Below are 95,522 nucleotides of genomic sequence, written 5' to 3'. Positions count from 1 at the left end.
TGCGTGGGCGTCCTGCGATTCTGAGCGAGCCGCTTCCGCCTTTCTTAAGAAGTTAGGTGGGAGATAAACTGCCCGTAAAAGCCCGATTGGTGAGGGCTGATAATCAGTGGGATGAAAAAAATCCCCACTGATTATTAGTTGAACTTTATAAAAGGGGAAACTCTTCTGAATATTTTAACCTTTTTCTTCCTCTTTTTCAAAGTAAAATGGAGAAACAGAAGGAGGGGGAAACAGATGGGATTTTGGTCAATGCATCGCAACATTAAAATTAGAATTATTACATCCTTTTTAACTCGGACAGTAGGAACGATGATTTTTCCATTTATGGCGATTTACTTTTCCGTAAAATTAGGGGCAGCATTAGCAGGGTTCTTATTGTTATTGAATGTAATTGCGTCGCTCATTGTTGGTTTGTATGGGGGCTATATTGCGGATACATTAGGACGGAAAAAGGTTATGATTATTGGACAAATCATTCAAGTCGTCTCTATTGCTTGTATGGGAGTTGTGAACTCAGATTATATAGATTCAGCTTGGCTCACATTTGTATTTTTACTTATGAATAGCATCGGTTCTGGCGTGATGAACCCAGCAACAGAAGCAATGTTAATTGATGTTAGTACACCGGAAAATCGAAAAATGATGTACAGCATTAATTACTGGGCAATCAATTTATCGATTGCGATCGGTGCGATTTTCGGCGGACTTCTCTTTGAACACTACCGTTTTCAATTATTTATGCTGCTGACAGGTATTGCATTATTAACACTATATTTAATTACGGCTTACATGGAAGAAGTATATGTCGTTCAAAAGAAAGTAGAAAAGAAAAATGTATTGAAAGATATGGCAAACAATTACCGAGTTGTCATGAAAGATAAGGCATTTATCGTATTATGCTTAGGAAGTATATGTGCATTATCATTAGAATTTCAAATTAATAACTATATCGGCGTCCGTTTGCAGAAGGAATTTGAAACGATAACGTTTTCACTTTGGAACGGAAATAATTTTGATTTAACAGGGATTCGGATGCTAAGCTGGATATCTACTGAAAATACAGTACTAGTCGTTTTATTTTCAGCGCTTATGGTAAAAATCATGAATCAGTTTGAGGACCGGAAAGTACTGTATACAGGTTTATTTATCTATACAATTGGGTTTACGATATTTGGAGCAAGCAACAGTCTATGGATTTTATTACTGGCAGGCTTGTTCCAAACAATTGGAGAAATGATGTATGTGCCAGTCAGTCAATCGATTCGGGCAGATATGGCAAGAGATGATGCGAGAAGTTCCTATATGGCTATTACCAGCATGGTCTTTCAAATTGCGAAAATGGTTGGAACGCTCGGCATTATGATCGGTTCCGTTATTGCTTCTTGGGGGATGAGTATTTTATACTGCTTCATAGGAATAAGCAGTATCTTCTTATTTAAGAAAGCGGTGGATATGTATCATCATCAAAGGGATAAAGTAGAGAAAATAGGATAATGAGGAGGCTGCTTGTTTTGAGGACAAGTAGCTTTCTTAGGATAGGAGGTAATTGTAATGCAAATTAGTCCAAAAGAATTTTATAGTCGTAATACACATTATATGATTAGGTCTGCAGTGGAAGAAGATGCGGAAAATTTGTCTGAAGTACGATTACAAATAGATGGTGAAACAGAAAACTTAGATAGAGAGAAGGGTGAGGCGTACATAGACGAAGCTGGTTTTAAAAGGATCATTAAAGAGGATACAGACAGTGTTAGTAATCTATTTTTAGTAGCTGAAGTGAATGGAAGAATTGTAGGTTTTTCAAGGTGTGAAGGGAACAAATTGAAAAGAACATCTCATAAAGTAGAATTTGGCGTGTGCGTATTACAGGAATATTGGGGATACGGCATTGGAAAGAATTTTTTAACAGAATCCATCAATTGGGCAGACTCGCATGGAATTAAGAAAATCACTTTGAATGTTCTTGAAACGAACGAGAAAGCGAAAAATCTTTATGAAAGATATGGCTTTGAAGTAGAAGGGATATTAAAAAATGACAAAATTTTATCAGATGGAAATTACTATAATACTATTTTAATGGGGAGATGTAAGGGATAAAGCGTTATAGGAAAGGGAGTGGGAGAATGTTTCCCATCTTAGAAACGGAAAGACTAATCTTAAGAGAACTAATAGAAGATGATGCACAAGCGATATTGAATTGCTTTTCAAATGAGGATGTATTACGTTACTACGGGCAAAATCCATTAACAGATTTAGAACAGGTGAAAAATATCATCAGGAATTTTTCGAATAGCTACAAAGAAAAACGCGGAATAAAATGGGGAATTGTAAGAAAAGAAACAGATAAAATGATTGGAACGATTGGATTTCACGACTGGTCTTCCGAACATAAGCGAGCTGAAATCGCTTATGCACTTTTACCTGAATACTGGGGAAATGGATATGCCACTGAAGCCGTTAAAAAAGTGACAACATATGGATTTCATGAGCTAAACTTAACTCGGATTGGAGCAGTTGTTTTTACAGAAAATAAAGCATCTCATGTATTACTAACAAAATTAGGCTTTCAAAAAGAAGGCGTTCTTCGAAATTATATGTATCAAAATAATGTTCCATATGATACGAATGCTTACTCCTTAGTTCCAACTACTGATTTTACTCGGAATTAAGTTTATCGGCGCTTTTTATGATATATCGGCGCAAATGGTCTGTTTATCGGCGACTTTTCTAATATATCGACGATTCGACAAGAAATAAAGATTCCTCGGCAATGTTCGATATGTGAGCAGCCGGGGCGCTGGAACTGGATCATATTGAAAAGTAGAATGAAGTGCAAAGAAGCTGTCCTAAAAGAAAAACTTTAGGAACAGCTTCTTTTTTTATTTGGATATTAATAAAGATGTGTATATAATGTAAAAATTGTTAAAAAATGCTATCATTCTCTATGTAATATGATTATTCATATAAGGGGTAATAAATGGAAGGGTGGGGTTAAAATGATCAGTGATTTAAAAAAAGCAGCACTATCTTCATTAAAGGATAGATGGGGATTAGGAGCGGGAGCGACGTTTCTGTACTATGCTATTCCCTCGGCTGTTACGTCTATTATTGGAGGTCCAATGTTTCTATTGTGGAGCGTATGGATTACAATGATGGGTCCTAGTGCTTTTGTAGACTATTCGGTTACAGGAGAAGAAGAGATAAATGTAATAGTCTTTTTTTCTGCTTTAGCTGCTTATGTTCTTATATGTGCTATTATGTTTATTGGTTCAATAGCTGTACAAGGCATTATGATGTATGGGTATTTTAATATTACATTACGTTTCGCAAAACAGGAATCTACTACAATTGATGGTTTATTTGAAGGATTTCGAAAAAAGAATGTATTTAGATCTATAAAGTTGACACTTTTAATGACTGTATACATACTTTTATGGAGTTTATTGTTAGTTGTACCAGGTATTATAAAATCTTTCTCTTATTCTATGGCTTACTATATTTTGTTAGAGCATCCAGAATATACGGCGAGTGAAGCGCTTAAAAAGAGCCAAGAAATGATGAAAGGACATAAATTAGATTTATTCATACTAGGGTTAAGTTTTATTGGATGGTTTATTTTGGGGGTATTTACATTTGGTATTGCGTATCTTTGGATCTATCCATATTACACTACCACAGTATCGCATTTCTACTTAAATTTGGTGAATAAAGATAAAGTTGCGGAAGAAAAACCAGTTATTTAGGAGATGAAATATTGGTTTCTTATGGATTGTTCCATATTTCTATGCGACGACAGCACAATTTTACGAAGAAATTTTACAAGGAAGAAGCTGTCTCTAAAAGGTTGTTGAATAACGGCCTTTTGAGCCAGCTTCTTCTTTTTATTTTAGACAATTGTCAGTTTTAATCAAACCTTATTTTCAGTAAAATGACCATGAAAAAGAATATCAATTGCATAAAAGTTACTAGATATATAAACGTCATAAAAGCCCGCTTTCGTTCTACAAGTGAAACTGGATACAATGCTACAATACTATTTCCCGAAAAATAATTCCAAAGAGCGCGAAGTTGTAAAAATGATATGTATAGGAAACATAACGTGACGATTCCTTTTCCAATAAAGGTAGGAATGTAGTAGGAAATAAAGCCTCCTACTAAAGTTAATCGTATATACATACCAAAGTAATCGTTAGTACGTACAAAGGATAAACTATACAAATATAAAAAAGGAGAGCGTTTTTTATACAGAATCCGTTCCATCCAAGTGGTGAGCCATTTTCTTCGTTTTACTTGCTGCTTGATTTGCGGTACATCTGTAAAGAAATGAACAAATTGATAAAAGCGCATGTCCATTTTTTCTTCTTGCTCTATTAAATATTCCCAATGAATGTGCCTTTTTTGTTTGTTCATCGTATATAAAAATAAGAGCGTTACGACAAGGAGTATACTCCCTACAACTATAATGGAAGTGAATTGAAACATTGCATATGTAATGGCTGCATTGCAGAATATCCTCATAAGCAACCAGTATGAAGCAATTTCTGTATTTCTATATCTCCAATGTATGTACATATTCCACCACTTCATCAAAGCAAGAATGACAAAGGCTCCGCATAAAAAAGTAGGCGTTGTATGTAATGATTGCACGGCGAGGGGTGTAATGATAAGTATTACACATAATAATGGAAAGAGTTGAATGATATAACTATATAAAAGAGAACGTTTAAAATAATAGGTTAGTTTTTCTTCTATTGGCAATAGATATAGGATATCAGGCTCTTGTAAAAATGTTCGAATGGGAGAACGAGTGAGTATCACCGTAAGTAAAATCGTCACGATGGTTAATGCTACAAACTCAGATGGAAAGGAACGAAGAAATTTTGCATAATAATAGCCGCCAACGCCAAGAAGAATAAGGAAGCTATAAACTAGACTGCTTGCAATGCGTGCAAAGTACATCGTTATTTTTTGTAGGTGTTGCTGGAAACGGTTTGTCCAAAGTGTTTCGATTGTCATTACAGTCACCTCTATATTGTAGAATTGTTACGATTTGAAATATATGAATAAGTTCTCGAAGCGACTTAATATCCGTTTTTTCGAAAATGTTCTAGCGATTTATTTTTATGTTTTCTTCTTTTAGGCTTGTGTTCGGTTGCCATGCATAGGCCGGCTATAATATACATGCAATTAGATATTGCTAGTACGATTAAAGAAAAATGTATAATAGGTAAGACAGGAAAAACGGCTAAACACATAAGAGATGAGCGGTTGAGAATAATTGCGAATATGACTAACATGATAGACATGAGTAGGAAGGAAAGAGATACCATCATTTCCATATCTAAATAAAAGTTGCGAATAAACACAATTAAATTGAGGGTGCATCCAAGAATCCCAAATAAATATCCTAAAATATGTACAACGCTTCTCTTTTTAAAAACTTGTAACATGTTGCAAATACTCCTTATTCCTTTTTCTGTTATTTTATCATATTGCACATCACGACATCATGGGTGAATTTTGAAAATATCTTTTGGCTCACAAAGGTAACATGTGCTTGCTTTCTCTTTTGGTTTAACACTGCACGTGGCAGAAAAAGGCCCTGACCGCTCCTACACATGGCCAGATCCTCTCGCCCACCCTAAAAAAGGGGTTTTATATCTTTGTATGTACACAAAAAAGCAAGTCACCTTTCACTAGGCAACTTGCTCGTTTTGTTTCTCTTTTTTCTCGTCACGCTTCATTAATGGGTAGAATGCAAATCCGACGATAAATAATCCAATGCCGAGCAGGAATGTTTTCATATCAGAAGATCCTGTTTTAATAACCCATAGTGCATAAATAAGTGCAATAGCCGCAATGATTCCATCCATGATACGAGAACCTTTTTGATTTTCGTATGTTTCACCTGTCATCACGAGTTTCAGCTGGAAGATTGGTGAAACGAGATATGGAATTAAGTAGGCAAGTGTTGAAACGGTAATAACAAATGTATACGCCTCGGCAATTGTCCCGGATAGTGTTGAGAATAGGAACACTTGCGACATAATATTTGTTATACGGAGCGAATAAATCGGGCTTCCTTTTTTATTTGTTTTTGTAAAGAAAGATGGAAAGAATCCTTCTTTTGCTGCTTGATATGGTACTTCTGAGCTTAATAAAACCCAACCTAGGATGGATCCAAATAACGAAGTAAGTGCAAGCAGCGCCATTAATTTTCCGCCGCCATGACCCATTGCTGCAGATAATGCATCCGCTAATGGTCGTTCAGATGATTGCAGTTTATCGATATGAAGAACGCCCATTGTTAAGATTGTAATTCCTAAGTAAATTCCAACTGTTAATAATAAACCAGCAACAGTTGCGTGTTTTACTGTTTTTGGTGAAACAGCACGGTTTGATAATAAGACAGCTGACTCGATACCGATAAAGGCCCAAAGTGTTGTTAAGGCTGCTAAGTTTACTTGTGATAATAGTCCATGTGAAATGCCTTCTTTATCAATGATCGGTGTATACCATTGTCCAAATTTAGATGCTTGGAAAGCAAATAATGTCACAACAATGAAGAGAAGGAATCCTGTTACCTTCGTTGTTGTTGCTAGGAAGTTCAATTTCCCAGCGCCGTTTACGCCGTTCGTTAAAATCATATGTGTACCCCAAAGTAAAAGAGTACAAATGGAGAACGTAATCAATTTTCCGACTTCAATGTCGAACGTTCCGATTGAACATAATACACGTGTATCTTTCATAATTGGGAAAAAGAGCGATAAATAACCAGCAAATGATGTAATAATAGCTACGTTACTTGCCCAGTTTGCAACCCAGTAGCCCCATACGATACTAAAACCCGCCATTTTTTTCTTTTTTTGTGAAGAAAAGAGTGCATAAGCATGACTTTGCGGACCTGTCGTTAAATCAGGGCGACGAATTGCTAAATTACCGAAAACAAGAGCTAACATTAATACGCCAAACCCTGTCGTTAACCAAGCTAATGTAACACCAAGAGGGCTAGCTGTTTGTGCTAATGTACTCGGAACCATGAAAATACCAGCCCCGACCATATTTCCAACTACAAATGCAGTGAGTACCCAAAAGCCCCATTTTTTTTGTTGCATAGAAATTACCTCCAAAATTAGTATAACCAAGTCAAGCGAGGAGATATGTATGTGTTTGAAGTTCCAAACAAAACAAAAAAGCGCGTATATGTTCACGCGCTTCTCAATCTTATTAAGAAACCCACGGACATATCTCTCGATAGCTCTCCACAAGCAAAAAGCCTGTGACAGTCCTGCACTTATTCAATGCAGACCCAGCAAGAAAGCATTGTGGATACTTCTTGCTTCGGCAATTATTCCTTTCTGATTTGTTCAGCGATGCCACACATCTCCCAAATCATACTATTAATAATTGCAACCTCTACCTCACCGAGATACGAATGAGGATTTATATATAAAGTTAACATAACCAAGGGTAACAAATGGATTTTTATTCGTCAATGCAAACAGATAAAATCGGATGATTATGAGAATAGAGTATGTTTGAAATAATGAAACAACTTCGGGGTTTGTATCATACAATATGTATATAAAAGAAGGGGAAAGAGCAGCTTCTATCATTGAGAGCACTTTATTTCCTCAGAACTTTGAGGCAGGGATAAGCAGATGGAGAGCTGGTTTCAGAGAAACTGTTTTATATGCGGAAAGGAAATTCATAGGTGTGAAAAACCAGATCCAATAGAGGAGTTAAAAAAACAAAATGAAGAACTCGCAGCTTCTTTAGAACGATGTATGAGGTTACTTTATAACATACAAAAGAATGTAAGTAAAAAAACAGAAAAGAGTGCATTGCCTTCTCTTTTTTCATTAGGAGATAAGATAGAAGTATTTGATGGGGAAACAAGTATAGAAGGTGTCTTTATTGAGTGTGAAGATGAATGGTTATATTGGATTAACGTAGATTATGATTTAACTATTAGTCATATAAACAGTGTAAAACGTATTATAAAAAAAGAGTCTATTCAAAAAGGGGTAATATAACTCCTTTTGAATAGACCCAGTATTTTTTGTGAGAGGGTTAAAAATTTTTTATAGGTAATTAGGAAACTTTACGAATGCTAATTGTATCTAAACTTGTAACGTTGATATTTGCGTGGCTATCAACCCAAACTAAGAAGTTGTTGTTGTCTACGCGAATGAAAACACCTCGGCCGTCAATTTCACGTCCTGCTGAAAACACGCGAATTTTGTCGCCTTCTACTAAACCATTTAATGTGATTGCCATAAGGCCGCCTCCTTCCTATCAGAAGTTAATATATATATATGAAAGTGATAGAGAGTGTGTGCGAGAGAAATGTAGTACTAGCAACCATTTTTATAAAATATAAAGGTGAGTAGAGATACTTTCTACTCACCTTTATAGAGTTACATTACATTTCATACTGTTATTTTTTCACGTGTCATCGATTCAAGATTTTTACGAATACTTTGTGTGTCCGAGCGCCATTAGTCATATAAAGTGAAACTTCCATCAGTGGAGAGTTTTTTCATCTCCCACTGATGGTTAGCCCGCCCAATCGGGCTTTTACGGGCAGTTATCCCCCACCTATCTTCTTTAGAAAAGCGGAAGCGGCTCGCTCAGAATCGCAGGACGCCCACGCCCCTGACAGAGAGGTACTTTTTGCCTCGTCTGAGGGGGCGAAACGACCGGAGATTCTAGCCGCTAGAGCTGGACAACGCTTCTCTCTGAATCTTGAGGTGGGGGTCTTACTGCCCACAAATAGCGGGATAAACAGTGTGAAACGTATTATAAAAAAAGAGCCTATTCAAACAGGTTTTATATAACCCTTTTTGATATAGACCCAGTATCTTGTTGTGAAAGGGTTAAATAATGTTATAGGTAATTAGGTAATTTTACGAATGCTAATTGTATTTAAACTTGTAACGTTGATATTTGCATGGTTATCAACCCAAATTAAGAAGTTGTTGTTGTCTATACGAAGGAAAACACCTTCACCGTCGATTTCACGTCCCGCTGAAAACACGCGGATTTTGTCGCCTTCTACTAAGCCGTTTAATGTGATTGCCATAAGACCGCCTCCTCCCTATCAGAAGTTAATATATATATATGAAAGTGATAGAGAGTGTGTGCGAGAGAAATGTAGTACTAGCAACCATTTTTATAAAATATAAAAGGAAGTAGAAACTATTTTCTACTTCCAATTGTTTTGTCTTTTTGTTTTAAATTTTGCACGTGGCAGAAAAAGGCCCTGACCGCTACTTTGCATGGCCAGATGCTCTTGCCTATTTAAAAAGAGTGGTTTTAAGTCTTTACATCAAATTCAATACTGTTACTTTCTCGCGCGTCATAGATTCAAGACTTCTACGAATACCTTGTGCGCCCATACCAGAACCTTTTACACCGATGAATGGGAAGTGATCTGGGCCGCGCTCAGTGCGTCCGTTAATTTGAACAGAGCCTGTTTCAATTTTGTTTGCGATGAAAAATGCTTTGTTAATATCTTTTGTAAATACACTTGCTTGTAAACCAAAGTCAGACTTGTTTGCAATTTCAATTGCTTGTTCGTCAGAAGAAACGCGAATGACTGGAAGAATCGGACCGAATGGTTCTTCCCAAGCGACTTTCATATCTTCTGTTACATGATCAAGAAGTGTTGGATAGATTAAGTTACGCTCGCGTTTGTTGCCGATGACAACAGTTGCCCCTTTTTGAATCGCATCGTCTACTAAACTTTGAACGAAATCAGCAGATTTATCATCGATTAGTGGTACGATCGTGCTATCTTGTTCTGGAGAACCAACAGATAGCTTGGCAATTTCATCTGTTAATAAACGAACAAGTTCATCTGCTACATGTTCATGTACAAGTACGCGTTTAATCGCTGTGCATCGTTGACCGGAGTAAGAGAATGCCCCGCTAATAATATGTTTGGCAGCTTCTTGTAAGTCTGCGTCTTCGCGTACAATACCAGGATCTTTTCCACCAAGTTCAAGGACAAGTGGGATCATTGCCGCTTTTTTCGCTAAATGTGTTCCTGTATGTGTACCACCTGTGAACGATACCATATCGATGCCAGAATGCTCTACTAAATAATCACCAATGACAGAACCACGTCCTGTTACTACGTTAACAAGTCCTTTTGGAAGGCCTGCTTTATGCAAGGCTTCAATCATTTTAATACCGCTAATTGCGCCTTGTGTAGCTGGCTTAAAGATAACAGCGTTTCCTGTAATAAGAGCTGGTGCAAGTTTGGCAGCTGCTAAGTTAACAGGATAGTTAAATGGTGAAATTGCAAGAACGACGCCAAGCGGAGCGCGCTGAATAATGGCAAGTTTAGATTTAGCACCACCAGGGAAGCTATCGCCCATCATACTTTCACCATGCATATGCATCGCTTCATCTACTGTATAACGAATAAAATCAGCTGTACGAACAACTTCTTTTTGCGCATCTTTATACCCTTTGCCGACTTCTTTCATGATAATATCAGCAATTTCATCTTGCATATTCACGAGCTCATCCGCCCATTTATATAAATATTTTGCACGATCTTGAAGAGATGCTTCTGCCCAGTCTTTTTGCGCTTCTTTCGCCATTTGAATCGCTTCATCTACTTCCGTGCGAGTAATTGCTTGTACTTGTCCGATTACTTCATGAAGATAAGGAGATGAAATGTCGATTGTTTGTCCCGAAGAGCTTTCTCTCCATTCTCCATTTATATAAAATTTATACGTATTGCTAGTTGCCATTGCTAAGTCCTCCTAAAAATTAGTGACTTGTAAGAGTGAGTATATGGTGATTGTATGAGCTTTGAAAAAAAAATTCAAATGAAATGTTTGTGAAATCTATTCTTGGCACGGTTTTTGCATCCGCTTTCTTTGTTATAAAATAAGGCTATGTTAAAGAATTATGTTGGTAGTAATAAATACAGGAAAAGGACCAAGATTTGGTCCTTTTCCTGTATTTATTACTAACCGATCACTCGTTTTGCTAGCGAAATATCAGTATAAATTCATTAAGCTGAGGTAAACTCCTTCTTTATATAAAGTGAAACTTTAATCAGTGGGGGGGTTCTTCATCCCCCACTGATTATCAGCCCTCACCAATCGGGCGCATGCCAGCAGTTTATCTCCCGCCTAACTTCTTAAGAAAGGCGGAAGCGGCTCGCTCAGAATTGCAAAGCGCCCACGCACAAGGCAGAGAGGCGCTTTTTGCCTCGTCCGAGGGGGCGAAACGACCGGAGATTCTAGCCGCTAGAGCTGGACAACAAAGAAATGTGGAAGTGGCTCGCCCAGAATGTGAGGGGGATGGAGCTTCTGATGTAGAGGTGTTTTTTTACCTCGTAGGAAGAAGCGAAGCCACCGAACATTCTAGCCACTGGAACTGGACAATGCTTCCGCTGAATTTTGAGGCGGGAGTATTACTGCCCGCAAATAGCGGGATAAACCTGCCCGAATGGACGAACAGGATATAACCCTAATTAAAACTCAAATATAGATATTGTGAGTTTAATGTAAATGGTGTTTATTGAAGGCAAGCAACTATCAACATTTTTATTTAACGTAGCCTAAAATAAAAAAACAATTGACAGAAAAGTCTTTAAAGTTATACAATTAAAAATGGAAAATAAAAGAAGAAGGAGGTGCGCGTGATGATTGTAATCGTATATATGACTGGCTTAGGTGTTTTACACAATAAATATCATCACGCAACCTCTACGGACAAATAACGCTTCTTGTTAGCCTGAAAAGAAAGCGTACGTTGCGTGTGCCGTGACGTACGCTTTTATGCGTTTTTCGCATATCGTCAAAGCGACGGTATGCCTTTTTTTGTCTCTTTTTTTAGATTGTTCCTATACATTTGTATAGTTTCAATAAGTAATTCTAGAAAGGTAGGAATGACGATGGAAAAGTATGAGGTACGTATGGTAAAAACGGAGACGCTAGATAGCGGATAACGAGTCTATGTTTACACAACAACGAGAAGGGAGAGGTTATATTGTTTTCTGTATTACAAAAATTAACATGGTTTTTTAAAACGCATTGGAAAAGGTATAGCATTGCCATTGTTTGTTTACTTTTTGTCAATGTCATTGAGGTAATCCCGCCAAAGTTAATTGGATTAGCAATTGATGATATAAAAGCCGGAGATTTAACAAACGCAGGAATTGTGAAGTATGTAGGGATGTTGCTCGGAGCAGCAGCTGCTGGTTATGCACTTTCTTATGTGTGGCAATATCAGTTATTTGGCGGTGCATTTGTGCTTGAAAAAACGATGCGTTCCAAATTTATGGGACATTTGCTGAAGATGACGCCAACTTTCTATCAGAAAAACCGTACAGGTGACTTAATGGCAAGGGCAACGAACGATTTAAAAGCAATTGCTATGACAGCTGGATTTGGTATTTTAACGCTCGTTGACTCGAGTTTATATATGCTAACAATTGTGCTGATGATGGGGATTTCAATTAGTTGGAAATTAACACTTGCAGCACTATTACCGCTGCCGATTATGGCGTATGCTGTGAGTGCTTATGGAAAGAAATTACACGATCGCTTTACAGTTGCTCAAGATACATTTGGAGATATGAATGATAAAGTGCTGGAGTCGATTGCCGGTGTACGTGTGATTCGTGCTTATGTACAGGAAAGAGAAGATGAGAAGCGCTTTAATACGTTAGCGACAGATGTGTATGAAAAGAATATGAAGGTCGCAAAAATTGATTCACTTTTTCAACCGACAGTGAAAATGCTTGTTGGGATGAGTTATTTAATTGGCCTTGTGTACGGAGCGTTTTTAGTATTTCAAAATGAGGTAACGCTTGGGGAACTTGTATCGTTTAATGTGTACCTTGGCATGATGATTTGGCCGATGTTTGCGATTGGTGAGCTGATTAATGTCATGCAGCGCGGGAATGCTTCGCTTGATCGTGTAAATGAAACGTTAGCATATAAGCAAGATGTGCAAAACGTAAAGAAACCACTTCGCGTACATCAACCAGACTGTATTGATTTTGAAGATGTATCTTTTTCCTATCCGACATCTTCTACGCTCAATTTAAAAAACGTTTCGTTTTCGCTTAACAGAGGAGAAACGCTTGGGATTGTTGGGAAAACAGGGAGCGGAAAAACAACGCTTGTTCGGCAGCTTCTGCGCCAGTATCCGCTCGGAACAGGGGAAATTACAGTGTCAGGTATACCACTGCAAAATATCCACATCGATCAAGCATTAAGCTGGGTTGGATATGTCCCGCAAGAACACATTCTGTTTTCCAAAACAGCGCGGGAAAATATTTTATTTGGAAACCGAGAAGCAAGTGAAGCAGAGCTGCAAAAGGCAATTGAAATTGCTGCTTTTACGAAAGACTTGGAGTTTTTGACGGATGGACTAGAAACACTTGTTGGAGAAAAAGGTGTATCGCTATCTGGCGGGCAAAAACAACGTATTTCCATTGCGCGTGCCGTCATTCAAAATCCAGAAGTTTTAATTTTAGATGATTCGTTATCAGCAGTTGATGCAAGAACGGAAGCGGCAATTATTGAAAATATCCGGAAAGAGCGCAGCGGGAAAACGACGATTATTACGACGCATCGTTTATCTGCAACGCAGCATGCGGATTGGATTCTCGTGATGGATAATGGTGAAATCATTGAAGAAGGAACGCATAATATGCTGATCCAAAAGAGCGGTTGGTATACAGAACAGTTTGAACGACAACAAGGGGAAGAAGTAGAAGGTGAGGTGAAAATATGAGTGTTGGAAAACGATTATTTCAATATGCGATGAAAGTAAAAGCAACGATTGGCATTGCTTTAGCGATGTTATTTATTTTCGTTATTGCGGAATTAGCTGGGCCGTTTGTTGCGAAAACGATGATTGATGAACATATTGTTGGTATTGAAAAGCCTTGGTATGAAACAGTAAAGAGTGATGATGCTGTTTTTTATCACAACACTTGGTATAAGCGAAGCGATCGGTTTGAAGCAGGTGAGCAGAAAGAAAAAGAAGTGCGCATTGTTCAAATTGGCCGCGACTATTATTTTATTCCGAATAAACTTTCACTGGAAGGAACGCGGTCTGTAAAAGGAGACATGGTGACGATTCAGCAAGGGAAAGCGGCGCAAGTATATAAAGGGACTAAGCTTACAGGGAAGGAAGTTTTCTCGTTTTATCAACCAGAAATAAAACGACTACTTTTACTCGGCGGTGGATATTTAGCTCTTTTACTAGTTGTATCCCTCTTTGCGTATGGAAAACAATTTTATTTACAAAAAGCAGCGAATAAAATTATTCAAATTATGCGAGAAGACGTGTTTTCTCACATTCAAACATTACCGATTCGCTACTTTGATCATTTGCCGGCCGGGAAAATTGTTTCTCGTGTGACAAATGATACGGAGGCGATTCGTGAGCTATATGTAACGGTATTATCGACATTCTTTTCTAGCTTTATTTATATTATCGGTATTTTTGCTGCCTTGTTCTTATTGGATGCAAAGCTTGCATTTATATGTTTAATCCTTATTCCGATTTTATGTGTGTGGGCGATTTTTTACCGGAAATATGCAGCTGCATACAATCATAAAATGCGCTCACGCTTGTCGGACATTAATGGAACAGTGAATGAATCCATTCAAGGGATGCCGATCATTCAAGCGTTTCGTCAAGAACGCGCTACAAAGCAAGAATTTGAGCAATTAAACGAAGAGTATTATATGTATCAAAATAAAATTTTAAGTTTAAATGCAGCAACGTCTCATAACTTAGTTGGCGTGCTCCGTAATATTGCATTTACAGGTGTGATTTGGTACTTTGGCGGCGTATCATTAAGTGCAGCAGGAGTGATTTCATTAGGTGTGTTGTATGCGTTCGTTGATTATTTAACGCGATTATTTTCGCCGATTACAAATATGGTGAATCAGTTAGCAAATTTAGAGCAAGCGCGCGTTGCTGCTGAGCGTGTGTTTGAATTGTTAGATGAGAAGGGAGAAGCAGTACAGGAAGAGCACATTCCGCAGATGCAAGGAAATGTTCGTTTTGATAACGTTTCGTTTTCTTATAACGGGAAAGATGAAGTGCTGCGAAATATTTCCTTTGATGCGAAGAAAGGGGAAACAATTGCGTTAGTTGGTCATACTGGATCAGGGAAAAGCTCGATTATGAATGTACTCTTTCAGTTTTATGAATTTCAAAAAGGAAACATCACAATTGATGGATACAATATAAAAGACATTCCAAAACAAGCGCTTCGTGAACATATGGGAATTGTTCTGCAAGATCCATTTCTATTTACAGGAACAGTTGCTTCTAATGTAAGTTTAGAGCAAGAACGAATTTCGAAGGACACGATTGTGAAAGCGCTGCGTGATGTTGGAGCAGAGCGTTTTGCTAATAACATTGAGGAAGAAATAACGGAAAAAGGCAGCACGCTTTCAACAGGTGAAAGGCAGCTCATTTCTTTCGCCCGGGCACTTGCCTTTGATCCAGCCATTTTAATTTTGGATGAAGCAACATCTAGCATCGATACGGAAACAGAGGCAATGATTCAACAGGCGCTCGAAGTTGTGAAAAAGGGGCGAACGACATTTATTATTGCCCACCGTTTATCAACGATTAAAAGCGCTGACCAAATTATCGTACTAGATCGCGGAACGATTCTTGAAAAAGGTTCGCATGAAGAGTTAATGGAAAAGCAAGGACGTTACTATGAAATGTACAAAACGCAAATTGCCGGTAGCCAAAGTGCGTGACGTTCACGGAATGTTCAGATAATTTTAAAACAATGTTTACAAGTTGGCCGTATTCTCCCCTTGTCTATATGATACGTTGAACAAAAGGGGGAATATAATATGGAGGAATTATCAGTTACCTTTAACATTGCGTTTTTTTTGTTATTATGCGGAATGATTGGATATTGTGTGTTAGATTCTTGAAGAACTTGCCAGGGTGGCAAGTTCTTTTTTATCCTGCATTAACGGGCCGTAATACTCCCGCCTCAAAATTCAGCGAAAGCAAAGAAGTTAGGCGGGAGATAAACTGCCCGGAAAAGCCCGATTGGTTCAACTAATAATCAGTGGGGGATGAAGAAACCCTCCACTGATTAAAGTTTCACTTTATTTGCCCGCTGATGTTCAATACGTTTGATTTTGAACGAAAAGGATACACTAAGTGAGAACATTTTGATTGAAAAATGTTGCAAGATTGAATAGAATAAGTTAATGTTATTCTTAAATTCCTATCAGAATACTTGGAGGATTGCCATCATGAAAAAAATACTTTCATTTTTCGTACTTGCACTGCTGGTTGTGGGAGTAGTAGCAGGTTGCGGAAAACAAGCAAAAGATAATACAGCGCAAGGAACTAGCAAAGATGCGCTTGAGCAAATTAAAAAGAGCGGAGAGCTTGTTGTTGGAACAGAAGGTACATACCCGCCGTTCACATTCCATGATGGAAGTGGAAAGTTAACTGGGTTTGATGTTGAAATTGCAGAAGAAGTAGCAAAGCGTCTTGGCGTGAAAGCGGTATTTAAAGAAACGCAATGGGATAGCTTATTTGCTGGACTTGATGCAAAACGTGTTGATATGATTGCGAACGAAGTCGGAATTCGTGAAGATCGCCAAAAGAAATACGATTTCTCTAATCCATACGTATCATCTTCAGCAGTACTTGTGATTCCAAAGGATAAAGATAAACCAGCGAAATTTACAGATGTGAAAGGTTTAAAAGCAGCACAGTCTTTAACAAGTAACTTCAGCGACATTGCGAAGAAAAACGGTGCAGAAATCGTTGGGGTAGAAGGATTTAACCAAGCGGTTGAATTATTAAACTCCGGCCGCGTTGATTTCACAATTAATGATCGTTTATCTGTGTTGAATTACTTAAAAACAAAACCAGATGCAAAAGTGAAAATTGTTGATACAGAAAAAGAAGCATCAAAAAGCGGTTTCATGTTCCGTAAAGGCAGCGACAAATTGGTTGCTGAAGTAAATAAAGCATTAGATGACATGAAAAAAGACGGCACATACGAAAAAATATCGAAGAAATGGTTTGGTGAAGATGTATCTAAGTAATGCTATATTGGATTTAGATCGATTATCTGTTTGGGTTGATATAACAAAAGCATCCTTCATGCCTATGCTGAAGGGTGCTCTTTTCAATACGATACCGCTCACATTGATTACATTTATAATTGGTTTAGCGTTAGCAACGTTAACAGCGCTATGCCGCATTTCTGGAAATCGCGTGTTAGAATGGATCGCACGCATCTATGTATCTATTATTCGCGGTACACCGCTTCTTGTTCAGTTATTTATTATTTTTTATGGGCTGCCGACAATAGGGATTACAATTAATTCCTTCCCAGCAGCGGTGATTGGATTTTCGTTAAATGTCGGAGCGTACGCTTCAGAAATTATTCGTGCTTCTATTTTATCGATTCCGAAAGGGCAATGGGAAGCTGCGTATACAATTGGTATGTCGTACCCGCAAGCACTCTGCCGCGTTATTCTGCCGCAGGCAACGCGCGTTTCGATTCCGCCTCTATCCAATACATTTATTAGTTTGATTAAAGACACATCGCTTGCGTCATTAATTTTAGTAACAGAAATGTTTCGGAAGGCGCAGGAAATTGCAGCGACAAACTATGAATTCTTAATTGTTTATACAGAAGCAGGACTGATTTACTGGGTCATTTGTTTCTTATTATCGATTGTACAGCAAGTGCTTGAAAAACGAGCAGAGCGTTATGTTTTAAAATAATCCTTGTTAAAAGGAGTTTTTGTTTCTATGATTTCAATTCAACATTTACAAAAAAGTTTCGGTGATAACACCGTTTTGCAGCAAATTGATATGGAAGTAGATAAAGGTGAAGTCGTTGTTATTATTGGGCCGTCTGGTTCTGGGAAGACGACATTACTCCGTTGTTTAAACGTACTAGAAACACCGAATAGCGGTGTCATTCGTATCGGTGATGAAACACTCGATTTTTCGAAAAAGGTGACGAAGCGTGATATTGTGCAGTTGCGCACACAAACAGGTATGGTGTTTCAGCATCACAATTTATTCCCGCATTTTACAGCGCGTGAAAATGTAATGGAAGGCCTTGTCACGGTGAAGAAAGTTCCAAAAGAGAAGGCAAAAGAAAAAGCAGAGTACTTTCTGAGAAAAGTGGGACTCGGTGATAAGATGGATTTATATCCATTTCAGCTTTCAGGTGGACAGCAGCAGCGTGTAGGGATTGCGCGCGCGCTGGCGATGGAGCCACAAGTCATTTTATTTGATGAACCGACATCAGCGCTTGACCCTGAACTTGTGCAAGAAGTGCTAAAAGTAATGAAAGAACTTGCACAGGAAGGGATGACGATGGTCATTGTTACGCATGAGATGCGCTTTGCACATCAAATTGCGAATCGTGTTATTTTTATGGATGGTGGTGTCGTTGTTGAACAAGGTACACCGGAAGAAGTTTTAGTACATCCGAAAGAAGAGCGTACGAAGAAGTTTTTACAAATGCTGCAGTAGCAAATAGAAAGGTCTCAAGCGATGCTTGAGACCTTTTTGCCATATATATTTATTTTTGATATCCGCCAAGGCTTTGTTCAGCCATTGCTACTAAACGCTTTGTAATTTCTCCACCTACTGAACCATTTGCACGAGATGTTGAATCAGGGCCTAATGTTACTCCAAATTCAGTTGCAATCTCGTATTTCATTTGGTCGATTGCAGCAGTTGCACCAGGTACTACTAATTGATTGTAAGAACTTTGGTTTGCCATAGGATATGTCCTCCTTAGTGTGAGTTTTGGTTGGATTAGCTGGAGTTGAACCAGGATTGCCCCGTTTGGCACTAATCCATCGTGTGGAGTGATTGATTGTATTCATAGTATGGATGATACGTAGAAAGATATGCGAGTTATTACTTTGTAAAATTTGTAAAATAAAATGATGCCAAAAATTACACATGTTTTGTTTGGATAGAAAAAAGATGCTTTTACATACTATGAATACACCAATACAAGGAGGTGACATAACATGGCTAGAAACAATAGTCTTGCAGTTCCAGGTGCACAAACTGCTTTAGATCAAATGAAGTATGAAATCGCAAGTGAGTTTGGCGTACAACTTGGTCCAGATGCAACATCACGTGCAAACGGATCTGTTGGTGGCGAAATCACAAAGCGCCTTGTATCTTATGCAGAGCAACATTTAGGCGGTTTACAAAAATAAATGAAATGGCTATAGGGGGACGGGAATACCGTCCCTTTTTTGGAGGAATCAAAATGGCGATATGTCCGCTTTGTAATGCATTAGAATATAAAGCATATATTTGTCCTACTTGTACGAGCATACTCCAAGATTATGGGAAAACAGTCGATTACCTTGGTCCATATAGTGCATATCAAGATCAAGAACTGCTAGAGAAAGTTGACGGATTATCTGCGTGTGATTCACAGCAATATTGCCTTCACCTTTTATATTGTCCGATTTGTGAAAAGCAAACCGAAATGACTGTACAGCTTATATGAAAACCCGTCTCAGCAAAAAGTTGAGACGGGTTTTTTTATCCCGCATTAACGGGCAGTAATACTCCCGCCTCAAAATTTAGCGAAAGCATTGTCTAGCTCTAGCGGCTAGAATCTCCGGTTGTTTCGCCCCCTCTGACGAGGCAAAAAGCGCCTCTTTGTCGGGGGCTCCAACGTCCTGCGATCCTGAACGAGCCGCTTCCGCTTTTCTTAAGAAGTTAGGCGGAAGATAAACTGCCCGTAAAAGCCCGATTGGTGAGGGCTGATAATCAGTGGGGGATGAAGAAAACCCCCACTGATTAAAGTTTCACTTTATAGCATATTTACATTTCCAGTTTACTGCTTGTGCTCCGTTTTATATAGCGGTAATAGTGAAGCGGCGCTGTGTATACTTTTTCAGCAAGATCAATATTATGTTGAATAAAAGTGGTGTAAGTAGGATTTGTATCTACTTGATATAGCCAAACAGCACCATTAACATCCATTATAATAGAAAGTTCTAATTCAAAAAGGTGAGAAGTGGCGTCCTCTAAGGCTTGGGACGTTTCTTTCATAATAATGTGTAAACTATCTTGTAATAATATAAGGTCAATTTTTGATAGTTGGTGTTGCCACTTTGTAAACGGAATAAAATGTGTTTGGTCTGTAAGAGGAAATAAGAAAGAATAAGGTGTGTCGTCTATTTGGACTAGCTTTTCTTGCTCTTCCCATATACCTTCTTTATTTTTTTGTAAAAGAGATCGAATATGAACAGGGGATGTTTGCGCCATAGGCTGTACTGTATACTCACATGTTTGAAGCAACGATTGTAACCAAGATAAAAATGTATCTCTTGTTTGGAACGTTTTTTTCAGAAAGTGATTTCGTTCTAATGTAGTAACATGAAACATACTGTTTTGATAAGAAATGTGGTACATATTTTGTTTGGAAAGTGAATGCAACGGCTTTATAACTACACCTTTTTTCATTTGTAATAGTTGTAACGTTGTCTTTTCACTTGCGTGTTTTATTAAGGGGACATAGGGTACCAGTTTTTTGTTTTTTGCAAGAATTTCATACATATCGGTTTCATTTGGAAGTTCGTCGTTTAAAAATAAGGATTGTGGGCGGCTTTGGAGCCATTTGATAATAGGGAGCGCTCTTTTAAAATTTTTTTCATTTTTGTATGTGCATCGGTTGTATATGTGAGATGGAATGACAAATTGTTGCTCTACCCAATCTTGCTGATTGGCATCAAAGAGAAGTCCGTTAACAAATTCTGTTTTAGGATCGATGCTAAAGGGAGTAAACTGTGCAACGGTAATATGATGGAAGCAAGCAAGCTTTGCGATTTCTGTGTAGTATTCTCGCTCATGATGAAAACGTGATGTTAATAGTCCGAGCACCATAAGACAACCTCCTTTCATAGGGGCTAAACGTGTATCTATTTGAGTAATATTCAAAGAAATCTTTCTTATACCAATTGCTCTAGATTTTATGTGGAATATTTTTGCTAGTATCCCGTTTGCTGGCGCATTATAGAGCAGTTATAATGAAGGGTATGGATTAAATCGCCTTAAAAACGAGAGCAGGTCACTGTTTGTTCTGCATAGCAGCGATTTATATATATTTGAGAAACGGAAGGTTGATAAAGTTTGAATATGTGGCTGAATCTCTTAACAACAACAGGAATAGGCGCGGTCATCGGCGGATATACGAATCATCTCGCGATTAAAATGTTATTTCGACCGCATCATCCAAAATATATTGGAAAGTTCCGGGTACCGTTTACGCCTGGGTTAATTCCGAAGCGCCGGGATGAGTTAGCTGTACAATTAGGGAAGATGGTTGTCGATCATTTATTAACACCAGAAGGAATTGAGAAGAAGTTAACAAATGAGTCGTTCCAGCAAGAGCTTATCGACTGGGCTCAAACAGCAGCGGACAAGCTTCTGATGAATGAGCAAACGTTGCATGAAATGTTAGAGCAGCTAGATATGACTCATATGGAAGACCGAGTTACAAAGCAAATGGAAGGCATCATAATACATAAAGTAGATTTATTATTTGAAACATATCGTGCTTATACGTGGGAACAAGCTCTGCCGTTTTCTGTTCACGAAAAAATTGATGAGAAAATGCCAGATGCAGCTGCTTTTATGATCCAAAAAGCTGTGGATTTCTTTGAAAGCCCAGAAGGAACACAACGTCTCTCCAAAATGGTTGATGAATTTTTTGCATCGCGCGGGACATTATTAAATTTAGTGGGCATGTTTTTAGGGAATGTAAGTGTAGTCGACAAGTTGCAGCCAGAAGTGATTAAATTTTTGCAGCAAGAGGGAACGAAACAATTGTTGTCTGATGTGATGAGAAAAGAGTGGGAAAAGCTGAAACAGCGTGAAGTGAGTGAAGTAGAATCATTCATTTCAAAAGAAGATGCCCTGAAAGGCATTCTGTCTTTTGTGAAAGTAGAACAAGCGGTAGGTACTCTATTCAATCAATCTGTTCGCGATGTATGTGCTCCGATTCGTGACAATGTGAGAAACAATGTGATTCCAAGTGCTGTGCGTAATGGATTACAGTGGGCGACGAATCATATCGGGGATATTATGCAGCGCTTGCATTTAGCTGATATTGTCCAGCAAGAAGTAGAATCATTTCCAATTGAGCGCATAGAAGAACTAGTTTTATCTATTACAAAAAGTGAATTGAAAATGATTACGTATTTAGGTGCATTACTTGGCGGCTTAATTGGAATTGTGCAAGGGTTATTACTAATTGTAATGTCATAAAGTGAAATTACTTCACATATGATACATAGTCTGATATCGTAGGAAGAGTATGTAAGGAACGAAAACATATAAAACAATGTGACATTGTATCGCATTGCAAGGAGGATATATATAATGGCAAAAAACGTGCATGATGTTGCGTATGAATTACAAAAAGCAATTGCAGAACATCCTGATTTTCAATCATTAAAAGTGAGCTATGCAGAAGTACAAGCAGACGCAGATGCGAAACAACTATTTGATCGTTTCCGTATGATGCAAATGGAGCTTCAGCAAAAAATGATGCAAGGTGAGCAATTAACAGAAGAAGATAACCAAAAAGCGCAAGAAGTTGTAGCATTAGTACAACAAAACGCAAAAATTACAAACTTAATGCAAGCAGAGCAACGTTTAAATGTTTTAATCGGCGACGTAAACAAAATTATCATGAAGCCGCTTGAAGATTTATATAACGTTTATATGCAATCGTAATAACAAAGCACTTTCTCGTAAGCGAGGAAGTGTTTTTTCTTTTTCTGTACAAGTATGAAGATGGGATGTTTAAATAGAAGGAATTAGTGTTCTATTAGTAGAAATAAAGTATTTGTATGAAAGCTTAGGGGAGAAATTTTAGAATGTTTACGGAGGAAATAAGATGGATTAAAACAGAAATCAATAGAGATGGCAGCTATATATAAGGAAAATCCGAAAGTAGAAGCTATTATTTTAGCTGGGCAATCGTTGGAATAATCGCGAAGCACTTTTGAAACGAAAAGATTGGTTGATGTTCTATGATGTCATTTGTGAGGTGCAGAAGAAGTTGTTTGGTGTTTTATTTGGATTGAATCAAATGTATGTGCATCACCCTGCATTTAAATGGATGCCTTTTAATACGAAACGCATGACAATCAAACTAGAAAATCTTCATGATCGAATGACTACTATTCTAATGGGCAATCCAGAAAAAAGTACAAAAGAATTAGAATCTTTAATTGAGGAAGTCATCATCCTTGTTCATGAACACCTTCCTGAATTAGATATTTGTGAACAAAAGAAGCATATGAGATATACGAAGTGATAGAAAAGAAAGGTGTTTTCATGTCTTGAAAACACCTTTTCCGTTCATTTCGAAACAAACGGGTGATCTTGAAAGTAAAAACGCCATGGATAGTGCACAGCTTCTTCGGCATAATCAATATTAATGCGCGGGCCTGCGGTGATGTTATATGTATGAGAAAGATGTTTCTCTGGAGAAACTTGTTCAATATATAGCTCATCACTCGTAAGAAGAAGTCCTTTTTGTTTTAACGTAATTCCCAGTGCTTTGCATAGTTTTCCAGGTCCATTTGTTAAGTTTTTGAATTGTGATTTCGTAATCGTTTGTTTACCGAACCTTGCTTGCTTTATCTCTTCGATACCTTCCACTGGTTCTAATGCTCGAATTAACACTCCTTGCGGGATCCCTTCTGGTGCTGTAATAACATTAAAACAATGGTACATACCATAAATAAGATATACGTAAGCATGGCCAGGAGATTCGTACATAATTTCTGTTCGTTCTGTGCGGCGGCCGCCATAGCTATGGGCCGCTTTATCATCAGGTCCTTTATATGCTTCTACTTCGACAATGATTCCGCTTCGTTTTACGCCATCTACAACGTGAACGAGTTTATGTCCAAGCAACCGTTTCGCAACGTCTAATGTATCGCCTTCATACAAAGAGAGTGGCCATTTCATTTCGCAAATTCCTTTCGTAAGACTTTAAATGAGTAAAGCAGCATCTTTTTGTATGGATGCTGCTTAAAATGAATTGTTTTATCCCGCATTAACGGGCAGTACTACTCCCACCTCAAAATTCAGCGAAAGTATTGTCCAGTTTCAGTGGCTAGAATGTTCGGTGGCTTCGCTTCTTCCTGCGAGGTAAAAAACACCTCTACGTCAGAAGCTCCATCCCCCTCACATTCTGGACGAGCCACTTCCACATTTCTTTGTTGTCCAGCTCTAGCGGCTAGAATCTCCGGTCGTTTCGCCCCCTCGGACGAGGCAAAAAGCGCCTCTCCGCCCTGTGCGTGGGCGTCCTGCGATTCTGAGCGAGCCGCTTCCGCCTTTCTTAAGAAGTTAGGTGGGAGATAAACTGCCCGTAAAAGCCCGATTGGTGAGAGCTGATAATCAGTGGGGGATGAAGAAAACCCCCACTGATTAAAGTTTCACTTTATAAATCAATCATGTAATTCTTGCAGTATACCATGAATGAGAGAAATAAGGTCTTGCTTTGTTTGTTCATCTGTGACTGTAGCATCACTATTAAATTTAGTTCCAACAGATGGAATGAGAACCGATCCATTTTGAACAATAGTAACATCCAGCATACCTAGTGTCAGTAGTAAAGATTCATGTGCCTTGTCCCCGCCAGTAATTGATGAGGAAGCTGTTATAACAGCCACTGGTTTTTTGTAAAGTTCAGCTGATGAGACAAGCCATTCTAATGCATTTTTCAAGATTCCGGGTACACCTTTTACATACTCTGGTGTGCAGATAATTAGTGCATGCGCTTCAGCTAGTGTCTTTCGAAAATCTTCAACAACAGTTGGTGCCTGAATGCGATCAATATCTGGATTAAAATGAGGAAGTTCTTGTATGCCGTTATAAATATTATAATCAATATTTTCGGGAATAAACGCTGCTAAAGTTTTTAATATATTGGTGTTGGAGGAACCTTCTCGAATGCTTCCAGAAATAGCTAGTATCCTTTTGCAGTTATCCATATCATCACCTCTACAAACAGAATACATTCTTAACTAGAAAGAAATCAAAAATATTGAACGATTTCATTGTAAACGTATTATCTAAATTCTCATTCGTTCTAATTAGCATCCTCTTTTCATAAATTAATGATAGAACGCTGCAGCTAAGAAGAGGAGGTACTGCATCATGATTTATCGTTTACTAGCTCTTAATATAGATGGAACATTGCTGCTTCCAAATGGAAAATTACAAAAAGGAACGCGTGAAGCGATTGAATTTGTAAAGAGAAAAGGTGTATACGTTACGCTATTTACGAACCGAAATTTTCAATCTGCTCACAAAGTAGCGAAATCATTAAAACTGGATTCGATATTGGTGACACATGGAGGTGCATTTATTTCATCTTCATTAGATAAGCCGTTAATTCAAAAACGATTATCAGAAGAAACAACATTTAATATTGTGCAGGTGCTCGAACATTTTGAATGTAACGTTCGCATTTCTCATGAAAGGTTTTCGATTGGCAATCGCCAGCAACATACGCCAAATTTAATTGCCCGAACAGTCTTATCCACTTCTGATCCGCTATTTTATCCCGTTCAATTTGTAGATTCGCTGGGCGATGCACTGCGTGATCAACCAGTCGCTGCCCCGAAAATTGATGTGACATTTGCAAGTCAAAGCGAGAAGCAGCGTGCGCTTACGACTTTACAAAAATCATTTGAAAATGTGCATTTTATAGAATGCGGGAAAGCACAAATCGAAATCGTGCCGCCTCATGTATCGAAATTACGCGGGCTGCAATTATTAGGTGAGCATCTCGGTATTGAATTAAAAGAAATGGTAGCGATTGGAGATAGCTTTGAAGATTTAGATGTTATTGAAAGCGTTGGATTAGGAGTAGCCATGGGCAATTCCCCAATTGAATTGAAAAAAGCTGCCGATTGGATTACACGCTCCAATGATGAAAACGGTGTACAATATATGATTAAAGAACATTTTCGAAAACAGTTTCCAATTAAATTTTTAAACAATCATCTACAAATAAAGAGATGGTAATCGAAGATCTCAGGCGGGTGCCTGAGATTTCTTTCTAAATATATCGGCGCTTTTTCGAATATATCGACTCTTCGACACGATATAAAGACCACTCTACAACATTCGACATAAATACACCTCAGAAAAAGGCCCTGACCACTCCTACGCATGGCCAGACGCTCTTGCTTTCTGCATATAAGTTGTTGCCATGCAAACAAAAAGAGACCTGCACTCATTTTGTCCTTCTGTTTTAACGCCGCGCGTGGCAGAAGAAGGCCCTGACCGCTTCCACACATGGTCAGACCCTCTTGCCCATTTAAAAAAAGAGGGGTTTCCCATCCCAGTAGTTCCTTGTTGACCTCCTATCACCCTTCAAGTAAACTAAAGGAAGTTTGAAAATAGAAAAGGTGATGATTGTTGTTAATTTCAATTAAAACGTTACAAGATGATCGTTTTTTACGTCCGCTTCAAAATATTAGCGGCTTATTTTTTGAAGAAAGTACAGTAGCATTTGAACAAGAAGATGCAAATATTATTGTTGATATAAATATAGAAGGAAATGTGACGGCTTCTGCTCGTTTAACAGAAATCGCGACAGGAAATGTGTATGAAGAGACGTTTTCTAAAGATTTATCGTCCTTTACGGAAGAAAAGGAACGTATGAAGCAAGTGAAGCATGTTGTCTCTTATGTATATTTGTCTGTTCTTCAGCAGTTAACAGGCGTGGAGCAAAAGTGGGGAATCTTAACAGGTGTGCGCCCAACGAAGCTGCTTCATAAAATGTTGCAAAGCGGTATGACGAAAGAAGCGGCACATAACGAACTGCGTGAAAGCTATTTAATTCATGATGAAAAAATTGAGCTTATGCAGCGCATTGTGGATTGTCAATTATCTGTTGTCCCAGATTTATATCGTTTAAAAGAAGAAGTAAGTATTTATATTGGGATTCCGTTCTGTCCAACGAAATGTGCATATTGTACATTCCCAGCGTATGCGATTAATGGACGCCAAGGATCTGTTGATTCATTCTTAGGCGGTTTACATTATGAAGTTCGTGAAATGGGTAAGTTTTTAAAAGAAAAAGGCGTGAAGGTAACGACGATTTACTACGGCGGCGGTACGCCAACGAGTATTACAGCTGAAGAAATGGACATGCTGTATGAAGAAATGTATGAGTCGTTCCCAGATGTTAAACAAGTTCGTGAAGTAACGGTAGAAGCAGGGCGCCCAGATACGATTACACCAGAGAAGCTAGATGTGTTAAACAAATGGAATATCGACCGCATTAGTATTAATCCGCAGTCGTACCATCAAGAAACATTAAAAGCAATTGGACGTCATCATACAGTAGAAGAAACGATTGAAAAGTATCACCTTGCTCGCGAAATGGGTATGAATAATATTAATATGGACTTAATTATCGGTCTTCCAGGTGAAGGATTAGATATCTTTAAACATACACTGGAAGAAACAGAAAAGCTTATGCCAGAATCGTTAACGGTGCATACATTATCCTTTAAGCGTGCTTCTGAAATGACGCAAAATAAGCGCAAATATAAAGTAGCAGGACGCGAAGAGATTACAGCGATGATGCACGAAGCAGAAGAGTGGACGAAAGAACATAATTACGTACCGTATTATTTATATCGTCAAAAGAATATTTTAGGTAACTTAGAGAACGTTGGCTATGCAATGCCAAGTCAAGAAAGTATTTATAACATCGTGATTATGGAAGAAGTGCAGTCTATTATCGGTCTTGGCTGCGGTGCATCAAGTAAATTTGTTCATCCAAAGACGGGGGCTATTACGCACTTTGCTAACCCGAAAGATCCAAAATCATATAATGATGGCTATATAAAGTATACAGAAGATAAACTTAAAATTTTACAAGAGTTATTTGGATAAGAAACCGCCAGTTTGGCGGTTTCTTTTTTTTTGTAAAACACTGTCGAGAATAATCAGAAAAAGGAAGTAAAAATAGGCAGGAAATGTCTAATTGTGAACGAATTCATAAAATTATGAAAATTAAAAAGGGGGTATATGTAGTATGTACATGACTATTGGCAGAATTTTTGATTTAGCTGTACAAAAATATCCGCAGAAAGAAGCGTTAGTAGAACCTGCAAAAAACATTCGCTGGACATATAAACAATGGGATATGGTGGTAAATAAAACTGCAAATGCACTTCTTACAGAAGGAGTACGAAAAGGAGACCGCGTTTCTGTTTGCTTATATAATTCACATGAATTTGTAACTGTTTACCTCGCTTGTACGAAGATTGGCGCAATCTTTAATCCAATCAATTTCCGTTTAAAGGCAAAAGAAGTTTCCTACATATTACAAGATGCCTCCTCAAAAGTTGTTGTTTTTGAAAAAGAAGTTGAACCAACAATTGCTTCGATTGAACGTGACTTTCCGCATACTTCATTTTTGTACATTGAAGAGGACACACCGTCTTATGCCACTTCTTATCACGAAAAAGTAAATGCAGCAAAGGCAGAACCGGTCGATATTGAAATTGATGAAATGGATTATTGCTCTATGTTATATACGAGCGGTACGACTGGGAATCCAAAAGGAGTATTGCATCGTCACCGAGACATGGCAGAACATAGTATGATTTGTACATATTATTTAAAATATAAACGAGATAGTGTCGGGTTAATTGTCGCACCGCTATACCACTGCGGTGAATTAAACGCTGGTATTTTGCCGCGTATTCAAGTTGGCGGGAAAAATGTGATTTTGCATCATTTTGATACGAAAACAGTGTTAGAAACAATTCAAAAAGAAAAAATTACAACGTTCTTTGCAGCGCCAACAATGTGGAACATGCTGCTGCAAGAAGATTTAACAGAATACGATTTAACTTCGATGAAGACTGGGATTTACGGCGGAGCAGCAATGGCGCCAGCGCTTGTGAAAGAATGTAAAGAACGTCTTTATATCGATCTTGTGCAAATTTACGGGATGACAGAGTTTGGGCCTGTTGTTGCGTTTCTTGTAGAAGAAGATCAAATTACAAAAGCAGGATCAGCGGGTACACCTTGCTTTAGTCATGAAGTGCGCATCGTGAAGTCAAATGACGATGAACCATCAGAACCAGACGATGTTCTTGCACCTTACGAAGTTGGAGAAATCATTATACGCGGGACAAGTATGATGGCTGGATATTATAACCGCAAAGAAGCAACAGAAAAAGTAATGTATAAAGGTTGGTATCATTCCGGTGACCTTGGCTATTTTGACAAAGATGGCTATTTATATGTAGCAGATCGTGTTGACGATATGGTCATTAGCGGCGGTGTGAACATTTATCCGCGTGAAATTGAAGACTTCTTGCATAGCCATGATGGTGTTTTAGATGTTGCTGTACTCGGAGAACCAGATGAATTGTGGGGCGAGCGCGTCGTCGCAGTAGTTGTAAAGAAAGATGAGTCATTAACAGAAGAAGAATTAGAGCGTTACTGTAAGGAAAGTGATGAATTAGCTGATTATAAACGTCCTCGTCGTTACGTATTTGCGAAAGAACTGCCGCGTAATGCGAGCGGGAAATTACAGAAATTTGTGTTGCGTGAATCTTTGAAGGAAGCGAAGAAATCTTAATAGAAAGAGAATGCACAGCTTGATTTTGAAGCTGTGCATTTTTTTGCTATTCTCATTCATGATAGAATAGGAAAAGCGTGAATAAAGAAAGGGATTTTACATGAGAATTAATAAATTCATCAGTGAAACAGGTTATTATTCAAGAAGAGAAACGGATCGTCTCATTGCTGCAAAGCGAATTACCGTGAATGGTGAAATTTGTGAGCCCGGACAAGAAGTAGAGCCTGACGACATTGTACTTGTGGATGGGAAGCCGATTCCTAAGAAGACGCATCCTATTTATATTGCTTTAAATAAACCGGTAGGGATTACTTGTACAGCAGCGAAGCATATCGAAGGAAATATTATCGATTTTGTTAATTATCCAGAGCGCATTTTTCCAGTTGGCCGCTTAGATAAAGCATCACAAGGATTAATTTTAATGACAAATGACGGTGATATCGTAAATAAAATGATGCGCTCCGAATATGGTCACGAGAAAGAATATATTGTTACAGTCGATAAGCCATTTGACGATGCTTTCTTAAAAGGAATGGCCGGCGGTGTAACGATTCGCGATGGAAAAACGAATCCGTGTGATATATATCGAATCAGCGATTCTGTATTTCGCATTATTTTGACGCAAGGGATGAATCGGCAAATTCGCCGGATGTGCCGCGCATTTGGCTATACCGTTACGAGGTTAGAGCGCATTGGGATTATGAACATAACAATAGACGGAATAGAGACAGGACAGTGGCGCGATTTGACTGAGGAGGAACTGAGTGAATTACTTGCCCTGTTAGGATAAAGGAAAAGACGCTCTTCCTATTTGGAAAGAGCGTCTTTCTTATTTGCGTGTAAATCCTTCTTCATCAAGGTACTGTGCTGCTTCTTTGTAAGAGTTAAATGTACCATCTAACTGTATACCAGCATAAACGTTCCACATATCTTCATCTTCTTTAATAAGAGTTAAGATATGCTTGTCCTCATTTACCCACTCTTCTTCTTGAAAGTTCTCCGCAATTGCAACTTCTTCTACTGGTTCTTGTGAGAGGGCAGCAATTGCTTTTTCAAGTAAGGAGCGAAGTTCTTCCGCTGAAAAATCGCGGATGTTCACCATTCCTTTATCGTTCGTTTTGTAGCCTTTTAGGTTCCCGGCATAGACAAACCCATTTCCGTTCGGGTGTAAATGGTATACAACATTCTTTTTGTCTAGGCGGCTTTCTTCATAATGAAAATTAATGCGTCCTAGAGAGACAGTTTTTCTTTCTAGCTCTGGAAATGATTCAATAATCGTTAATTTTTCTTCAAAAGTTAGCATAGGTCCTCCGTAATTGTAATAAATAATGTGATGGTTCATTATATCACTCTGCTTGTAAGTCCACAATCAGATAAGCGAGCAAGACAACAAAGAAAATGCTGACAGCCGGTGCGGTAAATACATGTCCAGCTGAAAATGCGATGCCAATTGCAAGCACGATTGCCGTGCCAAGCAACATATATTTTACGGTTAAAATAGACTTGAAGTTTGTGAGAATACGAAACGTAAGCCTGATGCCGAAGTAAACAAATGGCAGTAGGTACAGGATAAATCCAATGATTCCAAACGAGAAGAATAGGTCATGGAAGTCCATTTCTATCACTTTTGGTGTTTTTTCATAGTTTCCGGCATATCCCATGCCTAACAATTTTTGTGACAGTGGTGATTGTTGAAAGAACTTTTGCTGCATGTTTAGAAATTTGTCACGATCACTATAAATTAAACTGTTTACTTCTCCAGTTGTTAAAGCTCTTTCTTCTTGTTTACTAGGCTGTTCTTCTTGTTCATTTATAAGCCGTTTATTATAAAATTGTAAGTGAATTTCCATGTTTTTGGCGATGGGAGTAAACGGCGTTGCGATTGTGACGCCTCCTAATACAATCAAGGCTAGAATGGTATTAACGAGCTGCGGGCGGCCTCGCTTCATCATATATTCGATAAACGAAAAGAATAGTGCCACCCCTAATGTCACAATACTAGCTACGTATCCAACCTTTGTTCCTACCATAATACTGGCGTATAGTGCTAGTATTGTGGGGATCCAGTAGTATACTTGCGTAAAAGAAGTTGTCTTATAAATCGAATACAGGACAACAACTGGGAATGTAATGGCTAAAATGGCACTAATTTCGTTTGCAGCATAAAACCATCCTTTCGAACCGATTTTCTTAATTGTATAACTGTAACTTTGATAGTCTGTTCCAGTTGCGATGGAAATGGCCATGACAATACTCATGAATAAACTGGCATATAAGAAATACCGTAATAATGTATCGTACGAATTTTGCTTGTTCTGCAAAGTTTTAAATACAAGAATATATCCGAACAACATAACGATTGGATACATACATTTGGCCATAAATTTAACTTCTTCTCCAAGTGAAATTGGATGTTTTACAACGAGATTATTAAGAAGCCCAGCTGCCATGATAACACCTAGTAAGCAAATATATACGAGAGGCTTTTTGTTCTTCTGATAAATAAATAGATAGATCATCGCAAGAAGCATCACGTTAAAACGTACAACAATACTTAACGTTGCATCCATATGTAGCATTTGAATTGACAATGACGTTAACAAATCTAAGACTGGTTGCAGTGCGATGAATAATAGAAAGAAATACGTAAAATTCTGTTCCTTTTGTATCAATTTCGTACCCATTTTGTCCCCTTTCATAATCGAAGAAATGCATGTGTGTTATTTTTCTACAATACACCATTTTGGTAAATAAATGGAATGTAAAAATGATTTTTGTGTAAATTCGACAGAAAATTAAGAAAAAAGAAGGTTTTTGAAAGCCCTTTCTATAATTATATAAGGATAACAGATTATAGAAGGAGAGAGAGTTTATGACAGTTTCGAGCAAGGCGGAATCAGTAGTTGTACAATATGAAGGGCGAGTTGCGACGATTATGTTAAATCGTCCGGAAGTGTTAAATGCATTAGATGAGCAAACGTTAAAAGAATTATTACAAAAGTTAAAAGAAGTAGCTGAAAGTTCTGTTCATGTCGTTGTGCTATGTGGAAACGGCCGTGGTTTTTCGGCGGGCGGCGATATTAAATCGATGTTAGCAAGCGGAGATGAAAGTGCGTTTGAAGGCATTATGAATACTATTTCAGAAATTATTGTAACGCTGTATACAATGCCAAAGCTTGTGATTAGTGCAATTCATGGTCCGACGGCAGGGCTTGGACTTAGCATTGCTTTAACAGCTGATTACGTGATGGCTGATATTTCATCCATTATTGCGATGAATTTTATTGGAATCGCTTTAATTCCAGATGGCGGTGGACATTTCTTCTTGCAAAAACGACTTGGCGAGCATATGGCAAAAGAAATCATTTGGGAAGGAAAGAAATTATCCGCAAGCGAAGCGCTTGAAATTGGCATGATTGATGAAGTAATCGGTGAGAACTTCCAAGATGCAGTGAAACAGAAAATTAGTGAATGGCTGCAAAAACCAATTGCTTCCATGATTCAAACGAAGCAAGTTTTGGCTGAATTAAATCGTTCTTCGTTAGAACAAACACTTCAGCTTGAAAAACGCGGTCAATATGCAATGAGAAAAACAGCGGACCATAGAGAAGGAATTACTGCGTTTTTAGAGAAGCGTCCTCCGATGTTTAAAGGGGAATAAAGTGAAACTTCCATCAGTGGGGAGAGGGGTATCCCACACTGATGGAAAGCCCTCACGAATCGGGCTTTTATGGGCAGTTATCCCCACCTAGCTTCCTCGTTTCTTTCTGCATCTTGAGGGGGAGCTTACTGCCCGTTAAAGCGGGATAAAAGTTTTACAAAAATAGAAAGTGTTAACACATTTTTTTAGTATAATGGTGTTAGCACTTTTTTCTTTAATGATAGAAGGAGAAGTGAATGAGCCTAAAACAAAAAGGAATCTTCATGATCATAATCGGAGCATGGTTACTCGTACACGTGCTGTTACATTGCACGCCAACCGCAGCAATTCGAACAGGGATGTTTCTATCTGGCAATCCAAAGGCAGCTATGCAAGGTAAGATTGAGAGAATGGGAGATCCATATGAAGGCGTTGTCCCAGATCATCTCCGCGCTTTTTACGATGTGCCGGAGAAGGAATATGAAAACTATCGCTTTCCAGAAATACGTCACAGTTCATCGGGCATTGATATGTCGTCAGCTTGTGTAAGAAAACATTGGTTTTTATATTATGCCGAGTTAGGGTGCCATTAAGCATATAAATCCAGTTTATCATAGCACCGGCTTTTGTCTTTTGTTTTAAACTTTGCATGTGGCAGAAACAGGCCCTGACCGCTTCTATGCGTGGCCAGGTGCTCTCGCCTGCCTAAAAAGAAAGAGTTTTTAATTTGTATTTGGAGGTGTTCTCATGTCAGCTTATAATAAAATCGTCCGCGACCGTGTACCAGAAATGATTTTAATGTCTGGTAAAACATATACATCGAAAAAATTAAGTAAATTAGAGTACATAGCAGAACTATCGAAAATTGGCATTGAAGAAATGCGTGAGTTTGCATCTATGCAAGAACGTGAGCATGCATTAGATTCTTTAGCCGATGCATTAGAAGTGATTAAAGCATTGGCGCAAGCAGAAGGTGTAACGTTAGAAGATATTGAGCGCATTCGTAAAGAGAAAGAAGCGGAGCGCGGCGGATTTGAAAAGGGTGTGTATTTAGTAGAAGTGAGTGAGGAGTAAAGGGCATCGCAATACATGCGGTGCCTTTTATCCCGCTATTCGTGGGCAGTAGGACCCCAACCTCAAGATTATGAGGAATTCAAAGAAGATAGATGGAGGAAAAAACCCCCACTGATGGATGTAGCTTTTAAATAAAGTTTGATTAAATCTTGTTTTCATGCAAGATTTTTTCTTATTGAACTAATTTTAATAAATAATTACATCATACAAATACTTAAATAAATATATATTATTGGAGAGGTTGAAGTATGGGAATTATTAATAAACAGATAACTCTCTATGAAATAGAGATAATAAGAAACTCATTAGATAAATTGCATGAATACCATAACAGTAAATCAAAATTTTTTTCTGGTGATTATCCAAGAATTACATTTGAGGAACGTATTGAAGAATATAAAAAAAATTCAAAGTATGGAGAGTACAGGATTGAATTATTGATTGAGTCAGAAACAGACAATATATTAGGATTTTGTATAGCATATAGTAAAAAAGTAAGCGGGAAGATTGAGGTTCTATTTGTTGATGAAAAATATCGAGGAAACGGATTGGGTTTGAAATTAATGAATAGTGCAATGGAATGGTTTCAAGAAAAACAAATATATGAAATTGAATTAACAGTAGTGTATGGGAATGAAGCGGTATCGTTTTACCAGAAATTGGGATTCTATCCGCGTTCAATTATTATGACAACTACATCATAACGAGATTATGAGGATATTTTCTTGTTCAACTAAAGGGTACTTTAATGAAATAAAGATCACAAGGAATGATCAAACCTTGTTTCAAGTCTACAATAGAAGTTTCACTTTATTTCTATTTCATCATTTTTCTATTATACTGAATATTGGAAAGATAAAAGGGAGGGGAAAAACATATGGTACATAACGTAAAAGACACAATGGAGCTTATTAAGCAGCTCGTTTCAATTCCAAGTCCATCTGGAAATACGAACACAATTATTCGTTTTATTGAGGACTACGTAAAAGAGTGGAATGTAGAAACGAAGCGCAATAATAAAGGCGGATTTATTATCACGGTAAAAGGGGAAGACGATACGAAACAACGTCTACTTACTGCTCATGTTGATACATTAGGCGCAATGGTAAAAGAAATTAAAGCGGACGGACGTCTGCGATTATCCATGATTGGCGGATTTCGCTGGAATGCGGTAGAAGGAGAATATTGCGAAATCGAAACAGCGTGTGGTAAAACGTATACTGGTACAATTTTAATCCATCAAACGTCTGTACACGTATACAAAAATGCTGGCGAAGCAAAACGTGACGAACAAAACATTGAAGTTCGTATCGACGAGCGTGTATCTTCACCGGAAGAAGTACGTGAACTTGGCATCGAAGTAGGGGATTTCGTATCATTTGACCCGCGCGTGCAAATGACAGACAGCGGCTACATCAAATCTCGTCACTTAGATGACAAAGCAAGCGTGGCGATCTTACTTCAATTGATTAAAAGATTACAAGACGAAAATACGAAACTACCATATACAACGCATTTCTTAATTTCTAATAATGAAGAAATCGGTTATGGCGGTAACTCCAATATTCCAGAAGAAACAGTAGAATACCTTGCGGTGGATATGGGCGCACTTGGCGATGGCCAAGCATCAGATGAATACACAGTATCGATCTGCGCGAAAGATTCGAGCGGTCCCTACCATTACGCAATGCGCAAACATTTAGTAGAACTTGCGAAAGCAAATAATATTGAATATAAAGTAGACATCTATCCATTCTACGGATCTGACGCATCAGCAGCAATCCGCGCCGGGGCAGATGTGAAACATGGACTGATTGGTCCTGGTATTGATGCGTCTCACGCTTATGAGCGTACACATGAGACATCGATTGCACATACGGAGGCGCTTGTTTATGCGTATGTACAATCAGAGTTAGTAGAAGAATAAGGAATAGAGAAAAGAGCTGGTCTTTGATGGAGATCAGTTCTTTTTTGTATGAGGATAATGACGAGCATATATATAAATCCATTTTAAAAATTCGACAAATTCATCCGTTTACTTTTGATAGATTACTACTATAATAGGGATGAAAGCACTTACATTCATAGGAGGTTTGTTATGGGAAAGTTAAAGAAAGATAGAAAAACGCGTTCACTTGCGCAAACGATTGCACTATCGACACTTGTTTTAGGGACATCTTTACTGTACACGCCAGCTTCATCCTCGGCTTATGCTGCTACTAACGACAATAATGTGGAGTGGAATGGTTTATTTCATGACCAAGGTCCTGTCTACGATAGTGCGCCAGAACCGACATCTGTTCAAAGTGTGACGCTGAAATTCCGGACGTTTAAAGGGGATATTACTGGTGCCAATATAAAGTACTATGATACTGCTGACGGGTCGTCCCATGTCATTCCTATGTCATGGATGTCGGGCGATTCTACTGGAACGTTTGATTATTGGCAAGGGACAATCCCTGCTAGTTCTTCAAGGAAATATTATCGTTTCCAAATTACTGATGGGTCTTCTTCGGTTTGGTATAATGCTAACGGTACTTCTGCATCGGAACCATCATCAGGTGATTTTTATATGATCCCGAATTTTAAAACGCCGGATTGGATGAAGAATGGTGTTATGTATCAAATTTTCCCTGACCGCTTTTATAACGGTGATTCCTCGAATGATGTGCAAACGAATGCATACACTTATGCCGGCACGCCAACTGAGAAAAAAGCTTGGGGGAGCAGTGTCTATGCTGATCCTGGTCATACGAACAACCTTGTGTTCTTCGGCGGTGATTTGGCGGGAGTAAATCAGAAGATCGGTTATATTAAACAAACGCTAGGAGCTAACATTATTTACTTAAATCCAATTTTTAAGTCTCCTTCTAACCATAAGTATGATACACAGGATTATATGACTGTAGATCCTGCATTTGGGACAAACGAAACTTTGCAAACGCTATCATCAAATATTCATAGCACAGCAAACGGAGAAAAAGGATATTTAGTATTAGATGGTGTATTTAACCATACTGGAGACACTCATTCATGGTTTGATAAGTACAATCAATCTTCCTCTTTAGGAGCTTTTGAGTCTCAATCTAGCCAATGGTCTAATTATTATACATTCCAGTCTTGGCCGAATACATATGCTAGCTTTTTAGGATTCAACAGTTTGCCTAAGCTAGATTATGGAGCTAGTGGGTCACCAGTAAGAAATCAAATCTATAATAATAGTGATTCCGTAGCAAAAACGTATTTGAAAGCCCCGTATAACATTGATGGCTGGCGATTAGATGCACCTCAATATACAGATGCTGGCGGTGCGGATGCTGGTGGAGGAAATGGTAGTAGTTTGGTGAATCACCAAATTTGGTCTGAATTCCGAAGTGCCGTGAAGTCTGTAAACGAGAATGCAGCAATATTTGGCGAGTACTGGGGAAATGCAAATTCTTGGACAAGTCAAGGGAACCAATGGGATAGCACCACAAACTTTGACGGATTTACACAACCAGTTTCTGAGTGGATCACAGGAAAAGATTTCAATAGCAATGCAGCTTCCGTATCTACTTCTCAATTTGATAGCTGGTTAAAAGGTACGCGCGCTAATTATCCAGCAAACGTTCAGCAAGCGATGAGCAATCATTTATCCAATCACGATATTTCACGTTTTGGCGAGCGTGCTGGCGGTGATATTTGGAAGACATATTTAGCGCTTATTTTTCAAATGACGTATGTTGGTACGCCAACAATTTATTACGGAGATGAATATGGCATGATGGGCGGTGCTGATCCTGATAACCGCCGGACGTTTGACTGGTCACAAGGTACGACTTCCAATCGTGCTGTAGCTTTAACACAAAAACTCATCAGCATCCGTAACCAATACCCAGCATTAAGAACAGGTTCGTTCATGACGCTGCAAACAGATGATGCAAATAAAATTTATTCCTACGGCCGCTTTGACAAGGCAAACAGAATTGCAGTTGTACTTAACAATGATTCTATCGGCCATAGTATAACCGTCCCTGTATGGCAATTAAGCATGCAAAATGGAAGTGTTGTTACAGACAAACTGACTGGTAAAACGTACACAGTACAGAACGGAACTGTTACCCTTACGGTTGATGGACATTACGGTGCAATTTTAGCACAATAAATCGTATAACTAATATATTTTTATGGAACGCTTTTATTTTACCAGCTAAGCTGAGCACTCTTAAAGTGTTTTTGAAACAAGCGAAGGCTTTCTCGATTTCAATGTGGAAGCCTTCGCTATTTTTGTGTAAAGGAATTTTCCATTTTTTTAGATAGAACGTCACTTTTGTAGGCATATAAATATGCAATTTTACATATGTTCCTAAATTTATCTACATCTTTAAAACTTAATGTTAAGATTATGCAGGAAGGTAGCGTAATCATTTTTGAAAATAAGGAGGAACTCAGATATGTTCGTGAAAAGAAAACTACCTATACTTACGTTCTTATTATTACTATTTAGTTTAATCGTAACTGTTTTTCCTACAAATTCTGCTTATGCAGATGAGGGCAATCGTATACTGGATATTTATGGCGATCCAGTTAAGACAAATAAAGATTATATAATGGTACGTAAAATTTGGGATGGTAAGCCTCGGTATGCTGCTTATGCAGGTGTAGGTGAGAAGAGACTTGGAGTAACATATGAGAAGTTTGCGGGTTGGCATTATGTAATTCAGTATAAAGATAAATCTTATTATGGTACTGCTGAGACTCATAAGGATACAAAAGGTAATGAGTACTATGGTACTCCTATCAATTTTGAAACTCCAGATGGGGTAGAAAGTGATGGATATATAAGACATAATACGCCAGTTACTATGTCAATGTTGATTGGGGGGCCAGGAGGAACTAAAAAATATGTTAATGCAGGGAATCGCGGCTGGATTTATTTTAGCGATCAATCAAAAAGCACGTTAACAGTTCAGGAACAAAATTCAAAGGAAATCAATTTAATAACAGGTAAAACTGATTACCCTAGAGATAAAATGGGCAGACCATGTGATTGGTATAGTGCAGATCCACAAAATTCCAGCTATGGAGTTACATCATATTTCGAGCTAGAGCCTTCAGAACAACCATTTTCAAATCAAGATAAACTATGGGGAAGTTCTGCGCCGCCATATCAATCTGGTTTTGAATTAGTACCTGTACAATAAAAAAATCAATTACATGCAACAAATAAAAAAGCGAAGAATGATAAATATTCTTCGCTTTTTTATGAAATTCTAGGGTGGATGCGATGCTATGTATAGAATAGTCTCGCTTTTGCTATTATAGCAAAGTAACTGATTTATATTATATGCAATATTGCATATATAGATTTCGAAATCATCCTATTTTCATTTTCCGACATATAAACCGCTGCTATGCAGAATACAACATGACCGCTTCAACGCACGGCCAGATGCTCACGTCCTCCCCTAAAAAGAAAGTGGTTTTATGTCATTTTTCAACGTATATATGTAGTTTCTACGTATACTCTTCGTTACTCAATACAATCCCATATTTCTTTATCTAGAAATAAAGTTCCGCCGTCTACTAGTTCGATTTTTCCTAGCTGTCCTCCTTTGGCTGCTCTTGTATATGCTCCCGCATCATATCTTCTTTCTTTATGTTATACATTTTTTCTGCTTTTTTATTCAAATACAGCATTTCGCCATTTGTATTTACAATTGAAATAGCCTCTTCTACAGAAGAGAGCAGTGTATGGTTTCATTTCTATCACCTCTTTTATCCCGCTATTCGTGGGCAGTAATACTCCCACCTTAAAATTCGGCGAAAGCATTGTCCAGTTCCAGTGGCTAGAATGTTCGGTGGCTTCGCTTCTTCCTGCGAGGTAAAAAACACCTCTACGTCAGAAGCTCCATCCCCCCCTCACATTCTGGACGAGCCACTTCCACATTTCTTTGTTGTCCAGCTTTAGCGGCTAGAATCTCCGGTCGTTTCGCCCCCTCCCCTCGGACGAGGCAAAAAGCGCCTCTCCGCCCTGTGCGTGGGCGTCCTGCGATTCTGAGCGAGCCGCTTCCGCTTTTCTTAAGAAGTTAGGTGGGAGATAAACTGCCCGTAAAAGCCCGATTGGTGAGGGCTGATAATCAGTGGGGGATGAAGAAAACCCCCACTGATTAAAGTTTCACTTTATCGTTTTGTGTAAAAGAAAGTAGACACTGGTAAACAAATTTGTCGCTAAAAGAATACACTTTTTTGAAAAAGTGTAAAATTTTTTAACTGAATATGAATTGTATTGCGCATTTTGAGAGTTGGCACGGTACTTGCTAATAAAAAAGTAAAGAGAATACAAATAACGGAGGGACAAGAAATGAATATTAGTAAAACGTACACAACAATTGATGCACATGTAGCGGGGGAACCGCTTCGTATTATTACAGGCGGAGTACCGCCGATCAAAGGGGAAACGCAATTAGAAAGACGCGCTTATTGCATGGATCACTTGGATCATCTTCGCGAAGTTCTGATGTATGAACCGAGAGGACATCACGGTATGTATGGTTGTATCATCACGCCGCCGGCAAGTCCGCATGCTGATTTTGGAGTATTGTTTTTGCATAACGAAGGCTGGAGTACAATGTGCGGCCATGGAATTATTGCTGTAATTACAGTCGGAATTGAAACGGGTATGTTCGAGGTGACCGGTGAAAAACAAAGATTCATTATTGACAGTCCTGCCGGAGAAGTGATTGCGTATGCAAAATACAATGGGAACCAAGTAGAATCCGTATCATTTGAAAATGTTCCTTCGTTTGTTTACAAGAAAGATGTTCCTGTAAAAATTGATGGCCATGAATTTCAAGTAGATATCGCTTTTGGAGGAGCTTTCTATGCAGTTGTCGACAGTAAAGAATTCGGTTTAAAAGTGAATTTTAATGATTTACCTGCTATTCAAACGTGGGGCGGGAAAATGAAACAGTATATTGAAAGTCAGATGGAAGTCAAACATCCTCTTGAAGAAGGTTTAAAAGGCATATACGGCGTTATCTTTTCCGATGAACCAAACGGAACAGATGCGACGTTACGAAATGTGACCATTTTTGCTGATGGGCAAGTAGACCGTTCTCCTTGCGGTACAGGTACTTCAGCTAGACTAGCAACTCTTGTTGAAAATGGAGTATTGCAAGAAGGCGGAAGTTTCGTCCATGAATGCATTACTGACGGACAATTTGCTGGAGAAGTATTGTCATTAGCGAAAGTAGGCGAATATGACGCGGTGATTCCGAAAGTTACTGGTCAGGCGTTTATTACAGGATTCCACCAATTTTTAATCGATCCAAGAGATCCGTTAAAACAAGGATTTTTATTAGCATAATACGTGGGGAAGAGTTGTTTTCTAGTTAGGAAACAACTCTTCTTGATATAGGAAAGGACGAGATCATATGTTAGTTATAAATGCAGCTGAACAAAGAAGTTTAGTAGATATGAATGAAGTAATTGAATATGCGGCGATTGCTTTACGAGAGTTTTCGGCAGAAAGAACGATCACACCGATTCGCTACTCGTTGCCATTTGCGAATTCACAAAATACCGCATTAATGATGCCTTCCGTAGCGGAAGAACTTGGCGCACTTGGATTAAAGGTCGTAACGGTCGCACCGAATAATCCGAAAATAGGAAAGAAAACAATTAACGGGGTTGTGATGCTCTCTGATTTTCAAACAGGGGAACCGCTCGCCCTTTTAGAAGGATCGTTTTTAACGATGGTTCGAACAGGTGCTTTATCAGGCGTTGCAACGGAATACTTAGCTCGCCAAAATGCGAAAAACTTATGCATCATCGGAACAGGAGAACAAGCGAAAGGGCTTGTTCAGGCAATGCTTACTGTGCGGGACATTGAAAACATTATGCTTTACAATCGGACAGAACAAAAAGCTGCCGAGTTTGCCGAGTATATTAGGGAGAATTTTAATAAACCTGTCTATGTATACTCCAGTGCAAATGAAGCAGTGCGCGAGGCCGATATTGTTGTCACAACAACAAACTCTTTCATACCAGTTTTTTCAGACACATTACAACCTGGTGTTCACGTAAATGCTGTCGGCTCATTTAGACCAGCGATGCAAGAACTTCCTTCTCATGTCATTTCATCAGCTGACAAAGTGGTAGTGGAATCAAAAGAAGCAGCACTAGAAGAAACAGGAGATCTGCAAGTTCCAATACAAGAAGGAGTTTTCACAGAAAGCGATATTCACGCCGAACTTGGACAAATTATAAGCGGAGAACGAACGGGCCGGGAGAGCGATCAAGAAATTACCGTCTTTAAATCTGTCGGACTCGCTGTTGTGGATATTGTCGTGGCGAAGTATTTCTACGAAAAAGCTGTTAAAAATGGAGTAGGAACTCGAATTCGGTTGTGATTGCTTTCCTTATTGTGTGGCGAAGTTTGTCGGAAAGTCGATATCTTGTGTCGAAACGTCGATATATTCCAAAGAACGGTCGATATATTTGAAAAAGCGTCGATATATTGGCAAGAACGGTCGATATCGTATGAGAATGTGAATAAACAATCAAAAAGGACTGCCTACGGAGCAGTCCTCTATCGGCGTGGCGGAATTTCACATGTGGTAATCTCTTTAAAAGTGATATTTTCAATATATAAATATGAAATTATGCATATTTATATATTATATAAGGGTATGTAGGTATAATTTTTACGTGTATGAAATAAGCGAGAAGGAATAAGTAAGTTTAAGAAGTTGCTATAGTTATTGTCTTAGTGAGAAAATCGGCGTTTTGTATGAACGTTAGAACGGATTGGAATGAAAGGATTGATTTATTTGAATAGTAAAAATAACCGTAAATCACAAAAACCAATGAAAGTATTTATGGCATCTGCTGTTATGACAACGGCATTATTTACATCTAGCACTGTAAATAGTTTGGTCATTCATGCTGAAACTACACAAACCCAGGCGCAATATGAAGCGAAGACGTTTGAACTTCCAAGTACAGGACATTATATGGGTGAAGCAGCCAGAGAAAGAAGAAGTGAGCAACGAAACTATGTGCCAACAGGAATCTATGTAAAACCGAATGAACAAGTCACAATTGAAGTATCGGGACTATCGGGATTTGACAAACTTGGAGCAACGATTGGGACAAATGAATATGATAAAGAAGGGGGAAAAACATTTCGTCTTTCTTCTGGTTCTAACACTATTTCCTCTCCAAACGGTGGTTTATTAGGATTTGATAACTGTGAAGGGAAAGGAACAGTTAAGGTGAAAGTAACACAAGGCGGAAGCCCTGTTCCATTCTTTGAATTAGGGAAGCATACGAAAGCAGACTGGATTGCGATGATGGACAAGTATCCAGATGCACATGCCGTTCAATTAAAGTCAAAGAAAGCAGTACTTACTGTTACTCGTGATAGTGCGAAGAAATATATTGCGGATCAGGATCCTGTTCCTCTATTAAAAAAATATGATGAAATGATTGTAGCGCAAGATAAAATATCGGGACTATCTGAAACAAGTTCTAATCCGTTACATCGTTCAACTCGCCGCCTTTGGGCTTTTACTGAAAACCCTAACAAATCAGATTGGGGCATGTATGCAAGTCGGGATGGAATGATATTTACTACTGCTGGTAATGCAATCGAAAGTGCTTTAAATGTCAATGAATTTGGCTGGGGACAAATGCATGAAGCAGGACACACAAGGCAACAATACCCTTGGATGTGGAATGACCTTAGAGGAATGACTGAAGTCACTGTTAATATATATTCTTTAGCTGTACAAAAACAATTATTCCCGAATCAACCAACACGGTTAGAAAAAGAAGGCGATTACGATAGAGCCTTTGCATATTTAAAACAAACAGATAAAGAGTATAAAAACATTGATGACTTGTTTGTGAAACTTGTTATGCTTTGGCAACTTCATTTAGCATATGGGGAAGATTTTTATCCAAATCTTCACAAACTATATCGAGAGTTACCAAAAGATAAACTTCCAGAAACGGATGAAGATAAAATACAAGCATTTATTTACAATACATCGAAAGTAGCGAGACAAAATGTACTTCCATTTTTTGATCAATGGGGACTAAAAGCATCACCAGAAACGAGAAAAAAAGTAGAGGCTTTGAACTATCCAACATTAACTGCCCCTATATGGGAAGCGACGGATGCAAAACCTGTTAAACCAACAGCCGCGTATGGTCAAAGAAAATAATGAAAGCAAGTACGTGATCCAACTAGTAATGTAATCGATGAAAAGCGAACGATTACAAACGTAGCATGTCTCTTAAGACAAGGTTGGTCAGAAAAGAAGCTGCTGAAATCAAAAAGAAGATAACTTCCTATATAGTAGGGAGTTATCTTCTTTTTTTATGGACTTATAAAAAGGTATCATCTGGAACATGGAAAAGGAATGGAGGGGATGAATTTGCAACATTCGAATCTGTTTCTGCAAAATATGTACAAGGAGAAGTAGCGAACGGAAAAAATGGATATGTTTCGGCAGCTGACGTAGACATTTGGGGGTATTACATATGAATGAACATGTTATCACAGGACGGATTTTCAAATCTTACAAGCATTTAGTAATTTTATATATAACGAACAATGTAATTTATTCCCTTATTATGTAAATACAAATTAAAAAATCGACATAAAAACCTTCTTTCTTTTTAGGCGGGCGAGAGTATCAGGCCATGCATAGAAGCGGTATTACAGACCAGAGCAGGAACCTTGTCACTAGGTAAATTAAATGTTTTTAGCAAAATTTAGGTGATATTAGACTTTATTTGATAAAAAAATATTAACTTTTCCAAATTTCGACATTATTTCAAGATGCTTCAATATATAATTGACAGGAGTTTTAGGGTATCAAAAACCAAAGTTGGATTTTTAATATCCAAAGCTATTTTTGTTTTTTAAATTATGCAGTATTAGCAATAATACGTTTCTTAATCTTCCATGCATCTTAGTTAATCATATTACTAAAGAAATCAATTCAAATAGAAAAACTATTTGAATTGAGATAGATAAAAAATCAACTAGTAGTAGAAATGAGTTAAATAAATAGAAATATTGTTATTTATGCTATTTTTAACCATTTTCTAGAAAAACTAAGCGTGCCATGAATTTTAAGTACAATATCTTAAGTTATACGGAATTGTTAATAGCTGTATTTTGTAAAAAAATCTAATAGAGGTGAGCGGATTGGTAAGTGAAAAATGTATTAAAACTATCCCTTTATCAAAAGGACAAAGGGACTTTTTTTTGCAGTATTGTTTGTATCCAGATAAATCTTCATATAACGAACCGTTTGCTTGGCATGTTTATTCAGAACTAGATGTTTCACTTGTAAAAAAAGCTTTTATTGAAATTATTAGACGCCATGAGATTTATCGATCTACTTTTGTTATGGAGAAAGAACCTGTACAGAAAATTTATAGTGAGCCGGTTCTAGATTTTAAAGTTATTGATGTAGGTATCGGAGAATTGACTTCTATTAATCGAGCTTTGTACCAAGAATCGTATAAACCTTTTGTATTGGAAAATGAGTCACCTTTTAGAGTGAGATTGTTTCGCTATGCTGAAAATCATTATATTATGCTCCTAGTATGGCATCATATTGCTACTGACGGTTGGTCTATATCCCTAATATTAGATGAGTTTGGAACGATATATAAACACTTAAAAGAAGGAACTAATGGTGACTTAAAACCCGTTGTATTTCAGCATTCGGACTTTGTTTCCTGGCAAGAAAATTTATTGTTAAGCGAAATTGGAGAAGCATCGAAGGTATTTTGGAAAAATAAACTTAAAGATGAGATACCGGTATTAGAATTGCCTATTGATAAGAAGCGACCACCTGTTCCTTCATATGAGGGTGGATTAGTACCTTTTAAATTAAGTAGAAAGATTAGTGAGAATTTGTCTAAATTCTGTGATAGAGAAGGTTTTACTCTTAATACAGTCTTATTATCTCTTTACTTTGCTTTTTTACATCGTTATTCAGGACAAAATGAAATCATAGTAGGGACACCTAGATTTGGAAGACGGAACAAAGATTTTCGTAATACTTGTGGATATTTTGTTAATATGCTTCCTATTCGAATTCATTTCAAGGATGGCCATTCATTTGAGGAACTTTTAAATATTCTTAATGAGGAATTAATGGAGTGTGTGAAACATCAAGACTATCCTTTTTCTATGATGTTGAAAGAATTAGAGTTTAGTCGTGATGTTAGTTACCCACCTATTTTTCAAACTGGATTTGTGCTGCAAAGAGCTAGTAAGCAAGATGCAGCGGTTTTTTTAGGAAATGCTACGAATAAATTTGATTTACATGGACTAACATTGTCTCCTTGTAGCTTAGAAAAGAATACGGCCAAGTTTGATTTAACTTTATTTATTGAACAAGAAAGTGACAAAGCGATTTGTGGTAATTTCGAATATAACAAAGATATTTTTCATGAAGATACAATTTTGAGATTAACTCGTTATTTCGAGCAATTTATTGCATCTGTTTTACATAATTACGAAGAAAGCATTTCTAAAGTTAATTTATTACCTGAAGCTGAAGAGAAGCAATTATTGAAGGAATGGAATGATACAAGAGTAGAATATCAGGCGGAATATGTTATTCAAGAGCTGTTTGAACAACAGGTAACACGGACGCCAGAAGCAGTAGCTGTAGTATATAAGAATCAACAACTTACTTATAGAGAATTAAATGAAAGAGCGAATCAGTTGGCTCATTCCCTACTAAAAAAAGGTGTAGGACCTGAGACGATGGTTGGAATCTGTGTGGAACGATCTTTAGAAATGATTATTGGTCTACTCGGAATTTTGAAAGCAGGCGGTGCATATGTGCCACTGGACTCAACTTATCCAGAAGGGCGACTTAAGTATATCTTGGATAACGCGGATATTAAATTGATGGTAACACAAAGAAATGTGAAAGGATGGGTACCTGAGGGAGTAGAGGGTATTTGTTTAGATGAAAATCAAGAAATGATTTCAAAAGAGAGTATTACCAATCCAATAATTGAAGTGACTCCAGAGAATTTAGCTTATGTAATTTATACATCGGGATCTACTGGAAACCCGAAGGGTGTATTACTGGAACAAAAAGGATTATGCAATCTTGTTTATGCCATTATTGATCTAATGCAATTAAATTCAAACAGTAGAGTGATTCAATTTGCTTCCCTATCATTTGATGCGGCGGTATTTGAAATATTTACAACTCTTGTAGCGGGTGGAACGTTGTATGTAAGTAGCCAAGAAGATGTTATGCCTGGGGAACCATTGACGAAATTTTTACAAAATAATAAGATTACACACGCTACTTTACCACCGACAGTGTTAAATGTCTTAGAGGAATCCAAATTTGAACATCTCAAGGTAGTTGTCTCTGCTGGTTCAGCTTGTAGTGAAGAAATTGCAAAACGTTGGTCAAATAATCGTATATTTATCAATGCTTATGGGCCAACAGAAGCAACAGTTTGTGCAACCGCGGGAATTTATGAGGGAAATGGTCAACCTCATATAGGACGTCCGATTTCCAATGTGGAAGTGTATGTATTGGATCAAAATCAGCAACCTGTGCCTATCGGTGTAGCAGGAGAACTGTGTATTGGAGGAGTTGGATTAGCACGTGGTTATTTAAATCGTCCTGAATTGACAGAATTATCCTTTATTCCGCATCCATTCAATGGTGATTCTAATGCTAAGTTATATCGAACTGGTGATTTCGTTAAATATTTATCAGATGGAAATTTAGAGTATATAGGCCGAATTGATAACCAAGTTAAAATTAGAGGTTTCCGAATTGAATTAGGAGAAATTGAAACTGTATTAGGCCAACACCCTATGATTAAAGAGGTCGTTGTAGTAGCTCAAGAAGATGAACATGGAGATAAACGATTAGTTGCTTATGTCGTAGGTGAAGGGAGCGTACAAGACTGGAGAGAACACATAAAGAGGAAACTCCCCAATTATATGGTGCCAGCCCATTTTGTAAAAATGGATGCCCTACCACTGACGATTAATGGTAAATTTGACACGAAAGCTTTATCTAAATGGGATAGTGTAGTGCAGGCAAGTTTAGAGCGTATCGAACCTCGCAATGAGACGGAGAAAAAATTAGTAACAATTTGGTCGAGTGTATTGGACATTGACCGATCAACAATTGGTGTACATGATAGTTTCTTTGAATTAGGCGGGCATTCTCTATTGGCGACTCAAGTTGTATCTCGTTTGCGAGAAATGTTTGAAATTAATCTGCCATTACATGAATTATTCCAGTACTCTACTATTGAAGGTTTATCACAGCGGATAACGACGTTATTACAAGAGAATAAAGACTGTGATATTCCACCATTACAACTAAAGGAACGAGGGGAACGAGTACCATTGTCTTATGCTCAGCAGCGTTTATGGTTCATGGATCAACTTGAACCGAATAGTTCGCTTTATAATATTCCAACTGCATGGTGCTTGAAAGGGAAATGGGAGATTGAAGCATTAGAAAAAGGATATAATTCGTTGATACATAGGCATGAAGTGTTACGCACGGTAATTCAAGAAATTAATGGTGAAGCGATGCAAGTTATCAAAGCTTATACACCGAGATCATTACAGGTAATTGATTTGCGTCACCTTCCGCAGGAAGAAAAAGAACTCCAAATGAATGATTTAACTCAAAGAGAAATAGAAACACCATTTCATTTAAGCGAAGAACCATTAATTCGAACTCAATTGATTATTATGGAAGAAGAGGAACTCGTACTTCTTTGTACGATGCATCATATTATTTCTGATGGATGGTCTATGGAAATTTTATTTGATGAATGGTTTGCCTTGTATCAAGCATTTATAGAGAAGAAACCAGCGCAACTTCCACCTTTAGCACTTCAATATGCTGATTTCGCACAGTGGCAACGAGATTGGCTGAAGGACGAGGTACTCACAAAGCAATTAGAGTATTGGGAAAAAGAACTAAGTGGAGAGCTTCCAGTATTACAACTACCTTTTGATTCTCCACGCCCACCAGTACAAAGTTATAAGGGGGATACATATCAGGTTACTCTACCAGTTTCATTACTGGATAAAATTAAAGCATTTTCGAGACAAGAAGGTGCTACATTATTTATGACTTTGTTAGCTGGATATCAAGGATTTCTTTCGCGTTATACGGGACAAAAAGATATTTTAGTAGGAAGTCCTATTGCGAATAGAAATCATAAGGAAATTGAAGGACTTATTGGATTCTTTGTTAATACACTTGTATATCGTGCAAATTTTACTGATGATTTGACATTTAAAGAATTGGTGGCACAGGTGAAAAAAAAGTCATTAAAAGCTCAAGAATATCAAGACGTTCCTTTTGAGAAAGTAGTTGAAGTAATACAACCAGAACGAAACGCTAGTCATTCACCAATATTTCAAACGATGTTTACTTTACAAACTCATTCAAGAAAGCTATCAAAAATATTGGATCACAGTTTAGAACCAATTCCAAATTATATGGCAGTAGCGAAGTTTGATTTAACAGTAGTGATGGAAGAAACTGAAGAAGGATTACACGTAGCCTTTGAGTATAATACAGACCTATTTAATGCTTCGACAATAAATAGGGTGGCTAAACATTTTGAAATTTGGTTAAGTGAAGTGATGGATTTCCCTCAAAAATCTATTGCAAGTTTGAAACTGATGAGTAAAGGGGAAGAGAAGCAATTATTGAAGGAATGGAATGATACAAGAGTAGAATACCAGGCGGAATATGTTATGCAAGAACTATTTGAACAACAGGTAGCACGAGCACCAGAAGCAGTAGCTTTAGTATATAAGAGTAGGCATCTTACTTATAAAGAATTAAATGAAAGAGCGAATCAGTTGGCTCATTCCCTACTAAAAAAAGGTGTAGGACCTGAGACGATGGTTGGAATCTGTGTGGAACGATCTTTAGAAATGATTATTGGTCTACTCGGAATTTTGAAAGCAGGCGGTGCATATGTGCCACTGGACTCAACTTATCCAGAAGGGCGACTTAAGTATATCTTGGATAACGCGGATATTAAATTGATGGTAACACAAAGAAATGTGAAAGGATGGGTACCTGAGGGAGTAGAGGGTATTTGTTTAGATGAAAATCAAGAAATGATTTCAAAAGAGAGTATTACCAATCCAATAATTGAAGTGACTCCAGAGAATTTAGCTTATGTAATTTATACATCGGGATCTACTGGAAACCCGAAGGGTGTATTACTGGAACAAAAAGGATTATGCAATCTTGTTTATGCCATTATTGATCTAATGCAATTAAATTCAAACAGTAGAGTGATTCAATTTGCTTCCCTATCATTTGATGCGGCGGTATTTGAAATATTTACAACTCTTGTAGCGGGTGGAACGTTGTATGTAAGTAGCCAAGAAGATGTTATGCCTGGGGAACCATTGACGAAATTTTTACAAAATAATAAGATTACACACGCTACTTTACCACCGACAGTGTTAAATGTCTTAGAGGAATCCAAATTTGAACATCTCAAGGTAGTTGTCTCTGCTGGTTCAGCTTGTAGTGAAGAAATTGCAAAACGTTGGTCAAATAATCGTATATTTATCAATGCTTATGGGCCAACAGAAGCAACAGTTTGTGCAACCGCGGGAATTTATGAGGGAAATGGTCAACCTCATATAGGACGTCCGATTTCCAATGTGGAAGTGTATGTATTAGATCAAAATCAGCAGCCTGTACCTATCGGTGTAGCGGGAGAACTGTGTATTGGGGGAGCTGGATTAGCACGTGGATATTTGAATCGTCCTGAATTGACAGAAGCATCCTTTATTCCACATCCATTCAATGGTGATACTAATGCCAAGTTGTATCGAACTGGTGATTCTGTTAAATATTTACCAGATGGAAATTTAGAGTATATTGGTCGAATTGATAACCAAGTTAAAATTAGAGGTTTTCGAATTGAATTAGGAGAAATTGAAACCGTATTAGGCCAACACCCTATGATTAAAGAGGTCGTTGTAGTGGCTCAAGAAGATGAACATGGAGATAAACGATTAGTTGCTTATGTCGTAGGTGAAGGAAGCGGGCAAGACTGGAGAGAACATGTAAAGGCACAACTTCCAAATTATATGATACCAGCCCATTTTGTAAAAATGGATGCCCTGCCACTGACGATTAATGGTAAATTTGATACGAAAGCTTTACCTAAATGGGATAGTGCAGTGCAGGCAAGTGTAGAGCGTATCGGACCTCGCAATGAGACGGAGAAAAAATTGGTGACAATTTGGTCGAGTGTATTGGATATTAACCAATCAACAATAGGTGTACATGATAATTTCTTTGACTTGGGTGGACATTCAATGAAAATTATGGAAACGTTAGTAAAAACATTATCTGAAGGCTGGAATGTAACAATTAAAGATTATTATGAATTACAAACAATAAGTAAAATAGCGGAAAAAATCGATAATGGAACTAGCGTATATTCACAGTCAAATAAATCGCAGATCCAATTTTTAAAGCCACCAAAGAAAAGAGTAGAAACAGAAAAATTACACCAAACATTTGACCAGAATAGTGAAGTGTTGTTAACAGGTGCTACAGGATATTTAGGTATACATTTATTGGAACAATTACTGGATACTACAAAATGTAAAGTGTACTGTTTAGTTCGTGGAAGAGATGAAAAAGAAGCTCAAGTACGTTTGTTGAAAAATTTATGGTTGTATTTTAAAGACAAATTTACTAAGTATGAGGCATTAATAAATGAGCGGATTTTTATTGTAAATGGAGATTTGGATGAGAAGAGATTGGGTCTAAATGAAGATATATATGTAACCCTTCATAAAAATATTAAGACTGTAATTCATGCAGCTGCCTTAACTAAGCACTTTGGAGATTACGCTGATTTTGAGAGAGCGAATGTTAAGTCATTAAAAGAGATACTAACATTTGTGGGCGATGATAAGAAGCTACATTATATATCCACAACGAGTGTGTCCGGACAGTTTGCGTTAGGAGAAGAGGAAAAAGTATTTAAGGAAAATGATTTTTATATTAAACAAAATTATGAAGATAATGTCTATGTGAAAAGTAAATTTTTAGCAGAGCATGAGATTTTCAAAGCGATATCCCAAGGAGTCAATGCAAACATCTATCGAGTAGGTAACCTTACTAATAGATATTCCGATGGTCAGCACCAAACTAATATTGCAGACAATGCATTTATGAGTCGTTTAAAATTTATGTTGCAATACGGTGTTGTGACAAATAATTTATTATCGAGTAAAGTGGAATTCACACCTGTTGACTATTGCAGTAATGCAATTATTAGATTAATCACTTCGAATATAGATACCGATAATGCTCAGGATTATATTTTCCATATGTATAATCATCAGAAGCTTGAACTTAAAGATATGGTGGAAATATTTAAACAAATAGGGCATTCGATTGAAGTTCTTGACTATTTGGAATATCAACAACTCATGTTAAAAATATCTCAAGATGAAAATAGGCAAGAAGATATTCAAATGCTCATGGTATCAGGAGAAAAAATGGATGAGCGATATAAAGTAGTAAAATCAGATTCGATCAGGACACAAAAGAAGTTAGAAATAATAGATTTTGGGTGGCCGGAAATTAATATTGAATATTTACAAAAGGTTGTAGAATATATGATTTCATCCAGTTTTTTATCACCAGATGAATTAGGAATATTACATGCAGTCACAAAATAATTGTATGTTTTAAGGATTATTTAAAAATTAGTGAATAACATCTGTCTATCCCTGCTGTTATCAGCACTGCTTGTATAACGGGAGGGATTAGGTAGGAGATTAATTTTTGGAAATGTATATTATATATCTGGATATACTATTTAGCTACTAGAAGATAAGGAGAAATAATATGACACAACAGATAAATAATTCTAACTGGTTTACTTGTCCTTTAGTGCGGAATCAGCCCAAATTAAGACTCTTTTGTTTTCCATACGCAGGAGGGGGAAGTATGGTATACCGAGGATGGGAAAAGACACTCCCTCCTGATATTGAAACACATATTGCGCAACTCCCAGGAAGAGACAAACGTTTTTCTGAGGAGATACCACGTTCAGTAAGTAAAATGGTAGAAGGATTAAAACAAGGAATACTGCCTTATGTGAATGAGCCATTTGCTTTTTTTGGTCATAGTATGGGAGCGCTCCTTGCTTTTGAATTAGCAAGAATTTTAGTGAAAGAGGAGAATGTTTCTCCACTTCACTTGTTTGTATCAGGAAAAGCAGCCCCACATTTAAAAAATATTCATCGAACTATTTATAATCTTCCTAAAGAGCAGTTTCTTCAAGAATTGCGTAACCTAAATGGTACACCTAAGGAAGTACTTGAAAATAAGGAATTAATGGAGATATATGAGCCGATTTTACGTGGGGATTTTGAAGTTTGTGATACGTACCTTTATGAAAGAGGAAATCTTTTAACCTGTCCCATATCTGTTTTTGGTGGATTACAAGATGTAAGAATTGATGAGAGAAGTCTAAAAGCTTGGGGAGAACTTACAACAGGATTTAATCAAGTACGTATGATAGAAGGGGATCATTTTTTTCTTCATAGTCAGCAAGACTTTATCCAAAATGCAATAATTAGTGATTTAAAATGTAATGTATAAACTTAGAAATAGTTTCGCACTTTTTTTCAGATGAAGAAGTAGAAGATTTAAATACTAGATCATCGGTCGGAAAAATTGATTATTTTTATGACTTGTGGACACTAAAAGAAAGTTATATAAAAGCAATAGGAAAGGGTCTTTCGATTCCTTTAAATTCTTTTACAATTAAAAAAAATAAGAAGGAAGGCATTATCGTGAAACAAGATGGTCTCCATTCTTCTTATTTTTTTACACAATACCAAATAGATTCTAATTATAAATTATCTGTATGTGCAACCTCTAATCAGTTTCCAGAGAAAGTTATCATTAGAGATATATCTGAAATTGTTCAAGATGTATTAGTGAATAATAACATAACTAAATTATAATAGTACTTAAACAAAAATTACAAAATGCAATAAATTATTGATGATATGAGTTAGCTTGTAGTCATACTAGTAGCAAATCATTTATTATCGAGTAAAGTGGAATTCACACCTGTAGCTTTGTGAAACAGTTTAGTTGAAAATATGCAGCTTATTTTCATGAAAAATGGCAAATATATAAGCGGTTTAATAAAATGACGGTATGAACATTTTTGGAATAAAAAATGGAATTGTGGCTAAGAAAATACAAATCTAGCATGTTGTGTGAATAAAAAATGAGGAGGTTTAGAAATGCCAGAAACTTTTTTAGATGGTCTTGGCGACTTTTTCCACATAGGTTATACATACAATGAATGAAAACGTGATGATTATGGAAAATTATATGACTATTTAAACTAAGGAAATAGAGTAATTCATAGGGAGGATGCAATGATAAATCAAAAAAAGTTAGGAATGGCTTTTAAAAGATATAGCAAAAATTTTGTGGATGGAATCAAATTTGAAGATGTTAAAGATAAATATAATGTCAATAGAAGAGAGATTGAGAAAATCGTTGAGCAAAATGAAACAGAGAAAGATCACATACTATTAATAAATCTAAACCAAATTTCTTCATATCACTTGTCACTATGGAAAAATGATGTATTGATCAGTGGTGGAAACAATGCAGAAGGATTAAAGAACATGCAGAAGGTCTTATTTTACCAGTGCATGGGACAGGATCTCTATACAATCAGGTATCCTGGGATGATGTTGGAATATTCGTTTAGCGAAGTCGTCTTCACATTAGTTCATTTTGCAATGTATGGATGGGAGAAAGAAGAAAATATATTATATGATTTTATGACTCATCACTTCGGTGAACATTTAATAGATGCCAATGAAGAAGATAGACATATTTGGTTTTTGCTAGAGCTGTACTTGCAGTATAAAAATAAAACTATCATGGGAACGAATGAAAAATTGCATCTAGCCGTGATAAATAAGTTTAAGGAAGCTGAACTACGATGCGACTTAATCCCTGAAGACCTGAACATTTATGATGAAGTGCTGGGACGTTGGTCGACTGGTGATTTAGAAGAAATAGAACATCTAATTTCGATAATGTCACAGTATCATTCTGCATTAGCTTCTGAAATCGGACAGTTCGGTGAATTTGGTGATTTCGGATTCGGATTTTATCCTTTTGAGATCTTATTCTTGATCCATGTAAGGAAACAACTAGGGTTGCCAGTACCTACTCAATTCGATAATTTTCTGATGAATACTCCAGAAGCGAAAATGGTATTTGCAGAACGTGAGCCATACCCTGAATGGGATCCCGTGCTTCAGATGATCGATCAATTTTATCGTAAAAACTACCCAGAATATATTCCTAACAAGCATGGAGAATTATTTTAATAAAAGGGAGGAAGCTAATATGCCTGATAAAGGGATAGCACAGATTATATTTCCTGATAGCAAGGATTTGGAAACGTTTTTGAAGGAGCAAGGAAGTTATGACTTACATGAAGACCTATTAAAATATGGATTAACGACGAAACAGTTTTTATACGTTGACTATAAAGGTGAGGAATACCAAGAAATTGTCAATTTTATTCTTGATTACGAATTTGCCCACCAAATTGAATTAGCAACACAAGAAGAACTCGAGAAATTAGAAGCATTTAACTATGAATTTTTACCTGAAAAGATCAAGGAGGTCAACAAAATACTGTCACCAAAGGGATATGGACTATTTTCATATCCAAATTCGGGCGACTTCTTCGCACTATTCATTGTAAAAATAGAGAATATAGCAAAATTGCTGCAAGAAGAGGTGCTGCTCGATGATAGAATCCCTTTTCAAGAAAGGTGTATCAAGTATTATAAATAGACCTAAGATTGTACGTCTTCAACCTTGAATCCGGTCAAGGTTTCCTATAAGTTAATATCAAGATTGCATAGCTATCTAGAATGTGCAATTTTTGGCCATGTACGATTGTAATAACACCATGTGTTACGGTGATCGTTCATGTTCTTGCAAATTTATTTGAAACTTTTCGCATGAACATTAGTCAAAATAATAAAGATGTTTTGCATTTGGAAGACTTGATACTAGAAATAGAAAAATAAGTTGAGAAATGTGCCTATTTTGTGGGTTACTTGGACACTGACAAAGATACATGCTCAATAAAGGAAGTCAATAGCGACGTTAGGAGAACGTAGTGGCTATTGACTTCCTTTATTTTTACAACTGGGCTAGAAAGAAAAGCGTGAGAATTCGGCGAGATGACATTTCATTGAAAAGACATGGAATGGACTTAAAACGAATGAATTATAAATTTAGGGGACGTACAGATGCAGGGATGGTAATTGAAATGGTAATTAAGAATGATAAGATTGTTTCAGCTTAGGGGTGAATCATTTTATGGGGATTTTTCAAGAAGATTATCAATTATTAATTGATAGATTTAAAAAGAATGGTCTAACTAAAAGTTTTGTTATTACTGTCCTAGCGAAATTCGCTTTAGACTTCGACTTTATAAAAGTTTTAGATGGCTTCTGTAATGAAGATGTAATGAGAAGGGATACTATTGGTGTTGTTTACTCAGATGAGTTTGAAAAAAATGATACGGGCTACTTTGGGGAAGATAGGATATTATTCTATTATGGAGTCGATGAAAATTGGTATGATATTATCACCTTTGGCGAGTTGTGTAATTATTTGCAGGTAGTTTGCGACTTTTATGTTGAAAAACACGATGACAAAGCTGAAGAAGTGCAAGAATATTTACAAAAAATTAAAGGGAAATATAAAGTAAAATAAAAGTGTCTTATTCTCCAATCATTGAGAAGCTGTTTTTCGTGATTTTTAAGCGAAAAACAGCTTCTTTTTTAACTTTATAACATAGGGTACGGATAATCTTGATTTTAAAGAATGGGAAGAGATGCCTGTTAGTGGTCAAACTCGTCTAACAGATGATGGATTAAGGATTATGAGTATTCAAGATTTAAGGGAATTTAAGAAAGGCATGAATGAAATTGGTATTAAATTTAAGTGCCCCTCATGAATCTTACCATGCTAAACAATCTAGAGAACTTGGACAAGAAAATTATTTGAGACAATCAAGATCAGCAAGAAAAGAGTACGTTTATAATGAAATTATGAAGAATAAGGAAAAAGGTATTGCTGAAGAGATATATGACGCACAAAGATATATTTTTTTCATTAGAAGTAGACAATGGCCATTACCTAATTGGAAAGGGTATGAGAAATAGTGATGGAAGAAAAGGAAATAAATCTAACTGCAAGTCAAGCTATTCAAATTGCTAAGCGATATCAGAAAAAGCATAATTTACACGGGATCATACATGATGATATAGAAAGGTCCGTAAGATTTTATAATGAATTTTATAGAATTAAAGGAAATGCGTGGCTCGTTTTGGCAGATATAACCCCAAAGACATATGAAGGTGATGATGAAATTACTTTTGTTGTTTCTGATGAGGAAGGTGTTGTAGATCATGTTCTAGACCATAACGGGATCACACATCGTTATCATCTATCAAGTAATAGAGATTATACTGATGAGGAGTTTGAGGCCATTTTTAATGACGATGAGATTAAGTAGAAAGTACTTATACCCAGTAGTGAATGAACCTTTTTACCTCATAATTACCGTAACTAGTAATATAAGAAAATAAGTGTGTAGAATAAAGAACTCATGATGTTTAGACAATTATGGAGCTATATAATGATATTTATTTATAAAAATAAAAACGATACGTAGATCAGAAGCAATTTTAAATATACGAATTATTGTTACTGAGAACAAACCATAAACTTACAAACTTAAAGCATTTGATTGTCTACAATCGACGATGAGTGCTTTTTTGTGTTTTAGTTATAGAAATGAGTGAGTTTATTATTCATTTTTTAAGTGATTACTGAAATAGGATTTCAAGATATCTTACTTTAAAATATTGTGTTAAAGGAAAAAATAACAAATGGAGGTATTAAAAATGGGGAAAAGCTTTTTTCAAATTAAATATGAGATTACTAGGAACTACTATATATATTTAAATATTGATAACTATACACCAGAGCAATCTGCTGGAAGATGCTATGATAATTTTTATGAAGAAATACAAAATAATGGGATAGAATCAATTGTTGTAATTTCAACTATAATAGGGCTACAAAGTACAAATAAAGGAAATATTGATGAAGATGATTTAAGTAATATAAAAATAATTTTAGATTTATACAAGGATATTGACATAAGGGAATGTCTGAATGGATGTGAATATGAATATTTACAAGATGATATAGGATGGTTGCAAAATTATTATGAAGAAATTACTAAAAATTAATTAGTGTATGTTATTAAGGTAAATCTAGTAGTAGCGTAAATAAAAAATAAATTGGCAGCAGCTTTAAAAGAAACACCTCGCCAAAAAGTAACAGTTAATGTTGCTATAATTTACTCTGGGAATAATATGCGTCCCGAGAAATTTTCAGTAAAATACACTGTTGATGGTGAGGCGTTCTCTGAGGTTATTAAAAATTAATCTAAGGGGTGCAAAAGTAGTGTGAAAGAATTTGAAGATAGATTTAGTGAATTGCAAGCAGATATGATATCCATATGTATGGAATTTGTTGAGGATAGAGCTGATAAAGTGTATGTTTACGCTTCACGTGAAGAAAGTATTATTTCGAGCAAGTTCTTTTATCTAGTTAACAATAAGTATGTGAAGCCTCATAAAGTGAATGATGCATTGGAGGCTGGGGATGAAAGATATGATCTGTCTCCAAAACGAGGGCTTATGGTATTGCGCATAATATGTGAAGATATCGAAAAAATCGAAGACTTATGCAAAGAATATACAAGAGATATGCCCACTGAGATAAAATTAATATATGATGTTAAGAGTGGAAACTTCAAAGCTGAATACAAGTATGATTTAGTATATACGAATGATGATATTAAAACGGCAGATCATATCGCTGATGAGTGGTTTGAGGAGGTAAAAAGTAATAACCTTTAAATTGTTTACAGTTAAAGATATGTTCTAATTTTGAGGTGTAGGTATGAAAGCAAATGAAGCATTTAAGAATGTATGTAATCTAATATCCGAAAAGTATTTAGATAGTGGTTGGAAATATTCTAAGTCTAGTCGTTGGATGACCAAAAAAGATAAGAATTTCATCTATAAGATATTTTTTTATACAAGCTGGAATAATATATCTGATAAAAATGTAGCATTTTATGGTGAATGTGCAATTATCCCTTTAAAATCCAAAGATAAAATATTTTATATCAATATACGTCAATGTAATGTGCCAAGTGGTCAATTATATTGGAACGTAGCAAATAGAGAAGATTGGGACCGGACAGTTAATGAATTCACTAATTGTTTAGATAGTGTATTTATGCCAATTGTAGAAAGATGCGCGAACGATCTGGACAACTTTGTAAAAGAGGTTGTTATAAGTGGCTTTTATCCTCCAAATGGTTATGTGGTTGATATTAGTTTTATCTTAACACATGGATCTCGTGAATTAGCAGAAGAAGCTACCAAAAGATACTATGCAAGCTTGGAAGAGTCAATAAAAAAAGAATTTAAAGGTAATTATGAAAGTATGATATATGGTAATGAGGCTGTTAGTGTATACGGTAATAATATGATGAGAAATTACTCTAACTTTAGAACTATCATAGATAATAAAATCGTTGTTACTTTATAGCGCACCAAATGGTTTGGATTAGTCAGCGATAATTGGTAACCCAGTTATCGCTTTTGTTTAATCTCTTGGAAGAGGTTCTACTGAACGTACCACTCCAAAGAATTTATATGAACAATTGGCAATGCAGGAAGTCTGATCAAACTATAAAATGATAAAAAACACAAACTTTAAGAGTCGTTTACATTTAGAAAACATTTAAACTTAAAGCACTTGATTGCCTTTTGGACATCAGGTGTTTTTTTCGATAATTTATGCTTTGGACAACATAGTCTTGATGCTTTAGAGGAAGTAGTTAATCGGTTAAGGGCTGTTGAAGCAATGGGCGGTGACTTTGATGATATTGTTGAAGCTGTTAAAGATTTAGGAGACATAGCTAGTACAAGATAGTAGAAATACAGGAGGTAATGTTATGGATGAAAAAAGTCTCAATAAAACTATAAGAAATGCTATTAAGCTTGGTGATAGTAATGAAGTAAAGCGTTTAATAGGCGATAATCCAGAATCTTTACATTCAATGACACCATTTGGTACGTGGTTACATGTTGCAGCAAAGAAAGGACATTTTGGAATAGTAGAATATCTGATTCGTAAAGGAATCGATGTGAATACAAAAGGTGATATATTTGATGCTTCCCCTTTAAGATTGGCTGCAGGAGCGGGGCATTTGGAGATAGTAAAGTATTTAATAGAGGCAGGCGCAGAATTAGATGTGACCTTAGCAAAAAGAAATCCATTATTTGGAGCGATTTATGGTGGACATAAAGAAGTAGTTGAGTTTCTAGTTGAAAAAGGAATAGATATTTCAATTAGATACACTGGAGAAAATATTAAGAATATGAATGCTTATGAATATGCTAGAGAATTTGGGCAAACAGAAATTGCTGAATATTTAAAGATGAAGATGGGCGAAAAAGAATAAGTAAGAGAGATTGATATTGTTGAAATACTAGAAGACCTTTGAAAACAAGCCGCTTCTGGAAGATAAAAATTAAAGGGGAAACTAAAATGGATAAGACTCAAATTGCGAAAGACATTAGAGGTGCCATAAAAGGTGGCCAACTGGATACGTTAAGAGGTTTGCTAGAGAAAGACCCAGAAATGTTAACATGGATGACGCCCTTTGGTACATGGTTACATGTAGCAGCAGCTCATGGGCATTTAAAAATAATAGAATATCTCATTAGTGCTGGGATAGATATTCATGCACAGGGTGGAACCTTTTCTACAAATGCCCTTGAAAGAGCGGCTACTGCAGAATATCTCGTTAATCATAATATTGAGATTGATATTAGTGAACCAGATAGAAATCCTCTGTTTGCTGCAATATATGGTGGTCATTTTGAGATTGTTAAATTGTTAGTTGAGAATAATATAGATATTTCTATAAAATACTCTGGTGACAACATGAGAGATATGGATGCTTATGCATTCGCTGTTGAAAGAGGAGAAATAGAAATTGCTGAATATTTAAAGCAAAAGATGGATGAAAAAGAATAGAAAAAGCGACTTTTTATCCCACATTAACGGGCAGTAATACTCCCACCTCAAAATTCGGCGAAAGCAAAGAAGTTAGGTGGGAGATAAACTGCCCGTAAAAGCCCGATTGGTGAGGGATAATAATCAGTGGGAGATGAAGAAAACCCCCACTGATTAAAATTACCTGATTTTATGGATATCTATTAAAGTCTGTATTTGTGATTGAAGGATTCGCCAATAAAAAAGGAGATTTTAAAATGATAATAAACGATGCAGTTTTTGGAGAACTTGAATATAATTATGGGTGGTCAAAGGATACTACCATTAATTTTTTTGGAAATGAAGTCGAAATAGCATTGATGGTCAAAGGTGATGAGGATGGTAAATTTGATAAAGAACAATATGCGGCTTATACCTCACTTATGCAAAATTGGGAGCACTTACAAAAAAGTTTTTTGCAATCAATATTAGACTATTACAAACAAGAGCGACATGAACTAGGTTATGATATTGAAGTAAATGAAAATTATCCGCAAATCGAAACAACTAATCAATTACTTGAGATGATAACTTTAGTTGGAATTGTTGTTCCATATGGAGATATTCATGAAGATCGAGATATTGGAATAACCTTTGATTGTACATGGGACACAGAAAATGGACTAGGGCTTCGTCTATTAAATGAAAAAGTAACTGAAGTGGGTTACCAGGATGTCGTAATTTGAACGCATTGGGTGCAGAAGTAAGAATTCTTGAGGAAGATAGACAGATCTCTCTTGAACTGTTGAGCAATTCACCCACGCTCATGACTAGTTAAAGAAATTAAGTATTTATAGATAAACATTTATCAATGATCTTCGGATGTATGAATAGAATACAAAAAAGGAAATCGAAATGATTTCCTTTTTCACTTTGTAAGCTGTAAAGCTTTCATATAATCACCCTTTTTCTCAAGGGCCTTTTTTGCTTCTTGTACCTTATGTATACTCAAAACAAATTACTGCTTTTTTTAATTCTTTATTGAAAAATAGGTATATACGATCCGCACCATAAGCTTGAAAATAATAGCCTGTAGCAAATCCAACATATGTAAATGGATGGCCATCTTCATCTTTTGGTACATACAGTAGATTGGTATAGTCAAAAATTTCGTCTTCGCTAACGTAATCTTCCAATAATTCTTGCCCTTCTTCTGTCATAAAACGTATATCATCCAAAATTCCATTTACCTCGGGATAATCTAATCCCCAGCCATTTGTTTGCTTTTCGATAAACTCTTGCTCTAATGATTCTACGGATGTAAATTCTTTTCCAAAGCTAGAATAAGGATAAATTTTTTGATTGCGTTGGAAAAATTCTTTACGGATTTGATAGTCTTTTTCATTACGCGCATAGGCTTTCTCTACAATGTCGGAAGGGCTCTGTTCAATTTCAAAGTAATTCCAATCTGCTTCAAATTTATACTTTCCGTCAACGACATCAAAGCCTAACGTATCTTCTTTCGTAAAATTCGTGTGAAATGGTTGGGTAAAATCGCCAACACACCCCTCATGAATTTCCTTTGCTGACACAATATGTAACCATTCATCCCATTCTGGTTCAATGCATTGTAAGTTTATAGAGCAAATGGGTAAAAAGTGTTTTTTATGCTGCTCCAAATTATCATAAAACACTTCTTCATATGCAGGAAAGGGTTTAATGAATTGTTTAGGAATGTTCATCTGTTCTCCACCTTTATACAAGGTTTTTGTTTAATTTTATCTGAAACGTAGACAAAAAATAATTCCAAAATCAACTTTTATCCCGCTATTCGTGGGCAGTAATACTCCCACCTCAAAATTCAGCGGAAGCATTGTCCAGCTTTAGCGGCTAGAATCTCCGGTCGTTTCTCCCCCTCGGACGAGGCGAAAAGCGCCTCTCTGTCAGGTGCTCCAACGTCCTGCGATTCTGAGCGAGCCGCTTCTGCTTTTCTTAAGAAGTTAGGCGGGAGATAAACTGCCCGTAAAAGCCCGATTGGTGAGGGCTAATAATCAGTGGGGGATGAAGAAAACCCCCACTGATTAAAGTTTCACTTTATTGTATATTTTGGAGTTACTTGACGTTTAGGTAGCACCCATGCTCATCAACCTTAAGGGATTGATGGATACCAAGAAAATTTTGTATCACTATCAAGTGGTTTATTCTGAGTTTCCTTTTTAATTAGGCTGAACCATTCGTTTAATATTTGAGCTTTTGGTAATTGTGAGGCGGGATCGTCTTCCCAGATGATGTGTGAAAACCAGGCCTTTGTTTCCCATTCAAATTGCAGTTCTGCAAACGAGATTGTAGGATGGTCCGCTTCGTGAAATTGCAGGTTTACTGCATCTGAAACTTCCGAAGCTTGTGGTAACAACTCATTCTTAATTCTATTTTTAATCGTCTGATTTTCTAGCTGATTCCAGAAATACAATTGCCCGTTAATTTGATAAAAAATATCAAAAGAAGCCTCTCCTTTTTTAAAATTAACCAAAACAAAAGCGCGTTCCACATTATTGTCGGCGGCTTTTACAGTATTGACAATTAAATTTTGTGCCATTGATACCCAAAAACTATTAGCTTCTTCTATTGGAGATTCAACATATAATTCTTCATTTAATTCATTGAGGGTTACCTCTCCATTGTTTGCTTGTTCTACTTTTTTGAAAAATCTACTAAAAAAGCCCATAAATTCCCCTCCACGTTGTCATTTTCTCATTTTGTATTTCAATAATTAAGTAATAATTAATGCTATTGCCACTGTAATCATATCATTTTCAGATGGGTTATGAAACCGAGCTAATGAATGGAGTTTGTCCTGTTTGCGTCAATGTACAACAACAGATGCATGCTATTGTTGTTGGTTCAAATTTCCTTAAACCGATGTCAGAAAATGAAAACCCTAAAGGATTGTATTGAATTTTAAGTAAATCTATTATGTTGCTTGACATGGTTAAATGCTATAATAGTAAATTGTGGATAAAGGATATGCCTTATATATTTATAGAGGTGATGAATTATGCTTAATAAGCCGAGTGATTATATTGAAGCTGGTTTGAAGCTGGAATTGGAAGAAGATTTAAAATACTTATTTAATTCAACAGCTGATATAAAGATGGTACCAAAGGGTACAATTGTTTTAAGGCAGGGGCAAAGAGTTTCTTCACTGTATTATATTCATAAAGGAATTATGAGAGGCTATTATATAGATGCTGCAGGGAATGATGTGACAAAATGTTTTGCAGCTGAAACGGAATTTGCCTGTGCAGAGGGTTTATTAAGAGTTGAAGAAGCTAGATTTAGTGTAGAAAGCCTGGAAGACAGCATTTGCGTAGTTATTCCGTATAATTCCATAGACCAAGGTATGAAGAAAACTAATCAAATGAAGATTATATTCACTAATTATATTCAGAAGATTCTTGTTGGTATGCTAAATCGAGAACAGGCGTTACTTATGAAAGATGCACTGGAAAGGTACATGGAGTTTAAAAGAGAGTATTCTTCTTTAGAAAGTAGAATAAATCAATCATATATTGCTTCTTATATTGGAATTAGAGCAAGCTCACTTAGTAGAATTAAGAGAAGTATGAAAATAGAATAAACGTTTTTAGGAAACATCAAATAAAAGTATTTGGTGTTTTTTTATTGCAATTTACATATGTCAATTACAACAGGCTATTATCGCATTATGATAACTGGTGTAATCACTGATTTAGGAGGATTTATTTATGAAGAAAATTTCCTTGGTAACAGGTGCAAATGGTCATTTGGGTAACAACTTGGTAAGGGAATTATTAAAAAGAGGAGAAACTGTTAGAGCAAGTGTACGAGATTTAAATGACAAAGAACCATTTATAGGCCTTGATTGTGAAATCGTCTACGCCGATTTGAGGGATAAAGAATCACTTCATAAAGCACTTGATGGAGTGAATACCTTATATCAAGTAGCTGCTGTATTTAAACATTGGGCACAAGATCCTGAAAAAGAGATAATTATTCCTAATGTTGAGGCAACTCAAAATATAATGGAGGCTGCTAAAGAAGCAAATGTAAGAAAAATAGTATATGTAAGCTCCGTAGCAGCATTGTCATTGGACAAGACAAACTTAAAGGGTAAAATTGATGAAACTACATGGCTTGAAAACAGTCATGGAAATGCATACTTTGATTCAAAAGCACGAGCTGAAAGAACAGCTTGGGAGCTGGCAGAGAAATATGATTTGGATATGGTTAGTGTTCTTCCTGGTGCAATGATTGGTGGAGAGTTTTTAAAGAAAACTCCAACCATACTGGGCTTCGATAGTATTCTTTTAGGAAAGATGAAAGTTAACTATATAAGTGAAATGACACCAATAGATGTAACTGATGTTGTGAAAGGTATGATTGCTGCAGCGGAAAAAGGTGTAAGGGGTACAAGATATATCTTGGCTAATGAAGAGCCTGTAACTTTAGAAGATATCATTAAAATTGCAAAAAAATTTATTCCTAATCTTGAGATACCACAAAAATATACTAAAGGACAGTTGTTAAATTTAGCTGATAAACTTGAATTTGAAGCAAAGGAAAAGAATACTCAGCCATCACTACTTAGAAGTCAAGTAGAATTATATTATGGTGGAATAAATAGACACTATGACCTTACTACATCAAGACAGGATTTGAATTTTAAGCCTAAGTTGGGTGAAGTGGCATTAGAAGAGTATTTTAAACGGGTTTTTGCTAGCCTAAGAAAAAAATCCTTATAATGAATCGGCTACACTTAACTGGACAATAAAATAAAGGTTAAGTAGACTTACCGTCAATTCTGGGTATACTTCTAACTAACATAAGTGAACAGTCCCAGAAACTTTATATGGAGTGGCGGGTATGTTAGACTTGCCGGCGAGCCAGGTGCATTGATTAACTGGGTCCTGGATGGGAAAGCATGCCTGTCGAGGCTTCATGTCAAGTTTCGGCAATTACTATGGAATACTGGGAATTAATTAAAATTCTAGAACAAAAAAAGGCTTTGATAAATTTACCTCAGTTAGGGGATTATTTGAAGATACAATAAAGGAATATAGTTTTTTAGTTCAACAGATAATACTTAAATATCGACAAAGTAAGAGAGGATTTAAAGAAGTAGCTTTATTCTATTTAAATATTTACAAATGGATAATCTTTTATTTTAGAGAAATATATAGTCTATTTTGATGTAGTATGGAGAACATTCGATACGGACTGTTCTAAACACTCTCTTCGACTAAGGTGTTGCCAGATTGTTTAGTCAACAACCTGGCATTTTTATTATGCTTATAAAGCAAGAGTTTTTCTTGCCAGTTGTGAATTTGAAATAGAGTCACGATGTTTCTATAATTCTTTAATAATAAATGAGTTTAAAATAAAAGATTACATGCTATACGCGAAAGAATATAAACAGGTGAATTATGTGCAAGGGATTGATTAAAAGTCCTGTATGATATGCAGGGCTTTTTTGTTCTATTAAAAGTAATATTCTGGAATAAAATAATTGTTCAAGGACCGTGATTATGAAATAATTGTTATTAAGTTAAGTGGAAGAAATATATTGGGGGATATAAATATGACATATAGTTGGGAAAATTGCCATTCTGATATAAAAGATTTTGTCTTTCACATCCTAAGTGAGACGAAAGAAATTATTAAGGACGATATTATTGGTTTTTACATACACGGTTCTTTGGCGATGGGAGGATTTAATCCGAAAAGTAGTGATATTGATGTTTTGGTTGTCACGAACAATTCGATGGCTAGTGAAACCAAAAGAAAGTTGGCACAGTTATTTCTAACTTGTTCTAATGATCCATTTCCACTGGAAATAAGTTTCTTGAACAAAGAACAATTAGAAAATTGGAAGCATCCCTGCCCCTTTGATTTTCATTATAGTGAATTCTGGAGAGAACGGTATGAAGAGGAGTTATCAAAAGGGACAAATAAATATTTAAATGGAGAGATTACGACTGATCCTGATTTAGCTGCACATATAACTATAATCAATCATCGAGGAATTTGTATAGAAGGAAAAATAATTGTTGAAGTCTTTCCTTTGGTTCCACGTTCACATTATATATCTTCCATTATGGGGGATTTTCAAGAATGTTTAGAAAATATTGAGGAGGACCCAATCTATTGTACTCTAAATTTGATTGGGGTTTTTTGGTATCTAAAAGAAGGGATTATTTCTTCCAAGAAAGAAGCTGGTAACTGGGGGGGAGCATCATTTCCAAAAGAAATGAGCTTTACTATTCAAAAAGTGGTTAACAGTTATACAAATGAGAAAGATATTTATAATTTGGAGACAGATGAACTTTTGTCATTAAAAAATTATATATACGGTAATGTTCAAGAGTTATTGAACTAAAGAGGGCGATTGTAGAGCAACACAGGTAGAAAATGATCAAATTTTTTTATAAAAATTGAACACTCGAACACAAAGAAAGAATCTATTTTGAACAATCTTTTTTTCAAAATAGATTTTTTTGGTTCTCAGTAAATGAGAACTGGCAAAACATTTTTAATCTTACTTTATTCCAAACCAACATCTGAAACTACGAAAAAATATTTATTTTTAAGATATGTATTACTAACTTTGAGGTGAAAAAAGTGTATATGAACGAGGCAATAGTAAGAATTAATAATGTAAAATGGGATATAGTGGGTACAAATGCATCGGAAGCAGAAGCTACCTTAGGCTATGAATTTTTGAGGAGATTAGCTAAATTTTTTGAGGAGGAATCAATACAACCAATAAAACCTCTAGTTGCAAATATAGCCAAACTACTTGGTGATGTGGAGGAAGAAGTAATTATTTCCGACTACTGCAATTCAGAAACTGTAGCGTTTTCAAGTGAAAATATATATATCAAAAATATAATACAATACTACATCCAACTAGCTAAGTATGCTGATAAAAATCCAGATGTTATTAAATATCTAAGTGTATATGAACCGTTAATCAGAATACTTGAACGAGGAGGTATGTTTGTTCTTAAAATAAACACATTAGATATAGTAAAGGCTGCACATTTTCCACTGGACAGATGGTATGAAGGGTTTGTTGAGGAGAGGCCTATTGATATAGACAAACTATAATTTAGGAAAGGCTGTTTTTTATTTCTCTCCATTTCAACATTCTAAGTTTCTCCTTTTTCAATAAATTTTACAAGTTCGTTTCCCATTTGATCACAAACTTTAAATTCCTCAGCAAATAAATTATTAGGTGTAATATTTGGTATTTCTAGGGATTTTCCTTGCTACGATTAATGATTTGTATGGATGGCACGGGGGGAATAGTTTACCAGGAGAGCCGATACGAGATGTTTTCCATTTTTAAGGAGGGTTTTAAGTGCATGATATGTCCTTAATAGTTAGACCAGATAAGAATATTGTTAAGTATATTACCTTTTTAAGAAAATTTAGTCATAAATCAATTAGTGAGCTAAAAAGAAATATAGAAGATGAAACTCCAGTTTTAAAGTTTAATTATTATGATACAGAAGAATTGATTAAACTTAAAAATGTTGTTGTTAATTTGGACGCACTGGGTGCAGAAGTAAGGATTCTTGAGGAAGAAGATAGACAGATCTCTCTTGAACTGTTGAGCAATTTAATTGAAACGTATAGAGAAATAGCGAGAGAAAGAGAAGAATTAGATGATAGAATATTAGAAGACACTGAATAGAAAATCTTTGATAACAAATGAATAAAAATACTTAATAATTTTGTGAAATATGTCCTTTGTAAAGGACGTTAAAAAAGTTAGGCAGTTTTAAAAAAATGACTTTTGTATTGTGGCATTCCCCCTATGGTAGACAGTTGAGAGAAAGTTACTGTACTGTTTATTAAGGAGGGGATTTTTTTATGGGGAAAAGAAGATCTTTTTCAATTGACTTTAAAATGAAAGCTATTGATTTTGTTAATTTTTTTAAAGGGGGAGTTCATATGGATAGTAGATTTGAGATTAAGAGATTATATAATTGTAGGTTTTTAAAAAATCAATCAGAATGTGAAGAGTTTGACGATGCATTAGAAAACTTAGCAGATTATGATGATGAGAAGCTTATTAAAGACTTGTGTATGATATTTGATGATGAAACACAAGAGGAAGAAGTTATGTTTGGTCTAGTTCATTTTATTGAAAGTTTTGAAATGGAAAAATATCTGACAGAGATGCCTAAAGCTTTACCAAAAATGGTTGAGAGTGCAAAAGAATGGGCAATGCTACTAAACATAAGAATTTTAAATAATGATTTATATAGAAGTGAGTATGCTAAAATTCTTGTAGGAATGAATAGTGATATAAAATTAACAGTAATCAATTTGCTTAATGAAATTATTTCTGACGATCCTAAAAGATTCGAGGGCGTTGCTAATGAAATTCTTAGTAAATTAAAAGAGGCTGATAGAAATTCTTTCATATAGAATAAAAACCGATTTGATAAATTAGTGTCATTTCGGTTTTTTGTTGTCTTTTTTGACACGCGATATCCGTATCAAACGTGTTTGTACCACCACTGAAGAAATCAACTTTAAAATGGTATGAAACGACTCAATACAATCATTATGAGATAGTAATAACTTATAGAAAATTAGCTGGAAATCAGTAGGTGGAAGGGATGTGTGTGAATGAAAGAGTTTTATCACTCTAAAAAGAAGAAAATACGAGGGTGGAAACGACATAAGAGAAAGATAGAAAGATGGAAGCAAAATGTAATCGACATAGATATGAATTACATTCGTGAGCATCAAAGAGATTATGCAAAGTTGTGGATTCATCCCTTTTATTCTTTAGTCCGTAGAAATCCTCCTAATTGGTATAACTGTTTATTATTAAGTGAAATGATAGATGTATATCTAAACTGGTATGAAAAAATGACAATGGAGGATGAAAACTTTTACCTGAAAATTTGGTTATATGAACCAGACTTTATAAGTTCTCAAATTGTCGTTTCTTACAAGGATTGTATAAATACTTACAATGATACCTTTGACAAAAACCTTACTACAAAGAAATTTCCATTTCATAAATATGAATCATTAAAGGATAAGTTAGCTTTGTTTGATTGGGAAGCTCACATTGATACCAAAATGTATTGGGATGAGGAACTAAAAGAAGATATAGTAACAGGGTTTAGAACAAAAGACGAGGTAAATGAAATAATAAATAAGGCTTATAAAACCCAGAAGATTAAGCTCAGTGATGGAGATGACGTTCTTTATAAGGTTAATGTTGGGGAAGTTTGGTTGGGAACACTAAAAAAGGTTTTGTAAATCGTTGGAAAATCACAGGGAAAGAAGCTTTAGGAGGGAATGAAAGTGAATGTTTTGCCTGATAAATTAGACCAAGTTCTTAGAGAAGACATTTATAAACGTGAAGATAAGAAAAATGTGAAAGAGGCCTTAATTAGCTTAGGTGTAGAAGTCTCTGATACATTTAGTGAATTTTATGATCGGTATGCTGGCCCTTTTTGGGAAGAGCACGTTCCCTACGAGTTGTTAGATATTATAGATGAGGAGAGCAATATTCAATCAAATACAATGATTGCCCGAAATGAGCATGGATTTCCTAAAAAGTATCTAGTTTTAAGTGAAATGTCAGCAAATGCCGTACTAGTGCTTGATAGTGTAACTGATAAAGTTTATGCGGTTCATTTTGAAGGGGGAGATGAGCTGCTTTTAAGTGGAGAGTTAAAGGAAACTTGGTCAACATTTTATGTGTTTTTAAAAGAATATTTTAATTGTTAGCTAGGGAATAAGTTAATGTCAAATAGAATGATTTTACTTATGGTGCTAAACAAACACACAAGACTTGTTGCAGTGACCCTATAAGTGTTACAACAATTAAACTTTACAAAAAAATATAATGATATATAGGGGTCACCATATATGAGGCGGCAACACATCGCCATCAAGATAAAAAAATGTATCCATAAAACAAAAAAACGTCATCCTTTCTAATTTAGCCTGTTTAGAACGGATAACGTTTTTGGGGATATGAAGGTATTAAAATCTCTGGAGTTAATAGGTATGTAAGGTGACCCCTAGTAGAACAATTAAAGTAGCGGATCCTTAATTTGATTCAGAAGTTGTGTAGTTCTTTTTTAAAATATCGCGTATATTACTGGTTAATGATATAAGAAATATAATTGCTAGAATAACATGAAACCAATAATACGAACTTCCTGTTGTGTATTTATCATAGACAGAATAGAGATTGAAAAATAAAAGGATTGTCCAAAGAACAATAAAGGTTACCAGTGAACCGTAACTTTGCATATTGTCACCTCGTGTTTTAAATATTGGAAATTACACTATCATTATATATTTATATAAATAAATACAAAAGAGATAATGAAAAAGATATGTGAAGTTACTGGTGTAAGTCGTACGGTTCTTTATGAGAGGGGTACCGCCATCATTTCGGAAAAACCCCACGCTAAGAGCATACAAGATTTTATACAGTTTTTCGGCCAATCCAGTAACAAATGGGAACCCTGAAACCCACTCTAGGATAGGAATGTATAAAAAAGTGAATAGAGTCATAGAAAAAAACAGGCGGATTCCTTGTGAGGCTGAGAATCCGCCTGTTTACCTTGCTACTGATAATGATACGTTATGTTAACTTTACATGAATATCCTATACATCCAGTTTTTATAACAAGTTGCTTCCTCCAGATGGTACAATTAGAAAAATATGGTTCCTTGTACTGCTTTTTTGAAGTGTTTTACATTTAATGTAAATAATCTGACAGACTAGGGCAGCGATCCTGTGACCAGTCCTGAGAGATTACAATTAAAAGGTTAATATTTTTTACAAAAGGAGAGAAAATGTTGAAAATAATAATTGGAATATTCTCAGTATTATTAACATGCTTACTTACTATTTCTGCATGTTCAACGGAGAAAAAGACAAGTGAACAATCTAAAACATCTGCAAATACAAGCAAAACAGAAAAAGAACAACCGGAATTAAAATTAGTTGCAAAAACGAAAAAGGAAATTGAAGAATTTTGGAAAGCAATTAAGGATGTAGATGCCCCCAAATTGAACGAGCCTACGAAAGTATGGGAAGAATATTACGCAAAGCTAGGTTTATCTAGTCGGATTTCATCACAGATCAACCCATCTTCTCAAGAAACGCTTTCTTATTTTGAGGGAAAGAATGAACAGGAACAGAGATATGTTGCCTCTGTCAACATATCTCCACATAGCACTACTCCTGAAGATAATACAATATTGAGATTACAAGAAGGTATTGCAATTGCTAAAAACTTTCTACCAAAAGGATATACTCAAAAGGAGGAGACATTTTCCATCTTATATCAAGATTCACCATCCCTATTAACTTATCAAGTAGAGTATGTGGCAAATGGATCCGTACCAAAAGGAGCAGAGAGCCTGTATCTTGTTATTTGTTATAATAACCTTGGAGTAAGTTCAGCTTCTATAGGTAGGGAAAAGAAAGGTTATAATCAACCTGAAATGGAAGGAAAGTACGCATACCTCAAACCGGATCTAATTAAAGATGAAGCTGCTCTCAAGAATCTCATAGAGGTTCAATCCAAGCAGGATATCAAGCCAGAATATATTGTACAGTAGTACCTGTTATTCTAGAAATATCCTAACTTCCTTTTGGTCGTGTGACCCCTAGTAATATGTAACTTCCACTTTCGACAATTATGTAAAGAGTAAAACCGTCCTGAGGGACGTTTTTTTGTATTTTTTGATTAGCGGGGTATTTTAAAAAAATACCCTATGCCCATTAAGTTAAGAAATGAGACTATCTCCAAAGCGTTAAAATGTACATGGCATCCTGGTTGAAAATAAGAAAATTTGGTAAAATGGATATAGCTTATAAATTCAAGCAATTATTGCCTATTTAAGGAGTTGACTTCGTATGATAATACCTCTAATTTTTTTAATTGTTCTTTTAGCCATTGTTACTTTTAGTTCGATTCGAATCATACAACAGTATGAACAAGGTGTTGTACTTCGATTAGGGCGTTATACTCGTTCGATTGAACCTGGCATTCAGTTTATTATACCATTAATCGAAACAGTACAAAAAGTGGATATGCGTATTCGAGTCGAAAATGTTGAGAATCAAGATATAATTACGAAAGACAGTGTTCCGGTTACCATAAATGCTGTTGTGTACTATCAAGTGGTTAATGCTCAAAAAGCACTTCTTGATGTTGAAAATTACCGTAAAGCAACTTCGACTGTAGCTCAAACGATTCTTCGTTCAAACCTCGGTGCTCACACGATGCAGGAAATGCTCACTGAGCAAAAAAAATTGGATGATCTGTTGCGAAAAGAGTTAGATAAAGCTACAGAACCATGGGGAATAAAGGTAACAGGGGTAGAAATACGCTCAATGGACCTTCCAGAAGGGTTACGTCGTGCAATGGCTAAGGAAGCAGAAGCGGAACGTGAGCGGGTTGCAAAGGTAATTGCTGCAAAAGGAGAGTATGAAGCCGCTGAAAAGCTTTCTCAAGCTGCCGAATTAATTAGTAAACAGCCAGCGGCACTACAATTACGTACACTACAAACTATGACAGAGATTGCAGCGGAAAAAAATAGTACCATCCTGTTTCCATATGAAATAGCAGGATTAGCAAATCTATTTGCTAAACAACAGCAAGAAATATCCATTGAACCTCAACCTGCTTCACGAGAAATAGAATAATAAAAACAATAATTTAATATGTAAAAAGTAAAACCGTCCAGATGGACGGTTTTTTGTATTTTTTGCTAGTATGAAGATTTTCCCCTTGTTTTTGGGTGTAAGTGCTGGCTAGGGGTTTTTGGAGGAAAAACCCCAGGAACTTAACGTAATTGAATATGGAAAAGCAAAACCTATTCAAGTGGAAGCGTTATTAGCCTGAACTAATCTTATTAAGGTTTCTTTGCCCATCCCCCGAAAAAGGGGGATGGGCAAAGAAACCCTATTTTTAAATTAGATACGTAATACGTGGGGTTTCGCCCCCACACGACGAGCCAGCACTCTAGCCAAAAAGCAAAGGAAAACCTTACACTGACAACTATCTTTGGTGAATGATATAATTGGAAATATAAAGAAATGTTTTCAGTTATGTTTTGCAATTAAAGAAACGGATAAGTACCTAACGTGCTGTACAGTATATAGAAATCACTCTGACTATAAGTTTTAAACGATAAATATAGTATGAATGTATACAATAAACATAATTAAAGGAGAATAGAACTTGATAAAACATATACTCAGTTTCATTTTTGGAACAATTGTTATGTTAATTGGTTCCTTTTGGGTTATTCCTTGCACTCTCGAAGTAATTGACAGTAATGTAAGCCATATTCCTCGTAACAAAAAGTATTTTAGTAAGCTATATGACTATGATATTAACCTTTGGATGATTGCAACCCTTATATCTTTCATTTTTTGTGCAATTACTATTTTTATATTTAAGTTACCTAATTATAAAAAGAACAGAAGTACTCATATAAAAAAATATAGTCATACAAATCAGCGTAAAAAAGCAAAGAGAAGGCGTCGTAAATAATTATTTTTTATAAAACAATATACATATTTTATTTTGGATAATATAAGTAGAAAAATGAAAAAATTGACATCTCCAGGAGAAAATGTACATTTTTTGTTTGGAGTGTTATAAAATTATTAAGTTGATGGGCATGTAAGGTGATCCCATATACCGGAACATATAGTTATAAACCGCAAGTATAGAAATCTGATGATGTTATATATTATACATTTCGCGGAAACGTATGTTCGTATTAAAAATAATATGCTATACTAGTAATGTAAATATATTCCGTATATTGTACAAAACGGTTTATCGCAATTAAGTGTTTTAGAATTATAAATTTCAGATATATGAAAAAATAAGCGCTATCATTTTTGTGTTATGTAATTAACTATAAGTTGCAGTGATGAACTTATAAAAGAACTAGGGAGGCAGAGAAGATGGCAGTCGGTACATATCAGTTGTTTCAGCACCTTAATATGACAGGGGCACAAGAGGATTTGGCAATACGTTACTTGCAGACGAGAGATGAGGAAGTTTTAAAACATATAGAACGAACGACCATCCACGAAAATAAGCGAAATGATTTTTCTTGGCAGTTCATGCAGGATTTTGAGAAAACGTATAAGCACGATCCAGTCTTTTTTCGATTATTTTATTATTTACTTGAGGAGCAACTGTTGAATGTTCTTCTCGTACGTTTTACACGTGTAAGTTTTACGGAGATGAAGGTTTATTTCGAAAAAAGCGACCTTTCGCTTGATCTGCTTGTAGCATCTGCTTGTAAGTACTTAACAAATCCTTCGCGATATGTAAATGAAGCGGATGTTTTTATTAGACAATTAATACGGGAGAACCCAGAGTACATAGAAGGACAGCTGCAAGTACTAATAGGTCGGCCAAAGCTGCTTTTGCTTCTGCTTATGCTCGATGCAGACTATGAGAGATTTCTTACTTACAGTTCTTTATTGGAGGAAGAACTGCAAGAGCATGCGGAGTTTATACTGAAGCTGGACGGAGCACAAGAGAAGATAGAGTTGGCTAAAAGATACGTTCAAGGTGAATCTGTCAATGAGGTTTCCGTCGGTTCGTCTTTACCTGATGTGACTTGGCAGCTATTATTTCGTATTTATCAGCATTCGAATGTTGCAAGACGATATATGGACTTGTTAGCGAAACGTTCTGTTGAAAATTTTATGAATTATGCAAAGATTCATGTGTGTCGTGTTCTTGATCAGTTTGGAAACCATATAAGAACAAAGAGTTTTGATAAACAAGCGTATGAAACTATTCGAAATTTGTGCGAACAATTCGGTGTTTCAGAAGAAAGATTTTTTGCATATCGTCTTACACAGCATCATTTAGGTGCCGTTAACTTGGACCAAGTATATGAATACCAATTGTTGTTTCGTATGGTGGAAGAGCAGCCGGAATTTGTCCAGCGTACGCTGCAATATTTAAGTCAAAGTTATTATATTTTCGTGTCGCTGCTTTTGGCGGAAAATGGATGTGAATTCAATCGAAATAGAGTACGTGAAGAATTTTTAACGGTTATCCTTCCGTCGGAGTCATCTGATATACGTGATACATATCGTGACTATTTAGTTGGAAAATTGTCATTTGCAGATATAAAGCAAGTACTCGAAAGTTCGAAACATCAAAATAATTACTGGAGAATGCCTGTCTTAGAAATTGCACTCCTTTGGGATATAGAGGAAGTGGCAAAGAGGGAAGCAGCGCTCAATCTTCAATTCGTGAATGATTATAATTGTAGTTTATATGAACTTCTGCACCGATGTTCTCATATGGAAGGTTCGCTGGAACAAATGTTGGAAGATCTTCTTTCCTATGGTTTATCGAAGGAGAAGCTCGTTTCTCATTCAGTTAAACAAGCTGCCTGGCACAGTGGGAAGGAAAATAGGGCAAAAGAGGCGCTCGTTAATTTGTTTATAAAAGAACAGGCATATGTGACAGAGACATTTACTGCGTATTCTGCGGATGAACGAATTTTCATTTTGGATGAGTTGGCAAAGAATGATGCGGTTAAAACGCGTGCTCTTCTCATTCAAAGTCTCGGAGATTCCTCTAAAAAAGTACGTGCTGCTGCAGTCGAGTTTCTTACAAAAGATGTGGAAGCTGCAGAGGATGTAGCGAAGGAACTAAACAGTAGAAAGAAAGTCGTGCGCGAAAATGTAATGCAGACACTTTTATACTATAAATCTGAAGAATATACACAGCTTGTGCAGGAAGCTTTGCAAGAAAAGAAAAATGCTTCCTTGATGGAGAAGTTTGCTCCGCTGCTTGGTGATGAAGGCTTAGAAGGAGCATCAGGAAGTATTGAAGCCCTTTGTACACGTATTTTAACACCGCAAAAAAGAAACGCACTCGTGCAGTGGCTCGGATTTGAACCACAAATTCGTCTTCGTGATTCCGATGCAATTGCAGATGCAACGCTTCCGCTTGCTTATTTTCAGCAGTATGTATCGGAGTCTGTAATTGAGAAAAAGGAAGCGGCGGAAGCAATAGGTGCCGCTTTGAATGAACAAGATTTGAAAGAAAATATACAAGCGATCTATCAGCTGTGGATTTCTCAAGGGGCGGAAGCGAAGAAGCGCGGTATTCTTTCGATGTACGGCATTCATAGTGATGATGAAATGGCGCTGCTGCTCAAAAAGCAGATTGATGAGTGGGCTGTTGGCATGCGCGGAGCTATCGCTGCTGCAGCTGTTCAGGCGTTGGCGTTGTCTGCATCACATCTTGCACTTATGACGATTAATACTATGGCATTCAAATATAAACATAAACAGGTGCGTAATGCTGCGAAAGAAGCGTTGAGTCTCGCTGCTAAAACACGCGGTATAACAGAAGAAGAGCTAGAAGATCAGCTTGTTCCGGACCTTGGTTTTAATAAACGCGGTGAAAAGACAATTGATTACGGAAGCAGGACGTTTACTGCTTATTTAACTCCAAACTTGAAAATCGAGTTAAAAACAGAAGAAGGAAAACGAATAAAGTCGCTTCCGAAACCAAATGCAAAAGATCATACGGAAAAGGCAGAAGAGGCTAAGGCGGAGTTATCGTCTATAAAGAAACAGCTTCGAAGCATCATTAGTATGCAAACGCTGCGTCTTGAAATGGCACTTTCTCTTAATCGCTATTGGTCGCAACATACGTGGAAGTCTCTGTTTGTGGAAAATCCAATTATGCAGCAATTTGCTATCTCGCTTATTTGGGGCGAGTATAAAGAAGGAAAACTGTTTGCGATGTTCCGTTATATGGAGGACGGCACGTTCAATACGATTGAAGAAGAAGAGCATGAACTTACGCCAGACACTGTTATCGGTCTGATCCATCCGCTAGAATTGTCCGAAGAGGAACGGGAATTATGGAAGGAACAACTAGAAGATTATGAGGTTGTCCAGCCATTCCCGCAAATTGCCCGCGAAGTATTTCGGGCGAAGGAAGATGAGGAAGTAACTGTGGAAAGGTTTGCTGGCATTCAAATAAATGGTCGTTCGCTGTTTGGTAAGTTGACGAAGTACGGCTGGAATCGCGGACCGGTTGAAGATGCTGGTGTGTACCATACTTTCTATAAGGAAGACACTCGCACAGGATTAGGAGCGGAGCTTGCATTTGAAGGTGCTCCAGTAGGATATGAAGAAGAGGACGATGTATGCTTATTTGAAATTCAATTTTATAAAGCAGGCACAGTGAACCGCGGTTCATACTCTTATGACGAAGTTGATGATGCGAGACGCATCGTGCCAAAGCAAGTACCTGAACGCTTTTTCAGCGAAATTTTATATGATATAAAACGAACGACAGAATCGAATCTCGGCCGTGATGAAAACTGGCGCAGTAAGCGATAAGAAAGGAAATGACATATGCAGTCTATTAAACCATTAATGGAAGAACTATATGAAGTAGAATTGAATGCTTTAGAAGCGAATGATTCGTTTCCAAAACCAGCTAACTGGCGGTTGTCACCACGCGCGGTTCGTACGTTTATTATCGGACAAGAAGAGCCGCTTCTTTGGCAGGGGCAAGAAGTAGAAATTAGTCGTAAATTTTACGGTAATGATGCGCTTGTGGAACGAGCCATTGTCACATTAGCCGGGAATCGCGGACTTATGTTAATCGGGGAGCCGGGAACAGCAAAGACGATGTTAAGTGAGCTGCTTTCTGCTGCGATATGCAGAAATAGTCGTAACACTGTGCAAGGAACAGCCGCTACGATGGAAGATACGATTAAGTACTCATGGAACTATGCACTTCTTCTTGCGAAAGGGCCTGTAAGAGAGGCCCTTGTGCCAGGTCCCCTTTTCGTTGGTATGGAACAAGGGATATTAACTAGATTTGAAGAGTTGACGCGCTGCCCTCAGGAAGTACAAGATTCGTTGATCAGCGTTCTGAGCGATAAGGTGCTGAACATTCCAGAGTTTGGGGAGCAAGGAATTCTTGCGGCAAAGCCGGGATTCAATATTATTGCGACTGCCAATACGCGCGATCGCGGCGTGAATGAAATGAGTAGTGCATTGAAGCGTCGTTTTAATTTTGAAACAGTGCATCCAATTAAAGATGTAAAGCTTGAAGCGAAAATTATAGAGTCGCAAGTGACGCGCTTATTAGGAGCTTCTGGCATCGTACCAGAAGTGGACCGGACGGTTGTTCAGCTATTGGCGACTGTTTTCCATGAATTGCGAGAAGGCGTGACTGCTGAAGGAAAACGAATTGATCAGCCTTCTTCTGTTATGAGTACTGCAGAAGCAGTATCGGTATATTATCAAAGTGCAATGGATGCGTATTATTATGGAAGCGGACAGGTGAAGATGGATGCACTTGTTCGATATTTATCCGGAACGATTGCGAAAGAAAACAAGGAAGACTTAGAAAAGCTGCGCAGTTACTTTACAAGCATCGTCAAAGCGCGAAGTCAAGTAGGAGGAGAGGCATGGAAGTCGTTTTTCGAAGCTCGCAATCAGCTGAAGTAAACACATTATTTCAAAGAGCTTACAATGTAAATAACAACGTCGTATACGTGCCTATTCGCCATCATAGTCCCGCATGCTCTTTTCATGTCCAAAAAATAGTTGAACTATATAAACCCGATGCAATTCTTATAGAGGGACCGATTGATTGTAATCCGCTTATTCCGCATATCGTGAGTGCTGAGAGTGAGGCTCCGATTTGTATTTATTGCAGTTATGATGATAAACCGGATGTGCTTGAAAAAGGAGAGAGCGGAAAGTACCGTGCGTACTATCCCTTTCTCGACTATTCACCGGAACTTGTCGCACTTCGGGAAGGATCTATGCGTAACATTCCGGTTTCATTTATTGATCTTCCCTATAAGGAATATTTGTATGTAACGAAAAACGAGGAAGAGCAGGGGAAGTATGATGAACAATACTTCCGGCACAGTCAATATGTCCGTATGCTCTCAGAAAGAACGGGTTGCCGAAGCTTTCATGAATTTTGGGAGAAATACTTTGAATTGCAAGGTTTTCATATGACAAGCGAGGAGTTTATCCAGCAGCTCTTCGATTATTGTTATTACACACGCGCAGACTATACGCAGGAGATGTTGATAGAAGACGGCTGTATGGCTAGAGAAATACATATGGCAAAGGAAATTGAAAAAGCGCGTAAAGCATATGAAAAGGTGCTCGTAATTACCGGAGGCTTTCATGTAAAGGGACTTCTTGAATTAGAAGGAGAAAAGAAAAAACTGTCTAAAAGTCCGTTGTCTGCTACATATGCAAAAACGTATCTTATGCCGTATTCTTTTCTGGAAAGCGACCAAACGCGCGGTTACGAGAGCGGAATGCCTGCACCTGCTTTTTACCAACACATTTGGGAGAATAGGGATGAAGCGGCAGCTGAGCAATTTATGATACGGGTTGCCCGGCAGTTAAAAACAGACGGGATATCAATAGCAGATGAGATTGAGGCTGCGCGAATGATCCGTGAACTTGCACTGCTTCGGGGCAAGATGCGGCCTGGATTGTATGAGTTGATGGACGCGGTGCGCAGCGCATTTGTTAAGGGAGAGATATCCTCGGTAGATAAACCGTTGACGCTGCTTCAGAAGAGTCTGCAAGGGACGAAGCGAGGCAAATTGTCAAAATCCGCGGATGTGCCGCCGCTTGTGCATGATTTTCGGGCCTCTGTTCGTTCATTCCGTCTTCCAGCTCGCTCTACTGTACCGCATGAAACGATTCTTGACATATATAAGAAAGAACGGCATCAGCATTTAAGTCAATTCTTTCATTGCCTTGCCTTTTTAGAGGTTCCATTTTGCGAGAAGCTGCGCGGTCCAAACCTTGCCAGAAAACAGAACATTAACCTTATGCGAGAAACTTGGAAATATCGTTTCTCAGCGCAGGTGGAAAGTGCTCTCATTGATTTATCTGTATATGGCGGAACGGTAAGGGAAGCCGCTCAGGAAGTGCTGCGGGCAAAGCTATATAAGGCAAAAGGGCGTGCTGGAGAGGTGGCTCTTTTATTGATGGAAGCCTACTTAAGCGGGTTGTTTTCTGATTTTGCCATGTACATCCCGTTAATGGATGAGGCGATACAAGAGGATGGAGACTTCGTGTCTATAGCAGATTGCGCTTACTATTTATCGCAAATAGAGAAAACGAATCAACAGGCGGAAAGTGCTCGAAGCAAAGCGCTTTCGTTATTCTCTGTTTTAGATGGCGGCGAGCCGGGAATCATTGCGGAAAAGCTTATCGATTTGTATACATTGCAGCCTGCAGATCAGCAGTTTATTGAAGCGCTGGAGCTTTATTTGCAAAAAGAAAAACGGGAAAGTCAAGTAGAAGGGGCAGTATTTGGGCTGTTAACTTCCTTAACGAAGCGGACGGTTGATGATGTCATTCGAGTGGCAGAAGGATACTTTTATGGGAGCGGCGATATGCAAAAGCAAGCACCTCTATTTTTGAATGGTTTGTTTGCTGGTGCAAAAGATATTTTCCTATATAACGAGTCGCTGCTTGGCGGGATGTCTCATGTCCTGCAAGAACTTGATGAGGAGATATTTTTGCAAGTGCTGTCGCATTTGCGCCTCTTGTTCAGTCAATTCACTCCGCTTGAAGTCGATACGATCGCCAGACAGATTGCTCGGTTATATGACACAACGGAAGAAGCGGTAAAAGAAGAAGTGGTTTCGGAAGCTGTGTTGACGTATGCAATGCAATTAGATCGGAAGGCACGGGAGAATTTGATGAGACGGGGGCTAGAAGATGGAGAATAAGATCTCTTTGAATCGATGGCGTCTTGTTCTTGGAAAATATGCGGATGACCAAATCACATTTCAGGAAGAAAGCCCTGTATACAGGGAGATGGACGAGGCGCTGGAGTTTTTGTATGAACGGGAGCGCGGGGAAGAACGCGGCGGGTCGTTGGATCCTTCGCAGCTAACAGTGCCCACTTGGGTTTCTAAAGTGCGCGAGTTGTTTCCGAAAGAAACAATTGAAATTATGGAAAAGCATGCGCTGGAAAAGTATGAATTAACGGCTTTGCTGCAGGATAAGCAGACGCTTGAAAAAATGGAACCGAATATGAATTTGTTAAAATGCATCTTACAATTTAAGGATCATGTAAATCCGGATGTATTGGACACTGCTAAGCGTATTGTGGCTAAAGTAGCTGAGGAGCTGCGCCTGAATTTAGAGCAGGAAGTGAAGCTCGCTTTAAGTGGTAGACCGGATCGAAACCGTGCGAGTCGTGTACGCACGATGCGCAATTTTGATTTTAAGAAAACGATTCGAAAGAACATGAAGCATTTTGACAAGGAAACGAACACCATTCATATTGAAAAACCGTACTTCTATGCGGCAACGAAGCACGTTAACCCATGGCGCGTGATTCTTGCGGTAGACGAGAGTGGAAGCATGCTTGATTCGGTTATTCATAGTGCAGTTATGGCTGGCATTTTTGCAAGTTTACCAACAATAAAAACAGATTTGTTCATCTTTGATACATCCGTTGTTGATTTAACAGATCGTATTGACGATCCAGTCGAAACACTTATGAACGTACAGCTTGGGGGCGGAACATATATTGCTCAGGCGCTGCGCTATGCAACGAATAAAATAGAGATGCCGCACAAAACAATTGTTGTGCTTGTGACGGATTTATATGAAGGCGGCAGTTACGCTGAAATGTACCGAGAAGCGATTAAGATTGTGGAATCAGGAGCAAAGCTGATCGTGCTTACTTCTCTTGATCCGACTGCACAGCCTTTTTATGATAAACAGGCGGCAAAAAAAATGGCAGCGCTCGGTGCTCATGTAGCGGCGCTAACACCAGGGAGGTTGGCACAGTGGATCGCAGCAATCATTTCTTAAATGTTCTTTCCTCTATTGATGAAACATATTTGATCGCAATGTCCAACAAAGGAACATACAAGAGAGCAATCAAGGATTTGGCTGCTGTATCAAATGTCAAAATGGATGTAGAAGAAAATGCAGCGCACATACAATTTGATGCCGAAATTACTGTAACGTTTACAGGTGATATCCGTAGTTACTCCTGTACTTGTGATGCCCGCTCCATTTGCAAGCATGTCATTATGGCTCTGCTCGAAGCTAAGAAGATGTACGAAGGAGAAGCGGAAACAAAGGTTGATTTTTCCCCTCTTTTGAATGTGAACGTACGCAGCATTGTTTCCGAAAAGATATGGGCTGAAATGATGTTCCGCGAAACATTTCAGCCGAAGTTCGTTTTGGAAGAAGAGGCAGCTTTAATTGCATCCTTTCCAGAAGAGAATATAACTGTTCGCTTTCTAACAGCTGAATCGGTAGCTGATGCGATCTGTACGTGTAAGGCAGATGGGATATGCCGTCATAAGGCAGAAGCGGTATATTGGTATCAAAAAGAAAAAGGGATCTTGCATGAAACGAAACAGATGAATCCTCTTATCATTGCTCCGGAAAAGCTATCCATTTTCAAAGAGATGATCGAACAAGTTGTTCATTTTGGATTAACGCGACTTACTGAAAACACAATTAATGAAATAGAACAACTTTCTGTAAAAGCTCGTTCTTTGAAACTAGCAAAGTTAGAGAACTTATTTCGTAAGTTAGCGACGGACATTGGGCTATATCGGATGAAACATGCGTCTTTTCAAATGGCATCCTATCGGCAAACGCTGTCTGCGATTTATGAACACATTATGTTGTTAGAAAAGCAGCGCTTGCAAGAGAGTCCGTATCGCTCGGAATATTATGAAGTACCGCCGCTTATTTTGTATGCCTTCGGTGCATCCGGCTGGCAAACGAAGTCCGGTTATGTTGGTGTAACGTATTATTTCTATAATCAAGAGCAGGAAAAGTGGATGACATACACGCAGTCGCGTCCGATGTTTTATGAAGGAAGCAGCGCAACTCCTGAAGTACTCCATGAAAAGCAAGCCCCGTGGGAGATTGCGGGGAAAGGATACGAACTGTCTCGTTCATCTTTTCGATTGAAGCAGGCAAAACTTAACGCCGATTTTCAATTGTCATCTAGCTCACAAACAGTAGGAGAAGCAGAAGGAAAAACAAATGTAACAGAGTGGCAATCTCTTTTTCTGACCTCATGGGAGGAATTATTAGAAAAAGTAAAACAGATAGAGACAAATAAGCAAGGAGTATTTTGTATAGAAGCTGCTGAAATAGGAGAATGGCTGCTTCAGGAAAAGGAACAAAAATGGATTATTCCTCTCATTGATAAGGCCGGTAAAACATTGCAAATGCAAATGATGAAACGACCAGAAAACGAACGGATGATTAGACTTGTAAACATGTATATGGGCTCGTTGAACGTAAAGCGAATGCTTGTCCATTTCTATCAGGAGAGTACAAAGCTCGTTGTCACACCTGTTATCTTATACACAGAAGCAGGAGAGATTTTAAATATTACCCTCAATGAAGGAGAAACATTCTATGATAGAGTTAGTGCGCATAATCGATGAATTGGAACAATTTCTAGATGAGATGCTGATCTCGGGAGCAGGTACTGTACCTCTTTCTTTTTTTCATGATATGAAACGAGAATGCGAACAGTATGGTCTCTCTTATGCTGCCGCGCAGCTGCTTATCATAGAGGAAGAGCGAAACAAAGCACGCTTCCTTCATATAGAAGAAACAAGCAAGCTCACAGAAGCATTTTGTAAGTTGCAGGAATATATTCAAGTTGTAAAGGCTGAAATGTTGCATTTATAGATAGGATAGAAGATGTTGTAGTAGATACTGCTATAGGTTAACTACTAATATCATAAAGATGAAACCATATCTATTATTGCGTACTTTGATAGCTGCTTCATTAATAAACATATTATTAGTATGAATAAGCAAAGCGAAAATTTCCCCTTGTTATTGTCTAATTTGTACAATACAGGAATTTTCGCTTTTTGTATGCCTTTCTTTCTGCCACCCCCGTGATTTGGTTCTGAACTTAATTTTCATTCATTGGTCTGATTTTTTCCATCCAGTTCGCTACTTCTATTGCAGAGGCATCTTTTTCATTCTCAAGATTATTAATAATTGATTTGTAGTCATCATTATTTCGGTTTTGACTTAACTTAAAGGAAGCTTCAACTTTCTCAACTTTTATTTTGAAGCCTACAATCCCTTTCATCTCTTGTTTTAAAAATTTTGGATCTAAAGTATCCCATAATACGCCATTATCTCTACCTTGTTCATATTTCTTTAGCATTTTTGCTAACATAATCTCTAATTCTTCGCCATCTACAAGCTGAGCTGTACCATATACATGGACTGATACATAATTCCATGTGGGTACATTTTCTTGCGCATACCAGGAAGAAGACACATAAGCATGTGGCCCTAAAAATGTAACTAATACTTGAGGATTTTCTTTTAACCATTTCCAGTGAGGGTTGGCATAAGCGAAATGCCCCGATAAATAAGTGTGTCCCTGTTCATTATATATATCCAGCGGAAGGTGTGTTGCAATTGGAAAATCTTTTGTACTAGATAGTAAGGTTCCAAAATTTATAGATTACTTGCAATTGGCTTGAAGTTTTCCAAATAATAAGTTACATTTTTAAAGTTCAAGACACTATATGACAGTACAAAAAGGGGAGAACCATTGTTATGATGTCAAAAATGAGATGGAAGAGCCGTGTATGTTATTTTGTTATTTTTATACTGTTTGGAGCAGCAATAACAATCCAACCAGTGATCTCTAAAGCAGAGGAGTCTGATGTTAATATTACATTATTAGGTACTGCAGATATTCACGGTAGGTTTATGCCTTGGGATTATGCACTTGATGGTGCTAATATGAGTGGAAGTTTAACGCAGCTTTATACGGTTATAAAGAAGGTACGCCAAGAAAATCCAAATACCGTATTATTAGATGCCGGAGATACAATTCAAGGGAACTCAGTAGAGTTATTCAATGATAAGCCACAGTCTCCGATGATGGTAGCAATGAACGAAATGGGATATGATGCTTGGGCATTTGGAAATCATGAATTCAATTTTGGATTAGATACATTGAAAAAAGTTAGTGGGCAATATAAAGGAAAGACATTAGCAGGGAATATTTATAAGGAGAATGGAGAGCGTTTTCTTCCTGCATATACGATCGTTGAAAAAGGTGGCATCAAAGTTGGGGTTATTGGCATGGATACACCAATGATTAGTGATTTTGAAAAAGGGACAGATCATTTGGCTGGTTTAGTGGTGAAAAATCCAGTAGAAGAAACAAAGAAGGCAATTAAAGAATTAGAAGGTAAAGTAGATGTAATGGTAGGGGTTATGCATATGGGACTAGAAAATGAGAATGGCATCCCTGGTACTGGGGTTCAAGATATTGCAAATGCCTGTCCAGAACTAAGCGCTATTTTTGCAGCTCATATGCATAAACTTGTTAAAAAAGAAGTTGTAAATGGTGTTATTATTACAGAACCAGATAAATATGGCACGCATATCTCACGTATTGACCTTACTTTTACAAAGCAAGATGGGAAGCTGGTTTTAAAAGATAAAACAGCTACCGCTTTACCTGTAAAAAATGCTGATGGAACAACGGTATTATCCGATCCTGCACTTGAAGAAACATTAACACCTTTTCACGAGTATGCGAGAGGAGATGCAAATGTTGTAGTCGCTCAATTAAAGGGGAGAAATCTTGTTCCTAAAAATGAAATAAATGGTATTCCAAGCGTGCAAATTCAAGAGACACCTTTATCAGATTTTTTTCATGAAGTCATGCTCTATTACAGCAAAGCAGATGTAGTAGCCCATCAAATTGATAACGATTATGCTCGTTTAGATGTAGGCCCTATTAAGAAGAAAGATATTGCGTATAATTACCAATATGCTTTGGGAGAAATTACAGTATATAAGATAACTGGAAAAGATTTAAAAGATTATATGGAATGGGCGGCGGGGTATTTTAACACATCTCGTGCCGGAGATGTAACAGTTAGCTTTGATAAAACACGCCGTGCGTCTAAATACAGTACGAACGACTTCTTTGGAGGCGTGAAATACGAAATTGACTTAACAAAACCATATGGAAGTCGAATTACAAATTTGCGATCTATTCGTACAAATAAACCAATCAAAATGAGCGATGTTATGACTCTGGGAATGAATGCATATAGAATGGAGGCTCTTCAAGCAAAAGGAGGGGCTTTAGAGGGACGTAAGTTTGAACAGATTTGGTCATCTAAACAAGAGAATGCATTTGGCGAAACAGGTGGAACCATTCGTAACCTTGCTATTACATATTTAAAAGAAGTAAAGAATGGTGTATACACGCCAAAAGTGATGCATAATTGGAAAATTACCGGTGTAGACACACATTCTTCAGAGCATAAGGCTGTAGTGGATCTCGTAAATAAAGGAATTTTAGAAATTCCAAAAACAGAAGATGGAAAATATACAAATATAGCATCTATCAATACTAAAGATTCAATTACAAAAGAAGAGATTGTAGCACTATCTCAAAAAGCTCATATGAATCCAGATCAGTTTAAACATGTAAAAACAAAAGGTGAATTTTACAAAAAACTTAATAGGATTATTAAAAATATAGGGGAAATCTAATACTTAGATTGTTTTAGAGAAAGGGAATAAGTAAGAATTGACTGGTTCGGTATTCAAAAGATATATAAGGTAAGTCAAATAAAATCTTGTTTGTATGAATGTTTTGATTTGCATTTTAATAGGGATGTTACAGTTGTAAGTTTTGGTGAATGGATATATTCACCTTCAGGATATGCCATTTATCCCGCTATTCGTGGGCAGTAATACTCCCACCTCAAAATTCAGCGAAAGCATTGTCCAGTTCCAGTGGCTAGAATGTTCGGTGGCTTCGCTTCTTCCTGCGAGGTAAAAAACACCTCTACGTCAGAAGCTCTATCCCCCTCACATTCTGGACGAGCCACTTCCACATTTCTTTGTTGTCCAGCTCTAGCGGCTAGAATCTCCGGTCGTTTCGTCCCCCTCGGACGAGGCAAAAAGCGCCTCTCTGTCGGGTGCTCCAACGTCCTGCGATTCTGAGCGAGCCACTTCCGCCTTTCTTAAGAAGTTAGGTGGGAGATAAACTGCCCGTAAAAGCCCGATTGGTGAGGGCTAATAATCAGTGGGGGATGGAGAAAACCCCCACTGATTAAAGTTTCACTTTATGTGAAAATGTACAATTTTTTTTGTTTTGGGGTGTTATAAAGTTCTTAAGTTGATGGGCATGTTTCCATCAACTTTAAGGGGCAGGTGTGGAGACACCATATAGGTGAGATATTAAAAAGCTAGCATTTTGCTAGCTTTCACATTATTTTGAAGTAAGTGCAACTAAGACATCTACTGGATAATCAACTGAGGTTTTCACTTTATATTCCGTTGGACTTTGTATACCTAACTGACCAAAAAGATTATCCCAAACACCGCTTTGTTCAGACATCCATTTTTGCAATTTTTCTCCCGGAACAACTGAATATGTTGCTACCTGTTGATATAATGCAGTTCTATATTGATCATATGCATAATCAGTAGGCTTTGGATTAAAGTCGAATGTTTTTGTAACGGTACTTTCTGAATTTAGAGTAACACCATAACCAAAACTTGCAGTTAATGATTGATTTACTTTTGCAACCCCCTCAAGACCTACTTCCATCCCAATTGTATATGATAATCCTACAGTTACATTATGCGAAATACCACTTGTAACTGCTTTGCTCCAATGATAGCCTGAATTTTTATCTACTATATTTGAATCAATTAATTTCCAATTTACGTCTTTTTTCAATTTAGTATCTTCTAAAATTGGATCAGTTTTAGGAATTGCTATTGTATATAATACGTCGCCTTTATTTCCAGTTTTCTCATAACTCTCTCCATCTTTAAGCCAAGTACCATCAGCTTTTATAATCTTATATTTATCATTAGCATTACCTGTTATTCCATAAACTCTTGCCCCATTAGACTTAGCAACTTTATCTACATATACATAATCAATTAATTTTCCATCTTCTGTAGACACATGCCATTCATTAGGAAATTCTTCATAAGGACCTGTAGGAATGTAAGGAAGTTGCGTACCATTTTTAGCAACCTGAGCTGCTGTCATAGGTGCTTTTCCTTCTTGAGAACTGATTACCACTGGAAGATTTCCTACTTTCGTAGAAGTATCAGTAGCCGCAGAAGAAAATCCTGGTGCTACAAATAAAGCTGTACTTAACACAAATGCTGCGGGAATTATTTTTTTCATACGTTTCATGCTATTTCTCCTCTTTTTCATTATTTCTATAAGATTACAAAAATGGAATTATACTGTATATTGTTTATACTTTTAACGTGGAATAAGATCACCTTTGATAAAATTATCTTATTATAAACATCTTTCAATTTACTTTCGTAAATGTTACAAAAGTCTTTCAGTGATTTTAAAGTCTTTGAAATCTCTATATAGTCATGTTCATAAAGTGTGTAAACAAATCAATGTTCAATTAAACTTAGGTTTTTATCCTTCTGAACATGTATTCATCTTAAAAAAATACTGTAATGATAAGGATTTGTAGTCCTTAGCGTACAATTTTCTGGACAAATATAAAAGACTATACGTACTGATAAATTCAATGAAAATTTAAGTAAACATTTCTACATTTTTATTCAATAGGCAAATGACAATAAAATTGACAGATGCCCCCACTCCTATATGGATACAAACGAGATACGATTTTTCTTAAGTCATATGTTCACACTTAACTTGATGGGCATGGGGTCACGTCACATCGCCATCAAGTCAAGAAATTGATTGCTCCCCAAAACGAAAAAAATGATTTGAATTCTCATAAATAACTGTAAAATAATTAAATTTCTGTTTTGGGAATATCAAGTAAATTTACTAAAATATTGTAGTATTATATATAATTAAAGGGAGGGGGAAATGCTTTGAAAGAGAAGCTTTTGATGCTATTTTCTATGATTATTACATTTTTTGCTTTTTTTGTTTCTAATGTGTATGCAAGTTCGCCATTAGTTATAAGCAAAGAAAAAGCTGGTGGTTATCAATACACTATGATAAAGGAACAAACCAATTTTACTTGGAAAATTGGTTATCGAGACAACTTAGTTACGCTCTAAGAAAATAAGGATAATACCGAGAATTTGGAACATTTCAGAACTGCTGTTATGGATATTAGCAGGAACATATTTGAAACGATATTATACGCATCCTACTTTTTGATTGTTGTTTTAATAGCACTAATTTTCTACAAGAAGAACAAGCAAATATTTAAAAGAGGCCGTGCAATTTTTATTATATTTGCAGGTATAGCATTATATGCTGTGTTTACAACTACTATCGAATTAAACACTACATTCCAAGATGCAAAATCTTATTATTCGGTGCTAACTAAGTAAGTTTATTAAACTAATAAAGCTCTTCTACAAGAATGGGAGAAATCCATAAAGAACTGAGCTTCCTTTAATTTTATCGTATTCTCAACATTAAAGTTTAAAATGAGGTACCGCCAGCATTTCGAAAAAAACACGTTAAGCAAAAAATACAATGAGCCGTCCATATGGACAGCTCATTTACATAATAATCGTTATTGGAAGTTATAAGCACAGTTTGTATTATGTTTAGGTAAATCTCAATCTTCATCAAGCATATAAAGTTTCTAAAATAAATCAAATATGATATTAGTTATGTAAGTTTCTAAGAATGCAGCAACGATAATTATAGGTAAAGTTAAAATAGCATAAATTTTTATTACCTCTAAAATCTTTTTACTAAGAGATACTCTTTCTTTATCCTTTTTGAACATAATTTTTAATTTAATTCTAATAAATTTATTTAATTCAAAAAGAATAGCCGCAAATAAACACAAAGCGAAAACTTCAACAAGATAATGAGGGATGGATGAAATTATCAGCACAAAACCTTTTTTAAAACCAACTTGTAACGCAATTCCAAAAGAAACCCCAAGAAGTGAAGCAGTTAAAATTATATGTATAACATATAAAAATTGTATTGGAATCAAGGCTAATATAAACATTTGTAAAGGCACGATAAAACCATTATTAACAATGTATTCCCATGCCTTTTCTATACCTGTTAATTCCTTTACTTGATCTGGTATTCTATTTCCTAACCCTTCCAGTGTTTCTTTTAGATCTGGATTGATTATAAAAGTTATTATGGTTGCAATAACTGTTAGTGCTACCCCTAATATAAAAAAGTTAATAGCTCTTTTAAATACCATCTTATTAATTACATTCGAAATAACTCTCACCCCTTTTTCTAAATTTTACCATCTGAATAATACGGTAGTAAAGAAATTTTTTTGTATATCGTATACATAATCGGTTGACATAACGTAACATTATCGGTAGCAAGGAAAAAGGCAGACCCTTACTCTTACAAGGGATCCGCCTTTTTTTCTTTTTGTGATTCTATGCATCGTTTTATACATTGTAGAGATACTGGGGTTTTTCTGGCTTATGAATGTTCTGTATTAGTACAAAAATCTGTATAGAATTCTGTATAAAAAAAGCCTTGCTTATATGCAAGGCTTTTTTTATTTCCAGAATTTCCACCAATGTTGTTTATTTTCTATAGTAGGAGCAACTAGTTGTTTAGTCTCTTGAATAGATCGTATGTTATGTAATAGTTGTTCATCTCTTTCTTGTAACAATTGTTCATGATGTTTTTGATATATTTGTATACCATCTTTCAATGTTTGAAATTCTTCTTGAGTTCGTCGTAGTTCTTCTCTCATGGATTGAAGTTCTTTTGTTATTTCTTCGCGTTCCTCACGCAACAATTCACGTAACAAATTAGTGTTGTTTTCGCGTTCCAATATTTCTTTATCTCTTGTAATAAGCAAGGTTTGGGAATCTATTGGATCATGGGACGTTCCACTCGCGTTCCAATTTTCATTATTTATGGTTATTGCTACGGTTTTGGCAGCTTCGGACTTGTTATATCCGGCATCTTTCATAAGTGTTTGAAATTGTTTCAAAGCTTTTATATCTTTTGAAGTAAAGGTTCGATACTCGCGATTACTTTTAGGATCACGAACCTTTACAAAGGTGTACTTATGTTTTTCTAACTCTAAACACCATTTACGCAAATAGCTTTCGCTAATATTTAACATTTCTGCTACTTCCTTGGTTAAGAAAGCCGGGAGTTGTTCGGATTGTATACCGTTTCGCGTTCCATCAGACATTGTTCCTCACGCTCCTCTTAATGCTCCAATTGACGTTCCTAAAGTTACATTATACATGATAAAACGAAATACCTTTGAAATGTGAAATTTGTCGGTAGTATAGTCCAAGTTAAGATTCAAAGAATATGAGGAAACCACAAAATAAAAAAAGGGGGGGAAAATAAACAGCTTAATTAAATTTGTTTAAAAATATTCAAATATGTTTAAATAAGCTAACTCATTCTGTTACACTTCACTTATAAAGTGAGGTGTTTTTTTATGTATACCATTCGTCAGGCGGCGGAAATGTTAGGGGTGGCCACTTCTACATTAAGAAGAGGGGAAGAGGAAGGGAAAGTTAATGAAATAAGGGGTGTAATTTATGAATTCAGAAGAACAGTTAAAACAGTTTAAAAACAAGTTATTTCTACTTCAAGTATCAATGGCAGGAACAGTTATCTTTGGTTGCATGTTTGTACTTTTCGACAATCCATTTAAACAAGATATATTACATAAATTCGGTGAGCAAACCTATAACACAATGAATATAGGAGTCGCAATTTTATTTATACTATACTTTATCTTTCTATCTTCAATGTGGTATAAAACGAAGAAGGTGTGTAAGGAAATCGAAAAATCAATTAATTAAAAGGGGAATTATGTATTTTATTGATGGGGTACCGCCACATTGCCATCAAGCTAAGATTTTAAAGTACCCCCTAAATGGAAATTTTGTGTTTTTTGTAGCACCAAAGTTCATTTTTATCGTTTTGGGGAAGAATGTGTTTCTTAACTTGATAGCGATGTGACGTGATCCCATGCCCATCAACTTAAGAAATTTTATTACCCCCCAAGTACAAAAAAACGTTATTCTTTCTAAACAAGCTAGATTAGAAGGAATAACGTTTTCTGTGAATTATGGATATAAATTTATCTTAGGTTGATAGAGATGTGTTTGAACAACCTACTCCTGACAATAACATGACTGGAACAACTAAAGCTAACAGTTTACGTTTCAGACTCACCTACCCCTTTGTTTGTTTATCTGTTACTTAATCTTTTTCATTTCCTTATGCCCTTCATCTATTAACTTAGAAGCGGTTTTTAGTTCATCAACTGCTATTTCTAGGCTTACTTTGTCTCCCATAGATAAAGCAGTTTGCATATGGTCTACCCCTGCTTTTACGTATGTCATTGCTTCATCTACCTTATTGTGTACAGGAAAGTATTTTTGGTCGTACTCTAATTTTCCTACCTTGTCTACTGTATCTAGGAAAGGTTCAGAAAGCTCTCTAAACTCAGTTGCTTTCTTATACTGTGATTTCTTGCTATTGATAAGGTTATCAATGTCTCTAGCTTGGTCTGTAAAATCTTTCATTAGATATTTTAGGTTTTTAGGGTAGTCTTCTGGTTTATTTTGCTCTATTGAAACTTTAATTTCTTCTTTTTCTTTCTGATTGTTTACACAACCTACCGCTGATAATAACATGACTGGAACTATTAAAGCTAACATTTTACGTTTCATTATGTATACTCCTTCTTAACAGTGTTGTAATTGACTAACATATGGAACTGTAACATAAAATAAATAAACAAATATAAGCTCATTTTTTGTCCTTAAAGGAAATCCCTCCTTTTTTTTCGTATTTTCATTTAATGAAAAGTAATTCTCCAAATAAAATAAAAGAACTTGTAGCAGGCCCCGCTACAAGTTCTTTTAGCTAAATATTTTAGCTCAGCAAAACAAAATATACATTCTACACAATCGGGATAATTCCTAAAATATGGTTTGTTAACATCATTATATAACATAATTATGAATTTTTGTTAAAAATTCTATATTCTTAGATAAATTGCACTCCACTTTCTTACTTGTTTTTATTTACATGTAGTTTAACCATTTGAAAGTAATAAAGTGGTAGATGGATTTATTCATGTTGAACATATAATCGTTGTCAATATTGATACACAAAAAGCAACCGTTTATTATACGGATGCTTTTTGATTGCAAATATTATTAAAATTAAATGAATTTCTTAATTTATATCCTTTTCAGATTCAGCCCAGCTATACACTATTTTATCGAAAGTAAACTTTTACCCAAAAGTTTACTTTGTAACAATTTTTGATACCTTGAATAGAGAAATTTTTCGGTATCGCTCAGCAAAATAAAAAAACGATATCAGTTGACGGGGGCTGTTTTCCAGAGTACACCCGGTTAAAACAATAAACTGGCACATATTTTTAAGGTGAAAGGGCGATTCCGAAAGGGATATGCCCTTTTTTGTGTAGAGAAACAAAGCGATTTTGCCCCGCTAAGAACGCTTCGATGCAACACAATTTACTCGAATAATCTAATTTCGCATACAACACAATTTAAATTAGTGCTAAAATGATTCGAAAATCTTTAACGTGGTTTATTTCCGGTTCGCTGGCGGTACACCATCGCTATCAAGCTAACAAAACAAAATTCCCCCTAAAATGAAAAAATACGCTATTCTTTCTGTAGAATCATAGGAAAGGATGGCGTTTTTGCATGTCTATTTCTGTATCTGATGAATTACAACTATTTGCTCAAGAAATTCAAAGTTTCTTATCCCCAAATATCTTACGAAATCTTGCTAGAGATGTTGGTTTTGTACAGCGA

83 protein-coding genes, 4 pseudogenes and 1 riboswitch are annotated in these 95,522 nt (G+C 36.6%); of the genes and pseudogenes, 65 read left to right on the top strand and 22 right to left on the bottom strand.

The features are described from left to right. Positions 1 to 234 precede the first annotated feature (234 nt). The 4 genes from MR076_RS18900 (at position 235) to MR076_RS18885 (ending at position 3,743) form a co-directional block, all read left to right on the top strand. A complete protein-coding gene (locus tag MR076_RS18900; protein ID WP_242223118.1) occupies positions 235 to 1,494 on the top strand; it encodes an MDR family MFS transporter in 1,260 nt (419 codons plus the stop codon). Between the two features lie 57 nt (positions 1,495 to 1,551). Next, positions 1,552 to 2,097: a GNAT family N-acetyltransferase gene (locus MR076_RS18895; RefSeq protein ID WP_242223117.1), complete on the top strand. Its 546-nt coding sequence runs from the start codon at positions 1,552 to 1,554 to the stop codon at positions 2,095 to 2,097. A 26-nt stretch (positions 2,098 to 2,123) separates the two neighbouring features. Further along, a complete protein-coding gene (locus MR076_RS18890) occupies positions 2,124 to 2,669 on the top strand; it encodes a GNAT family N-acetyltransferase (RefSeq protein WP_242223115.1) in 546 nt (181 codons plus the stop codon). Positions 2,670 to 2,996: 327 nt separating this feature from the next. Beyond that, positions 2,997 to 3,743 (top strand): DUF975 family protein, encoded by a 747-nt coding sequence (locus MR076_RS18885; protein ID WP_242223113.1) that lies wholly within the window; start codon positions 2,997 to 2,999, stop codon positions 3,741 to 3,743. A 160-nt stretch (positions 3,744 to 3,903) separates the two neighbouring features. On the opposite strand, the gene MR076_RS18880 is transcribed toward MR076_RS18885, so the two are convergent. Together MR076_RS18880 and MR076_RS18875 are read right to left on the bottom strand one after the other, a co-directional pair. After that, positions 3,904 to 5,016 (bottom strand): ABC transporter permease, encoded by a 1,113-nt coding sequence (locus tag MR076_RS18880; protein WP_242223111.1) that lies wholly within the window; start codon positions 5,014 to 5,016, stop codon positions 3,904 to 3,906. A gap of 680 nt (positions 5,017 to 5,696) precedes the next feature. Continuing rightward, complete coding sequence (locus MR076_RS18875; RefSeq protein WP_242223109.1) at positions 5,697 to 7,115, bottom strand: amino acid permease; 1,419 nt, start codon at positions 7,113 to 7,115, stop codon at positions 5,697 to 5,699. Between the two features lie 132 nt (positions 7,116 to 7,247). After that, a riboswitch (Lysine riboswitch) is annotated at positions 7,248 to 7,427 on the bottom strand. A gap of 234 nt (positions 7,428 to 7,661) precedes the next feature. On the opposite strand from MR076_RS18875, the gene MR076_RS18870 reads away from it, so the two are divergent. Then, positions 7,662 to 8,036 carry a hypothetical protein gene (locus tag MR076_RS18870; protein ID WP_242223107.1) on the top strand — a complete coding sequence of 125 codons (375 nt, stop codon included), beginning with the start codon at positions 7,662 to 7,664 and terminating at the stop codon, positions 8,034 to 8,036. A 58-nt stretch (positions 8,037 to 8,094) separates the two neighbouring features. Here MR076_RS18870 and MR076_RS18865 read toward each other — a convergent pair whose 3' ends face one another. From MR076_RS18865 to MR076_RS18855, 3 genes are all read right to left on the bottom strand, one after another. Continuing rightward, complete coding sequence (locus tag MR076_RS18865; RefSeq protein WP_020061032.1) at positions 8,095 to 8,280, bottom strand: hypothetical protein; 186 nt, start codon at positions 8,278 to 8,280, stop codon at positions 8,095 to 8,097. A gap of 619 nt (positions 8,281 to 8,899) precedes the next feature. Then, a complete protein-coding gene (locus MR076_RS18860; RefSeq protein WP_242223105.1) occupies positions 8,900 to 9,085 on the bottom strand; it encodes a hypothetical protein in 186 nt (61 codons plus the stop codon). 241 nt (positions 9,086 to 9,326) lie between these two features. Continuing rightward, on the bottom strand, positions 9,327 to 10,766 hold the full coding sequence (locus MR076_RS18855; protein ID WP_242223103.1) for an NADP-dependent glyceraldehyde-3-phosphate dehydrogenase: 1,440 nt from the start codon (positions 10,764 to 10,766) through the stop codon (positions 9,327 to 9,329). A 1,249-nt stretch (positions 10,767 to 12,015) separates the two neighbouring features. Here MR076_RS18855 and MR076_RS18850 point away from each other — a divergent pair. The 5 genes from MR076_RS18850 to MR076_RS18830 all read left to right on the top strand — a co-directional run bounded on the left by MR076_RS18850 (position 12,016) and on the right by MR076_RS18830 (position 18,537). Beyond that, positions 12,016 to 13,770 (top strand): ABC transporter ATP-binding protein, encoded by a 1,755-nt coding sequence (locus MR076_RS18850; protein ID WP_242223101.1) that lies wholly within the window; start codon positions 12,016 to 12,018, stop codon positions 13,768 to 13,770. Beyond that, positions 13,767 to 15,767 (top strand): ABC transporter ATP-binding protein, encoded by a 2,001-nt coding sequence (locus tag MR076_RS18845; protein WP_242223099.1) that lies wholly within the window; start codon positions 13,767 to 13,769, stop codon positions 15,765 to 15,767. Before MR076_RS18850 ends, MR076_RS18845 begins: the two co-directional genes overlap by 4 nt. Before the next feature lie 513 nt (positions 15,768 to 16,280). Further along, the gene (locus tag MR076_RS18840; RefSeq protein ID WP_242223097.1) at positions 16,281 to 17,087 is read left to right on the top strand and encodes an amino acid ABC transporter substrate-binding protein; all 807 of its coding nucleotides are present in this window, start codon (positions 16,281 to 16,283) and stop codon (positions 17,085 to 17,087) included. Beyond that, positions 17,074 to 17,775 (top strand): amino acid ABC transporter permease, encoded by a 702-nt coding sequence (locus MR076_RS18835; protein WP_242223131.1) that lies wholly within the window; start codon positions 17,074 to 17,076, stop codon positions 17,773 to 17,775. Before MR076_RS18840 ends, MR076_RS18835 begins: the two co-directional genes overlap by 14 nt. Before the next feature lie 27 nt (positions 17,776 to 17,802). Next, the gene (locus MR076_RS18830) at positions 17,803 to 18,537 is read left to right on the top strand and encodes an amino acid ABC transporter ATP-binding protein (RefSeq protein WP_242223095.1); all 735 of its coding nucleotides are present in this window, start codon (positions 17,803 to 17,805) and stop codon (positions 18,535 to 18,537) included. Positions 18,538 to 18,586: 49 nt separating this feature from the next. Here the strand turns inward: MR076_RS18830 and MR076_RS18825 are convergent, their stop codons facing one another. Further along, a complete protein-coding gene (locus MR076_RS18825) occupies positions 18,587 to 18,790 on the bottom strand; it encodes an alpha/beta-type small acid-soluble spore protein (protein WP_154709496.1) in 204 nt (67 codons plus the stop codon). A gap of 256 nt (positions 18,791 to 19,046) precedes the next feature. Between MR076_RS18825 and MR076_RS18820 the strand changes: the two genes are divergently transcribed. Next, positions 19,047 to 19,241, top strand: coding sequence for an alpha/beta-type small acid-soluble spore protein (locus MR076_RS18820; RefSeq protein ID WP_242223093.1), 195 nt, complete (start codon positions 19,047 to 19,049; stop codon positions 19,239 to 19,241). Between the two features lie 53 nt (positions 19,242 to 19,294). Continuing rightward, on the top strand, positions 19,295 to 19,540 hold the full coding sequence (locus MR076_RS18815; RefSeq protein ID WP_242223091.1) for a hypothetical protein: 246 nt from the start codon (positions 19,295 to 19,297) through the stop codon (positions 19,538 to 19,540). 320 nt (positions 19,541 to 19,860) lie between these two features. On the opposite strand, the gene MR076_RS18810 is transcribed toward MR076_RS18815, so the two are convergent. Continuing rightward, a complete protein-coding gene (locus MR076_RS18810) occupies positions 19,861 to 20,925 on the bottom strand; it encodes a YheC/YheD family protein (RefSeq protein ID WP_242223089.1) in 1,065 nt (354 codons plus the stop codon). A gap of 252 nt (positions 20,926 to 21,177) precedes the next feature. On the opposite strand from MR076_RS18810, the gene MR076_RS18805 reads away from it, so the two are divergent. The 3 genes and pseudogenes from MR076_RS18805 to MR076_RS18795 form a co-directional block, all read left to right on the top strand. Next, the gene (locus MR076_RS18805) at positions 21,178 to 22,308 is read left to right on the top strand and encodes a DUF445 domain-containing protein (RefSeq protein ID WP_242223129.1); all 1,131 of its coding nucleotides are present in this window, start codon (positions 21,178 to 21,180) and stop codon (positions 22,306 to 22,308) included. 114 nt (positions 22,309 to 22,422) lie between these two features. Then, positions 22,423 to 22,779, top strand: a complete 357-nt coding sequence (locus tag MR076_RS18800; RefSeq protein ID WP_242223087.1) for a YlbF/YmcA family competence regulator — start codon at positions 22,423 to 22,425, stop codon at positions 22,777 to 22,779. 238 nt (positions 22,780 to 23,017) lie between these two features. After that, positions 23,018 to 23,365: pseudogene (locus MR076_RS18795) on the top strand (DUF4037 domain-containing protein); the annotation flags it as partial. Between the two features lie 44 nt (positions 23,366 to 23,409). Here MR076_RS18795 and MR076_RS18790 read toward each other — a convergent pair. Beyond that, positions 23,410 to 24,024 carry a DNA-3-methyladenine glycosylase gene (locus MR076_RS18790; protein WP_242223085.1) on the bottom strand — a complete coding sequence of 205 codons (615 nt, stop codon included), beginning with the start codon at positions 24,022 to 24,024 and terminating at the stop codon, positions 23,410 to 23,412. Between the two features lie 482 nt (positions 24,025 to 24,506). After that, positions 24,507 to 25,052 carry an NADPH-dependent FMN reductase gene (locus MR076_RS18785; protein WP_242223083.1) on the bottom strand — a complete coding sequence of 182 codons (546 nt, stop codon included), beginning with the start codon at positions 25,050 to 25,052 and terminating at the stop codon, positions 24,507 to 24,509. A gap of 166 nt (positions 25,053 to 25,218) precedes the next feature. On the opposite strand from MR076_RS18785, the gene MR076_RS18780 reads away from it, so the two are divergent. The 4 genes from MR076_RS18780 (at position 25,219) to MR076_RS18765 (ending at position 30,467) form a co-directional block, all read left to right on the top strand. Then, positions 25,219 to 26,091: a Cof-type HAD-IIB family hydrolase gene (locus MR076_RS18780; RefSeq protein ID WP_242223080.1), complete on the top strand. Its 873-nt coding sequence runs from the start codon at positions 25,219 to 25,221 to the stop codon at positions 26,089 to 26,091. Positions 26,092 to 26,484: 393 nt separating this feature from the next. Next, positions 26,485 to 27,975, top strand: coding sequence for a coproporphyrinogen III oxidase (locus MR076_RS18775; protein ID WP_242223079.1), 1,491 nt, complete (start codon positions 26,485 to 26,487; stop codon positions 27,973 to 27,975). Positions 27,976 to 28,117: 142 nt separating this feature from the next. After that, entirely contained in the window at positions 28,118 to 29,677 is a 1,560-nt protein-coding gene (locus MR076_RS18770) for a fatty acid--CoA ligase (RefSeq protein WP_242223077.1), read from the top strand. A 100-nt stretch (positions 29,678 to 29,777) separates the two neighbouring features. Then, the gene (locus MR076_RS18765; protein WP_242223075.1) at positions 29,778 to 30,467 is read left to right on the top strand and encodes a pseudouridine synthase; all 690 of its coding nucleotides are present in this window, start codon (positions 29,778 to 29,780) and stop codon (positions 30,465 to 30,467) included. 39 nt (positions 30,468 to 30,506) lie between these two features. Here the strand turns inward: MR076_RS18765 and MR076_RS18760 are convergent, their stop codons facing one another. After that, positions 30,507 to 30,980: a hypothetical protein gene (locus MR076_RS18760; RefSeq protein WP_242223073.1), complete on the bottom strand. Its 474-nt coding sequence runs from the start codon at positions 30,978 to 30,980 to the stop codon at positions 30,507 to 30,509. Positions 30,981 to 31,023: 43 nt separating this feature from the next. After that, on the bottom strand, positions 31,024 to 32,361 hold the full coding sequence (locus MR076_RS18755; RefSeq protein WP_242223068.1) for an O-antigen ligase family protein: 1,338 nt from the start codon (positions 32,359 to 32,361) through the stop codon (positions 31,024 to 31,026). A gap of 188 nt (positions 32,362 to 32,549) precedes the next feature. Here MR076_RS18755 and MR076_RS18750 point away from each other — a divergent pair, with 188 nt between their 5' ends. From MR076_RS18750 to MR076_RS18720, 7 genes are all read left to right on the top strand, one after another. Beyond that, positions 32,550 to 33,338, top strand: coding sequence for an enoyl-CoA hydratase (locus MR076_RS18750; RefSeq protein ID WP_242223066.1), 789 nt, complete (start codon positions 32,550 to 32,552; stop codon positions 33,336 to 33,338). A 236-nt stretch (positions 33,339 to 33,574) separates the two neighbouring features. Beyond that, positions 33,575 to 33,910 carry a hypothetical protein gene (locus MR076_RS18745; protein ID WP_242223065.1) on the top strand — a complete coding sequence of 112 codons (336 nt, stop codon included), beginning with the start codon at positions 33,575 to 33,577 and terminating at the stop codon, positions 33,908 to 33,910. 154 nt (positions 33,911 to 34,064) lie between these two features. Next, positions 34,065 to 34,391, top strand: coding sequence for a nucleoside triphosphate pyrophosphohydrolase (locus tag MR076_RS18740; protein WP_242223063.1), 327 nt, complete (start codon positions 34,065 to 34,067; stop codon positions 34,389 to 34,391). Between the two features lie 248 nt (positions 34,392 to 34,639). Next, positions 34,640 to 35,095, top strand: a complete 456-nt coding sequence (locus MR076_RS18735; protein WP_242223061.1) for a GNAT family N-acetyltransferase — start codon at positions 34,640 to 34,642, stop codon at positions 35,093 to 35,095. A gap of 173 nt (positions 35,096 to 35,268) precedes the next feature. Next, positions 35,269 to 36,318 (top strand): M42 family metallopeptidase, encoded by a 1,050-nt coding sequence (locus MR076_RS18730; protein ID WP_242223059.1) that lies wholly within the window; start codon positions 35,269 to 35,271, stop codon positions 36,316 to 36,318. A gap of 171 nt (positions 36,319 to 36,489) precedes the next feature. Next, entirely contained in the window at positions 36,490 to 38,535 is a 2,046-nt protein-coding gene (locus MR076_RS18725; RefSeq protein ID WP_242223057.1) for a glycoside hydrolase family 13 protein, read from the top strand. 289 nt (positions 38,536 to 38,824) lie between these two features. Then, entirely contained in the window at positions 38,825 to 39,574 is a 750-nt protein-coding gene (locus MR076_RS18720) for a hypothetical protein (protein ID WP_242223055.1), read from the top strand. A 329-nt stretch (positions 39,575 to 39,903) separates the two neighbouring features. On the opposite strand, the pseudogene MR076_RS18715 reads toward MR076_RS18720, so the two are convergent. Continuing rightward, positions 39,904 to 39,978, bottom strand: a pseudogene (locus tag MR076_RS18715) (hypothetical protein); the annotation flags it as partial. A 14-nt stretch (positions 39,979 to 39,992) separates the two neighbouring features. After that, positions 39,993 to 40,121 (bottom strand): annotated as a pseudogene (locus tag MR076_RS18710) (PAS domain-containing protein); the annotation flags it as partial. Positions 40,122 to 40,734: 613 nt separating this feature from the next. On the opposite strand from MR076_RS18710, the gene MR076_RS18705 reads away from it, so the two are divergent. From MR076_RS18705 to MR076_RS18615, 19 genes and pseudogenes are all read left to right on the top strand, one after another. Then, positions 40,735 to 41,739 (top strand): proline racemase family protein, encoded by a 1,005-nt coding sequence (locus tag MR076_RS18705; protein ID WP_242223053.1) that lies wholly within the window; start codon positions 40,735 to 40,737, stop codon positions 41,737 to 41,739. A gap of 67 nt (positions 41,740 to 41,806) precedes the next feature. Next, positions 41,807 to 42,784, top strand: a complete 978-nt coding sequence (locus tag MR076_RS18700; protein ID WP_242223051.1) for an ornithine cyclodeaminase family protein — start codon at positions 41,807 to 41,809, stop codon at positions 42,782 to 42,784. A 402-nt stretch (positions 42,785 to 43,186) separates the two neighbouring features. After that, on the top strand, positions 43,187 to 44,602 hold the full coding sequence (locus MR076_RS18695; protein ID WP_242223049.1) for a M60 family metallopeptidase: 1,416 nt from the start codon (positions 43,187 to 43,189) through the stop codon (positions 44,600 to 44,602). 983 nt (positions 44,603 to 45,585) lie between these two features. Next, complete coding sequence (locus MR076_RS18690; RefSeq protein WP_313897348.1) at positions 45,586 to 53,145, top strand: non-ribosomal peptide synthetase; 7,560 nt, start codon at positions 45,586 to 45,588, stop codon at positions 53,143 to 53,145. A 169-nt stretch (positions 53,146 to 53,314) separates the two neighbouring features. After that, positions 53,315 to 54,073 (top strand): thioesterase II family protein, encoded by a 759-nt coding sequence (locus tag MR076_RS18685; protein WP_277928539.1) that lies wholly within the window; start codon positions 53,315 to 53,317, stop codon positions 54,071 to 54,073. Further along, on the top strand, positions 54,070 to 54,441 hold the full coding sequence (locus MR076_RS18680) for a 4'-phosphopantetheinyl transferase family protein (protein WP_313897350.1): 372 nt from the start codon (positions 54,070 to 54,072) through the stop codon (positions 54,439 to 54,441). The genes MR076_RS18685 and MR076_RS18680 overlap by 4 nt, the downstream gene beginning before the upstream one ends. A gap of 426 nt (positions 54,442 to 54,867) precedes the next feature. Continuing rightward, complete coding sequence (locus MR076_RS18675) at positions 54,868 to 55,839, top strand: hypothetical protein (protein ID WP_242223043.1); 972 nt, start codon at positions 54,868 to 54,870, stop codon at positions 55,837 to 55,839. 19 nt (positions 55,840 to 55,858) lie between these two features. Then, the gene (locus MR076_RS18670) at positions 55,859 to 56,314 is read left to right on the top strand and encodes a DUF6630 family protein (protein WP_242223041.1); all 456 of its coding nucleotides are present in this window, start codon (positions 55,859 to 55,861) and stop codon (positions 56,312 to 56,314) included. 331 nt (positions 56,315 to 56,645) lie between these two features. Beyond that, positions 56,646 to 56,834 carry a hypothetical protein gene (locus MR076_RS18665; RefSeq protein WP_242223039.1) on the top strand — a complete coding sequence of 63 codons (189 nt, stop codon included), beginning with the start codon at positions 56,646 to 56,648 and terminating at the stop codon, positions 56,832 to 56,834. A gap of 14 nt (positions 56,835 to 56,848) precedes the next feature. Further along, a complete protein-coding gene (gene cdiI / locus MR076_RS18660) occupies positions 56,849 to 57,247 on the top strand; it encodes a ribonuclease toxin immunity protein CdiI (protein WP_242223038.1) in 399 nt (132 codons plus the stop codon). A 121-nt stretch (positions 57,248 to 57,368) separates the two neighbouring features. Further along, positions 57,369 to 57,699, top strand: a pseudogene (locus MR076_RS18655) (zincin-like metallopeptidase toxin domain-containing protein). A gap of 2 nt (positions 57,700 to 57,701) precedes the next feature. Next, positions 57,702 to 58,052, top strand: coding sequence for a hypothetical protein (locus tag MR076_RS18650; RefSeq protein ID WP_242223037.1), 351 nt, complete (start codon positions 57,702 to 57,704; stop codon positions 58,050 to 58,052). Positions 58,053 to 58,443: 391 nt separating this feature from the next. Beyond that, the gene (locus MR076_RS18645) at positions 58,444 to 58,794 is read left to right on the top strand and encodes a hypothetical protein (protein WP_242223036.1); all 351 of its coding nucleotides are present in this window, start codon (positions 58,444 to 58,446) and stop codon (positions 58,792 to 58,794) included. A 51-nt stretch (positions 58,795 to 58,845) separates the two neighbouring features. Then, positions 58,846 to 58,992 carry a DNA/RNA non-specific endonuclease gene (locus tag MR076_RS18640; protein ID WP_242223035.1) on the top strand — a complete coding sequence of 49 codons (147 nt, stop codon included), beginning with the start codon at positions 58,846 to 58,848 and terminating at the stop codon, positions 58,990 to 58,992. Positions 58,993 to 59,013: 21 nt separating this feature from the next. Further along, complete coding sequence (locus MR076_RS18635) at positions 59,014 to 59,469, top strand: immunity protein YezG family protein (protein WP_242223034.1); 456 nt, start codon at positions 59,014 to 59,016, stop codon at positions 59,467 to 59,469. A gap of 43 nt (positions 59,470 to 59,512) precedes the next feature. Beyond that, positions 59,513 to 60,169: a hypothetical protein gene (locus MR076_RS18630; protein WP_242223032.1), complete on the top strand. Its 657-nt coding sequence runs from the start codon at positions 59,513 to 59,515 to the stop codon at positions 60,167 to 60,169. Between the two features lie 409 nt (positions 60,170 to 60,578). Further along, the gene (locus tag MR076_RS18625; RefSeq protein WP_242223030.1) at positions 60,579 to 61,088 is read left to right on the top strand and encodes an ankyrin repeat domain-containing protein; all 510 of its coding nucleotides are present in this window, start codon (positions 60,579 to 60,581) and stop codon (positions 61,086 to 61,088) included. Positions 61,089 to 61,174: 86 nt separating this feature from the next. Next, positions 61,175 to 61,666 (top strand): ankyrin repeat domain-containing protein, encoded by a 492-nt coding sequence (locus MR076_RS18620; protein ID WP_242223028.1) that lies wholly within the window; start codon positions 61,175 to 61,177, stop codon positions 61,664 to 61,666. A gap of 236 nt (positions 61,667 to 61,902) precedes the next feature. Beyond that, on the top strand, positions 61,903 to 62,370 hold the full coding sequence (locus MR076_RS18615; RefSeq protein WP_242223026.1) for a DUF2004 domain-containing protein: 468 nt from the start codon (positions 61,903 to 61,905) through the stop codon (positions 62,368 to 62,370). A 252-nt stretch (positions 62,371 to 62,622) separates the two neighbouring features. Here MR076_RS18615 and MR076_RS18610 read toward each other — a convergent pair whose 3' ends face one another. Both MR076_RS18610 and MR076_RS18605 read right to left on the bottom strand, forming a co-directional pair. Then, positions 62,623 to 63,366 (bottom strand): siderophore biosynthesis protein, encoded by a 744-nt coding sequence (locus tag MR076_RS18610; RefSeq protein ID WP_242223023.1) that lies wholly within the window; start codon positions 63,364 to 63,366, stop codon positions 62,623 to 62,625. 407 nt (positions 63,367 to 63,773) lie between these two features. Beyond that, the gene (locus MR076_RS18605) at positions 63,774 to 64,349 is read right to left on the bottom strand and encodes a hypothetical protein (protein WP_242223022.1); all 576 of its coding nucleotides are present in this window, start codon (positions 64,347 to 64,349) and stop codon (positions 63,774 to 63,776) included. 330 nt (positions 64,350 to 64,679) lie between these two features. Between MR076_RS18605 and MR076_RS18600 the strand changes: the two genes are divergently transcribed. From MR076_RS18600 to MR076_RS18565, 8 genes are all read left to right on the top strand, one after another. Beyond that, entirely contained in the window at positions 64,680 to 65,261 is a 582-nt protein-coding gene (locus MR076_RS18600; protein WP_242223019.1) for a Crp/Fnr family transcriptional regulator, read from the top strand. 127 nt (positions 65,262 to 65,388) lie between these two features. After that, positions 65,389 to 66,405: an NAD-dependent epimerase/dehydratase family protein gene (locus MR076_RS18595; RefSeq protein ID WP_242223017.1), complete on the top strand. Its 1,017-nt coding sequence runs from the start codon at positions 65,389 to 65,391 to the stop codon at positions 66,403 to 66,405. An 836-nt stretch (positions 66,406 to 67,241) separates the two neighbouring features. Then, entirely contained in the window at positions 67,242 to 68,039 is a 798-nt protein-coding gene (locus MR076_RS18590; protein ID WP_242223015.1) for an aminoglycoside adenylyltransferase domain-containing protein, read from the top strand. Between the two features lie 248 nt (positions 68,040 to 68,287). Continuing rightward, positions 68,288 to 68,770, top strand: a complete 483-nt coding sequence (locus MR076_RS18585; protein ID WP_242223013.1) for a hypothetical protein — start codon at positions 68,288 to 68,290, stop codon at positions 68,768 to 68,770. 262 nt (positions 68,771 to 69,032) lie between these two features. Further along, positions 69,033 to 69,359, top strand: a complete 327-nt coding sequence (locus MR076_RS18580) for a hypothetical protein (protein WP_242223126.1) — start codon at positions 69,033 to 69,035, stop codon at positions 69,357 to 69,359. Between the two features lie 260 nt (positions 69,360 to 69,619). Then, positions 69,620 to 70,099, top strand: a complete 480-nt coding sequence (locus MR076_RS18575; protein ID WP_242223124.1) for an Imm30 family immunity protein — start codon at positions 69,620 to 69,622, stop codon at positions 70,097 to 70,099. A gap of 204 nt (positions 70,100 to 70,303) precedes the next feature. Then, entirely contained in the window at positions 70,304 to 70,948 is a 645-nt protein-coding gene (locus tag MR076_RS18570) for a hypothetical protein (RefSeq protein WP_242223011.1), read from the top strand. A 45-nt stretch (positions 70,949 to 70,993) separates the two neighbouring features. Next, the gene (locus MR076_RS18565; protein ID WP_313897347.1) at positions 70,994 to 71,422 is read left to right on the top strand and encodes an SMI1/KNR4 family protein; all 429 of its coding nucleotides are present in this window, start codon (positions 70,994 to 70,996) and stop codon (positions 71,420 to 71,422) included. 324 nt (positions 71,423 to 71,746) lie between these two features. Here MR076_RS18565 and MR076_RS18560 read toward each other — a convergent pair whose 3' ends face one another. Further along, the gene (locus MR076_RS18560; RefSeq protein ID WP_242223007.1) at positions 71,747 to 71,953 is read right to left on the bottom strand and encodes a hypothetical protein; all 207 of its coding nucleotides are present in this window, start codon (positions 71,951 to 71,953) and stop codon (positions 71,747 to 71,749) included. A 555-nt stretch (positions 71,954 to 72,508) separates the two neighbouring features. On the opposite strand from MR076_RS18560, the gene MR076_RS18555 reads away from it, so the two are divergent. The 9 genes from MR076_RS18555 to MR076_RS18515 all read left to right on the top strand — a co-directional run bounded on the left by MR076_RS18555 (position 72,509) and on the right by MR076_RS18515 (position 85,412). After that, on the top strand, positions 72,509 to 73,276 hold the full coding sequence (locus MR076_RS18555) for a hypothetical protein (protein WP_242223006.1): 768 nt from the start codon (positions 72,509 to 72,511) through the stop codon (positions 73,274 to 73,276). A 298-nt stretch (positions 73,277 to 73,574) separates the two neighbouring features. Further along, complete coding sequence (locus MR076_RS18550) at positions 73,575 to 74,366, top strand: slipin family protein (RefSeq protein WP_242223004.1); 792 nt, start codon at positions 73,575 to 73,577, stop codon at positions 74,364 to 74,366. A 538-nt stretch (positions 74,367 to 74,904) separates the two neighbouring features. Continuing rightward, positions 74,905 to 75,219, top strand: coding sequence for a hypothetical protein (locus MR076_RS18545; protein ID WP_242223002.1), 315 nt, complete (start codon positions 74,905 to 74,907; stop codon positions 75,217 to 75,219). 422 nt (positions 75,220 to 75,641) lie between these two features. Continuing rightward, positions 75,642 to 79,070, top strand: a complete 3,429-nt coding sequence (locus MR076_RS18540; RefSeq protein WP_242222999.1) for a DUF4132 domain-containing protein — start codon at positions 75,642 to 75,644, stop codon at positions 79,068 to 79,070. A gap of 15 nt (positions 79,071 to 79,085) precedes the next feature. Continuing rightward, positions 79,086 to 80,192: an ATP-binding protein gene (locus tag MR076_RS18535; protein ID WP_026593181.1), complete on the top strand. Its 1,107-nt coding sequence runs from the start codon at positions 79,086 to 79,088 to the stop codon at positions 80,190 to 80,192. After that, complete coding sequence (locus MR076_RS18530; RefSeq protein ID WP_242222997.1) at positions 80,153 to 82,459, top strand: DUF5682 family protein; 2,307 nt, start codon at positions 80,153 to 80,155, stop codon at positions 82,457 to 82,459. Before MR076_RS18535 ends, MR076_RS18530 begins: the two co-directional genes overlap by 40 nt. Then, complete coding sequence (locus MR076_RS18525; RefSeq protein ID WP_242222995.1) at positions 82,449 to 83,555, top strand: VWA domain-containing protein; 1,107 nt, start codon at positions 82,449 to 82,451, stop codon at positions 83,553 to 83,555. Before MR076_RS18530 ends, MR076_RS18525 begins: the two co-directional genes overlap by 11 nt. Beyond that, positions 83,531 to 85,162 (top strand): SWIM zinc finger family protein, encoded by a 1,632-nt coding sequence (locus MR076_RS18520; RefSeq protein WP_242222994.1) that lies wholly within the window; start codon positions 83,531 to 83,533, stop codon positions 85,160 to 85,162. Before MR076_RS18525 ends, MR076_RS18520 begins: the two co-directional genes overlap by 25 nt. After that, a complete protein-coding gene (locus MR076_RS18515; protein ID WP_242222992.1) occupies positions 85,134 to 85,412 on the top strand; it encodes a hypothetical protein in 279 nt (92 codons plus the stop codon). Before MR076_RS18520 ends, MR076_RS18515 begins: the two co-directional genes overlap by 29 nt. A gap of 232 nt (positions 85,413 to 85,644) precedes the next feature. Here MR076_RS18515 and MR076_RS18510 read toward each other — a convergent pair whose 3' ends face one another. Then, positions 85,645 to 86,208 carry an FMN-binding negative transcriptional regulator gene (locus MR076_RS18510; protein WP_313897349.1) on the bottom strand — a complete coding sequence of 188 codons (564 nt, stop codon included), beginning with the start codon at positions 86,206 to 86,208 and terminating at the stop codon, positions 85,645 to 85,647. A gap of 101 nt (positions 86,209 to 86,309) precedes the next feature. Here MR076_RS18510 and MR076_RS18505 point away from each other — a divergent pair, with 101 nt between their 5' ends. Then, positions 86,310 to 88,271 carry a bifunctional metallophosphatase/5'-nucleotidase gene (locus tag MR076_RS18505; RefSeq protein WP_242223121.1) on the top strand — a complete coding sequence of 654 codons (1,962 nt, stop codon included), beginning with the start codon at positions 86,310 to 86,312 and terminating at the stop codon, positions 88,269 to 88,271. A 221-nt stretch (positions 88,272 to 88,492) separates the two neighbouring features. On the opposite strand, the gene MR076_RS18500 is transcribed toward MR076_RS18505, so the two are convergent. After that, positions 88,493 to 88,684 carry a hypothetical protein gene (locus MR076_RS18500; protein WP_242222990.1) on the bottom strand — a complete coding sequence of 64 codons (192 nt, stop codon included), beginning with the start codon at positions 88,682 to 88,684 and terminating at the stop codon, positions 88,493 to 88,495. A gap of 311 nt (positions 88,685 to 88,995) precedes the next feature. Then, positions 88,996 to 89,940, bottom strand: a complete 945-nt coding sequence (locus tag MR076_RS18495) for a hypothetical protein (RefSeq protein WP_242222988.1) — start codon at positions 89,938 to 89,940, stop codon at positions 88,996 to 88,998. A 674-nt stretch (positions 89,941 to 90,614) separates the two neighbouring features. On the opposite strand from MR076_RS18495, the gene MR076_RS18490 reads away from it, so the two are divergent. Beyond that, positions 90,615 to 90,806, top strand: coding sequence for a hypothetical protein (locus MR076_RS18490; RefSeq protein ID WP_242222986.1), 192 nt, complete (start codon positions 90,615 to 90,617; stop codon positions 90,804 to 90,806). A 539-nt stretch (positions 90,807 to 91,345) separates the two neighbouring features. Here the strand turns inward: MR076_RS18490 and MR076_RS18485 are convergent. Both MR076_RS18485 and MR076_RS18480 read right to left on the bottom strand, forming a co-directional pair. Then, on the bottom strand, positions 91,346 to 91,930 hold the full coding sequence (locus tag MR076_RS18485) for a stage II sporulation protein M (protein WP_242222983.1): 585 nt from the start codon (positions 91,928 to 91,930) through the stop codon (positions 91,346 to 91,348). Between the two features lie 315 nt (positions 91,931 to 92,245). After that, on the bottom strand, positions 92,246 to 92,896 hold the full coding sequence (locus MR076_RS18480) for a DUF3967 domain-containing protein (RefSeq protein ID WP_242222981.1): 651 nt from the start codon (positions 92,894 to 92,896) through the stop codon (positions 92,246 to 92,248). Between the two features lie 361 nt (positions 92,897 to 93,257). Between MR076_RS18480 and MR076_RS18475 the strand changes: the two genes are divergently transcribed. Further along, positions 93,258 to 93,524: a hypothetical protein gene (locus MR076_RS18475; protein ID WP_242222979.1), complete on the top strand. Its 267-nt coding sequence runs from the start codon at positions 93,258 to 93,260 to the stop codon at positions 93,522 to 93,524. A 399-nt stretch (positions 93,525 to 93,923) separates the two neighbouring features. Here MR076_RS18475 and MR076_RS18470 read toward each other — a convergent pair whose 3' ends face one another. After that, positions 93,924 to 94,400: a hypothetical protein gene (locus tag MR076_RS18470; RefSeq protein ID WP_242222978.1), complete on the bottom strand. Its 477-nt coding sequence runs from the start codon at positions 94,398 to 94,400 to the stop codon at positions 93,924 to 93,926. Between the last annotated feature and the right edge of the window lie 1,122 nt (positions 94,401 to 95,522).

The organism is Bacillus cereus group sp. BfR-BA-01380, assembly GCF_022663535.1.
In the GTDB taxonomy this organism is placed as follows: Bacteria; Bacillota; Bacilli; order Bacillales; family Bacillaceae_G; genus Bacillus_A; species Bacillus_A cereus_BB.
This window is presented reverse-complemented; position numbering and strand designations above follow the sequence as displayed.

Bases quoted from the DNA above. Each gene is read 5' to 3' on its own strand.
- MR076_RS18900 (WP_242223118.1), top strand. From the start codon at position 235: ATGGGATTTTGGTCAATGCATCGCAACATTAAAATTAGAATTATTACA.
- MR076_RS18895 (WP_242223117.1), top strand. From the start codon at position 1,552: ATGCAAATTAGTCCAAAAGAATTTTATAGTCGTAATACACATTATATG.
- MR076_RS18890 (WP_242223115.1), top strand. From the start codon at position 2,124: ATGTTTCCCATCTTAGAAACGGAAAGACTAATCTTAAGAGAACTAATA.
- MR076_RS18885 (WP_242223113.1), top strand. From the start codon at position 2,997: ATGATCAGTGATTTAAAAAAAGCAGCACTATCTTCATTAAAGGATAGA.
- MR076_RS18880 (WP_242223111.1), bottom strand. From the start codon at position 5,016: ATGACAATCGAAACACTTTGGACAAACCGTTTCCAGCAACACCTACAA.
- MR076_RS18875 (WP_242223109.1), bottom strand. From the start codon at position 7,115: ATGCAACAAAAAAAATGGGGCTTTTGGGTACTCACTGCATTTGTAGTT.
- MR076_RS18870 (WP_242223107.1), top strand. From the start codon at position 7,662: ATGGAGAGCTGGTTTCAGAGAAACTGTTTTATATGCGGAAAGGAAATT.
- MR076_RS18865 (WP_020061032.1), bottom strand. From the start codon at position 8,280: ATGGCAATCACATTAAATGGTTTAGTAGAAGGCGACAAAATTCGCGTG.
- MR076_RS18860 (WP_242223105.1), bottom strand. From the start codon at position 9,085: ATGGCAATCACATTAAACGGCTTAGTAGAAGGCGACAAAATCCGCGTG.
- MR076_RS18855 (WP_242223103.1), bottom strand. From the start codon at position 10,766: ATGGCAACTAGCAATACGTATAAATTTTATATAAATGGAGAATGGAGA.
- MR076_RS18845 (WP_242223099.1), top strand. From the start codon at position 13,767: ATGAGTGTTGGAAAACGATTATTTCAATATGCGATGAAAGTAAAAGCA.
- MR076_RS18840 (WP_242223097.1), top strand. From the start codon at position 16,281: ATGAAAAAAATACTTTCATTTTTCGTACTTGCACTGCTGGTTGTGGGA.
- MR076_RS18835 (WP_242223131.1), top strand. From the start codon at position 17,074: ATGTATCTAAGTAATGCTATATTGGATTTAGATCGATTATCTGTTTGG.
- MR076_RS18830 (WP_242223095.1), top strand. From the start codon at position 17,803: ATGATTTCAATTCAACATTTACAAAAAAGTTTCGGTGATAACACCGTT.
- MR076_RS18825 (WP_154709496.1), bottom strand. From the start codon at position 18,790: ATGGCAAACCAAAGTTCTTACAATCAATTAGTAGTACCTGGTGCAACT.
- MR076_RS18820 (WP_242223093.1), top strand. From the start codon at position 19,047: ATGGCTAGAAACAATAGTCTTGCAGTTCCAGGTGCACAAACTGCTTTA.
- MR076_RS18815 (WP_242223091.1), top strand. From the start codon at position 19,295: ATGGCGATATGTCCGCTTTGTAATGCATTAGAATATAAAGCATATATT.
- MR076_RS18810 (WP_242223089.1), bottom strand. From the start codon at position 20,925: ATGGTGCTCGGACTATTAACATCACGTTTTCATCATGAGCGAGAATAC.
- MR076_RS18805 (WP_242223129.1), top strand. From the start codon at position 21,178: ATGTGGCTGAATCTCTTAACAACAACAGGAATAGGCGCGGTCATCGGC.
- MR076_RS18800 (WP_242223087.1), top strand. From the start codon at position 22,423: ATGGCAAAAAACGTGCATGATGTTGCGTATGAATTACAAAAAGCAATT.
- MR076_RS18790 (WP_242223085.1), bottom strand. From the start codon at position 24,024: ATGAAATGGCCACTCTCTTTGTATGAAGGCGATACATTAGACGTTGCG.
- MR076_RS18785 (WP_242223083.1), bottom strand. From the start codon at position 25,052: ATGGATAACTGCAAAAGGATACTAGCTATTTCTGGAAGCATTCGAGAA.
- MR076_RS18780 (WP_242223080.1), top strand. From the start codon at position 25,219: ATGATTTATCGTTTACTAGCTCTTAATATAGATGGAACATTGCTGCTT.
- MR076_RS18770 (WP_242223077.1), top strand. From the start codon at position 28,118: ATGTACATGACTATTGGCAGAATTTTTGATTTAGCTGTACAAAAATAT.
- MR076_RS18765 (WP_242223075.1), top strand. From the start codon at position 29,778: ATGAGAATTAATAAATTCATCAGTGAAACAGGTTATTATTCAAGAAGA.
- MR076_RS18760 (WP_242223073.1), bottom strand. From the start codon at position 30,980: ATGCTAACTTTTGAAGAAAAATTAACGATTATTGAATCATTTCCAGAG.
- MR076_RS18755 (WP_242223068.1), bottom strand. From the start codon at position 32,361: ATGGGTACGAAATTGATACAAAAGGAACAGAATTTTACGTATTTCTTT.
- MR076_RS18750 (WP_242223066.1), top strand. From the start codon at position 32,550: ATGACAGTTTCGAGCAAGGCGGAATCAGTAGTTGTACAATATGAAGGG.
- MR076_RS18745 (WP_242223065.1), top strand. From the start codon at position 33,575: ATGAGCCTAAAACAAAAAGGAATCTTCATGATCATAATCGGAGCATGG.
- MR076_RS18740 (WP_242223063.1), top strand. From the start codon at position 34,065: ATGTCAGCTTATAATAAAATCGTCCGCGACCGTGTACCAGAAATGATT.
- MR076_RS18735 (WP_242223061.1), top strand. From the start codon at position 34,640: ATGGGAATTATTAATAAACAGATAACTCTCTATGAAATAGAGATAATA.
- MR076_RS18730 (WP_242223059.1), top strand. From the start codon at position 35,269: ATGGTACATAACGTAAAAGACACAATGGAGCTTATTAAGCAGCTCGTT.
- MR076_RS18725 (WP_242223057.1), top strand. From the start codon at position 36,490: ATGGGAAAGTTAAAGAAAGATAGAAAAACGCGTTCACTTGCGCAAACG.
- MR076_RS18720 (WP_242223055.1), top strand. From the start codon at position 38,825: ATGTTCGTGAAAAGAAAACTACCTATACTTACGTTCTTATTATTACTA.
- MR076_RS18705 (WP_242223053.1), top strand. From the start codon at position 40,735: ATGAATATTAGTAAAACGTACACAACAATTGATGCACATGTAGCGGGG.
- MR076_RS18700 (WP_242223051.1), top strand. From the start codon at position 41,807: ATGTTAGTTATAAATGCAGCTGAACAAAGAAGTTTAGTAGATATGAAT.
- MR076_RS18695 (WP_242223049.1), top strand. From the start codon at position 43,187: ATGAAAGGATTGATTTATTTGAATAGTAAAAATAACCGTAAATCACAA.
- MR076_RS18685 (WP_277928539.1), top strand. From the start codon at position 53,315: ATGACACAACAGATAAATAATTCTAACTGGTTTACTTGTCCTTTAGTG.
- MR076_RS18675 (WP_242223043.1), top strand. From the start codon at position 54,868: ATGATAAATCAAAAAAAGTTAGGAATGGCTTTTAAAAGATATAGCAAA.
- MR076_RS18670 (WP_242223041.1), top strand. From the start codon at position 55,859: ATGCCTGATAAAGGGATAGCACAGATTATATTTCCTGATAGCAAGGAT.
- cdiI (WP_242223038.1), top strand. From the start codon at position 56,849: ATGGGGATTTTTCAAGAAGATTATCAATTATTAATTGATAGATTTAAA.
- MR076_RS18650 (WP_242223037.1), top strand. From the start codon at position 57,702: ATGGAAGAAAAGGAAATAAATCTAACTGCAAGTCAAGCTATTCAAATT.
- MR076_RS18645 (WP_242223036.1), top strand. From the start codon at position 58,444: ATGGGGAAAAGCTTTTTTCAAATTAAATATGAGATTACTAGGAACTAC.
- MR076_RS18630 (WP_242223032.1), top strand. From the start codon at position 59,513: ATGAAAGCAAATGAAGCATTTAAGAATGTATGTAATCTAATATCCGAA.
- MR076_RS18625 (WP_242223030.1), top strand. From the start codon at position 60,579: ATGGATGAAAAAAGTCTCAATAAAACTATAAGAAATGCTATTAAGCTT.
- MR076_RS18620 (WP_242223028.1), top strand. From the start codon at position 61,175: ATGGATAAGACTCAAATTGCGAAAGACATTAGAGGTGCCATAAAAGGT.
- MR076_RS18615 (WP_242223026.1), top strand. From the start codon at position 61,903: ATGATAATAAACGATGCAGTTTTTGGAGAACTTGAATATAATTATGGG.
- MR076_RS18610 (WP_242223023.1), bottom strand. From the start codon at position 63,366: ATGAACATTCCTAAACAATTCATTAAACCCTTTCCTGCATATGAAGAA.
- MR076_RS18605 (WP_242223022.1), bottom strand. From the start codon at position 64,349: ATGGGCTTTTTTAGTAGATTTTTCAAAAAAGTAGAACAAGCAAACAAT.
- MR076_RS18600 (WP_242223019.1), top strand. From the start codon at position 64,680: ATGCTTAATAAGCCGAGTGATTATATTGAAGCTGGTTTGAAGCTGGAA.
- MR076_RS18595 (WP_242223017.1), top strand. From the start codon at position 65,389: ATGAAGAAAATTTCCTTGGTAACAGGTGCAAATGGTCATTTGGGTAAC.
- MR076_RS18590 (WP_242223015.1), top strand. From the start codon at position 67,242: ATGACATATAGTTGGGAAAATTGCCATTCTGATATAAAAGATTTTGTC.
- MR076_RS18585 (WP_242223013.1), top strand. From the start codon at position 68,288: ATGAACGAGGCAATAGTAAGAATTAATAATGTAAAATGGGATATAGTG.
- MR076_RS18580 (WP_242223126.1), top strand. From the start codon at position 69,033: ATGTCCTTAATAGTTAGACCAGATAAGAATATTGTTAAGTATATTACC.
- MR076_RS18575 (WP_242223124.1), top strand. From the start codon at position 69,620: ATGGATAGTAGATTTGAGATTAAGAGATTATATAATTGTAGGTTTTTA.
- MR076_RS18570 (WP_242223011.1), top strand. From the start codon at position 70,304: ATGAAAGAGTTTTATCACTCTAAAAAGAAGAAAATACGAGGGTGGAAA.
- MR076_RS18560 (WP_242223007.1), bottom strand. From the start codon at position 71,953: ATGCAAAGTTACGGTTCACTGGTAACCTTTATTGTTCTTTGGACAATC.
- MR076_RS18550 (WP_242223004.1), top strand. From the start codon at position 73,575: ATGATAATACCTCTAATTTTTTTAATTGTTCTTTTAGCCATTGTTACT.
- MR076_RS18540 (WP_242222999.1), top strand. From the start codon at position 75,642: ATGGCAGTCGGTACATATCAGTTGTTTCAGCACCTTAATATGACAGGG.
- MR076_RS18535 (WP_026593181.1), top strand. From the start codon at position 79,086: ATGCAGTCTATTAAACCATTAATGGAAGAACTATATGAAGTAGAATTG.
- MR076_RS18530 (WP_242222997.1), top strand. From the start codon at position 80,153: ATGGAAGTCGTTTTTCGAAGCTCGCAATCAGCTGAAGTAAACACATTA.
- MR076_RS18525 (WP_242222995.1), top strand. From the start codon at position 82,449: ATGGAGAATAAGATCTCTTTGAATCGATGGCGTCTTGTTCTTGGAAAA.
- MR076_RS18515 (WP_242222992.1), top strand. From the start codon at position 85,134: ATGATAGAGTTAGTGCGCATAATCGATGAATTGGAACAATTTCTAGAT.
- MR076_RS18505 (WP_242223121.1), top strand. From the start codon at position 86,310: ATGTCAAAAATGAGATGGAAGAGCCGTGTATGTTATTTTGTTATTTTT.
- MR076_RS18495 (WP_242222988.1), bottom strand. From the start codon at position 89,940: ATGAAACGTATGAAAAAAATAATTCCCGCAGCATTTGTGTTAAGTACA.
- MR076_RS18485 (WP_242222983.1), bottom strand. From the start codon at position 91,930: ATGGTATTTAAAAGAGCTATTAACTTTTTTATATTAGGGGTAGCACTA.
- MR076_RS18480 (WP_242222981.1), bottom strand. From the start codon at position 92,896: ATGTCTGATGGAACGCGAAACGGTATACAATCCGAACAACTCCCGGCT.
- MR076_RS18475 (WP_242222979.1), top strand. From the start codon at position 93,258: ATGAATTCAGAAGAACAGTTAAAACAGTTTAAAAACAAGTTATTTCTA.
- MR076_RS18470 (WP_242222978.1), bottom strand. From the start codon at position 94,400: ATGAAACGTAAAATGTTAGCTTTAATAGTTCCAGTCATGTTATTATCA.